Below are 112,855 nucleotides of genomic sequence, written 5' to 3'. Positions count from 1 at the left end.
GTCACGGCCATGGGAGATACTCCCGATCGCATTGGCGCCCTGCGTTACGGTGCCGATGATTACGTTGTGAAGCCATATCATCCGGGCGAAGTGGTGGCGCGGGTGCAGGCGGTGCTGCGGCGCAGCAGTAAAAAAGAGACAGAGGAAAAGATCCTTCGCTGGCAAACGCTGGCGGTGGATGTCGCCGCCATTGTGGCGTGCGTGGACAACGGCGACGACACGCCTGTGATGCTCGATCTTACGCCAACGGAATTCTCGCTTCTGGCAACGCTGCTGCGCTCGCCTGCGCACCCGTTCTCCCGCCAGTATTTACTGGAACACTGTTTGCCGGAAAGCGAGGCGCTGGAGCGCGTGGTGGACACCCATATTTATAACCTGCGTAAAAAACTCGAAGCGGTGGGTATTTCCGGCGTGTTGATCAACGTGCGCGGCGTGGGTTACAGGTTCAGACAGCCATGATAAAAAACCGACATGCCTCTCTGTGGCGCTGGATTTGCGCACGCATTTTAGCGCTGGCCATCGGCAGCGTGATCGTCATTGCCACCTGCATGTGGCTGCGCTATGCGGTCCAGAACTACTGGATCATGGGCAGGATGCCGCCAGCGGTCCGGCAGGAGTTTCTGACGCTCAGCCAGAACCCGCAGGCCAACCCGGCCCGCTTCCACTCGATTGTGGACACCTGGTGGGGCCTGAGCTATTCCACGCCGTCCATCGCCTCAGCGGACTGGGTCACGGTGGCCCTGCTGGTGCTGGTGATGATCCCGTTTATTGTGGTGATGGGGCTCAAACACGCCCGCCCGCTGGCACTGCAGTTCAGCCGACTTCGCGATGCGGCAAAGGATGTCGCCGAAGGTCAGTTTGGCCGTCAGGCAGAGCTGATCAAAGATGCACCGGCAGAAATGGTCAGCTTTGCGACCGACTTTAACTCTATGACGGGACAACTTGCCCGCTATGAGAAAGAGCTCCGCGCCTCGCACGTCGCGATGGCGCACGAGCTGCGCTCGCCCCTGACGGCCGCCATCGGGCGTCTGCAGGGCATGCTAGACGGCGTGTTTGATGCCAGCCCGGCGCAGCTGGGCATGGTGATGAAACAGCTCCAGCACCTCAACCGCCTCACCGATGAACTCCACCTTCTCTCTTTGGCAGACGCGGGTAACCTTGTGCTGGAGGACCAGCCGTTCTGTCTGGATGAGCTGATTCAGGAGCGGGCTGCCTGGATCATGCCCCAGGCGGATGCGCATCATTTCAGGATAACGCTGCGTAACCCGCACACCAGCCCCTTCCGGGGCGATGCGTTCCGTATGGGACAGGTCGTTACCATCCTCATGGAAAATGCGCTACGTTACGGACGCGAAGGCGGCCACCTTGAGGTGGCTCTGCATTACGCCAGCGGGCATTACATCCTCGAATTCACCGATGACGGGCCGGGCGTGTCGCCTCAGTTCCTACCGGAAATGTTTAAACGCTTTAGCCGCGAGGAGCAGTCCCGCGCGCGGCATTCCGGCGGCAGCGGCCTTGGTTTGTCCATCGCCCGGGCGATTTGCCAGGCGCATGGGGGAGAGATTAGCGCGTCATTACCGGAAACCGGCGGCCTCGCGGTGTGCATTTTGTTGCCCTGGCATCCGTCCGATAATGAAAATCTTCACTCTTGATAAAGCCTTGACAGAACATCGAATCTTTCTCGACGTAGCGCGCATTTAATAACGCCATTCCCTTTATGGAGCGGCGTTATGTCAGACGAATTTATTCTCTCCCTCCGCCACTGCCTGCATCATTTGTACGGCGTGGCGCGTACCCTTTCCTGGCTGCATTTTCTTCCCCTGGCCCTGCTTGCGCTGGCGATTTTTCCGCTGACCGGCTGCGGTGATAAACACGAAAACAAACCTGACCCAGTGCGTAAGGTACGCTACGTCGTCGTTGGCACCGCTCACTCCCTTCCCGCGCTGGAAAGAACCGGTGAGATCCATGCCCACGATGAAACGACCCTGAGCTTTCGCACCGGAGGCCGGATACTGACGCGTAGCGTTGATATTGGCGACCGGGTCACTGCCGGACAGCTGCTGGCCACGCTTGATAATACGACCGGGCAAAACCAGCTGGACAGCGCCGCGGCCGACTATGAAGGCGCCAAAGCCTCTGCCCAGGTCGCCGCGCTTAACGTCAGTCGCATGCAAAAGCTTATGCCAACAGGCGCGATAGCCCGCACGCAGCTCGACAGCGCCCGGGCTGACTGGCTTGTCGCCCGCGCGCGCTTAAAAAGCAGCGAGGCCGCATGGCGAAATGCCCGCGAAAGTCTCGGCTGGACGCACCTGATCGCGCCGCAAGCGGGCGTCATCACGGCCGTGAGCGCCTCTGCGGGACAGGTTGTCAGCGACGGCCAGTCCGTGCTGACGCTGGCGACCGGGGAAGCCCGCGACGTGGCGTTTGACATTGCCGCGCCCGATGCGATCCCGTCTCTGGATAAAGCGGTTTTGCAGGTTTCCCTCCTCAGCGACCCGTCGGTGCAGGCGTCTGCCGTACTGCGGGATATCACCCCGCAGGCCGATCCTCAGACCCGCACGTGGCGCGTCAGAGCTACCCTGCAAAACCCGCCGGCGGCCATGGCGCTGGGCGCCAGCGTCACCGTGACGTTGCCTTCCGCCGCCCCGCACGGGTACGCGCTTCCCGCGTCGGCGCTGACCCGCGTCGGCGACAAACCGGCCGTTTTCGTCATTACCCCGCGTTCGCAGGCGCAGCTGCGCGTGGTGGTGCCCGTCGGCTATACGGCCTCATCCGTCATGATTGCCTCCGGCCTTGAGCCCGGCGACAGGGTGATTACGGCGGGCGTGAGCACATTACGATCCGGCGAGCCGGTGATGGCCGGAGAGGTTCAGCCATGAACACAGGATCGGAAACTAAATTTAACCTCTCTGCCTGGGCGCTGAAGAACCAGCAGATGGTCAGCTTTTTCATGCTGCTGGTAATTGCGATGGGCGTGTTCTGCTATGAAAAGCTGCCGCGTAATGAAGATCCGGCATTCACCATTAAAACGGCCGTCGTCTCCGCGCAGTGGCCAGGAGCCTCCGTGACGGATACCACCCGCCTGCTGACCGATACGCTTGAAAAAAAGCTGCAGGAAACGCCCTGGCTGGACTATCTCGAAAGTGAAACCCGTGCCGGACGCACCGTTATTCACGTCAACCTCCGTGATGATACGCCCCCGCAAAACGTGCCCGATATCTGGTATCAGGTTCGCAAAAAAATGCAGGACATCGCGCCGTCCCTGCCCGAAGGGGTGCAGGGTCCTGCCGTGGATGACGAGTTTGACGACACGTTCGGCACAATTTACGCCTTTATTCCCGAAGGCTTCACGTTGCGGGAGGTGCGAGATCGCGCAGAGACAATACGGCGCGAGCTCATGTCTCTGCCGGATATGGGTAAAACCACCCTGCTGGGGGAACAGCAGGAGCAGTGGGTTCTCGCCTTTTCTCCGGCGCGCCTGGCCGGTATGGGGCTGGATATTCAGGAGGTTACCGACGCCCTCCGGGCGCAAAACGCCGTTGTCCCGGCAGGAACGATGCGTACCGGGCAGGAGAACATGGCGATAAAGGTCAGCGGGGCGCTCACCACCGAAGAGAGTTTACGCGCCGTCACGCTGCACGTTAACAATCGCTATATTCCGCTGACCGACATTGCCACCGTCACCCGGGAAATCGCTGAGCCACCGGCCCCGGCCTACCGGGTGAACGGCAAACCGGCTATCGGGCTGGCGGTGTCGATGGCGCCGACAGGCAACATGCTGCGTTTCGGTGCTGCGCTGAACGCAAAAATGGCGACCCTCAGCGCCGGGCTGCCGCACGGTATCGAGATGGTGAAAGTCGCCGATCAGTCAGCGGTGGTCAGTGACGCGGTAAGCGGGTTTATCCGGGTACTTATCGAAGCCGTTGTTATCGTGCTGGCGGTTTCATTTGTCTCGCTGGGTTTGCGGGCCGGACTGGTGGTGGCGACGGCCATTCCGCTGGTGCTTGCCATGACGTTTGTCGGCATGATGCTCGCCGGTATTGGCCTTCAGCGTATCTCGCTCGGGGCGCTGATCATTGCCCTGGGCCTGCTGGTGGATGACGCCATGATCGCCGTCGAAACGATGGTCTCCCGGCTGGAAGCCGGGGATTCCCGTCGACACGCGGCCACCTATGCATTCAAAACGACGGCCTTCCCGATGCTCACCGGTACTCTGGTCATGATTGCCGGCTTTATTCCCGTTGGTTTTGCGGCCTCCAGCGCCGGTGAATACTGCTTCTCCCTGTTTGCGGTGGTGCTCATCGCCCTGCTCTGCTCCTGGGCCGTCGCGATCCTGTTTTCGCCGCTAACGGGCACGTGGCTGCTGCCGGAAAAAGTCAGACATCACGCGGCAGGACCGGGAAGGATCGCGCGCGGGTATGGACGGCTTTTACGCCTGGCGCTCCGCCACCGGCTCGCTACCGTACTGATTGCGCTTGCCGCGCTGGGGCTGTCAGCGTACGGCACGACGTTTATGCAGGGCGAGTTTTTCCCCGCCTCGGACCGGCCCGAGCTGCTGGTCAGCCTGACGCTTCCGGCCAACGCGTCGCAGCCGGAAACGCTCAGAGAGGTGGAAAAGCTGGAAAAAGCGCTGGCCGACAATAGCAATATCGATCGCTTTTCGACGTACGTTGGCTCAGGCGCCATCCGTTTTTACCTGCCGATGGACGTGCTGCTGGAAAATGAAAATATCGCCCAGATGGTTGTGGTCGCGAAGGATCTTGCGGCGCGGGATCGTCTGCACGCACAGCTCAACACGATCCTGGCGACGCAATTTAGCGACATCATCACGCGCGTGTCGCCCCTTGAGTTGGGGCCTCCCGTCGGCTGGCCCATCAAATACCGGGTGAGCGGGCCGGATTATCTGCAGGTCCGGGCGTTTGCGAACCGTCTCACGGACGCGATTGGCCGCTCCCCGTTCTCACGCGACGTTAACCAGACGGCCGGAGAGCCGGAGAGAGTCATTACCCTTGAGGTAAATCAGACGGCGGCCAGAGCGGCGGGAATATCGTCAGAAAGCCTCGCCCGCACGCTGAATACCGTCTGGTCCGGCAGCGTTGTCACGTCCATCAGAGATAATGACCGCCTTGTCGACGTGGTGCTCAGGGCCAAGGACAGCGCGCGCCAGAGCACCGCCACCCTCTCCTCACTCACGATTCAGGGGAATGACGGTAAAAAAATTCCGCTCAGCGCCGTCGCAACGCCGGTTTGGGGCGTGGACGATCCGGTCATCTGGCGTCGGCAGCGTGTGCCCTTTATCACGGTGCAAACCGACCTCGCCCCGGGGCTGAGGGCTGAAGCGGTATCCGCCGCGCTGCGTCCGACGGTGGATAAACTGCGCGCGAACCTGCCCGCAGGTTACAGCATTGAAGAAGGCGGCGCGGTTGCCGAATCGGATAAGGGGAACAGCTCCGTCTTTACCGTTCTTCCGGTAACGCTGGTCATCATGCTGTTGCTGCTGATGCTTCAGCTGCGGCGATATTCCCGGATGCTGCTGGCGCTCCTGATGGCCCCGTTTGGTTTACCGGGGATCGTGCTGGCTATGCTGCCTGGCGGAACGCCGATGGGGTTTGTCGCGCTGCTGGGCGTCATCGCCCTGGCGGGGATGATCGTGCGTAACGCGGTAATATTGATTAGCGAGGTTGACAGCAATCTTGCTCAGGGGATGGCAAATGATGCCGCGATTATGGCGGCCGCGGAGCACAGGGCCAGACCCATCTGTCTGACTGCCTGTGCCGCCATTCTGGGGATGATCCCCATCTCTCACCAGGTCTTCTGGGGCCCAATGGCCTATGCCATCATCGGCGGGCTGCTGGCTGCGACGCTGGTGACGCTGACCGTGTTACCCGCGTCGTTTAGCCTGCTGTTACAGTGGGGGGCTCAGCGCAAAGCCACAGCCGACGGGCCGGGCTGAGTCTCCATTTTTCTCCGATTACGCGGCGGTGAGCGCAAAACGGTCTGTCAGGACATGGCGGATTTCATCCTCCGCCAGCTGCCGCGTTTCAGTGCCGTTCGCCGTGATGGTTTTCAGCATATCGCCCAGTAAAATCTGGCGTCCTTCCGGGCTGTGCTGCACCACCACCCGCTTCTGCACAAAGATCGCATCCGGGTGCGTGGAGTTCAGGTAGTTGGCCGGGACGAAATCAATCCACTCCTGAGGCGTGAGATCGAAGCCGTATTGTCGGGCCCATTCGCCTTCCACCTTCGCCTCGAGCAGATACTCACCCTCTGCGCTGCGGCTCAGGCGAAACGTGTCAAAATCCTGGGGGACATCCACGTCAAGCGTGTCCAGCGCCATCGGGGCGCGGATGCCGTAGCTGCCGAACCCGAGATCGCAAAGCCACTGCCTGCTCTCCACTTCAGCGATTAACGCCATATGGGTTTTTGGCCGCCGCGCCGGGTAGAACATCGGACGCGCCGCCACGAAACGGTAAGGAATACCGAGTGCCTCCAGCGCCATGGCGAAAAGCCCGTTCACCTCATAGCAGTAGCCGCCGCGCCCTTTCTTTAACACCTTATCGGCAATGTCGTCTGGCGCCAGCGAGACAATTTTACCCGCCTGCACGTCCAGATTTTCAAAGGGAACGGAAAAGAGCTGATGACGCATCAGCGCATGCAGGGTGGACGTGTCGGCCGCCGCCGGTCCGGTGTAGTTTATGCGTTTGAAATACGAGGAAATGTCGAAATTATCGCTGTGCATAATGCCTCCTTGTCCTGAACATGCCGGACACTATAGATGGCGCGCATCATTGGCTGTATAGTCAGTTTTATCGAAAATTAGCCTGAACAGATACGCATGTCTGCCCCGTCCACCTCCTCACCACACTATCGCCGGATTGCTGAGAGTCTACGCCTCACGCTCTCTTCAGGAGCATTGCGAGCCGGTGACCGGATGATCTCTGCGCGAAAACTGGCCGAGCGCGAGCACGTTAGCCTTCCGACGGCGCTGGAGGCCCTTCGCTGCCTTGAGGCGGAGGGGCTGATCGTTGCGCGTCCGCGTTCGGGTTATTACATTCGCCAGATCAGCCAGCCTCAGCGTGCGGAGCCCGCGCGTTCCCCGGCAGGCCCGGTCCCCGTCACCCTGTCCGCCGTGGCCCGGTCACTGTTCAGCAGTGCAGAAACCCGTCTGGTCCCGCTGGGCGCCGCCCTGCCCGATCCCGCGTGGCTGCCCGGGGAGGCGCTGCAGCGGGCGTTGCACTCCGCGGGTCGTCGTCTGGACGCGCATGGGCAGAGCTACAGCCTGCCTCCGGGAAGAGCAGACTTGCGAAGTAAGATTGCCGCGCGCGCTGCGCAGTGGGGAGCCCGTTTCGGCGCGGACGATCTTATTATCACCGCGGGCGCGACGCAGGCGCTGCGCCTGGCCCTGCGGGCCGTGTGTCAGCCAGGTGATGTGGTGGCGATTGAGCAGCCCGCCTACTTCGGCACGCTCCTGCTGCTGGAGGATTTAGGCCTGAAGGCCTTAGAAATCCCCACCGATCCTGCTGAAGGCCTGTTACTGGAACCGCTGGCTGACGCCATCCGCTGCCACCGTCCTGCGGCCGTTCTGGCCTCGCCCACCGTGCAAAACCCATTGGGTGCCAGCATGCCCGTCGCGCGCAAGCAGGAACTGGTTGCTCTGCTTGAAGAGGCCGGTATTCCTCTGATTGAGGACGACGTTTACGGTGACCTGGTCGGTGACGGGCAACGTCCTCCGGCCTGCAAAGCCTTCGACCAGAGCGGGAATGTGATTTACTGCAGCTCCCTGTCAAAAACGCTTGCGCCGGGGTGGCGAATCGGCTGGATTGCCGCCGGACGCTATTACACGCAGGTCTTGCAGGCCCGCATGGCCGGAGAGTGGGCAGGTGCGCCGCTGCTGGAAGCCGCGACGAGCGAGATGCTGGCAAGCGGCGACTACGACCGTCACCTGCGGCGGCTAAAGCGGCGGATCGCAGAGGGAATAGACGCCGTCGTGGCGCAGGTCAGGGCCAGTTTTCCCCCCGGTACCCGCGTAAACGTCCCCGCAGCTGGCTTTCTGTTGTGGGTCGAACTTCCTCCGCAGGTCAACGCGCTGGAGGTGCATCGTCGCGCGCTGGCGCGGGGTATTGGCGTCAGCCCCGGTCCCCTGTTTTCTCCTGGCGCAGAACTCTCGCACTTTCTGCGGCTAAACTGTGCAAACGAACCGACGCCCCGCCTGCTCAATGCCGTGGAGCAGATTGGTGCGCTATGCCATGAGCTGGCCGCTTTCACACCAGACTCTCCAGCCACTCGGTAAATACCCGCACCTTGCGGGAGAGATGACGGTGTGGGTAGAGCAGTGACAGTTTGCGGTCCGGCGAGCGACAGGCTGGCAAGACCTCAACCAGCAGGCCGCGGTCAATGTAAGGCTGGAGAAAGAGATTCATCCCCTGCATTACCCCAAGCCCGGCCAGGCCTGCCGCGATGTAGGCCTCGGAGTTATCCACCACCAGCTTACCGGGTAGCGCGATCTCCGCGACGCCCTCTGGCGTGGTAAACGTCCACGGCTGAATGTGCCTGCTGCTGTTGTTAATCCAGTTGATGGCCTGATGCTTGCGTAAATCCTCCAGCGTTTCTGGCGTACCGTGTTTTGCCAGCCAGGCCGGGCTGGCACAGGTCGTGATTTTAATGTTCCCGACTTTACGCGCGATATAGTCGCCGTCGTCCAGCTCGCCCACCCGCAGCACGCAGTCCAGGCCGTCCCGCAGCATATCCCGACGGCGGTCAGAGCTGCTCAGAATGATCTCGATCTCGGGATGCTGACGATAAAAATCAGGCAGATTGGGTATCACCCGCAGCGTTGCAAAAGAGACAGGCATATCGACTCGCAGCTGGCCGTGTATTGCACGGTCCGTACCAAACGACTCCAGTAATTCATCCGCCTGCGCCAGCAGGGGTTTACTGCGGCGATAAAACGCTTCCCCATCCGGCGTCAGGCTAATCCGACGCGTTGTACGCTGAAGGAGCCGCGTGCCGCTGTGTTGTTCCAGAAGCTGCAGCGCTTTGGTCACTGCCGGTCGATGGACCTGCAGATTCTCTGCCGCCTGGGTAAGGCTCCCCGAGTCGACAATTTCAATAAAAATCCGAATAGATTCAAAGAGGTTTATTTGCATAAGGGATGTCTTGCCGCGAGCGGGAGAAAATGATTGTTATTGATTTTATAACAGTGATGAATCTTTCTGGCTATTTTTCCTAACAATCTTACTCTTTACACTCTCCTTCATTCAAACGTAAGGGAGAGTCTGCTATGAAAAATAACCGTATCTGTCAGATCCTGGGTATCGAAAAGCCCGTTATTCAGGGACCGTTATCCTGGCTTACTGATGCCCGTTTAGTGGCCGCGGTCAGCAATGCCGGAGGGCTCGGCGTGCTGGGTCCCAACGCAGGGTTAACCGCCGATACCGCGGTCTCCACGCCGGAAGCAACCGCCGAAAAAATGCGGGAAGAAATTCGTAAAACCAAACGGCTGACCGAAAAACCCTTCGGCGTTAACCTGATCCCCACCGCCGTTAATGACGTCTGGACCGGGCCAATTCTTAAGGTGGTAAAAGAGGAAGGCGTCAGGGCCGTGGTGTATACGGGCTACGGGGAAGGCAGCATTATTCCCGCGCTGTTTAGTGAGTTAAAAGAGGCGGGCATTGCCATTATCTACCGCGACATCAATCCCACGCCGGAAAACACCCTTCTGGCTGAAGAGATGGGGGCAGACATCATCGTCGCCACCGGTTTTGACGAGGGTGGGACGCTACCCGCGACGGCGCTGGGGACCTTTTCCATCGTGCCGCTGATTGCCGACGCCGTGAAGCACGTCCCGGTGATGGCCGCGGGCGGTATTACCGATAATCGCACCGCCAGAGCGGCGCATGCATTGGGTGCGGAAGGCGTGTTTGCCGGTTCGGTGTTTATCAGTACCGAAGAAAGCCGCGTGCCGCAGGGGGTCAAAGAGAAAATTGTTGCCGCCAACGGCCTGGACCTGCTGCTTTTCCGTACCATCCCCCACTACTATCGTTCTCTTCCCGGCAAGCTGGCGGAAAAACTGGCGGCGATGGATAAAGCGGGCGCAAGCAACGAAGCGCTGGGCAAGGCGATGGGCGGATTACGGGGCCTGCGCCTGGGCATGCTGGAAAATAATACCGATGAAGGGTATATCGCGCTCGGCACGGGGATCGGGAATATCCACAGCGTGAAAAGCGTGGCCGAGGTTGTCGATGCGTTAACGGTTGAGTAAGCCCTTAACCCTGATGCTATGGGCGCTGCACAGGAGCAGCGTCCGCAAACCGTCTGCGGTTCTTTTTCACACATTGAGGATTGCGCGTTCTTTAACCACAGCGTCAGGATTGGCACGTTTTACCGCTACCAGAAAAGCCGTGAAGTTATGATTCCAGAGGGTAAGATTGTTATAAAACTGCACCTGCTTTTCATTTGCACCATCACGGTAAATAACAATCCAGACCCGTCTGCTGTTTATCTCGGTATTCCCCGGCCCGATTTTAATGATATTAGCCAGCGCAATTTTACGGGTGGCGTTGTTTTTAACTTCATATAAAAACTGGTCATCATAAAACCAGGTTTTACCTCCATTCCCGCCAAATATTGAGGGACTGGCAGAGATCTTTTTCATCCCGTTACGGTCTGTAATGATGCGTTTTGCCTGGCGAATGCGTCTGACCAAAAAGCTTAACAGAATGAGAAGCGCAATGAGGGGCAGAGCAACTGATATCATTTTTAGACTTTCGTGCATATCCCTGCCCCACAATACATTCATTTTAACGCGTGAGTATAACGCGCCGATCGTTGATGACAACAACCCTTACGGTCAGGGAATAATCCGCGCGGCTCTCAACTGCGCGAACAGGTGGAAAAACATCTCATCCGTCGCCTGCATTTGCGTAAAGCCCGCCCTGCGCAGCTTGCTCCCGTCACCAAACATGTCGTAGTTCCAGCTAAAGACAAAATCGGCAAACCGCCCGTCGCTCAGCTGCAGAATATCCGCTTCCACCAGCCGCTCTCCGGCAAGCTCGCGCCATACGCCGCGATAGTCCGTAAACAACTGATGAAATGACAGCCTCACCGGCGGTGCAGAGTCCAGGTCAAACCAGCGTGCGATGCGCGGCCAGAGCTCGCTCCAGCGCCAGATATCGCCATTATTCACGTTGAACGACTGATTCTGTGCCGCAGGTGACGCGGCGGCCCACAGAGTGGCGTCGGCCAGCAGCCCGGCGTCGGTATGGTCAACGATACTGTGCCAGGTCTGTTCCGAACCGGGAAAACGCAACGGTAAACCCAGCGCCTTGCACAGGGAGGCGTACAGGGCAATGCTCAGCGCAAGGTTCATGGCATTGCCCGGTACCGCACTCCCTACCACGCCCGGCCTGATGGCATTCCAGTGCCAGCGCTTTCCCCGCTGAAACTGGCTGAGCCACGCAAGCTGCGCGGCGTTAAATTCGGCACCCGGTACGCCGGGATCGCTTTCGCGCGCCGGGGTTTTAAACGGTCCCAGATGCGCGCCGTAGACCTTGTACCCCTGCATCAGGCTTACCGTCTGCAAAGGTGCCGTTTTTTCGAGGATGCTGACCAGATTACGCAGCATGGTGACGTTCGGCTCAACCATGTCTTCCCAGTTCGCCGCGTTCGCCCAGGCGCTGTAAAAGAGATGGGTGGTACCGTCCAGGGAGCGCAGCGCCCGGGCGCTGTCCTTTTCATCCAGTAAATCGATCTTGACCATCGGAATGCCGTCAGGATGCGACCCGGCATGGCGGCTAAGGCCGATCACCTGCCACTGATGGTGCAGGAGCGTGTTGACCATCTGTCTGCCGACAATGCCGCTGGCGCCCGCGACCAGGGCGACGTTGTGTTGCTGCCTATTATTCATGGTATTTCTCCGGAAAGGGTGACAGCCACAGTGTGATATATTATTTTTTCCGCAGATATTCCCTGAAACCGATGGCACTTATAAGCAAAATCATTAAATGAATAATAAGCTCACCGCCATTTCTACCTTTTTACGCGTCGCTGAAGCGGGCTCGTTTTCAGCGGCTGCCCGTCAGACCGGTATTAAGCAGTCCGCCGTCAGTCAACAGATCGCGGCGCTTGAGGAATCGCTGGGTGTGGTACTGCTGCACCGTACGACGCGTACGATGAAGCTGACCGAACAAGGGGAACGCTACCGGCGTGATATGCAGCTCGTGCTGGACGCCATGGGGGAAGCGGAGAGGCGTTTACATCCTGTCGATCATAGCGTTCAGGGACGCGTCCATGTCCAGTTGCCGAGCGGCCTGGGGCAGATCATTTTGCCGCATCTGCTGGCGTTACAGCGCCTGCATCCCGAGCTGCAGCTGATGCTTTCCCTGGATGACCGCCTTGCCGATCTGGTGGCGGAGGGCGTGGATGTCGCGATACGGCTGAGCAGCGAGCCTCCGCAGGCGCACGCGGCTCGCGTGCTGGGACGGATTGAAGCTGCACTGTTTGCCGCTCCCGGTTTTCAGGCGGTACACGCAGTCAGCGAACTGGCGACGCTGCCACACGTACGGTTCAGCGGCATTCCGCCGGATGCTCCCCTGCGCCTGATGTCTGACGAGGAAATGGTCGAGGTCAACGTGAATACCGTTTTCCGTGCCAACACCAGTGAGGCGCTGCTGCAGGCGCTGGAATCCGGCATCGGTATCGGCGGCATGCAGCGACCGCTCGTGGCCAGGGCTCTGCAGTCGGGCACGCTGGTACCGGTGCTGCCCGACTGGCGGTTACCCGATCGCTTCCTCTATGCCGTTTATCCTGATGCCCGCTTTATTCCGCAGCGCGTCAGAAAGGTCGTCAGCGTGATTGAGCAATTACTGCCTGAGATCGCGACCCACAACGCCACAAAATAACCGCCTTTTACCTCGCCACCGGTAAATCCGCGTATCGCGTCGTATAGGCCGGTGACAACATTTCCCGCTTCATCGCCCACGGTTTCTCAATCCCTTGCCCGGCGAACCATATCTTCCCTTTGCCGGAGTGATTGACGCTGTCGATCATCTCCATCAGCGCCGCGCTGTTGGCGCGCAGGCGATTGTCGTCAAACAGATTAAGCTGAGCGACACCGCTGCTGAAAAAGTCCGCCAGCATGACCCCGGCCTTCATATAGCGATACCCGTCGAGCCATATCCGCCCCAGCGCTTCAGTGGCGGCACGGATGATATCCCGCGAGTCATTGGTGGGCGTCATCAGGGTGACCGAAGCCTGATTACCGTAATAAATTTCGTTGTCCGCATGCGGGCTGGTGCGCACAAACACGCTGATAAAACGACAGTATTGATGCTCGCCGCGCAGTTTCTCTGCGGCGCGTTCCGCGTAGGCGCAAATCGCCTGGTGCATCTCTTCATATTGCGTAATGCGATGACCAAACGAACGGCTACAGATGATTTGCTGCTTCGTGGGGGTGTACTCTTCCAGGTCAAGACAGGGCTCGCCGCGAAGCTCGCGCGCCGTACGCTCCAGCACCACGTTAAAATGTTTGCGAATGACCCACGAGGAGGCCTCCGCCAGCTCCAGCGCCGTGGTAATCCCCATCGCGTTCAGTTTTTTCGTTATGCGCCGCCCTACGCCCCATACCTCCTCTACCGGAACCTTTGCCAGCAGTTTACGCTGCCGCTCGCGGCCCGACAGATCGACCACGCCGCCGGTACTGGCCCACCGTTTCGCCGCATAGTTGGCCAGCTTCGCCAGCGTTTTTGTCGGGGCAATGCCGACGCCAACGGTTAAGCCCGTATTTTTAAAGACCTGCGTGCGCATCTGGTGTCCGAACGCTTCCAGTGCAAGGCAGTTACCGATCCCTGAAACGTTCACGAACGCCTCGTCGATCGAGTAAATTTCTATGGCCGGAGCGAGATCGGTCAGCGTCTGCATCACCCGACTGCTGAGGTCGGCATACAGCGCATAGTTTGAACTGAAGACGTAAACCCGTTCCGGAAACCGTTTTTCTTTGAATTTAAAATAGGGCTCACCCATTTTTATGCCGAACTGCTTTGCCTCCCGCGAGAGTGAAATAATACAGCCGTCGTTGTTGGACACCACCACGATGGGCTTCCCCTCCAGATCGGGGCGGAATACCTTCTCGCAGGAGGCATAGAAGCTGTTCACATCAACCAGCGCGAACATGTTTATGCGTTTTAAGCGTGTGGGTGACGACGCCGAAGATCTGCAGTTCCTCTTCGGAATGAAAGGTAATCGGCTGATAGCGGGCATTATGCGGCAGAAGTCTCAGAGCCGGGCGAGTCTGTAGCTCCTTCACCGTAAACTCACCGGCGACCGACGCCACAACGATATCCCCATGTTCGGCATTTAACGAACGATCGACCACCAGCAGATCGCCGTCGCCGATCCCCGCCCCAATCATGGAGTCTCCACTCACCTTGATAAAATAGGTCGCACTGGGATGTCTTACTGCCAGCCGGTTAAGATCGAGACGATCCTCCACATAATCTTGAGCCGGACTGGGGAAACCACAGGCTACACGCTCTGCAAACAACGGTAATTCAATAGATTGGTTTGGATGATAAGAAAAGAGAGTGTCCATAATGCCTTTCTCGCCAGATACTGTATATAAATACAGTATTACGGATTATGGCCAGGGATCAAGGTCATTTCAGGAAGCGAACCTAAACGCGTTGAAGTGTCAGAAGATTTAAAACGCGCAAAGCCCGGAAGTGCATGTCGGGCTTTGCGCCTGTGACAATCAGTCCATCAGCGTATTCAATGTTTCCAGTGCGTCAGGCGGCAGCTGCAGTTCCCCCGCCGCGAGGTTTTGCCGCAGATGCGCCACGGAAGAGGTGCCCGGGATCAGCAGGATATTCGGAGAACGCTGCAGCAGCCATGCCAGCGCAACCTGCATTGCCGTGACGCCCAGTGAATCCGCGACAGCCTTCAGCCCGGACGATTGCAGCGGCGTAAAGCCGCCCAGTGGGAAGAACGGCACATACGCGATCCCCTGCTGCGCAAGCAGATCCACCAGCGCATCATCACCCCGGTTCACAATGTTGTACATGTTCTGCACGCACACCACCGGCACCATCTTCTGCGCTTCCGCGACCTGGGTGGCCGTGACGTTGCTCAGGCCAATATGCCGCACCAGCCCCTGCTGCTGTAATTCTGCCAGGGTGGAGAGCGGTTCAGCAATCGACCCTTCCGCTGGCCCGTGCGCGCTAAACATGATCCGCAGGTTCACCACGTCCAGCACGTCCAGCTGCAGATTACGCAGGTTGTCATGCACCGCCTGCGTCAGCTCCTGCGCGGAAAAGGCCGGCAGCCAGGCGCCTTTGTCGTTGCGACGGGCACCAATCTTGGTGACGATCGTCAGATCGTCCCGATAAGGATGAAGTGCCTCTCGGATCAGCTGGTTGGTGACATGAGGGCCATAAAAATCACTGGTATCAATGTGGTTCACCCCCGCCGCCACGGCCTCGCGTAACACGTCCAGCGCGGCCTGCTTATCCTTCGGCGGCCCAAAGACGCCCGGCCCGGCCAGCTGCATCGCGCCGTAGCCCAACCGTTTCACCGTCCGCGTCCCAAGCGCGTATGTCCCGCTTTTATCAATGCTGCTCATGTTGACCTTCCTCATAAAAATGATCCGGATTTACAACAGGTTCCCTCTGGGAGCCTTTAGTTAAGCGCGAGTTAATTAAAGTTTACATTCTCTACGACGATAGTAATGAAGTAACCCTGCATCTTCTCTAACGGACGACCGCTATGCTGAAAAATCTGCACGTGATTACCGGTATTATCTTTGCCCTCACCATATTCTGTCTGCTGCAAGTTGTCACGGGAGGGTTGTTCTACTCTGCCGTCAGCAACGATCGCCATAACTTCCAGAACTCCGGCGTGCTCAACGCCCAGCAGGAAAGCCTGAGCGACAGCGTGAACACGCTGGTGAAAACGCGCGTCACCGTCACCCGCGTGGCGATCCGCTACCTGAAAAACCAGCGTGACCCGGCTTCCCTTGAGGCGATCAATAAACTGCTGGGCACCGCAAGCGACTCGCTGGCAAAAGCCGAAGCCTATAACAAAGAGTGGCAGAAACTGCCGCAGGTTAAGGGCCAGGAGGCGGCATTGACCGACGAGATGCAGAAATCATGGAACCAGATGCACGAAGTCATGCGTTTATCGATTGAGTATCTGCGCGCCGATAACTATCAGGCCTATGGCGATCTGGACGCGCAGCAGGCGCAGGACGATATGGAAGCGGTCTATAACCGCTGGCGCGCCGAAAACAACACCCTGCTTAAGGCCGCAACCGAAGAGAACCAGAGCAGCTTTACGCAGATGCAGTGGACGCTGGCGGCAATTCTGCTGGCCGTTATCGCGGTACTGGTGGTCATCTGGCAGGGTTTACAGCACCTGCTGTTAAAACCACTCCACTCCATTATGAACCATATTCGCGCCATTGCAGGGGGCGACCTGACGCAGGATATCGCTATCTCGGGCCGCAATGAGATGGGTCAACTGGCCGCGGGCCTGCATGAGATGCAGCAGTCGCTGGTAACCACCGTCAGCGCCGTGCGCGGAAGCACCGATTCCATCTACACCGGCGCAGGCGAAATTGCCGCAGGAAGTAACGATCTTTCCGCCCGCACCGAGCAGCAGGCCGCCTCGCTCGAAGAGACCGCCGCCAGCATGGAAGAGCTGACCGCGACGGTTAAACAGAACTCCGATAACGCCCGTCAGGCCACGCTGCTGGCGAAAAACGCCTCTGAAACGGCCGCGCGCGGCGGTCACGTCGTGGATAACGTGGTTCGCACCATGAACGAAATCGCCGACAGTTCGCAGCAAATTGCGCATATTACCAGCGTGATCGACAGCATCGCGTTCCAGACGAACATTCTGGCGCTTAACGCTGCGGTGGAAGCGGCACGCGCCGGGGAACAGGGGCGTGGCTTTGCGGTTGTCGCAGGCGAGGTCCGTACGCTGGCGAGCCGCAGCGCGCAGGCGGCGAAAGAGATCAAAGGGCTTATCGAAAACTCCGTCAGCCGGGTGAATACCGGTTCTGAGCAGGTTAGCGAGGCCGGCACCACCATGAAGGAAATCGTCGCCGCCGTTACCCGCGTGACCGATATCATGGGCGAGATTTCCTCTGCCTCTGACGAGCAGAGCCGCGGCATTGAGCAGGTGAGCCTGGCCGTTTCGCAGATGGACAGCGTGACGCAGCAAAACGCCGCGCTGGTGCAGGAGTCCGCCACGGCGGCAGCGGCGCTGGAAGATCAGTCCGAACAACTGCGCCAGGCGGTAGCCGCGTTCCGTCTGAACGGAAAAGAAAAAGCGGTCACCCCGCGCCCGGCCAGCGTGAAGACGCCCCAGCTGTTGCGCCCGGCAACCGCAAACGCCGCCACCGAAAGCAACTGGGAAACCTTCTGAGTATCAGGCGGGCGAGAATATCGCCCGCTAGCGGCTGCGCTTGGCGTGCCGCTCCCAGTTCTCCTGTTTTGCTTCATCGGATTTACGCAGTGAAACGTAGCATGCCCCGCTGCCGCCGTGATGCGGCAGCGCCACGCAGAAGGCCTGTACATCCTCGAACTCGGTTAACCAGCGCGCCAGATAGCTGCGCACCACATTAGGATGTGAGTTCTGCTCCCGCCCTTTCCCGTGAATGATAATCAGGTTACGTAACCCGTCACGTCTGGCCTGGCAGATAAAAGAATAGAGCATCTGACGGCAGCGTTCGGCAGGTTGACGCAGGAGGTTTAAGCTGGCCTGGCGGGCATATTTACCCGAGCGCAGCTTATCGATAACGCCCTGCTGCACCCCTTCGCGCTGGAACGCCAGCGGTTCTTCCAGGGGAAGAAGGTCAAGAAAATCCAGCGTCAGGAAGTTATCCAGCTGTTCACTATCCACCTCCTGGCGCGTCCGCGTATTGCGGCTGGGCTGCCAGTGAATATCCGGGCCACGCTTCAGCGGCTGGACATCTTCCATGGCGTCAAGAAAAAAGGATTTGTCGTCAGGGTTCATGGATATCCTCCGGCTACAACTGAGGACGGTACTATACCTGCGCCCGAGACAGGCCTCAATCACCGTTACAGGCCGTCGTGCGCAACAAATATTAACCTGATGAATATATATAGTATTTATAAAATAAAGTTAAATATGACTTAAGTAAAATTTCAGCAAAGATGAAATAAGTGATTTGTGTTAAATTTTCGTAAAATCAAACACTCAATATCCTTTCATTTTGCGGGAAAGGTGTTATACCTAAATATACCTGCTTCATGGATATAATACTCAGGATTGGCGAAAGGACGCACTGCTGTGTGTACTGGAGGATCTGTCTGATGTCGGGCAGATCCTGTTTTTTTATTATATCACTTTCACGCCACGATTATTTTTCTCGCCTCCCGCCTGAACTGCGTAATTAATGATTCAGCCAGGGGCGTCTGACGTGAATCGCGGCGCTGAATTAAATAATATGCTGCTTTTGGAAGCGATTCGACAACCGGCAGCATGACCAGGCGGTGCGCCAGCAGCGGGTCACACCCTAGCTCCTGCGGCAATATGCTTAGAAAATCACTTTGCGCGACCAGGCTAATACAGGAGGAAAAGGTTTCGCAGACCACACCAATTCGCGGTATTTGCGAGCGATGGCTAAATACCTCTTCTAACTGCTTATAATAACTTCCCCGCGGCGTCGGCATTGTCCAGTTATAATGCAGAAGTTCATTAATCGACGTTGCTCCTGTTGCCGGATGCCCTTCTCGACAAAATACCGCAAACGGCTTCTCGAAGAGTTTTTCAAACGTAAATTCCTGGTCGTAAGGTCCCTGATAATAGGTGTTGATGGTGAAGTCCAGTTCGCCCTGCCGTAATTCGTTAATCATCGACACCAGCTGTCCTTCCATTATCCGCACTTTGACCTGCGGATGTTGGGCATGAAAGCGGGTGATAACGGCGGGCATCAGGCTGCGCGAAACGCTGGCCCCCATCCCGATGTTGATCTGCCCGGCCTGTTCCCCCTGCCGCTGACGAATGTCATCCTGCGCCGCGCGCAGCTCTTCCAGAATTAGCCGGGCACGCTGGTAAAAACCCTCGCCGCATTCGGTCAACGCGACGCCCTTACTCCTGCGCACGAAAAGCTGCGCCGCCATGCCCTCCTCCAGCTCTTTGATGGATTTGGTCAATGCCGGCTGGGAAAGATTCAGCGTCCTGCTGGCACCGCGAATGCTGCCCTGACGAGCAACTTCAACAAACGCCCGGAGATGATGGAATTTAACCTGAAATGACATAGCCCGACCGATAACCGTTGTTTATCAGAGTAAAGAAACTGTCATCTACTTTACTGGAAAGGGATGTGCGAGGGTAATTCCTGAACGGTTAAAACTGTGAAATATCGGTTAGTGATAAGTAAAAACTATCACAGCGTGAAGCAGTTCACATATTTTAATGATGACAGGAACAGATATGGACACACTGGCGCAGTACATCCAGACGTTAACCCCGCAGCTGAGCGCGTGGCGTCGCGATTTTCACCATTATGCGGAATCCGGCTGGGTAGAGTTTCGTACCGCCGCGAAAGTCGCGGAGACCCTGGACTCGATGGGTTACGCGCTGGCGATGGGGCGCGACGTCGTCGATGCCGAAAGCCGGATGGGGCTGCCCGATGACGCGACCCTGGCGCGAGAATTTGCCCGCGCGCGCGCGCAAGGCGCGCCTGAGAAATGGCTGGCGCCGTTTGAAGGCGGCTTTACCGGCATTGTTGCCACCCTGAATACCGGCCGCCCTGGCCCAACCCTGGCGTTTCGCGTGGACATGGACGCCCTTGATTTAAGCGAAGCGCTCGACGACAGCCATCGCCCGTTCCGCGACGGGTTTGCCTCCTGCAATCCGGGAATGATGCACGCCTGCGCACACGACGGCCACACCACCATTGGTCTGGGGCTGGCACAGGTGCTTAAGCAGAATGAAGCCCGGCTGAACGGCACCATCAAGCTGATCTTCCAGCCTGCCGAAGAAGGAACGCGCGGCGCGCGCGCCATGGTTGCCGCCGGGGCGCTGGATGACGTGGACTATTTCACGGCCATTCATATTGGTACTGGCGTGCCTGCCGGGACGGTAATCTGCGGCAGCGATAACTTTATGGCCACCACCAAGTTCGACGTGAGCTTTACCGGCGTGGCCGCACACGCGGGCGGTAAACCGGAGGACGGCCGTAACGCCCTGCTCGCCGCCGCGCAGGCCGCCCTCGCCCTGCACAGCATCGCCCCGCACAGCGACGGCGCATCCCGGGTGAACGTCGGCGTGATGCAGGCGGGCAGCGGACGCAACGTGGTGCCCGCGAATGCGCTGATGAAGGTTGAAACCCGCGGTGAAAGCGAAGCGATTAATCAGTATGTCTTTGAACGCGCGCAGGCGGTGATTACCGGCGCAGCGGCGCTCTACGGCGTGAGCGCGGAGATGCGCCTGATGGGGGCAGCCACCTCCAGCGCGCCGACGCCGGCCTGGGTGGATTATCTGCGCGAACAGGCGAGCCAGGTTTCCGGGGTTGTTCACGCCATCGATAAGGTAAAAGCCCCGGCCGGATCCGAAGACGCCACGCTGATGATGGCCCGCGTGCAGCAGAACGGCGGCATGGCGTCCTATATGGTGTTTGGCACGGATTTGAGCGCCGGACATCACAACGAAAAATTCGACTTCGATGAGCAGGTGATGCCTGTCGCTATCGAAACGCTGGCGCGAACTGCGCTGAATTTCCCGTGGACGCGAGGTGTGTAATGCAGGAGAACTACGCTTTTATTGCCGATGCGATCGATACGCGATGTCGGACGTTAACCGATATTGCCGACGCGATCTGGGATCGCCCCGAAACCCGCTTTGAAGAGGTCTGGTCCGCCGAACGGCTGGCCAGCGAGCTGGAAGCCGAAGGCTTCACGCTGACCCGCGAGGCAGGCGGTATTCCAAATGCCTTTATCGCCAGCTTCGGCAGCGGAAAACCGGTTATCGCCCTGCTGGGCGAGTACGACGCGCTGGCCGGGTTAAGCCAGCAGGCACACTGCGCGACCGCGCAAACCGCCACGCCGGGGGCTAACGGCCACGGCTGCGGACATAACCTCTTAGGCACCGCGGCGCTTGCGGGCGCGGTGGCGGTGAAAAGCTGGCTGGAGCAGCACGGCGGCAGCGGAACGGTGCGTTTTTACGGCTGTCCCGGTGAAGAAGGCGGCTCCGGGAAAACCTTTATGGTGCGCGAAGGGCTGTTTGATGACGTCGATGCTGCCGTCACCTGGCACCCGGAAGCCTTTGCCGGGATGTTTAACGTCAGCACGCTGGCGAATATTCAGGCCGCCTGGCGTTTTCACGGCGTGGCGGCGCACGCGGCCAACTCCCCTCACCTGGGACGCAGCGCGCTGGACGCCGTGACGCTGATGACCACCGGCACCAACTTCCTTAACGAACACATCATCGAGAAAGCGCGCGTCCATTACGCCATTACCGATACCGGCGGGATTTCGCCCAACGTGGTGCAGGCGCAGGCCGAGGTGCTGTACCTGATCCGCGCCCCGGAGATGGCGGATGCGCAGCAAATCTACGAGCGCATCGAGAAAATTGCCCAGGGCGCGGCGATGATGACCGAAACCACCGTCGAATGCCGCTTTGATAAAGCCTGCTCCAGCTACCTGCCGAACCGCACGCTTGAGGCGGCGATGTATCGCGCCCTGCAGCACTACGGCACGCCGGAATGGACAGACGAGGAGCGAGAGTTTGCCCGCGAGATCCGCGCCACGCTGACGCCCAACGATTTGCAAAACAGCCTGAAAAATATTGCCGCCACGGGTGGTGAAGCGGGTAAAGCCTTTGCCCGTCGTCATCAGGCGACGCTGCTGGTGGATGAAGTCGCGCCTTATGCCGTCACCGACAACGTGCTGGCAGGTTCAACCGACGTGGGTGACGTCAGCTGGAAAATGCCGGTCGCTCAGTGCTTCAGCCCCTGCTTTACCGTCGGCACGCCGCTGCACACCTGGCAACTGGTATCTCAGGGGCGAACCTCTATTGCCCACAAAGGCATGCTGCTGGCCGGGAAAGTGATGGGCGCGACCGCGCTCAATCTGCTGCAGGACGTCGCGCTGCTGAAAAAATGCCGTGAAGAGTTCGAACAACAAATAGAAGAAAAACCGTACGAGTGTCCGATCCCACGAGGCGTGACACCGTCACCTTTAAAATAAAAAAACACAACACAACAACACAACAGTCCCGAGGAACGCCCATGAGTATGTCATCCATACCTTCGCATTCCCCATCCGGTAAGCTCTATGGCTGGGTTGAAAGGATCGGCAATAAAGTGCCGCACCCTTTCCTGCTTTTTATCTATTTGATTGTGATTTTGATGGTCGCCACCGCCGTGCTCTCCGCCTTTGACGTCAGCGTGCGCAGCCCGGCCGACGGCAGCCTGGTGGCGGTGAAAAACCTGCTGAGCATTGAAGGGCTGCACTGGTTTTTACCCAACGTGATTAAAAACTTCAGCGGATTCGCCCCGCTCGGCGCCATTCTGGCGCTGGTGCTGGGCGCCGGTCTGGCTGAACGCGTCGGCCTGTTGCCCGCATTGATGGTGAAGATGGCTTCTCACGTCAGCGCGCGCTACGCGAGCTACATGGTGCTGTTTATCGCCTTCTTCAGCCATATCTCCTCCGACGCCGCGCTGGTAATCATGCCGCCGATGGGGGCGCTGATCTTCCTCGCCGTCGGGCGCCATCCCGTGGCGGGTCTGCTGTCCGCGATTGCGGGCGTGGGCTGCGGCTTTACTGCTAACCTGCTGATCGTGACCACCGACGTGTTGCTCTCGGGCATCAGTACGGAGGCGGCGAAAACCATTGATGCGGCCATGCACGTCAGCGTGATCGACAACTGGTACTTTATGGCAAGCTCGGTGATTGTCCTGACGATTGTCGGCGGGCTGATTACCGATAAGATCGTCGAGCCGCGGCTGGGTAAATGGGAAGGGCGCAGTGATGAAAAGCTGGAAACCCTGAGCAAAGAGCAGCGCTTCGGCCTGCGCGTGGCGGGGATTGTCTCGCTGGCGTTTATTGCCGCGGTGGCGCTGATGGTGGTGCCGGAAAACGGCATATTGCGCGATCCGGTTAAACATACCGTCCTGCCTTCGCCGTTTATCCAGGGCATCGTGCCGCTGATTATTCTGTTTTTCTTCGTCGTCTCGCTCGCCTACGGTATCGCCACCGGTAAAATCCGCCGCCAGGGCGATCTGCCGCAGCTGATGATCGAGCCGATGAAAGAGATGGCGGGCTTTATCGTGATGGTGTTCCCGCTGGCCCAGTTTGTGGCGATGTTTAACTGGAGCAACATGGGCAAGTTTATGGCCGTGGGCCTCACCGACGCGCTGGAGGCTGCCGGGCTAAGCGGCGTACCGGCGTTTGTCGGTCTGGCGCTGCTGTCATCCCTGCTGTGCATGTTTATCGCGAGCGGCTCCGCCATCTGGTCGATTCTGGCCCCGATCTTCGTGCCGATGTTTATGATGCTGGGGTTCCACCCGGCTTTCGCGCAAATCCTGTTCCGCATCGCGGACTCCTCAGTTATCCCGCTGGCGCCGGTTTCGCCGTTTGTTCCGCTGTTTTTAGGCTTCCTGCAGCGCTATAAACCCGAGGCCAAACTGGGTACCTACTATTCGCTGGTTTTACCCTACCCGCTTATCTTTTTAGGGGTATGGCTGGTGATGCTGGTGGCATGGTATCTTGTCGGCCTGCCGATTGGACCGGGGATTTACCCGAGGCTGAACTAAAGGAATGAGGATGCTGAGATTACTCGAAGACAAGATTGCGACGCCGCTTGGCCCGCTGTGGGTGATCGCGGACGAGCATTTTTGTCTGCGCGCCGTTGAGTGGGAAGAGCACAGCGACCGCATGGAAGAACTGCTTGCGATTCACTACCGCTCACAGGGGTATGAACGTATCCGCGCCACCAATCCGGGTGGACTGAGCGACAAGCTTGCGGCGTACTTCGAAGGCGATCTCAGCATCATCGACACGCTGCCCACCGCCACGGCAGGCACCCCTTTTCAGCGCGAAGTGTGGCAGGCGCTGCGGGCCATTCCCTGCGGACAGGTGATGCATTACGGCCAGCTCGCGGAGCAGTTAGGTCGCGCAGGGGCCGCACGCGCCGTAGGCGCCGCGAACGGCTCTAATCCGGTCAGCATCGTGGTGCCCTGCCATCGCGTTATTGGCCGCAACGGTACCCTGACCGGCTATGCCGGTGGCGTGCAGCGAAAAGAGTGGTTACTGCGTCACGAAGGGTATCTTTTGCTCTAGTTCCCAGGCTTTTTGTGCTTAATTTTCTACCGGTTAGGCTAAAAATCCATAATCAAGCTGTGGAATTTCAAGAAGATGGCGACGCATTGTCGTCTCTTGTCCTTATTGAGGGTTTGTCAGGCTTACGTACTTACCAAAAAGATGTTAAAATTGACCAATATCAATTAAGGCTTGAGCAAACCTATGATCCCGGAAAAGCGAATTATACGACGCATTCAGTCTGGCGGTTGTGCTATCCATTGCCAGGATTGCAGCATCAGCCAGCTCTGTATCCCGTTTACCCTGAATGAGCATGAACTCGATCAGCTTGATAATATCATCGAGCGTAAAAAGCCTATTCAGAAAGGGCAGACGCTGTTTAAAGCGGGAGACGAACTGAAATCGCTCTATGCTATCCGTTCTGGCACCATCAAGAGCTACACCATCACTGAACAGGGCGATGAGCAGATCACCGGCTTCCATCTGGCAGGTGACCTGGTAGGCTTTGATGCCATCGGTACGGGCCATCACCCGAGCTTTGCTCAGGCACTCGAAACCTCGATGGTTTGCGAAATTCCGTTTGAAACCCTGGACGATCTGTCCGGCAAGATGCCTAACCTGCGTCAGCAGATGATGCGTCTGATGAGCGGTGAGATCAAAGGCGATCAGGACATGATTCTGCTTCTTTCTAAAAAGAATGCAGAAGAGCGCCTGGCCGCGTTTATCTACAACCTCTCCCGCCGCTTCGCCGAGCGTGGCTTCTCGCCGCGTGAATTCCGTCTGACCATGACGCGTGGCGATATCGGTAACTACCTGGGTCTGACCGTGGAAACCATCAGCCGTCTGCTGGGTCGTTTCCAGAAAAGCGGGATGCTGGCCGTTAAGGGTAAATACATCACTATCGAAAACGGTGAAGCGCTGGCCGTTCTTGCCGGGCACGCCCGCAACGTGGCGTAAACGCCATACGTATACAGCCAGACCGATAAATTTTCCTGATTTAGCGGTCTGGCCTGTCACCCCGTCCTTTATCTGACCTTTTCACCGTAGCACGTCCCCACACAGCACCCAAAAGGTTCTCGTTGAGGTTATGAATTGAGAGAAAGTTTGTTTTTCGTTTCAGTCGTGATTGCCTCCGTGACCTTTATCTTCATCTGGATCATGCTTGTCGGCCCAATGAAGGGGGAGGAAAAAACCTACGTTCAGGATTCCACGACCTTTGCGATAGCGGTGATGGTGCTGCTGTTTATTGCGTTTGTTGCGGTAACGACCACGGTGCTTTTCCTCTGATAAATTTTCATGAATTATTGATCTGGCAAAACCTCCCCTCTGTTTCATTCAGGATATATAGGTTACTCTTTTAATTACAGACTGTGGTGACAGTAGTAAGGAGACCTGTATGGCCAAGTATCAAAACATGCTGGTAGCAATCGATCCGAATCAGGACGATCAGCCGGCATTACGACGTGCTGTGTATTTACATCAACGGATTGGTGGCAAAATCAAAGCGTTTTTGCCGATCTATGACTTCTCGTATGAGATGACCACCCTTCTGTCGCCTGACGAGCGCACCGCTATGCGTCAGGGCGTCATCAGCCAGCGTACCGCGTGGATCCGCGAACAGGCGAAGTATTACCTGGAAGCGGGCGTGCCCATTGATATCAAAGTGGTCTGGCACAACCGACCTTTCGAAGCCATCATTCAGGAAGTCGTTGCCGGTGGGCACGATCTGCTGCTGAAGATGGCGCACCAGCACGACAAGCTGGAATCCGTAATCTTCACCCCGACAGACTGGCATTTGCTGCGTAAATGCCCTTGCCCGGTCTGGATGGTGAAAGACCAGCCGTGGCCTGAAGGCGGGAAAGCCGTTGTGGCGGTAAACCTCGCCAGCGAAGAGGATTACCACAATTCGCTGAACGAGAAGCTGGTGAAGGAGACTATCCAGCTTGCCGATCAGGTCAATCATACCGAAGTGCATCTGGTTGGCGCCTATCCGGTCACCCCGATTAACATTGCCATTGAACTGCCGGAATTTGACCCGAGCGTGTACAACGACGCGATCCGCGGGCAGCATCTGCTGGCCATGAAAGCGCTGCGCCAGAAATTCAGCATCGATGAGAAAATGACCCACGTGGAAAAAGGGCTGCCTGAAGAGGTGATCCCGGACCTGGCTGAACACCTGCAGGCGGGGATTGTGGTGCTCGGTACTATTGGCCGTACCGGTATTTCTGCCGCCTTCCTCGGCAATACCGCCGAGCAGGTGATCGACCATCTGCGCTGCGACCTGCTGGTTATCAAGCCGGATGAGTACCAGACGCCGGTTGAGCTTGACGATCCGGAAGACGATTGACCCCTAACGCCCGGCGGCGCAAGCTTGCCGGGCCTACAAAACCGTAGGCCGGGTAAGCGTGAGCGCCACCCGGCAATAAAAAAACCGCCGGATTCGGCGGTTTTTTCGTTTCAACGCAACTTACAGTGCTTTGAGAATCGCATCCACGCTGGCTTTGGCATCGCCAAACAGCATATGGGTGTTCTCTTTGAAGAACAGCGGGTTCTGCACACCGGCATAGCCGGTATTCATTGAACGTTTAAACACGATCACGTTCTGCGCCTTCCACACTTCCAGAACCGGCATCCCGGCGATTGGGCTACGCGGATCGTCCTGCGCCGCCGGGTTAACGGTGTCGTTAGCGCCAATGACCAGCACGGTGTCGGTGTCGGCGAAATCATCGTTGATCTCGTCCATCTCCAGCACGATGTCGTAAGGCACTTTCGCCTCCGCCAGCAGCACGTTCATGTGGCCTGGCAGACGCCCCGCCACCGGGTGAATACCAAAGCGCACCTTGATACCGCGCGCGCGCAGCTTCTCGGTGATTTCCGCCACCGGATACTGCGCCTGTGCCACCGCCATGCCGTAGCCCGGGGTGATAATGACCGAGTGCGAGTTTTTGAGCATCTCAGCGGTATCTTCCGCGCTGATCTCACGGTGCTCACCCACTTCCTCATCGGAACCGGTAGACGAGCCGTCAGAACCAAAGCCACCGGCAATGACGCTGATGAACGAGCGGTTCATCGCCTTACACATGATGTAAGACAGGATCGCACCCGAAGAACCCACCAGCGCACCGGTAACAATCAGCAGGTCGTTGCTCAGCATAAAGCCCGCCGCCGCCGCCGCCCAACCGGAGTAGGAGTTCAGCATGGAGACCACCACTGGCATATCCGCACCACCGATCGACGCCACCAGATGCCAGCCGAAGGCCAGCGCGATAATGGTCATCACCAGCAACGCCAGCACCTGCAGACCGACGCTTTCGGTACGCACGAAGACCACCAGCAGCACAAACGACACCACCAGCGCCGCCAGGTTCAGCTTATGGCGATTTGGCAGCATCAGCGGCTTAGAGGAAATCTTCCCGCGCAGCTTACCGAACGCGACAATGGAGCCGGTGAAGGTGACCGCACCGATGAAGATACCGAGGAACACTTCCGTCAGGTGAATATTCACCAGAATCGGTTCCAGACCCGGCGTGTGGTACAGGTAGCTGTTGAAGCCCACCAGCACCGCGGCCAGACCCACAAAGCTGTGCAGAATCGCCACCAGCTCCGGCATCTCGGTCATTTCAACGCGTTTCGCCAGGCGAATACCAATCGCACCGCCGATGATCATCGCCACCAGGATCCACGCTACGTTGCCAGTATCCGGCCCGAAGATGGTGGCAATCAGCGCAATCGCCATCCCGGCGATACCAAAGTTATTCCCCTGCTGAGACGTTTCGTGTTTGGAAAGCCCCGCCAGACTGAAAATAAACAGGATTGCAGCAACAATGTATGCGGCTGTCACTAATCCTCCAGACATATGCTACCCCTTAGCCTTTACGAAACATTTTCAGCATGCGCTGAGTCACGGTGAAACCACCGAAAATATTGATACTGGCGATCAGCACCGCGATAAAGCTCAGGAAGCTGATCCAGCCGCCGTGGCCAATCTGCAGTAACGCCCCCACCACGATGATCCCGGAGATGGCGTTGGTTACCGACATCAGCGGTGTATGCAGCGCATGGGAGACGTTCCACACCACGTAGTAGCCCACAACGCAGGAGAGCGCGAAGACGGTAAAGTGGCCGAGGAACTCTTTCGGCGCGACGTCAGCCAGCCAGCCGAAGAGAATAATCACCAGCGCCATGATCGCGTATTTGCGCCACGGGGAAGCCGGTTTGGCAGGTTCTTTTGGCTCAGGCGCCGCTTTAGGTGCTGCCTGAGGCTGGGCCGAAACCTGAATCGGCGGCGCAGGCCAGGTAATTTCACCTTCACGCACCACGGTCACACCGCGCACCACCACATCGTCAAAATCGACGGTGATGTTGCCATCTTTCTCTTTGCAAAGCAGCTTCAGCAGGTTGACGAGGTTAGTGCCGTACAGCTGAGAAGACTGGGTCGGCAGGCGACCCGGCAGATCGGTATAGCCGATCACCTTCACGCCGTTCGCGGTCGTGGTCACCTGATTCGCTACGGTATATTCACAGTTGCCGCCGTTTTGCGCAGCCAGGTCGACAATCACGCTGCCCGGCTTCATGGAGTCAACCATCTCACGGGTAATCAGCTTCGGCGCCGGTTTACCCGGGATAAGCGCGGTGGTGACAATGATGTCGACATCTTTCGCCTGCGCGGCGAAAAGTTCCATTTCGGCTTTGATAAAGGCTTCGGACATCACCTTCGCGTAACCATCACCGCTGCCCGCTTCCTCCTTGAAGTCCAGCTCAAGGAATTCGGCACCCATACTCTGGACCTGTTCCTTCACTTCAGGACGGGTATCGAACGCGCGCACGATAGCGCCCAGGCTGTTTGCCGCACCGATGGCGGCAAGTCCCGCCACGCCCGCGCCAATCACCATCACCTTCGCCGGAGGGACTTTACCCGCCGCGGTGATCTGACCGGTAAAGAAGCGACCAAATTCGTGGGCCGCTTCAACGATGGCGCGGTAGCCCGCAATGTTTGCCATCGAACTTAAGGCGTCCAGCGACTGGGCGCGCGAAATACGCGGCACGGAGTCCATCGCCATGACGGTGACGCCGCGCGCGGCCAGCTTTTCCATCAGCTCAGGATTTTGCGCAGGCCAGATAAAGCTCACCAGCGTGGTGCCCGGATTCAGCAGCGCTATCTCACTCTCTTCCGGTGCATTGACCTTCAGAATCACTGGCGACTGCCATACGTCGGCACCGTCCACCACTTCCGCGCCAGCCTGGATAAAGGCCTCGTCATCGAAACTCGCCAGTTTGCCTGCGCCGCTTTCAACCGCGACGGTAAAACCCAGCTTAAGCAGTTGCTCCACCGTTTTCGGTGTTGCCGCTACGCGGGTTTCATTGGCTAACCGTTCTTTTGGTACCCCAATACGCATAGTTTTCCCTTCCATCGGTTTTTGATGATGGTTTATCGATAAATGCCCGCGGTTTGTATCATTTTTCGCCATCACACAAGCAATGAGACACAATTCACCCCGGAAAATAAAACAGTAACAAACTGTCTATAACCTACTGAAAATACCGGCCGTGATCTACCGCCAGAAAACACTATTTCTTACTTTATCTGTGAAAAATAAGCGATCGGCGTCACTGACAGTGATATTTACCTTAAATTCATCGCCAGAACCGATAATTCGCGCAAGCGAAGCGGTAAAAACATGATATAGCGCCATAAGAGAACAACTTATTAACATTAAATTAACTTGTAAAAGTCATAAGCTTTATCAGTTTTACTTGTCAAACGCGTGTTTTTTCAACATATCACTAAATGTTATCGAATAAGGTGATTCAGTGAGCACTGGCTGTGAAAAATGGCGCAGACAGCGACGGGTTTTAAATGCCATAATCGGGACCGTCTCAAATTAACAACAATACCAGTACATGGTTTGCGCAAGGCGAAGGATCATTTTTATGAAGCTTAAGAACACACTCCTGGCGTCCGCACTTCTCTCCGCGACCGCCCTGTCTGCGAATGCCGCAACAGAGTTAACGCCGGAGCAAGCGGCAGCGTTAAAACCTTTTGACCATAAGGTCATTGTGGGTCGTTATAATTCTATTGGCGACGCCGTCGCCGCTGCATCAAAGGCCGCTGATAAAAACGGGGCAGCATCGTTTTATGTTGTTGACCAGTCTGATAACGGCAACAGCGGTAACCAGCGCGTGACTATTGCGCTGTATAAAGACAACGCGCCAAAAGCTGACGCACCGAAAAACCGCGTGATCAACGGTGTTGTTGAACTGCCGAAAGATCAGGCAATTGCGCTGGAACCGTACGACACCGTCACCGTTCAGGGCTTCTACCGCAGCCAGCCTGAAGTGAACGATGCCATCACCAAAGCCGCGAAAGAGAAAGGGGCCTACTCGTTCTACATCGTGCGTCAGGTCGATGCTAACCAGGGCGGCAACCAGCGTATTACCGCGTTCATCTATAAAGAAGATGCGAAGAAACGTGTTCTGCAGAGCCCGGATGCGATTCCGGCGAACTCAGAAGCCGGTCGCGCGGCGATAGCGAAAGGCGGCGAAGAAGCGAAGAAAGTGGAAATCCCAGGCGTCGCAACGACGGCTGCGCCAAGCGCTGAAGTGGGCCGTTTCTTTGAAACGCAGTCCACGAAAGGTGGCCGTTATTCGGTTACGCTGCCAGACGGTACCAAAGTTGAAGAGCTGAACAACGCCACTGCCGCGCAGATGGTGCCGTTCGACAGCATCAAATTTACCGGCAACTACGGCAACATGACGGAAGTCTCTTACCAGGTCGCGAAGCGTGCGGCGAAGAAAGGGGCGAAGTTCTACCACATCACCCGCCAGTGGCAGGAACGTGGTAACAACGTGACCATCAGCGCCGATCTGTACAAGTAACAAAATCGTTTAAGAAAGGCGGCGCAATGCCGCCTTTTTTGTTACTTTTTTTGAATTTCTGCCACACGTCATTGCATGCTTTCGTTACACTCCGTAAAATCCCGCGCCTTAGTGTGATCCACCATTTTTATGCGCCTGAGCGAAATAATTATTCTGGATTTTGACCTTTCATAACAGGAAGCCAATGGAAAAGAAACTTGGCCTGAGTGCTCTGACTGCACTCGTTTTAAGCTCAATGCTGGGTGCGGGCGTATTCAGTTTGCCGCAAAATATGGCGGCCGTCGCCAGCCCGTCTGCGCTCATCATTGGCTGGGGCATTACGGGAGTCGGAATATTGTTGCTGGCCTTCGCCATGCTGCTGCTGACCCGCATTCGCCCGGACCTGGACGGCGGCATTTTCACCTATGCCCGTGAAGGCTTCGGCGAGCTGATTGGCTTCTGTTCCGCATGGGGATACTGGCTGTGTGCGGTTATCGCCAACGTCTCCTATCTGGTGATTGTCTTCTCGGCGCTCAGTTTCTTTACCGATACGCCTGAATTGCGCCTCTTTGGCGACGGGAATACCTGGCAGTCGATCGTGGGTGCCTCGGTGCTGCTGTGGTTCGTCCACTGGCTGGTGCTGCGTGGCGTACAAACGGCCGCCAGCATTAACCTGGTGGCGACGCTCGCGAAGCTGGTTCCGCTCGGCCTGTTTATCGTTCTGGCCTTCATTGCGTTCCGTCTCGACGTGTTTAAGCTCGATTTCAGCGGCGTTGCGCTGGGCGTCCCCGTCTGGGAGCAGGTGAAAAACACGATGCTGATTACCCTGTGGGTATTCATCGGCGTTGAGGGTGCGGTTGTGGTTTCTGCCCGGGCCCGAAATAAACGTGATGTAGGCCGCGCCACGCTGCTGGCCGTGCTGGCTGCGCTCGGGGTCTATCTGCTGGTCACGCTGCTGTCGCTGGGCGTGGTGGCGCGTCCTGAACTGGCTGAAATGCGTAACCCGTCAATGGCAGGCCTGATGGTGAAAATGCTCGGCCCCTGGGGCGACGTGGTGATTGCGGCGGGTCTTATTATCTCCGTCTGCGGAGCCTACCTGAGCTGGACCATCATGGCGGCTGAAGTGCCCTTCCTGGCCTCTACGCACAAGGCCTTCCCACGGCTGTTTGCGCGTCAAAACAAAAACAGCGCGCCGTCTGCCTCACTCTGGCTGACCAACATCAGCGTTCAGATCTGCCTGGTGCTGATCTGGCTCACAGGTTCAGACTATAACACGCTGCTGACCATCGCCTCGGAGATGATTCTGGTACCCTATTTCTTAGTGGGTGCGTATTTGTTAAAAATTGCCACTCGCCCCGCGCATTATGTCGTGGGTGTCGGAGCCTGTATTTACGGCCTGTGGTTGTTGTATGCTTCCGGACCTATGCATCTGCTGCTGTCGGTGGTGCTGTATGCACCGGGTCTGCTGGTGTTTATCTACGCCCGCCGCACGCATCAGCTGGAGAACGCGCTGAAACGCCGCGAAATGGCATTAATTGGACTCTTACTGGTTGCTGCCGTGCCGGCAACCTGGATGTTAGTGGGATAGCATCGCCTTTCCCATTGTTGAACTGTAAAGGAGAATACGATGGGAAATGCACCGCTTCGCCCCATACTGATCACCGGTGGAGGCCGCCGTATCGGCCTCGCTCTCGCCCATCACTTTCTCAACCTTCGCCATCCGGTCATTGTGAGCTACCGTACGGAATACCCGTCGATTGAAGGGTTACGCAAAGCCGGGGCGGTCTGCATTCAGGCTGATTTTTCAACCGATGAAGGCATTCTGGCCTTTGCGGAAAAGGTGAAATCCACCACTGCGGGGCTGCGCGCCGTGATCCATAACGCCAGCGCATGGCAGGCCGAGAAATCCGGTACCTCGCTCAGCGAAACGCTTGCCGTCATGTTGCAGATCCATGTTAATACCCCTTATCTGCTGAACCATGCTCTGCAGGATCTGCTCCGCGGCCACGGGCATGCTGCGGGCGACATCATTCACTTCACTGATTATGTAGTGGAGCGCGGCAGCGACAAGCACATCGCCTACGCGGCCAGTAAAGCCGCGCTGGATAACATGACCCGCTCGTTTGCCCGCAAGCTCGCCCCCGAGGTGAAGGTGAACGCCATTGCCCCGGCGATGATTTTATTCAACGAAAACGATGATGCGGAGTATCGCCAGCAGGCGCTGAATAAGTCGCTCATGAAAATTGCCCCGGGCGAGAAAGAGGTCATCGACCTCGTGGATTACCTGCTCACCAGTTGCTACGTCACCGGCAGAACCTTTGCCGTGGACGGCGGCCGACCGCTGCGTTAGTGAAAGCGGCTCCAGAAGAAAATTAACAGCCAGGCGCTGAGCCCCCAGCAGACCACCGCTCCGCTCAGCGCCAGTGGGAGACGCAGAAAACCGGTGAAATACCACAGCGAAAGCAGGTAGAGAAAATACGGAATGATTGACCACATGCCAAACACGATGGTCGTGCGTAACGCTTCCGTACCGCGTTCAGATGCCACGATATAGTGGGCAATGAGCGCAAAGGTCGGGAAGAGAGGGATCAGCCCGGCAATATAGTAGTTTTTCGTTTTCGCCAGCATGCCAATCAGCAACACCACCAGCGCGCCCAGCCCGGCTTTGATCACCAGCCCCATCGTTTTCCCTATAATAATCAACTCACAATATCAGCCAGAATAACGGAACCGGCGTTAATTTTGAAAGATTAATGGAAGGTTAAGGTTTCGCGGTGTATGTTGGCTTTTTTCACGAAAACAGACGCTGTATGAATAAGATTGTTTATGTTGAAGACGAACCCGAAGTCGGGCAGCTGATCGCCGCCTATCTGGGTAAACATGATATGGACGTCATTGTTGAACCTCGCGGCGATCGTGCCGAAGAGGTGGTCGTCCGTGAAAACCCGGATCTCGTATTGCTGGATATTATGTTGCCAGGCAAAGACGGCATGACGCTCTGCCGGGACCTGCGCGCCCGTTGGGAGGGCCCTATCGTCCTGCTCACCTCACTGGACAGCGATATGAACCATATTTTGTCGCTGGAGATGGGTGCCAATGATTACATTCTGAAAACCACGCCGCCTGCCGTCCTGCTCGCTCGCCTGCGCCTCCATTTACGCCAGCACGCCAGCATCGAACGCGAAGCACCGGCGCCGTCTCTGACGCCGCACAAAGCGATGCGCTTCGGTACGCTGTCTATTGATCCGATTAACCGTCAGGTGCTGCTCTCTGGCGAGCTTATCGCCCTTTCCACCGCAGATTTTGACCTGCTGTGGGAGCTGGCAACGCATGCCGGGCAGATCATGGACCGTGACGCACTGTTGAAAAACCTGCGTGGCGTAAGCTACGACGGAATGGACCGCAGTGTTGACGTGGCGATTTCGCGTCTGCGCAAAAAACTGCAGGATAACGCCACCGAGCCCTACCGCATTAAAACCGTGCGTAACAAGGGCTATCTGTTTGCCCCACATGCGTGGGAAACCTGATCGCCGGATAAAATAACCTGCGCAAAATGAAGCCATTGCGCGACGATGCCTTCTTTTCGGGCGTTTATTTTTACGTTTGCGCAACAATTAACTTGCTAAGCACGCGAACTATTCCATAATTACCTTCTCGACTCTCCTTTCTTCAGCTCGCCCCGCTCTTGCGATTGTTTTACTCATTTTCGCCGTGAAGCTTTCACGACATCTCTCCAATAAATCTTGAAATGAGGATTTAAGCTCATGAATTATGTATAGCTACGGTCAGGTAGAAGCGATAAAAACCAATCTTGAGTGGATTGTTAATCAGGCAACCCTGAACCACGCCTCCCCCTCACGAACCGATCAAAAAGCGCTCTTTGACCTGCTGGAACTCATTCAGTCTTACGAAATACTGCTGGACCTCATCAGCGAATACGGAACGGATGTGATTGATACGCACATTGCGGAAGGCCTGGCCGTGACGGAAAAATTCATCGCCAAGGTAAAAAACAGCGCGAAAGCCATGTAACACGCTCGACAGACGTGAAAAACTCGAAGGGTTTTCATGTATATTCTGCATATAGCGTTTTTTCGGTGAGATCCAATGAAAAAGCTGTTTGTGCAGTTTTATCTTTTACTGTTTGTCTGCTTCCTGGTAATGACCATGCTGGTCGGGCTGGTCTATAAATTTACCGCCGAACGTGCGGGCAGGCAGTCTCTGGACGACCTGATGAAAAGCTCGCTGTATTTGATGCGCAGCGAGCTGAGAGAGATCCCGCCACACGACTGGGCGAAAACCCTGAAAGAGCTGGATCTCAACCTGTCATTCGATTTACGCATCGAGCCGTTGAAAGATTTCGATCTGGACCCGCCCGCCATGCAGCGTCTGCGCGACGGGGATATCGTCGCGCTGGATGAGAAATACACCTTTATTCAGCGTATTCCGCGCAGCCATTACGTGCTGGCCGTCGGGCCGGTGCCCTATCTCTATTATCTGCATCAGATGCGCCTGTTGGACATGGCGCTGATGGCCTTTATCGCCATTTCGCTGGCGTTTCCGGTTTTTATCTGGATGCGCCCGCACTGGCAGGACATGCTGAAGCTGGAATCCGCCGCGCAGCGTTTTGGTGAGGGACACTTTACCGAGCGCATCCACTTCGACAGCGGTTCCAGCTTTGAACGTCTGGGCGTGGCCTTTAACCAGATGGCCGATAACATCAATGCCCTTATCGCCAGTAAGAAACAGCTCATCGACGGGATTGCGCACGAGCTGCGCACGCCGCTGGTGCGCCTGCGCTATCGTCTGGAGATGAGTGAGAATCTGACGGAAGCAGAGTCTCAGGCGCTTAACCGCGACATTGGCCAGCTTGAGGCGCTGATTGAGGAGCTGCTGACCTACGCGCGCCTCGATCGTCCGCAAAACGAACTGAATCTCAGCACGCCGGATCTGCCCGCGTGGCTGCAAACCCACATTGACGACGTTCAGAGCGTGAACCCGCAGCGTACGCTGTTGACGCGCGTTACGCCGGGTGACTACGGAGCACTCGATATGCGCCTGATGGAACGCGTGCTGGACAATCTGATGAACAACGCCATGCGCTACAGCGAAAGTACGCTACAGATTGGGCTGGATTTGCAGGGTAATCAGGCCAGCCTGACGGTAGAGGATGACGGGCCGGGGATTGCGCCGGAGGCGCGCGAAACCGTGTTTGAACCGTTTGTCCGCCTCGATCCCAGCCGCGATCGCGCCACCGGAGGCTGTGGTCTGGGGCTGGCCATTGTCTACTCTATCGCGCAGGCCATGGGCGGCACGGTACATTGCGAGGAGAGCGAGCTCGGCGGCGCGCGCTTCTGCTTTAGCTGGCCGGTGTACCATAACATCGCCCTTCCCGTTCCTGCCTGACCTCAACCGCACGCTGGCCTGACCCGGCGTGCTGTGCTATATGATAAGTATGTTGTAACTAATGAGAGGGGCTTATGGCGACCTACGATCTTATCGAACGGCTTAACAGCACGTTTCGGGAAATAGAACACGAGCTGCTGACCCTGACAGAACGTTTGCAGACCTGCCGCCTGCTGGCCGCGCGCGTCTTTACCCTGCCCGAGGTGGTCAAAGGGGCCGAGCACGATCCGCTGGACACCATCGACGTGAAGCAGCACATCGGCAAGGCCGCGCTGGAACTGGCGATGAAACACTATCGACATCTTTTTATCCAGCAGCAGTCTGAACAGCGCAGCAGCAAGGCAGCCGTGCGGCTGCCGGGCGTGATCTGTCTGCAAACCGATGCAGTATCGCGCGAGGCGCTGGAAAGCCAGATTGCCCATATCAACAGCCTGAAAGCGGCATTTGAGAAGATCGTTACCGAGGAGTCGGGCCTGGCCCCTGCCGCCCGGTTTGAATGGGTCCACCGTCAGCTTCCGGGGTTAATTACGCTGAATGCCTATCGTACGCTGACGGTACTGCGCCACCCCGCCACGCTGCGCTTCGGCTGGGCGAATAAGCACATCATTAAAAACTTCACCCGGGATGAGATCCTGGCGCAGCTGGAAAAAAGCCTCAAGGCGCCACGCACCGTCGCGCCGTGGTCGCGTGAGCAGTGGATTGAGCGCCTGGAGCAGGAGTACCACAGCATCGCCTCGCTACCGGCGGATACGCGCCTCAAAATTAAGCGCCCGGTGAAGGTTCAGCCTATCGCCCGCGTCTGGTATTCCGGCCAGCAAAAACAGGTGCAGTATGCCTGTCCAACGCCGCTGATTGCGCTCTATGATGCCGATCAGGGGGCTATCGTGCCGGATATTGGTGAGTTGCTGAATTACGATGCTGAAAATGTCCAGCACCGTTACCGACCCCAGGCGCAGCCGCTACAGCTGATTATTCCGCGGCTGCACCTGTACGTGGCGAGTTGATTATTTCAGACTGCCGACCATCGCCTCGGGGCGTACCCAGGCATCAAACTCCGCCTCCGTCAGATAGCCCAGCGCCAGGGCGGAGGCTTTCAGCGTCAGCCCCTCCTTATGCGCCTTTTTGGCGATCTCGGCGGCTTTGTCGTAGCCAATGTGGGTATTGAGCGCGGTCACCAGCATCAGCGACTCATTTAACAGCTGGCTGATGCGCTCGCGGTTTGGCTCGATCCCCACCGCGCAGTGTTCGTTAAAGCTCTCCATGCCGTCCGCCAGCAGACGAATCGATTGCAGAACGTTGTGGATCACCATCGGGCGATAGACGTTCAGCTCAAAGTTGCCGGATGCACCGCCCAGGTTAACGGCCACGTCGTTGCCCAGTACCTGACAGCAGAGCATGGTCATGGCTTCGCACTGCGTCGGGTTGACTTTACCCGGCATGATGGAGCTGCCCGGCTCGTTTTCCGGAATGCTGATTTCACCGATACCGCAGCGCGGGCCCGAGGCCAGCCAGCGCACGTCGTTGGCGATTTTCATCAGCGACGCCGCCAGCCCTTTCAGCGCGCCGTGGGTGTGGACCAGCGCGTCGCAGGTCGCCAGCGCTTCGAACTTGTTGGGCGCCGTGACGAACGGCTGTCCGGTAATGGCCGCAAGCTCCTCCGCCACGCGCACCGCATACTCCGGATGGGTGTTTAACCCGGTCCCAACCGCCGTCCCGCCGAGCGCCAGCTCCGCCAGGTGCGGCAGGCTGTTCTCAATGTGCTTCAGGTTGTGTTCCAGCATCGCCACCCAGCCGGAAATCTCCTGGCCGAGCGTCAGCGGCGTGGCGTCCTGCAGGTGCGTACGGCCGATTTTGACGATGTCGCGGAAGGCCTGCGCCTTCTCGTTGAGCGTAGATTTCAGGACGTTAAGCTGTGGGATAAGCTGTTCGCGAATCGCAATCACCGCCGCCACGTGCATGGCCGTGGGGAAGACGTCGTTAGAACTCTGGCTCTTGTTGACGTCATCGTTCGGATGAACCTTACGCTCCATGCCGCGCACGCCGCCCAGCAGTTCGCTTGCCCGGTTCGCCAGCACTTCGTTCATGTTCATGTTGCTTTGGGTGCCGGAACCGGTCTGCCAGATGGCGAGAGGGAATTCGTCGGGATGCTTGCCCGCCAGCACTTCGTCGGCGGCATTTATGATGGCGGTGGTCTTGTCTGCCGCCAGCAGGCCTAAATCCTGGTTCACTTTTGCGGCCGCGCGTTTGGTGAGGGCCAGCGCCTGAATCAGCGAGACGGGCATTTTTTCAGTCGAGATACGGAAATGCTCCAGCGAACGCTGGGTTTGCGCGCCCCATAGCTTGTCGGCCGGGACGTCGATGGCGCCCATCGAGTCTTTCTCATGGCGTACCGTTGTCATTACTTTCTCCTTGATAACACTGTCGGGATTGCTCACATGCTTAAGGGATAAGTATTGATGACTTCTGAGAAACGTTATGGCGCTTTGTGCGCTCTTTTTGGTGTCGGGTGTCGGGTGGCGGCTGCGCCTTACCCGACCTACGAGAATCCAGGCCGGGTAAGCGTCAGCGCCACCCGGCAATTTACAGAATTACTTCACACACGCCGAACACTGGGACGACTGGATCTGCTTGAAGAAGTCGTTGCCTTTGTCATCCACGAGGATAAACGCCGGGAAATCTTCCACTTCAATTTTCCAGATCGCTTCCATACCCAGTTCCGGGTATTCCACGCACTCCAGGCTCTTGATGCTGCCCTGCGCCAGAACCGCAGCCGGGCCGCCGATGCTGCCGAGGTAGAAGCCGCCGTGCTTGTGGCAGGCGTCCGTCACCTGCTGGCTACGGTTGCCTTTCGCGAGCATGATCATGCTGCCGCCATTAGCCTGCAGCTGGTCGACGTACGAGTCCATACGGCCTGCCGTAGTCGGGCCTAACGAGCCAGAGGCGTAGCCTTCAGGCGTTTTCGCCGGGCCCGCGTAGTAGATCGGGTGATCTTTAATGTACTGCGGCAGCCCTTCGCCGTTGTCCAGGCGCTCTTTCAGCTTCGCGTGCGCGATATCGCGGCCCACGATAATCGTGCCGTTGAGGGAGAGACGGGTCGAAACCGGATACTGAGACAGCTGCGCCAGAATCTCTTTCATCGGACGGTTCAGGTCAACGCGAACCGCTTCCCCCTCGCCCGCTTTACGCAGCTCTTCCGGAATGTATTTACCCGGGTTGTTTTCCAGTTTTTCGATCCACACGCCTTCGCGGTTGATCTTCGCTTTGATGTTGCGATCCGCAGAGCAGGAGACGCCCATCCCGACCGGACAGGAAGCGCCGTGACGCGGAAGACGGATCACGCGCACGTCGTGAGCGAAGTATTTGCCGCCAAACTGCGCGCCGAGGCCCAGGTTACGCGCTTCTTCCAGCAGCTCCTGCTCAAGCTGCACGTCGCGGAACGCCTGACCATGTTCGTTACCTTCGGTAGGCAGGCCGTCGTAGTATTTGGTTGAGGCCAGCTTCACGGTTTTCAGCGTGCTTTCCGCCGAGGTACCGCCAATGACAAACGCGATATGGTACGGCGGGCACGCCGCGGTGCCGAGGGTGCGCATCTTCTCAACCAGGTAGTTCTTCAGCTTGCCCGGGGTAAGCAGCGCTTTGGTTTCCTGATAGAGATAGGTTTTGTTGGCCGAACCGCCGCCTTTGGCGATACAGAGGAATTTGTACTCATCACCGTCGACGCTGTAGAGGTCAATCTGTGCTGGCAGGTTGGTGCCGGTGTTGACCTCTTTGTACATGTCCAGCGCGGCGTTTTGCGAATAGCGCAGGTTGTCTTCGGTGTAGGTGTTATAAACGCCGTGCGCCAGCGCGGCTTCATCACCGCCGCCGGTCCAGACGCGCTGGCCTTTTTTACCGACGATGATCGCCGTACCGGTATCCTGACAGGTTGGCAGAATGCCTTTCGCCGCGATATCGGAGTTACGCAGGAACTGCAGGGCAACGTACTTATCGTTTTCGCTGGCTTCCGGGTCACTCAGAATATCGGCCACCTGCTGCTGATGGGCAGGACGGAGCATAAACGAGGCGTCGTGGAAGGCGTGCTGCGCCAGCAGCGTCAGCGCCTGTGGATCCACCTTGAGGATCTCTTGTCCTTCAAACTCAGAGACGGAGACGTGATCGCGGGTTAACAGGTAATACTCGGTCTGATCCTTACTGAGGGGAAAAGGATCCTGATAATGGAAGGGTTTATTCGACATTGTTCTCTCACTTACTGCTTCGGTCTGTTTATTCAGGGCAGATGTTCCGCTGCCCGGCTTAAAAGCGAGTCAGCTTATCCTACACAATTTTTTAACAAAAACTGAGACTAGTACGACTTTTTACATCCACAGGTTACTTCCATGTGGTTTATTGCTTTAATACCCGAAGTTAATTCCATCATTGAATCAGGGCTTGATAATGCAAAAACTCATTAACTCAGTGCAGAACTACGCCTGGGGAAGTAAAACTGCGTTAACGGATCTCTACGGTATCGCGAACCCGAACAACCTGCCGATGGCAGAACTGTGGATGGGGGCGCACCCGAAGAGCAGCTCAAAAATTGAAGACGCCAGCGGTCAGGTACGCAGCCTGCGTGACGTAATCGAGATCGATAAAGCCGCGCTGCTGGGCGACAAGGTGGCTCAGCGCTTTGGCGAACTGCCGTTCCTGTTTAAAGTGCTGTGCGCAGACCAGCCGCTCTCCATCCAGGTTCACCCGAACAAGCAAGCGTCTGAAATCGGCTTTGCGAAAGAGAACGCGGCAGGTATTCCGTTAGACGCCGCCGAGCGTAACTACAAAGATCCTAACCACAAGCCGGAACTGGTGTTCGCGCTGACGCCGTTCCTGGCGATGAACGCGTTCCGCGAGTTTTCCGAAATTATCTCCCTGCTGCAGCCGGTCGCGGGTGCCCATAACGCTATCGCGCATTTCCTTGAAAACCCGAACGCCGACGCGCTGAGCCAGCTGTTTGCCAGCCTGCTGAATATGCAGGGTGAAGAGAAGTCCCACGCGCTGGCGGTACTGAAAGCCGCCCTGGACAGCCAGCAAGGTGAACCGTGGGAGACCATCCGTCTGATTTCCGAATTCTATCCGGACGACAGCGGCCTGTTCTCCCCTCTGCTGCTGAACGTGGTGAAGCTGAATCCGGGTGAAGCAATGTTCCTGTTCGCTGAAACCCCGCACGCCTACCTTCAGGGCGTGGCGCTGGAGGTGATGGCCAACTCCGATAACGTGCTGCGCGCGGGCCTGACGCCAAAATACATCGACATCCCCGAGCTGGTTGCCAACGTGAAGTTTGTGGCGAAACCAGCCGCAGAGCTGCTGACTCAGCCGGTGAAAAACGGCGCAGAGCTGGATTTCCCGATTCCGGTGGACGATTTTGCCTTCTCCCTGCACGACCTGAGCAGCGCCGAAACGTCGGTCGCTCAGGAGAGCGCGGCGATCCTGTTCTGCGTCGAGGGCGAAGCGACGCTGCGCAAAGGCGAACAGCGTCTGGTGCTTAAGCCCGGTGAGTCAGCATTCGTTGCAGCCAATGAGTCTCCGGTTAGCGTAAGCGGCACTGGTCGCCTGGCGCGCGTTTTCAATAAGCTATACCCTAAATAATTCGAGTTGCATGAAGGCGGCGACGCAGCGAATCCCCAGGAGCGTACATAAGTACGTGACTGGGGTGAGCGAGGAAAGCCAACGCACAGGCAACTTGAAGTATGACGGGTATTAGGGACTTACTGATTTTTTTAACAACTCTTGCTAAGCTAGTTGCAGGCTTAATATCTCCAGGCGGTTTTTACCGCCTGGTTTCATTTTAGGGATAGTCGCAATGAAAAAATCGGTCGTAGCGGTAGGAGTGATTGTAGCGTTAGGCGTGGTCTGGACGGGTGCCTCCTGGTTTACCGGGAAACAGCTGGAAGGCCGTCTGGCTGAGATGGTGGCGCAGGCTAACGGAGAGATTAAGCGTAGCGCGCCGGAAGCGGGCCTTGAGCTGAGCTACCAGAACTATGAGCGCGGTGTGTTTACCAGCCGTATGCAGGTTGTGGTGAAGCCGGTTGCCGGTACGGAGAACGGCTGGCTGAAACCGGGCCAGAGCGTGGTGCTGGATGAAGTGGTAAGCCACGGTCCATTCCCGCTGGCGCAGCTGAAGTCCTTTAATCTGATCCCGTCGATGGCGTCCGTTCACACGGTCCTGGTGAATAACGACGTCACCAAACCGCTGTTCGACCTGGCCAAAAATACCTCACCTTTCGAGATCGACACCCGCATCAGCTATGCCGGTGACACGAGTTCTGATATTGCCTTGAAAGCGCTGAACTACGAGAAAGAGAATGAGAAAGTCGCTTTTAGCGGCGGTCACTTCAAACTTGACGCGGACCGCGACGGGAACGTGTTCTCCCTGACGGGTGAAGCGGAAAGCGGCCTGGTCAATGCCGTGAACGAATACAATCAAAAAGTTCAGCTCACCTTCAACAACCTGAAAGCCGACGGCAACAGCCGCATGACCGATTTCAAAGAGCGTATCGGCGATCAGAAACTGTCTCTCGATAAAGTTGCCATTGCGGTTGAAGGGAAAGAGATGGCCGTGCTGGAAGGCATGGACGTGAACGGAAAATCCGACGTGTCCAAAGACGGTAAGAGCATCAATACCCAGCTGGATTACACGCTGAAGAGCCTGAAAGTACAGAATCAGGATCTGGGCACCGGCAAACTGTCGCTGAAGATCGGCAATATCGACGGCCAGGCGTGGCACGAATTTAGCCAGAAATACAGCAAAGAGAACCAGGCGCTGCTGACCGATACCGCGCTGCAGCAGAATCCGGAAGTGTACCAGCAGCAGGCGATGGCGGTACTGTTCAACAACCTGCCGATCCTGCTGAAAGGCGAGCCGGTGATCACCGTTGCGCCGCTGAGCTGGAAAAACAGCAAAGGCGAAACCAGCTTCAACCTGTCTCTGTTCCTGAAAGATCCGGCCACCGCAACGGGTGAACCGCAGACGCTGGCGCAGGAAGTGGATCGCAGCGTGAAGTCGCTCGACAGCAAGCTGACCATCCCGATGGATATGGCGACCGAGTTTATGACCCAGATTGCGAAACTGGAAGGCTACGGCGATGAAGATGCCGGCAAGCTGGCGAACCAGCAGGTGAAAGGTCTGGCGGCAATGGGCCAGATGTTCCGCATCACGAAGGTGGACAACAACACGATTTCCACCAGCCTGCAGTACGCCAACGGCCAGGTCACGCTCAACGGCGACAAAATGCCGCTGGAAGACTTCGTCGGCATGTTTGGTATGCCTGCTCTGGGGATGCCGGAACCGGCTGAACCGGCAGCGCCAGCCGAACCGGCGGCGCCTCAGCAGTAAACGTCAAAACCCCTCGCATGAGGGGTTTTTTATTGCCGGGTGGCGCTGACGCTTACCCGGCCTACGATTCAGAGCCAGCGCAGCGCCGCCGGGCGATATTATTTCACCGTCACTAACCGCGCCGCCACAATCTGGTGCCCGGCCTGTACATCCGTATTGTCGATACGCTGCATGATTCTGTCCGCCAGGGTGTAACCCATCTCCCGCGCGGGGGTAGTGGCCCAGACGATCGGCAGGTCGTCGAGGGCGTTTTCACCAACGTCGGCGAACGCCCCCAGCGCCACCTGGTGGCCGAAGAAGGTTTCCACCCCGCCCTCGCCGCTCTGGCGCCCGGCGCGGATCAGGCCAAACCAGGCGCCCATGGCGATCACATCGTTATAACAAATGACAGCGCTGATGGTCGGGCTGCTTCGCAGCAGCGCGCCTATCGCTTCCGCCGCCATCTTCTGGCTGGATTCACACTCCACGACCCACTCGCTGTGGAACGGCAGTCCGTATTTAATCAGCGTCGCACAATAGCCGCCGACCCGCTCGGCGCGGGTAAGGGACGAGCTTTTACCGCCCAGCCAGGCAATGCGCTGATGCCCACGACGAATAAGATGCTCGGTCAGCATTTGCGCGGCCTGCATGTTATCCGGGCGCAACGTATCGGCTTCGTCGAGGTAGCTGGCGCGCGATGCAAACACCAGCGGCACGCCTTTTTCGGCGGCGCGCTCGCACAGTTCACTGCCCACGCCCGATGCTCCGGCGACGATCACCCCGTCCACCCCCTGGTTCAGCAGCATATCGAGCCGGGAAAGCAGCTGATCGGCCTCGCGCCCGCCGTGCAGCAGAAAGACCATCCGCCCCTGCGCTTCAAGCGCTTCGGTTAACCCGGCAGTTAACTCCGCATAGAACGGTGACGTCAGGTCACGAACAATCAGGCCAATCACCCCGCTTTGCCCACCGCGCAGCGCCGACGCCTGGCGGTTACGCACAAAGCCCAACTGTTCAACCGCCTCGTTCACCCGCTGACCGGTCGCGGGAGAGATGCGCCCTTTTCCGCTCAGTACCAGAGAAACGGTGCTGACGGAAACCCCCGCCGCCAGCGCGACATCGTTGATGGTGACTTTCTTCGCTACAGCCATGTCCTGGAGTGACTCCCTGAAAAATGAGATCGGTAAAACGTTTTATCAATACGTTATCTTTATACTACCAGTCAAAGCCTGAGAATGTGATTTAGCGCGCACTAAACTTTGATAAAACGTTTTATCTTCTCGCAGCATTGAAGCAGACAAATTGATTTTAACAATAAAGGAGTCGTTTTATGACGGCGAAAGCAGCACAAAAAATATCGCTGTGGGAATTTTTCCAGCAACTGGGTAAAACCTTTATGCTGCCCGTGGCACTCCTCTCGTTCTGCGGGATCATGCTGGGTATCGGCAGCTCCCTCAGCAGTAAAGACGTCATCACGCTGATCCCGTTCCTCGGCACCCCCGTGCTGCAGGCGATCTTTATCTGGATGAGTAAAGTCGGCTCCTTCGCGTTTAGTTTCCTGCCCGTGATGTTCTGTATTGCTATCCCGCTGGGCCTGGCCCGCGAGAACAAAGGCGTCGCGGCGTTTGCCGGTTTTGTGGGTTACGCGGTGATGAACCTCGCGGTTAACTTCTGGCTGACCGCGAAAGGCATTCTGCCGACCACCGACGCTGCCGTGCTGAAAGCTAACAACATTCAGAGTGTGATTGGTATCCAGTCTATTGATACCGGGATCCTCGGGGCGGTGATCGCCGGGGTGATTATCTGGATGCTGCACGAGCGCTTCCACAATATCCGTCTGCCGGATGCCCTGGCCTTCTTCGGCGGTACCCGCTTTGTACCGATTATCACCCTGGTGGTGATGGGCCTCTTTGGTCTGATCATTCCGCTGATCTGGCCGGTCTTCGCGATGGGCATCAACGGCATTGGCCGCATCATCAACGGCGCGGGAGATTTCGGTCCGATGATCTTCGGTACCGGCGAGCGTCTGCTGCTGCCGTTTGGCCTGCAGCATATCCTGGTGGCCCTGATTCGCTTCACCGAAGCGGGCGGGACGATGGAGGTGTGCGGTCACGATGTGAGCGGTGCGCTGACCATCTTCCAGGCGCAGCTGAGCTGCCCGACCACCCACGGCTTCTCCGAAAGCGCCACCCGCTTCCTGTCTCAGGGTAAAATGCCGGCCTTCCTCGGCGGCCTGCCGGGTGCCGCGCTGGCGATGTACCACTGCGCACGTCCGGAAAACCGTCATAAAATTAAAGGCCTGCTGATTTCCGGCGTGATCGCCTGCGTCGTGGGTGGGACCACCGAGCCTATCGAGTTCCTGTTCCTGTTCGTTGCGCCGGTGCTGTATCTGATTCACGCTGTGCTGACCGGTCTGGGCTTTACCGTGATGGCGGTGCTGGGCGTCACCATCGGCAACACCGACGGCAACGTGATTGACTTCGTGGTCTTCGGGATCCTGCACGGCCTCTCCACCAAGTGGTATCTGGTCCCGGTCGTGGCGGCAATCTGGTTCGTGGTGTACTACGGGATCTTCCGCTTCGCCATCACCCGCTTTAACCTGAAAACGCCAGGCCGCGATACCGATACGGCCACCAGCGTGGAACAGGCGGTTGCCGGTACCGTGGGTAAATCCGGCTACAACACCCCTGCCATTCTGGCGGCGCTGGGCGGTGCGGAGAACATTACCTCACTGGATAACTGCATTACCCGCCTGCGTTTGTCGGTGGCGGATATGTCAAAAGTGGATACCAACGCCCTGAAAGCCAACCGGGCCATCGGCGTGGTACAGTTAAATCAGCACAATTTGCAGGTGGTTATCGGCCCGCAGGTACAGTCAGTGAAAGATGAGCTGGCAACCCTGATGCGAACAGTAGAAGCCTGATGCCTCCACCCCCTCACCATGAGGGGGTTTTACGTTAAGGATTTAAGCATGTTTGATTTCTCCACCGTCGTGGATCGACACGGCACCTGGTGTACGCAGTGGGACTACGTCGCCGACCGTTTTGGCGCGGACGATCTGCTGCCCTTCACCATCTCGGATATGGATTTCGCCACCGCCCCCTGCATAATCGACGCGCTGCAGCAGCGCATTCATCACGGCGTGTTTGGCTATAGTCGCTGGAAAAACGACGAGTTTCTCGCCGCCGTCGCGCACTGGTTCCAGCAGCGTTTTAACAGCCGGATTGATACTGAAAGCGTGGTTTATGGTCCGTCAGTCATCTACATGGTCTCTGAACTGATACGCCTCTGGTCAACCCCCGGCGACGGCGTGGTGGTGCACACCCCGGCTTACGATGCGTTTTATAAAGCCATAGAGGGTAACGCGCGTCGTGTTGTGGCGGTTGAGATGGAAAAGCAGGCTGCAGGCTGGCAGGGCAATATGGCGGCCCTCGAAGCGGCGCTGGCGAAACCGGAAAACAAAATTTTGTTGCTGTGCAGCCCGCAGAACCCGACCGGCAAGGTCTGGACGCGGGATGAGCTGACGCACATGGCGGAACTGTGCGCACGCTATGACGTGGCGGTTATCAGCGATGAAATCCATATGGACATGGTGTGGGGAGAACATCGTCACACGCCGTGGAACGCCGTGGCTCGGGGCAAATGGGCGCTTCTGACCTCCGGCTCGAAAAGCTTTAACATTCCGGCGCTGACGGGGGCTTACGGCCTGATCGGCGATGTAGAGAGCCGTAACGGCTATCTCAGCGCGCTAAAAGGACGGGACGGGCTCTCTTCCCCTTCCGTGCTGGCGCTGACGGCGCATATCGCCGCCTACCAGCAGGGGGAGCCGTGGCTGGATGCACTGCGGGGTTATCTCGAAGGGAATTTGTCGTATATTGCGCAGGAAGTAAACCGCGCTTTTCCGAAACTGAACTGGCAGGCACCGGACGCGACCTATCTGGCCTGGATCGATCTGCGCCCACTGAACATTGACGATCGGGCGCTGCAAAACGTGCTGATCGAGCAGCAAAAAGTCGCCATCATGCCGGGATATACCTACGGGAAAGAGGGAAATGGCTTCGTGCGCTTAAATGCGGGCTGCCCGCGCAGCAAGCTGGAGCAAGGGGTTCAGCGCTTCATCGCCGGGATTAACACGCTCCTGTAATTAACTTGCGCAACGGAATATTCCCTTGCGCAAATAGCTTTTTACCCCGTTTTGTTTTTATAATATGGCGCACTTTAACCAGAAAAGAGTGCGACCATGATTGATACACGCCTGCCTTTAACTGATATTCATCGTCACCTTGACGGTAACATTCGTGCCCAAACCATCCTCGATCTTGGCCGCCAGTTCAATTTAACGCTTCCTGCTCAGACCCTTGAGTCCTTGATCCCTCACGTACAGGTGACCTCTAATGAACCAGACCTGGTCAGCTTCCTGAGCAAACTTGACTGGGGCGTGAAGATGCTGGCGTCGCTGGATGCCTGCCGCCGCGTGGCGTTTGAGAACATCGAAGATGCCGCCCGCAACGGCCTGCACTACGTCGAGTTGCGCTTCTCGCCGGGCTATATGGCGATGACCCACAACCTGCCCGTTGCAGGCGTGGTGGAAGCCGTCATTGAAGGCGTCCGCGAAGGGTGTAAAACCTTCGACGTTCAGGCCCGCCTGATCGGCATTATGAGCCGTACGTTCGGTGAAGCCGCCTGCCTGCAGGAGCTGGAGGCGCTGCTGGCCCATCGTGATGCCATCACCGCCGTCGACCTCGCCGGTGACGAGCTGGGCTTCCCGGGTAGCCTGTTCCTCTCCCACTTCAACCGCGCGCGCGATGCCGGCTGGCACATTACCGTACATGCGGGTGAAGCGGCTGGCCCGGAAAGCATCTGGCAGGCCATCCGCGAGCTGGGCGCAGAGCGTATTGGTCACGGCGTGAAGGCGGTCGAAGATCGCGCGCTGATGGATTTCCTTGCGGAGCAGCGTATCGGTATTGAGTCGTGCCTGACGTCTAACATTCAGACCAGCACCGTAGCATCGCTGTCGCAGCACCCGCTGAAAACGTTCCTTGAACACGGCGTGCTGGCCTCTCTGAATACGGACGATCCGGCGGTTCAGGGCGTGGATATCATCCACGAGTACAACATCGCAGCTCCGCAGGCGGGGTTGAGCCGCGAGCAGATCCGTCAGGCGCAGATTAACGGGCTGGAAATTGCCTTCCTGACGCCTGCTGAGAAGCAGGCGCTGCGGGATAAAGTGGCAACCGCGTAAACCCTTTGCCGGGTGGCGGCTACGCCTTACCCGGCCTACAACAACGTCAAAAACTTATGCCAGACAGAGCGTGGCGCGATGTTTGGCAGATTCGATGCCCAGCTCAATCAGCTCCATAATCTGTATCGCCTGGCTGGCCGGAACCGGGTTCTCCCCCGTGCCGTTTAGCGCATCGCGGATAGCGGCATAATACTCCGGATAGTTACCCGGTATCGTCAGCAAGGTCTCTTCGACCAGCTCCTCGCCTTCCACCCGCGTGACGACGCCGTCGCGCATATCATAGCCCCAGTCTTCCTGCGGCAGACGCTCACCGTTTTTCAGCCTGTCTTCCTGCGGGTCGAGACCAAACTTCACGTAGCTGCCGCGCGTGCCGTGAATAATATAGCGGCCAGATTCTGCAGCCGCGACCATCGTACCGTGCAGCACAATCCGCCGCTGCGGGTAACTGAGCACCGCGTGGAAGTAATCGGTTGTCTGCGCCCCGGGTCTGAGCTGGGCCAGATCGACCGTCATGCTCACCGGCAGGCCAAAAAGATTGACGGCCTGATCCAGCAGATGCGGGGCTAAATCATACCAGATGCCGCTGCCAGGGCCGGCCTGCTCGCGCCAGCGGTTTCGTACCTGCGGACGAAAACGGTCAAAGTGGGATTCAAAAAAGAGGATCTCCCCTAACGTGCCTTCACTGAGAAGCCGTTTTACCGTCAGAAAATCGCTGTCCCAGCGGCGGTTATGAAACACCGACAGCAGCCTGCCCAGACTCTTTGCCAGCGCATCCAGCTCGCGTGCCTGTGACAGCGTCACGGTGAAGGGTTTATCGACAACCACATGTTTCCCGGCTTCCAGCGCGGCCTTTGCCAGCGGAAAGTGGGTATCGTTCGGCGTGGGGATGACGATTAAATCAATATTGGGATCGTTGAAAAGATGTTTCGGCTCTGAGACAACCGGCACGGAAGGCCAGTCGGCATGGACTTTTGCAGCGTCGCTGCTGGATACCGCCGCCAGCGCCATGCCCGGCGTACCGGCTATCAGAGGCGCATGAAACGTTTTGCTCGCGTACCCGTAACCGATAAGCCCAACGCGGATATTATCACTCATAGTGCCATCCTCTGTTATGACGTTCTTATTTCACACTGGCTAGCCTGGCATTACCACGGATTAATAATGTGCCCTATGACGTAAAATAGCAGGTTATACGGATTGTTTTTGTTACATAGTATTAACCTACTGATTTTGTTTAAGGGAACCGTTCCCAAAGCCCTTGCCGTCAGGGAAACGTCGCTGTAACATTTGCGCCCTGTCTTTATGGATAAAGTACAATTACGTATCATGACGTCAATTATTAATCGAATCATTGAATTAGCGGGATGGATTGTCCTTGGGGTTTCGGTCATTTTGCTGGGCGTTGCCAGCCATATCGATAACTACCAGCCGCCGGAGCCTGTCACCGTCGCTCAACCTAAGTAACCGGTTACTGCAATAAAGAGTGACATAATATGTCAGTTACTTATTGCCAGCCCTGGTGAACACGGTTAACCTTCTCTTCCAGGCATCGTCTGATGCCTGAATTTCAGCAAAGAAAACTCCTAATTTCGTCGCGTTACCTGAGTGGGCTGTTTACGTCTTTATTAATCCGTTTATTATTCGAACGAATTACCTTAACTGGTATTACTCACTTTTATATGGAAACTTATTAATATGACAGTTCAGGACTATTTATTAAAATTTCGCAAGATCAATTCGCTTGAGAGCCTGGAAAAACTGTTTGACCATCTGAACTACACCCTGTCGGATAATCAGGACATCATTAATATGTATCGCGCCGCTGACCATCGCCGTGCGGAGCTGGTCTCCGGTGGTCGTTTGTTCAACGTCGGCGAAGTGCCTAAGTCCGTATGGCGTTACGTTTTATAAGAAAGTAGCCATCCGCGCGAAATGTTATATACTCTCCGCCCTGCCAACTGGCTGTACAACATTTCGCGCAGATTATGGGAGAGTTCATGACCGCAACGCCTGGAGAACGCATTGGAGGCTGGTTAATCGCCCCACTGGCATGGCTGCTGGTTGCCTTATTAAGCGCATCACTTGCGCTGCTGCTTTATACCACCGCACTGATTACCCCCCACGCCATCCAGACCCTGATGTCGCAAAGCGTGCTTAATATTGCGTTGTGGTTTGTGTCGTTCGTTTTCGCGATCGGGATGTGGTACTACACGCTGTGGCTGACCATTGCCTTCTTTAAGCGCCGTAAGAATGTGCCTAAGCACTACATTATCTGGCTGCTGGTTTCGGTCCTGCTGGCGGTGAAGGCTTTTGCTTTTTCGCCCGTTTCAGACGCGCTGGCCGTTCGTCAGCTGCTTTTCCCGTTGCTGGCCGCGGCGCTGCTGGTGCCCTACTTTAAGCGTTCGACACGGGTGAAAAACACCTTCGTGAACCCGTAATAACCCTACAGATAACCTGTTGTCGCCTGCGTGTGTTTGTCCGATAATAGGCGGCTTTTTTATTTCAGGCTAAATAATGACCGATTACTTACTGCTCTTTGTCGGCACCGTGCTGGTTAACAACTTCGTTCTGGTGAAGTTCCTTGGCCTGTGTCCGTTTATGGGTGTTTCCAAAAAGCTGGAAACGGCAATGGGCATGGGGCTGGCGACGACCTTCGTCATGACGCTGGCGTCCATCTGCGCGTGGTGGATTGATACCTGGATCCTCATTCCGCTGGGGTTAACCTATCTCCGTACGCTGGCCTTTATCCTGGTTATCGCGGTGGTGGTGCAATTTACCGAAATGGTGGTGCGCAAAACCAGCCCGGCGCTCTATCGCCTGCTGGGTATCTTCCTGCCGCTGATCACCACCAACTGCGCCGTTCTCGGCGTGGCGCTGCTAAACATCAACCTTGGCCATAACTTTATGCAGTCGGCGCTGTATGGTTTTTCTGCGGCCGTCGGTTTCTCGCTGGTCATGGTGCTGTTTGCCTCTATTCGCGAGCGCCTGGCAGCAGCGGATATTCCTGCGCCCTTCCGCGGTAACGCGATTGCGCTGGTGACCGCCGGTTTAATGTCTCTGGCCTTTATGGGCTTTAGTGGTCTGGTGAAGTTGTAATGAGTGCTATCTGGATTGCCATCGCCTCTATCAGCGTCCTGGGGTTGGTGTTTGGCCTTATCCTGGGTTACGCCTCCCGCCGTTTCGCGGTAGAGGACGATCCCGTTGTAGAGAAAATTGATGAGCTTCTGCCGCAAAGCCAGTGCGGGCAGTGTGGCTACCCGGGCTGCCGCCCCTATGCCGAAGCGGTAGGGGTTCAGGGTGAAAAAATTAACCGCTGTGCGCCTGGTGGCGAAGCGGTGATGTTGAAAATTGCGGCCCTGCTTAACGTTGATCCGCAGCCTGTTGACGGCGATGCGGATGTGCAGGAGCCGGTCCGCGCGCTGGCCGTGATCGACGAAGCGAACTGCATCGGCTGCACCAAATGTATTCAGGCCTGCCCGGTCGACGCCATTGTTGGCGCAACGCGCGCCATGCACACCGTGGTGGCGGACCTGTGCACCGGCTGTAACCTCTGCGTAGCACCCTGCCCGACGCAATGTATCGAGCTGCGCCCGGTTGAAACGACTACCGAAAGCTGGAAGTGGGATCTTCAAACCATTCCGGTTCGCAATATTCCTGTGGAACAACATGCTTAAGTTATTTTCTGCTTTCAGAAAAGAGAAGATTTGGGACTTTGACGGGGGTATTCACCCACCGGAGATGAAAACCCAGTCTAACGGCACGCCGCTGCGTCAAATTCCGCTGGCGACCCGTTTCGTTATACCGCTCAAGCAGCACATCGGCGCGGAGGGTGAGCTGTGCGTGAAAGAAGGCGATACCGTACTTCGCGGTCAGCCGCTGACCTTTGGTCGCGGACGTATGCTGCCGGTGCACGCCCCCACTTCCGGTAAGGTGGTCGCCATCGCACCCCATACGGTGGCCCATCCGTCAGCGCTCTCAGAGCTGAGCGTGATGATTGAAGCCGACGGCGAAGACCGCTGGATCGACCGTGACGGCTGGAGCGACTACCGCTCCCATAGCCGCGAAGCGCTCATCGAGCGCATTCATCAGTTCGGCGTTGCCGGCCTCGGCGGCGCAGGCTTCCCGACCGGCGTCAAACTGCGCGGCGGTGGCGATAATATTCAGACGCTGATTATCAACGCCGCCGAATGCGAACCGTACATCACCGCCGACGATCGTCTGATGCAGGACTGCGCCGCCCAGGTGGTGGAAGGCATCCGCATCCTCGCGCACATTCTGCAGCCGCGGGAAGTGCTGATCGGTATCGAAGACAATAAACCGCAGGCTATCTCTATGCTGCGCGCCGTGCTGGCGGGCAGTCACGATATTAGCCTGCGCGTTATCCCGACCAAGTACCCCTCTGGTGGTGCTAAACAGCTGACGCAAATTCTCACCGGTAAGCAGGTTCCGCACGGCGGACGCTCTTCGGATATTGGCGTGCTGATGCAGAACGTCGGGACCGCATACGCCGTGAAGCGCGCGGTAATCGACGGCGAGCCGCTGACCGAGCGCGTGGTAACGCTGACCGGGGAAGCAGTCTCTCGTCCGGGCAACGTCTGGGCGCGTCTGGGTACGCCGGTGCGTCACCTGCTGGAGCAGGCTGAGTTTTGCCCGTCAAGCGACCAGATGGTGATCATGGGCGGCCCCTTGATGGGCTTTACCCTGCCGTGGCTCGATGTGCCGGTGGTCAAAATCACCAACTGCCTGCTCGCCCCTTCCCCGACCGAGATGGGTGAAGAGCAGGAAGAAAAAGGCTGTATTCGCTGCAGCGCCTGTGCCGACGCCTGCCCGGCGGATTTGCTTCCGCAGCAGCTGTACTGGTACAGCAAAGGCCAACTGCACGACAAGGCGAAAGCCCATAACCTGGCCGACTGTATCGAATGCGGCGCCTGCGCCTGGGTCTGCCCTAGCAACATTCCTCTGGTGCAGTATTTCCGCCAGGAGAAGGCGGAAATTTATGCCATTTCCATGGAAGAAAAACGCGCAGCAGAAGCCAAAGCGCGCTTTGAAGCACGTCAGGCGCGACTGGAACGCGAAAAAATTGCCCGTCAGGAGCGCCATAAGCAGGCCGCCGTTCAGCCTGGCGAGAAAGATCAGGATGCGATTAACGCCGCACTGGCGCGCGTTCGCGAGAAAAAAGCCACTGCGGCGCAGCCCGTGGTGATCCCGGCCGGCGAGAAGCCGGACAACAGCGAAGCGATTGCTGCGCGTGAAGCGCGTAAAGCTCAGGCCCGCGCCCGTCAGGCAGAAAAAGCGCAAACGACCCAGGCGGATGCTGAGGTTGACCCACGCAAAGCCGCCGTTGAAGCGGCAATAGCCCGCGCCAAAGCACGCAAAGCCGGTGAGCAGAATGTGGTGGTCGAGCAGGACGCTGTCGACCCTCGCAAAGCGGCCGTTGAGGCGGCGATTGCCCGTGCCAAAGCGCGCAAGGCGGCACAGCAGACGCAAACCGCAGAACCCGAAGCGCCGGTCGACCCGCGTAAAGCCGCCGTCGAAGCGGCGATTGCCCGCGCTAAAGCGCGCAAAGCGGCGCAGCAGGATGAACAACCGCAGGCCGCCAACGATGACCCGCGCAAAGCCGCCGTCGCCGCCGCCATTGCGCGCGTTCAGGCAAAGAAAGCCGCACAGCAAGCAGTTAACGAGGATTAAATGGTTTTCAGAATCGCAAGCTCCCCTTACACCCACAATCAGCGCCAGACATCGCGCATCATGATGCTGGTCTGCCTGGCGGCGCTGCCGGGCATTGCCGTTCAGTGCTGGTTTTTCGGCTGGGGAACCCTGTTCCAGATAATCCTGGGCTGCGCCAGCGCCCTGGCGGCGGAAGCGCTTGTGCTTAAGCTGCGCAAGGCAGCGGTCTCCCGCATTCTTGCCGATAACTCCGCGTTGCTGACCGGCCTGCTGCTGGCTATCAGTATCCCGCCGTTTGCCCCGTGGTGGATGGTGATCCTCGGCACCGTGTTTGCGGTGATCATTGCCAAACAGCTGTATGGTGGACTGGGCCATAACCCGTTTAACCCGGCGATGATTGGCTACGTGGTGCTGCTGATCTCCTTCCCGGTACAGATGACCAGCTGGCTGCCACCGCACGAGATTGCGGCCACGGTTCCGGGCTTCATGGATGCTCTGCACGTGATCTTTACCGGCCATACGGCACTCGGTGCCGATATGAACGCGCTGCGTATGGGCGTGGACGGTATCAGCCAGGCAACGCCGCTTGATACCTTTAAAACGTCCCTGCATGCCGGGCACAGCGTCGAGCAGATCATGAAATCGGCGATCTACAGCGGCGTGCTGGCGGGTGCCGGCTGGCAGTGGGTCAACCTGGCGTATCTGCTGGGTGGCCTGTTCCTGCTGCAGCAGAAAGCCATCCGCTGGCATATTCCGGTCAGCTTCCTCGTGACGCTGGCGGTCTGCGCCACGCTGGGCTGGGTATTCTCTCCTGAATCACTGGCCAGCCCGCAGATGCACCTGCTCTCCGGCGCGACCATGTTGGGTGCCTTCTTTATCCTGACGGATCCGGTAACGGCCTCAACGACTAACCGCGGACGCCTGATCTTCGGCGCGCTGGCAGGCCTGCTGGTCTGGCTCATTCGCAGCTTCGGCGGCTACCCGGACGGCGTGGCTTTTGCCGTCCTGCTCGCCAATATAACCGTTCCGCTCATCGACTATTACACGCGTCCACGCGTGTACGGTCATCGCTAAGGGTTTCGCCATGTTAAAAACGATGCAAAAACACGGCGTCACGCTGGCTGTCTTCGCCGCGGTCCTGACAGGGCTAACGGCGCTGGTTAACGCGCTGACCAAAACGACCATCGAAGAGCAGGCCTCGAAGCAGCAAAAGGCGCTGTTCGATCAGGTGATCCCGTCCGACTTCTACGATAACGACCTGCAAAAAAGCTGCTTTGTGGTAGACGCGCCGCAGCTTGGGAAAGGCCCGCACCGCCTCTTCATTGCCCGCAAAGGAGATAAACCGGTCGGCGCAGTGATGGAAGCGACGGCGCCTGACGGCTATTCCGGTGCCATTCAGCTGCTTGTGGGCAGCGATTTCTCCGGCACCATACTGGGCACCCGCGTGACGGAACACCATGAAACGCCGGGTCTTGGCGATAAAATTGAAACCCGTCTGAGCGACTGGATTTTGCACTTTGCCGGTAAAGTGATCCATGGTGAAGATGACACCGCGTTTGCGGTGAAGAAAGATGGCGGCGAGTTTGACCAATTCACCGGTGCGACCATCACCCCACGTGCGGTGGTGAATGCCGTAAAACGAGCCGGGCTGTATGCTGAAACGCTGCCCGCGCAAATCAACAATCTTCCGGCCTGTGAGGAGTAATCATGAGCCAGGTTAAAGAGGTCATTGTCCAGGGGTTGTGGAAAAACAACTCCGCGCTGGTTCAGCTTCTGGGCATGTGCCCACTGCTGGCGGTGACATCCACCGCCACCAACGCGCTCGGTCTGGGTCTGGCAACCACGCTGGTATTGACCCTGACCAACCTCTCCATCTCTGCCCTGCGCCGCTGGACGCCGTCGGAAATTCGTATTCCGATTTACGTCATGATCATTGCGTCGGTAGTCAGTATTGTTCAGATGCTGATTAACGCCTACGCGTTCGGTCTGTACCAGTCGCTCGGGATCTTCATTCCCCTTATCGTCACCAACTGTATCGTGGTCGGGCGTGCGGAAGCCTTCGCGGTGAAAAACAGTCCGGCCATGTCGGCGCTGGATGGATTTTCCATTGGCATGGGCGCCACGTGCGCCATGTTCGTGCTGGGATCCCTGCGTGAAATCCTCGGCAACGGTACGCTGTTTGACGGCGCAGATGCGCTGCTGGGCGGCTGGGCCAAAGCGCTGCGCATTGAAGTGTTCCACACCGATACGCCATTCCTGCTGGCGATGCTGCCGCCCGGTGCGTTTATTGGCCTTGGAATGATGCTGGCGATAAAATACCTGATTGATGAGAAACGTAAGCGCCGCGCGGCTGAGCGCAGCGTTCTGGAAGGGACACCCGAGAAGGCCTCATGAATAAAGAAAAGCGCATTGCGATCCTGACCCGTCTGCGGGACGAGAACCCGCACCCGACGACGGAGCTGAATTTTACCTCCCCGTTTGAGCTGCTGATCGCGGTGTTGCTCTCTGCACAGGCGACCGACGTGAGCGTCAATAAAGCCACCGCCCTGCTCTATCCGGTCGCCAATACGCCGAAGGCCATGCTGGAGCTGGGCGTGGAAGGCGTGAAGTCGTATATCAAAACCATCGGCCTGTTTAACAGCAAAGCCGAGAACGTCATTAAGACCTGCCGGATCCTGCTGGAACAGCACGGAGGCGAAGTGCCGGAAGACCGTGCTGCGCTGGAAGCCTTACCGGGCGTAGGTCGTAAAACCGCGAACGTGGTGCTCAATACCGCGTTTGGCTGGCCCACTATCGCCGTCGATACGCATATATTTCGCGTGTCTAACCGGACCAACTTTGCGCCGGGAAAAAATGTCGAGCAGGTCGAAGAGAAGCTGCTCAAAGTGGTTCCGGCGGAATTTAAGGTTGATTGCCATCACTGGCTGATTCTGCACGGTCGTTACACGTGTATTGCCCGTAAGCCTCGCTGCGGCTCCTGCATTATTGAAGATCTCTGCGAATACAAAGAAAAAGTGTATCCCTGAGCCACACAAGCCCACACCAAAAGAAGGGTGATGGTGCGCGCTTCTTTTGGCCGTTATTTGTTCGCCTTTCGTCTCCCCCAGGCTGTCACTTGTTCGGTGCTTTAACGCTCAAACAGGTTAATACTTTTTTCATAGCCGAAAATTTCTATACATCTGTGATCGCGATCACCCTGATAACTTCATGTTGTTTTTTTGTTGTCAAAATCGAGCTAAAGCCTTTGTCTGACAAGACACTCTTCTTTTTTTACCGACGATAAGACCAGCTATTTTTCAGAATTTGGGCTATATCACTGCCAGAGACGGCAAATAGCAGAACATATCGCCAAACACCGGTCCTGACGGGTCTCTGCCAGTCGAAAAAACTACCTTTACACATCGTATAAAATTTAACGCTGAATAACATTTGTATGAACCGACGATTATACCACCCCAGATATATGTAACAGATTATTACAAACGTATTGCCAGATGGGGCAGGATAGTGAACATTACCCGCCGTTTCTCCTCCCAATATAACTATAAGGCGTATGGACTACGGCCATCACGCTATGAACACCCCCGTTAATATGGGATGTAAAAAAAGAGGTATATGTGTCTACTGCAAACAATAAACCAACAGATGAAAGCGTGAGTCTTAACGCTTTTAAACAACCAAAAGCGTTCTATCTCATCTTCTCTATCGAGTTATGGGAGCGTTTTGGTTATTACGGCCTGCAAGGGATCATGGCAGTTTACCTGGTGAAACAGCTGGGTATGTCCGAAGCCGATTCCATCACGCTGTTCTCCTCCTTCAGTGCTCTGGTGTACGGTCTGGTCGCGATTGGCGGCTGGCTGGGCGATAAAGTCCTCGGCACTAAACGTGTCATCATGCTGGGCGCCATTGTCCTGGCAATTGGCTATGGTCTGGTTGCATGGTCAGGGCACGATGCCGCTGTCGTGTATATGGGTATGGCGACGATTGCCGTCGGTAACGGTCTGTTCAAAGCGAACCCGTCCTCCCTGCTCTCTACCTGCTACAGCAAAGACGATCCGCGTCTGGACGGTGCATTTACCATGTACTACATGTCCATCAACATCGGTTCGTTCTTCTCAATGCTGGCCACCCCATGGCTTGCAGCAAAATTCGGCTGGAGCGTGGCGTTTGCGCTGAGCTTCGTCGGTATGCTGATCACCGTGGTGAACTTCCTGTTCTGCCGCAGCTGGGTTAAAAACTACGGTTCAAAACCGGACTTCGAGCCTGTGCATATGGGCAAACTGCTGGCGACCATTGTGGGCGTTGTTGCCCTGGCGGCGATCGCCACCTGGCTGCTGCACAACCAGGGCATCGCACGTGCCGTTCTGGGCGTGGTCGCGCTGGGTATCGTGGTCATCTTTGCGAAAGAAGCATTCGCCATGCAGGGTGCTGCCCGTCGTAAGATGATCGTGGCGTTCATTCTGATGCTGGAAGCGATTATCTTCTTCGTACTGTACAGCCAGATGCCAACCTCTCTGAACTTCTTCGCCATTCGTAACGTTGAGCACTCCATCCTGGGTATTGCGTTCGAACCGGAGCAGTATCAGGCGCTGAACCCGTTCTGGATCATGATTGGTAGCCCGATTCTGGCCGCGATCTACAACAAAATGGGCGACCGTCTGCCAATGCCGCACAAGTTCGCTATCGGTATGGTGCTGTGCTCCGGCGCGTTCCTGGTGCTGCCGCTGGGTACCAAATTTGCTACCGACGCCGGTATCGTATCCGTTAACTGGCTGATCCTGAGCTACGCGCTGCAGTCTATCGGCGAACTGATGATCTCTGGTCTGGGTCTGGCGATGGTTGCACAGCTGGTGCCACAGCGTCTGATGGGCTTCATTATGGGTAGCTGGTTCCTGACGACTGCGGGTGCAGCCATTATCGCAGGCAAGATTGCGAACCTGATGGCCGTACCGGAAAACGTCACTGACCCACTGGTTTCTCTGAACGTCTACGGTACCGTGTTCATGCAGATTGGTATCGCGACTGCCGTTATTGCCGCTCTGATGCTGCTGACTGCACCGAAACTGAATCGAATGACTCAGGACGACGACAAGACCGCTAAGGCGACCAAAACCGCTACCGCGTGATATCCGTGAGAAACGACTGACCAGAAGCCGCTAATCTATTAGCGGCTTTTTTTTTATCCGTTTGCGCACTAACATAGCTGAAACCTCAGCGAAAAGGAGTTACCGATGAAACTGTTCTACAAACCGGGCGCGTGCTCTCTTGCTTCCCATATCACCCTGCGCGAGAGCGGCAAAGATTTCACGCTGGATGGCGTTGATCTGATGAAAAAACGTCTGGAAAACGGCGATGATTTTCTTGCCATTAACCCGAAAGGACAAGTTCCGGCGCTCCTGCTGGATGACGGTACTCTGCTGACCGAAGGCGTGGCGATTATGCAGTTCCTGGCCGATAGCGTGCCCGATCGCCAGCTGCTGGCCCCGGTCAGCACCATTTCTCGCTATAAAACGCTGGAGTGGCTGAACTACATTGCCACCGAGCTGCACAAAGGCTTTACCCCCCTGTTCCGCCCGGATACGCCGGAAGAGTTTAAACCTACCCTGCGCGCCCTGCTGGAGAAAAAGCTGCAGTACGTTAACGAATCGCTGAAAGACGAGCAGTGGATTGGCGGGTCGCGCTTCACGATTGCCGATGCGTACCTGTTCACCGTGCTGCGCTGGGCGCGCGCGGTTAAGCTGAATCTGGAAGGGTTAGACCACATTGCATCGTATATGAAGCGTGTGGCAGAGCGTCCTGCAGTGGCTGCGGCGCTGAAAGCGGAAGGGTTGAATTAACCGAGCAGACTGTGTTGCCGGGTGGCGCTGACGCTTACCCGGCCTACGAATTCCGTAGGCCCGTGCAAGCGCAGCGCCGCCGGGCGGTGTTTAAAGCTGGGTTGCGCTGAAATAGTGCTCCGGCTTCGCGATTCGATCCTGTGCTGCGACCACCTGCAGCTCATATTCCTGCATCTCTTTCGTCGCCGTCATAATTTCGTACACTGCCGCAGTAACATGCTCCAGCGCATCGCGCAGCGTTGCCCCTTGCAGTAATTTGACCAGCAGCAGGCCGCTGGTCACATCCCCCACGCCCACCGGCTGGCGCAGGCCAAAATCCACCAGCGGACGGCTGATGTGCCAGGCATCCTCTTTCGTCACCAGCAGCATCTCAAAGCGATCCTGACTTAGCCCTGCGCGCGCGAGGTGTTTTACCAGCACAACCTCAGGCCCCTGCGCGATCAGCTCGCGTGACGCGCTTACGGCCTCTTCTACGCTGTTAACCGGATGCTCGCAGAGAATTTCCAGTTCAACCAGGTTTGGCGCAATGATATCGCTGGCGGGCAGCGCGTGGCGGACGTGGAACTCCGCTACACCCGGCGCCACGATGCAGCCTTTCTCCGGATGGCCCATGACGGGGTCGCAGAAATATTTTGCCGACGGGTTAGCGGCCTTCACCTGCCGTACGATGCCGAGAATATGCTCCCCCTGCTCCGCGGAACCAAGATAACCGCTCAGTACGGCGTCACAGCGCTTGAGCTGGCCGATATCGGCAATGCCCTGCACCACCTCGGTGAGGTGTGAAGGCGGCATTACGCAGCCGGTCCATTTGCCGTACTGCGTGTGGTTGGAAAACTGAACGGTATTGAGGGGCCAGACGTTGGCGCCGAGGCGGCGCATCGGGAATTCCGCTGCGCTGTTGCCAGCATGTCCAAAAACAACGTGGGACTGAATGGCGAGGATGTTCTTCATTTTATGCTTACCCAACCCTGAAAAAACAAAAGGGGCGTGGTTTCCCACGCCCCTGGAGACTGTGACTTATTTCCAGCAGACAAGGCAGTAGTTTTTCTTACCGCGACGCAGCAGGGTGTAGCGGCCATACAGACGGTCGCCGTCAACGAAGGTGTATTCCGGGTCGGCCTGCTTTTCACCGTTGATGGTGATGGCATTGGACGCGATGGTTTTACGCGCCTGACCGCGGGAAGGCTGGAGTTCAGAATCCACCAGCGCCTGCATCAGGTCAGCCCCTTTCTCCATCTCAACCATTGGCACGCCGTCCTGCGCCAGTTGTTCGAAGTCCGCTTCGCTCAGGTCGCTCAGGGTGCCGTTAAACAGGCTAGCGGTAATGCGTTTTGCCGCGGCCAGACCTTCTTCACCGTGAACCAGTTTGGTCACTTCATCCGCCAGCACGTACTGCGCGCGCGGCGCTTTACCGCTGTTCTTGTCTTCTTCTTCCAGCGCGTTGATGGCTTCAATGTCCATAAAGGTGAAGAACTTCAGGAAGCGGTAAACATCGGCGTCCGCCGTGTTGATCCAGAACTGGTAGAATTTGTACGGGCTGGTTTTCTTCGGATCAAGCCATACCGCGCCGCCTTCGGTTTTACCAAATTTGGTACCGTCTGCTTTGGTAATCAGCGGAACGGTCAGACCAAACACCTGATTCTGGTGCAGGCGACGGGTCAGGTCGATACCGGAAGTGATGTTACCCCACTGGTCAGAACCGCCAATCTGCAGGGAAACACCGTGCAGTTTGTTCAGGCAGGCAAAGTCATACCCCTGCAGCAGGTTGTAGGAGAACTCGGTAAAGGAGATACCCTGGTCGTCACGGTTCAGACGCTGCTTCACGGCCTCTTTGTTAATCATCTGGTTAACAGAGAAGTGCTTGCCGATGTCACGCAGGAAGGTCAGCACGTTCATGCTGCCAAACCAGTCGTAGTTGTTCGCGGCAATCGCGGCGTTATCGCCACAGTTGAAGTCGAGGAACGGTGCAACCTGTTTGCGGATCTTATCGACCCACTCCTGCACGGTATCTTCGGTGTTCAGTTTACGCTCAGCGGCTTTGAAGCTTGGGTCACCAATCAGACCGGTCGCGCCGCCCACCAGGGCAACAGGCTTATGGCCCGCCATCTGGAAGCGTTTCAGGCATAACAATGGAACAAGATGCCCCAAATGCAAGCTGTCAGCGGTGGGATCGAAGCCGCAATAGAGCGCGATCGGGCCTTGCGCCAGTCGCTCTGCTAACGCTTCCTCGTCCGTCACCTGGGCCACGAGGCCCCGCTCTTGCAATTGTTTAATCAAGTTACTGCTTGCCATCAAATTCTCCATGTATAAACGACTGCACCTTTGCCGGTACACGACTTTTCGCCTGATGCGAAAGGACCATAGAATAAAGCGCAAGCGCGGTGTGCGCTAGCGCTTAAATCAACAAATTTCGGGGATTACGGCGCCAGTCTGTCGATTTTCCAGCCGCCATTCTCGCGCTGGTATAAAAAGCGGTCGTGCAGGCGATGTTCGCCCCCCTGCCAGAACTCGATTTGCTCAATCGGGATGCGGAAACCACCCCAGAAGCTCGGCAGCGGGATTTCACCCTGCTGGAACTTCTGCTTCAGCTCGAGGAATTTACTTTCCAGCACGCCGCGGGCGGAAATGCGGCTGGACTGTTTTGATACCCAGGCACCAATCTGGCTGTCACGCGGGCGGCTGTGGAAATACTTCACCACTTCCAGCGTCGAGAGACGTTCCGCTTTGCCGGTGACCATGACCTGACGTTCCAGCATGTGCCAGGGGAACAGCAGGCTGATACGCGGATTGTTTTCCAGATGGTGTGCTTTGCGGCTGCCGAGGTTGGTGTAGAACACCAGTCCTTTCTCGTCATAATGCTTGAGCAATACGATGCGCTGATACGGTTGACCGTTTTCATCCACCGTCGCGACGACCATGGCCGTGGGGTCGGCCAGTTTCGCTTCGCAGGCCTGTTTCAGCCAGCGTTCAAAAAGCACGAGGGGTTCAGCGGGAAGATCCTGGCGACGCAGGCCGCCTTTGGTGTATTCACGGCGCAGATGCGCAATTTGCTGCAGTTCGTCGTTATCTGACATGGCGTTAGCTGACATTGAGAGTGGGTGGCGCTATTGTGCGCCGCCCCTGTAAAAATCTCAACGCTTCGGATTTTCGAGCTGGCACTTGTTCAGCACAATACGGTCACGTTTGTAGACCGTGGCGCTGTCGCCTTTCGACCAGAAGACATAGATACCGTCGGTGTAACGCGCGCCTGAGGCTGAAATGCCCTGCTTCAGCGTCAGCAGTTTATTGTCATAAACAAAACTGGCTTCCTGGCGTGGATTGTTCAGCTTCACGGTCAGCGGTTTTTCGTCGCAGCGATACTCAAGCGTATCGGTCTGCATGCGCTCAAGGAGCTGGTTGTAGACGCTGCATCCTGACAGCAAAAAAGGGGCGGCAATAAGAAGAAGTTTTTTCATGGGCGTATTCCGAAGACTTTCCTGGTCCTGGAGGGCATGGCTGCCCCCCTGTTTCGTTCCATTTTAACGACGACGCGCCGCGCTGAATTTCAGTTAACTCTGATTATGACGCGGATTTGCCGGGAAAATCGCCCCAAGGACGCTCGCCTCGCGCGCGCCGGTTACCGACGGTAAGTTGCCCGGCAGCCCGGCAATGGTGCGCCAGGCAAGCCAGGCGAAGGCCAGCGCCTCCATATCATCACCGCTGATGCCGGCCTCGTCGGTCGTCGACACTTCGGTGCCCGGCAGCAGCCCGGCAAGACGCGCCATCACCAGCGGGTTACGGCTTCCCCCGCCGCACACCAGCAGGCGTTCACATCCGCCACTGAGGAGCACCTGTTCGGAAATCGACACGGCCGTGAGCTCGGCAAGCGTCGCCTGAACATCCTGCGGCGCGAGCGCCGGGAATGACGCCAGCTGGCGCTCAAGCCAGCCAAAGTTGAAGTATTCACGCCCCGTGCTTTTCGGTGCCGGTAAGGCAAAATAAGGATCGCTCAGCATGGACTGCAACAGCGGGATAATCACCTTACCCTCGCTCGCCCACTCCGCGTTTTTATCGTACGGTTGACCGCACTGTCGCCAGATCCAGGCATCCATTAACATATTGCCCGGGCCGGTATCGTAGCCGCGGACCGGCTGCCCGGGGATAAGCATCGACAGATTGGCGATCCCACCAATGTTGAGCACCATACGCCGTTCTGAAGGGTGCGCCAGCAGCGCCTGATGAAACGCGGGCACCAGCGGTGCGCCCTGTCCGCCAAGGGCAATATCGCGACGACGGAAATCGCCGACCACCGTGACGCCCGTCTTCGCCACAATCTGGTTGTTATCGCCGATTTGCAGAGTATGCGGGGCCTCTCCGATGGGCTCATGCCAGACCGTTTGTCCGTGACACCCGATGGCGACCACATCCTGCGGGCGAAGATGTTCTTTTTGCATCAAAGCCTGCACCGCATCCGCAAACAGCGCCCCGAGGCGGACATCCAGCTGTCCAAGCTGGGAGAGGGTCAGCTGCTGCCCCTGACAGATACTGAGAATATCCTCTTTCAGTGAAATGGGGATTGGCCAGGTCAGGCTCGCCTGCTGTGCCACCATGTTTTCATCAATGGCGGCCAGAACGACATCTACCCCATCCAGACTGGTGCCTGACATCACACCAATGTAGCGACCCGATTTCATGCGCTTTCCTTACGTTGCGTGGGCTAAGGATATCCACTCAACCATAAACGGCGTCGCTTTGCCATCCGGCAATAATATTTTTTAACAATGTCAGACGGGTAGCGCGGGCGGATCCTGTTTATGTCTCGTTAAGTCAAATTCAAGTACAATTTTCCTATTGTTAGTGCAAAGATATGAACTATGGCTCCTTATGCCATATAATTTAGCCATAACGGATGCCCCCAATCGGGCGTTTTTGGTGAACAGGAGATTCAAATGATTTTACGTGTACTGGGCGTTTCGCTGATTGGTTTAACTCTGGCTGGCTGTGTGAATGACAGTTCACTTTCTGGCGACGTTTACAGCGCTTCTGAAGCGAAACAGGTTCAGAACGTGACTTACGGTACCGTTGTTAACGCACGCCCTGTACAGATTCAGGGGGGTGATGAAAACAACGTGATGGGCGCAATCGGCGGTGCCGTTCTGGGTGGTTTCCTGGGTAATACCGTCGGCGGTGGTACGGGACGCTCTCTGGCGACAGCCGCAGGTGCCGTTGCGGGTGGCGTAGCCGGCCAGGGCGTTCAGGGTGCGATGAACAAAACTCAGGGTGTAGAGCTGGAAATTCGTAAAGACGACGGCAGCACAATCATGGTTGTTCAGAAACAGGGCAGCACCCGCTTCTCTGCAGGCCAGCGCGTTGTACTGGCGAGCAACGGAAGCCAGGTGACCGTTTCTCCACGTTAATTAAAAGTGGATGTGGTCTTCGGGCCACATCCATTTACAATATATATCACTCTCACAAATATAATTACAAAATTCATTCACCCCATCCATTATTAATCACTCCTTATATTGTTTCTGCGCAAAGTATTTACTGCATTAATTGATTAGACTCTTCGCAATCACCTTCTCTTTATTCATTATAATTTGTAAAAATCCTATGCTTGCGAATCGTCGTGCTCTACCGAGCCGTTATATCGCGTTCTGTCTCGGTTGCCTTGTTGTTATCGGGATATTACACGCGCTGTTTTTAAAACTCGTTGAATGGGTTCCGTCCTTTTCACCGCTTTTATTCCCTACGCTCACCATTTTTCTTCTGGTGTTTCACCTGTTTATTGCCTGTTTTATGGCGATGAAATACGGGTGTGACAAAAGACGACTGTATCTGGTCGCCATCGCCTTTGCCTTTGCCGGATCCGCATTGCTGATGGTCGGAACGCTGACCAGCTTCCCCGCCTGGCTGGATCTCTATCAGTTCAACGTCGTGAACTACAACGATGCGATGATTTACTATATGTTCCGCCACTTTTTAATGGCGGTGCTGTTCATCGTGGCGGCAATACTCTATCCCATGCGCAATTACCCTCTTTCACGGCTGGCGCATATCTCAATTGTGAGCGGGGCATCTCTTTTTACCGCCTGTGCAGTGGGACTGGCCTGGATATATTCCAGCCACTCGCCCTTGTTATCGATTGACCTGGTTGATAATGAAACCCGGCAGTTTATGGTCCTCTGGAGCCATTGCATTAATATCTCTTTAATTGTTTTCTGGGTGATAACATTAGTAGCGCTGATGTTTGTCACGCGCGTGCGCAATTTATTCTGGGTAGGCGGAAATTTTCTGTGCGTTTGCTATATCGTTACGCTTTCAATGCTGTTAGCGGGTGGACATGCCGAAGATATCTCCTGGTACCGCGCCCGGTTATTTGAAACTGTCGCCACGCTGCTGATTATTTTTGTTCTGCTTTACGATGTCTTCAGACTGTATCGCGACTCGCACGTAAAATATCAGCAGTCCTATCAGAACTCGATTCGCGATCCGCTCACGCGCCTTTATAACCGCAGCTATTTTTATGAATCGTTAAACCAGGCGCTGGATATCGCCAGACCCAACCGCCCCGTTTCCGTCATTGTCAGCGATCTCGATCGCTTCAAGCGCATTAACGACACCTACGGGCATCTTCAGGGCGATAAAGTCCTGCAGTTTGTCGCCAACCTGCTGATGGATTCCGTGCGCCCGCAGGACATCGCGGCCCGTATCGGCGGCGAGGAGTTTGTGCTGATGCTGGCCAACACGTCGTCAGACTCCGCGTACCAGGTGGCCGAGCGCATACGTCTGAAGCTAAGCAGCTTTGATAAAACCAGCAGCGGCGGTCAGTTGCCGGAGCCCATCACCATCAGTATGGGGGTGTTTACGGCAACGTCATCAACGATAACTGCAGAAGCGTGCGTGGAAAGTGCCGACAAGGCGATGTATGAAGCGAAAGAGACGGGTCGTAATCGTGTGGTCGTCTTTAAGTAAAAAAAGGCCTTGCTGGTGCAAGGCCTTCGTGTTTATCAGTCGCGAGACTGCAGCTCATGGATATTTTGCTCAAGGCGAGCAATGAGGCTGATGAGCATTTCCAGCTCCGCCGGTGAAACGCCTGAGAGGATTTCACCGCGCGTTTTGGTGATGACGGCTTCCATTTCGGTGATGATAGGCGCCGCTTTCTCAGTGAGTTTAATCCGCTTAGCACGACGATCGCTGGCGCAGGTTTGTCGGGAGATCAACCCCTTCTCTTCCAGCTGATCAAGCGTGCGCACCAGCGACGGTTGCTCAATGCCTATCGCTTTTGCCAGCTGAATTTGTGACTGATCGGGCGGCAGTTGATGAATGTTGTGCAGCGTGACCCAATGCGTCTGTGTTAATTCCAGAGGTTTCAGGCGATGGTCAATCAGAGCACGCCAGACGCGTACCAACCTTGCCAGATCAGAACCTAATGGCGATTCCAATTTCATCTCCTTATAATTAGCTTGCTAAGTTATTATACTGATTTTAGAATAGTGTGCAGCATTTGTATTGCCAAAACAAATGCAATACTGCATTCATCGAACTTAAAAGTATGACTTACACTGAATTGTGATGCTTCATCATACTAAGACAAGCCAACGCGGCATTCTGTTCACTGCAAAGGATTTCTGCCCGTGACGTTTTTTCATCGCTCAGAGGGGTTACCCCTTCAGGATCTGATCTTCGGTGCGTCAGTCTACTTTCCTCCCCTGTTTAAAGCCGTGCTGGTGGGCTTTATTCTCTGGCTCATCGCGCATCGTCTGCTTCGCGACTGGATGTACTCCGGCGAAATCTGGCATCCCATGCTGATGGATCTTTCCCTGTTTGCCCTCTCCGTATGTCTGGGCCTTGCTGTCTTGATGGTGTGGTGACTATGCCTCTGAAAACGCTGAAGTACTTTTCCACCCTCTTTGTTCTCGCCCTCGCGCTGGTTGCAGGCTGGTGGATGTGGAATTTTTATATGCAGTCCCCCTGGACCCGTGACGGCAAAATTCGCGCTGAACAGGTCAGCATCACCCCGCAGGTGTCGGGAAGCATCACGACGCTGCTCGTTAAGGATAACCAGTACGTTAAAAAGGGTGAGGTACTCTTCCGGATCGACGATACCCCGTACCACATCGCGATTCTGAACGCCGAGGCGCAGCTGGCGAAAGCCCAGTCAGACTTAGCGAAAGCGAATAACGAGGCCAACCGCCGCCGGCATCTATCGCAAAATTACATCTCAGCGGAAGATTTAGACACTGCCAACATCAACGTGAAGGCCATGCAGGCGAACGTCAACGTGGCCGAAGCCACGCTGAAGCAGGCCCAGTGGGAGCTGACCCAAACGGTGATTACCGCGCCGGTTGACGGGTGGGTCACCAACCTTTCCGCTCGCGTGGGGAATTATGCCACCACGGGACAACCCGTTTTTGCCCTCGTCGACAGCCACTCCTTCTACGTGGTGGGCTATTTTGAAGAGACCAAGCTTCGCCATATTCGCGAGGGATCGCCCGCCGCCATTACGCTTTACAGTGGCTCGCAGAAGTTACAGGGTCACGTATCCAGCATTGGCCGCGCTATTTATGATCAAAGCGTCGAAACGGATTCCGGCCTGGTGCCGGACATCAAGCCGAACGTGCCCTGGGTGCGTCTCGCTCAGCGCGTGCCGGTTCGCGTGGAGTTTGACCATTTACCGCAGGACATCACGCTGGTCTCCGGCACCACCTGTACTGTCTCCATCGGAAACCGGTGATGAAGCTGCCGGCACTCTCCTGGCAAAACACGCCGTGGATCAAAGCGACGCGCCCTCAGTGGCGCTACGCGCTGCGTAACGGCATTGCCATGTGTCTGGCGCTGACCGTCGCCTATTACCTGAACCTGGATGAACCCTACTGGGCGATGACCTCTGCCGCGGTGGTGAGTTTTCCTACGGTCGGCGGGGTGATCAGTAAGAGCCTTGGGCGCATCGCCGGCAGCCTGTTGGGGGCCACGGCGGCGTTAATTATTGCCGGCCATACGCTGAACGATCCGTGGATGTTCCTGCTGAGCATGGCGGCGTGGCTGGGGTGCTGTACCTGGGCCTGCGCCCATTTTACCAATAACGTCGCCTACGCTTTCCAGCTGGCGGGCTATACCGCCGCCATTATCGCCTTCCCGGTGGTGAACGTGCTCGACACCACCGAACTGTGGGATATCGCGCAGGCGCGCGTCTGTGAAGTCATTGTCGGGATCCTCAGCGGTGGCTTCATGATGATGATCCTCCCCAGCACCTCCGACGGCACCGCGCTTATCACCGCCCTCAAGACCATGCATACCCGGCTGCTTGAGCACGCGAGCCTGCTGTGGCAACCGGATACCAGCGATGAGATCCGCCTCGCGCATGAAAAGGTGATCGGACAGATCCTGACGATGAATCTGTTGCGTATTCAGGCGTTCTGGAGCCACTATCGCTTTCGGCGTCAGAACACCCTGCTTAATTATTTATTGCACCAGCAGCTGCGTATGACCAGCGCCATCTCCAGCCTGCGCAGAATGCTGCTCAACTGGCCGACGCCGCCGGAAAACACCCGTGCCGTCATCGAAACGCTGCTCGCGGCTCTTGCGCGCCCGGATGCGGACATCTACACCGTTGCGAAGATCATCGCCCCGCTCGCCCCGGTTGATGAGTACGACTATCGCCATCGCGCCTTCTGGCAGCGTCTGAATTACTTTTGCCGACTCTACCTGCGCAGCAGCCGCTGGATTAACGCGGTTGAGAATGCCACGCCGGTCACGGAGTTCAACGTGCCCGGGAGTCCGGCTCTCGCCCGCCATACCGACTACCTGGAAGCGCTGTGGAGCGGTTTTCGCACCTTCTGCGCGCTGATGCTGGTGGGGGCGTGGAGCATCACCACGCAGTGGGAGTCCGGTACGGCGGCCCTGACGCTTGCTGCCATCAGCTGCGTGCTTTACTCCGTCGCGGCCTCGCCGTTCAACTCGCTGACGCTCCTGCTACGCACCCTGGTGCTGCTGTCTTTGTTCAGTTTTGTGGTGAAGTTTGGCCTGATGGTGCAGATAAGCGATCTGTGGCAGTTCCTGCTGTTTCTGTTTCCGCTGTTGACCACCATGCAGCTACTCAAGCTGCAAATGCCAAAACAGGCGGGCCTGTGGGGGCAACTGATTGTCTTTATGGGCTCGTTTATCTCCGTGACCAATCCGCCGGTTTATGATTACGCCGATTTTCTTAATGACAATCTGGCGAAAATCCTTGGCGTGGGGCTGGCGTGGCTGGCTTTCGCGGTGTTGCGCCCCGGCTCCGATGCCCGCAAAAGCCGCAGGCATATCCGGGAGTTACGCCGGGGATTTGTGGACCAGCTCAGCCGTAAACCGCATCTTCGTGAAAACGAGTATGAATCGCTGGTTTATCATCACGTGAGCCAGCTCAATAACAGCCAGGACGCGCTTTCCCGGCGCTGGCTGCTGCGCTGGGGCGTGGTGCTGTTGAACTGTTCGCATGTGGTCTGGCAGCTTCGCGGGTGGGAAACACGTTCCGACCCGCTGTCGCAGGTTCGCGATGTGTGCATCTCTCTGCTTCGCGATGTGATGAGCGAACGCGGTGTCCAGCAGCGACCGCTGGCAACCACGCTGAATGAACTGCAGCGGATCTGCGATACGCTTGCACGACATCATCTCCCCGCCGCCCGTGATTTGGCCTCGATAATCTGGCGGCTGCACTGCTCGCTGTCACAGCTGGAGCAAGCACCACCGCCTGGTACCATTGGGGATCAGATCACGCCGCAGGCATAACGCGCCCCGCCGCCGCCAAGCGGTTTAGGCTGATCGGACATATTGTCGCCGCCGACATGAATCATTAGCGCTTTACCTTTTACCTCATCCAGCTTTTTCAGACGCGGCGCGACAACGGGATCGGTGGCTTTACCGTCGTTATTGACCACCAGCACGGGCAGACCGCCCAGGTGTCCCATTCCATCCGGGCCCTCATGCTTGCCGGTATGCTGGGGATCCAGATGCCCCCCTGCCGCTTCCGCCGCTGACGCTTTACCCTCTTTTAATGCGGGCTGACAGCTTCCTTTGGCGTGAACATGGAAACCATGCTCACCGGGAGGGAGTGCTTTGAGGTTGGGAGCGAACTCCAGCCCTTTGTCGGTTTCCGTGATTTTCACCGTACCGATGGACTGACCCACACCCTGAGAGGTGACGAGATTCATTTCCACTTCGTCGCTGGCTGCCTGCGCCCCTGCGCAAACAACCAGCGCGACCATTGCCAGAGCAAAACGCTTCATATGACCTCCGCTGGTTATTTTTTGCCCCTTAAGTGTATACCAGGGGCAAAGATTTCACCGGAAAGTCACCTTCTGGCGGTTTATGGCACGTCGTAACCCAGCGCGGCTTTGCGGATGCGGAACCACTGCTGGCGGGTCATCTGCAGCTCTTCAGCGGCCAGTGCAGAACGCACGCGTTCTATTTTGCCAAAACCAATAATGGGCAGCGGTTTTGACGGCAGACGCAGGATCCAGGCATAAACCACCTGTTCGATGCTCTCCGCGTTCAGCTCGCGGGCGATAGTGTCCAGCTCGTTGCGCTGCGGCTGGAATTCATCATCATTAAACAGGCGTCCGCCTCCCAGGCAGGACCAAGCCATCGGGCGAATACGCAGCTGTTGCAGCTGGTCGAGGGTACCGTCCAGCAGCAGCGGCTGGTGTACCGGGGAGATCTCCACCTGATTGGTGGCCAGGGTAAACGGCAGACGAGACTGAAGCAGTGCAAACTGCGCCGGGGTAAAGTTGGAAACGCCAAAGTGACGCACTTTGCCGCTCTGATGCAGGTTCAGGAAGGCTTCTGCCACCTCATCGGCATCCATGAGCGGATCCGGACGGTGGATTAACAGCAGGTCGATACGGTCGGTCGCCAGATTGACCAGCGACTGCTCAGCGCTCTTGATGATATGCGCGCTGTCGGTAATGTAATGCCCTAGGGCGTGTTCCGGTTTTGCCGTGGTGGCAATCCCGCACTTCGTGACGATCTCCATGCGGTCGCGGAGTGCCGGAACCAGCTTGAGCGCCTCGCCGAATGCGGCTTCACACTGATAACCACCGTAAATGTCCGCATGGTCGACCGTGGTAACGCCCAGATCGATATGCTCTTCAATAAAGCTCGCCAGCTGGAGGGGGGACATATTCCAGTCCATCAGACGCCAGTAGCCCATCACAAAACGGGAGAATTCTGGCCCCTGGGGGGCAAGGGTAATTCGCTGAACCATAACATTTTCCTCAAGGACGTGATGTCATGAGTATACGCAATTACCGTGTTAAAAAAGTGAAGGTTGCTGGGGTTCTTCGGTCTCACCGGCTTTGTTTGCGCGTATTTTGCGCAGAAGACGCTGTCGGCAGAGGCGTAGCACCTCCTGCTTTTGCGTGTCGCTAAAGTTTTGCCAGTTGAAACGCTCGTCGCGGGTACGCATGCACCCGCGGCAATATCCACGTTCATCCACCTGACAAATCCCCCGGCACGGGCTCTGGATGGGGAAAAACTCCAGCTGCTCTGCCACACTCACCTCCGGATAACCACTCTCACCTACAGTGAAGACGCTAAACGCGCCACGTGCAAGGCCCATACCACAGATTTGTGGCATTAAGGTTTCACTAATCTTCCCTCTTTATACTCGGCCCATCATGACAATGACAGGTTTACCGATCGATGTGGTTAATCAAAAAGTTACAATGTAACGACATTAAATTTACTCTGGGCTGTGCACTCTTCTTTACGCTAATCAACGGGCTGTTTATCCAGCGCAGCTGGGCCATTATTGCCCCTGCGCACCTGCACGACATCCTCTTTGCCGCGTCCGTACCGCTGGTGCTGTTTTGCGGCTGGGTGATTGTGTTTAGCCTGCTGAATATCCCCTATATCCGCAAGCCGCTGCTGATCGTCTTAACGGTCGGATGCGCCGCGGCAACCTACTTTATGTACACCTACGGCGCGGTGATCGATCAGAACATGATTGTGAACGTGTTCGAAACCAACTCTCAGGAAGCGACAGCCCTGGTGACGCCGCAGATGATTCTGTGGATTGTTATTGCTGGCCTCGTGCCTTCCGTGGTGCTGGCGCTGACCCGCATTCGTACCGGGAAATGGTGGTATGCCCTGCTGACGCGCGTTGCCGCGATGCTTGGCGCCCTGCTGGTAATTATCCTGATTGCCGCCGTGTTTTATAAAGATTACGCCTCGCTGTTTCGCAACAACAAAAGCATCGTCAAAATGGTGACCCCGGCCAACTATGTCAGCGCCGTGGTGAAGTACAGCAAAATGCGCTGGTTTGCCGGCGATCAAACGCTGGTACGGATTGGCGAAGATGCCCATAAAGGACCGTTGATTTCAGGTCAACAAAAGAAAACCGTTCTGGTACTGGTCGTTGGGGAAGCCTCTCGCGCGGCGAACTACTCCCTGAATGGTTACGATCGTGAAACGAACCCGGAGCTGAAAAAGCAGGATGTGATTAACTTCCCGCAGGCCTCCTCATGCGGCACTGAAACCGCCGTTTCCGTTCCGTGCATGTTCTCCGGCATGACGCGTAGCAAATACGATGCCGACCTGGCGCACCATCAGGAAGGTCTGCTCGATGTGCTGAAGCATGCGGGTATCAACTTGCTGTGGCGCGACAACGACGGCGGCTGTAAAGGCGCCTGCGATCGCGTGCCGCATACCGATATGACGCAGTGGAATCTGGATCAGTTCTGCAAAGACAAATCCTGTATTGATGATGTGAATTTCTACCGTCTGGACAATGTGCTGGATGGTCTGAAGCAGGACACGGTGCTGGTTATCCACCTGATGGGGAGCCACGGTCCGGCGTACTATCGCCGTTACCCGGACACTTTCCGGAAATTCACCCCAACCTGCGACACCAACGAGATTCAGGATTGCGATCATCAGGCGCTGATGAATACCTATGACAACACCATTCTGTATACCGACAGCATGGTCAGCAAAACCATTGATGCGCTGAAAGCTCGCCAGGCAAGCATGAATACCGCGCTGATTTATCTCTCGGATCACGGTGAGTCACTGGGTGAAAGCGGCATTTATCTGCACGGGACGCCGTACATGCTGGCGCCGGAGCAGCAAACGCACATTCCGTTTATGTTCTGGCTGTCACCGGACTACGCGAAAAACTTTGGCATCAATGAACAGTGTTTACGCGACCATGCAGCAAAAAATGCGGTCTCCCAGGACAATTTATTCTCAACCGTATTGGGTATGATGGACGTTAAATCAACGGTTTATCAACAGCAGCTGGATATTCTGAACGCATGTCGTCAATAAACTCGCTTGCATTAGACCGAACGGTCTATTAGAGTGCGGCCATGAGCAGAAATACTGAACACGATACCCGCGAACATCTACTGGCAACCGGCGAGCGTCTTTGCATGCATCGCGGGTTTACCGGTATGGGGTTGAGCGAGTTATTAAAAACCGCTGAGGTACCGAAGGGGTCGTTTTATCACTACTTCCGGTCCAAAGAGGCCTTTGGCGTGGCAATGCTGGAGCGTCATTACGCGGGCTACCACCAGCGTCTGGCGACACACTTTGCGTCGGGTGAAGGAAACTATCGGGATCGTGTTCTTAACTACTATCAGGAAACGCTGAACCAGTTCTGTCAGCAGGGCATTATCAGCGGATGCCTGACGGTCAAGCTGTCTGCCGAGGTGTGCGATCTTTCCGAAGACATGCGATCGGCGATGGATAAGGGTGCCCGCGGCGTGATCGCCCTGCTGGCCCAGGCGCTGGAAAAAGGCCGCGACGAAAAAACGCTGGCCTTTACCGGCGACCCCTTAATGCAGTCTCAGGTGCTCTATTCCCTGTGGTTAGGGGCCAATCTGCAGGCAAAAATTTCGCGCAGTGCCGTGCCGCTGGAAAGCGCGCTGGCACATGTGAAAAACAGCATTACTGCGCCTGGCGTATAACGGGCGCTTTTTATTTACCTTATTACTAGTCGACTGGTCTACTCAGGAGTCTTTATGTCAGCTGAAAAACTGTTTACCCCATTGAAAGTGGGTGCCGTCACGGCGCCAAACCGCGTGTTCATGGCTCCGCTGACCCGTCTGCGCAGCATTGAGCCGGGTGACATCCCAACCCCGCTGATGGGCGAATACTATCGTCAACGCGCAAGCTCTGGCCTGATTATCACCGAAGCCACGCAGATCTCTGCGCAGGCGAAGGGCTACGCCGGTGCGCCGGGCCTTCACAGCCCGGAACAGATCGCGGCATGGCAGAAAATCACCGCGGGCGTTCACGCTGAAGAGGGTCGTATTGCGGTCCAGCTGTGGCATACCGGTCGTATCTCACACAGCAGCATCCAGCCTGGCGGTCAGGCACCGGTCTCCGCGTCAGCCCTGAGCGCCAATACCCGTACTTCCCTGCGCGATGAAAACGGCAACGCGATCCGCGTGGATACCTCTATGCCTCGCGCGCTGGAGCTGGACGAAATCCCGGGGATTGTTAACGACTTCCGTCAGGCCGTGGCCAACGCGCGTGAAGCCGGTTTTGACCTGATTGAGCTGCACTCCGCGCATGGCTATCTTCTGCACCAGTTCCTGTCACCGTCGTCTAACCATCGCACCGACCAGTACGGCGGCAACGTCGAAAACCGCGCCCGTCTGGTGCTGGAAGTGGTGGATGCGGTATGCAAGGAGTGGAGTCCGGACCGTATCGGGATCCGCGTCTCCCCAATCGGGTCTTTCCAGAACGTCGACAACGGCCCGAACGAGGAAGCGGATGCGCTTTATCTGATTGAAGAGCTGGCCAAACGCGGTATTGCCTATCTGCACATGTCCGAGCCTGACTGGGCTGGCGGTAAGCCTTACACTGAAGCCTTCCGCCAGAAAGTGCGCGAGCGCTTCCACGGGGTGATCATCGGTGCAGGTGCCTATACGCCTGAGAAAGCCGAAGATCTGATTAATAAAGGGCTGATCGATGCCGTCGCGTTTGGCCGCGACTACATCGCCAACCCGGATCTGGTTGCTCGCCTGCAGAAAAAAGCGGCGCTCAACCCGCAGCGTCCGGAAAGCTTCTACGGCGGCGGCGCGGAAGGCTACACCGACTACCCTTCACTGTAATCTCGCCATTGTTCATTGATAGCGGCGACAGTTCGCCGCTATACTAAAACATCGTTTCTGATCCAAAAGCTTTTTTATTCCATTGGTTAATGAGGAAATTATGCGCCTACTTCACACCATGCTGCGCGTTGGCGACCTGCAACGTTCTATCGATTTCTACACTAACGTCCTGGGCATGAAGCTGCTGCGCACCAGCGAAAACCCGGAATACAAATACTCGCTGGCGTTCGTGGGTTACGGCCCGGAAACGGATGAAGCGGTGATAGAGCTGACCTACAACTGGGGCGTTGACAGCTATGAGCTGGGCACGGCCTACGGCCATATCGCGCTGGAAGTGGATAACGCGGCCGACGCGTGCGAACGCATTCGCAAAAATGGCGGTAACGTCACGCGCGAAGCGGGCCCGGTAAAAGGCGGCACCACCGTGATTGCGTTTGTGGAAGATCCGGACGGTTACAAAATCGAGCTGATTGAAGCCAAAGACGCCGGTCGCGGTCTGGGCAACTGATCCCTCAGGGCGCAACGTGCGCCCGTAGTTTTACTGCATCACCCCGCAAAATTTGCCATAATGCGCTCTGCTTTTTCCCATGTAAGAGACCCTGATGTCCGATAACGCTCAATTTAGCGGTCTGTGCGACCGTTTTCGTGGTTTTTATCCCGTTGTGATTGATGTAGAAACAGCCGGATTTAACGCTAAAACCGATGCGCTGCTCGAAATTGCCGCCATCACGCTGAAGATGGATGAACAGGGCTGGCTTACACCGGACACCACGCTGCATTTCCACGTTGAACCTTTCGAAGGGGCAAACTTACAGCCGGAAGCGCTGGCGTTTAACGGTATCGATCCGCATAACCCGCTGCGCGGTGCCGTCAGTGAATATGACGCGCTGCACGCCATTTTTAAAATGGTGCGTAAAGGCATGAAAGAGAGCAACTGCAGCCGCGCCATTATGGTGGCCCATAACGCCACCTTCGATCACAGCTTTACCATGGCCGCAGCCGAGCGCGCCGCGCTCAAACGCAACCCCTTCCACCCTTTTGTCACCTTCGACACCGCCGCGCTGAGCGGCCTGGCGCTGGGACAAACGGTGTTATCAAAGGCCTGTATTACGGCTGGCATTCCGTTCGACGGCACGCAGGCGCACTCCGCGCTGTATGACACGGAGCGTACCGCAGAGCTGTTCTGTGAGATCGTCAACCGCTGGAAGCGTCTGGGCGGCTGGCCGCTGCCGATGGGCGATGAGGCCGAGCGCCAATCGTAGGTCGGGTAAGCGCAGCGCCATCCGACAAAAAAAAAGCGACCACATAGCAGGTCGCTTTTTTATTTCCGCAGAAAATTACTCTGCGTCCGGCTCTTCCGTTTTGTACTTCGCCGCGGTTTCTTTGATCAGCTGCTGCAGTTCACCGCGCTGATACATTTCAATCAGAATATCGCAACCGCCAACCAGTTCACCGTCTACCCACAGCTGTGGGAACGTCGGCCAGTTCGCGTACTTCGGCAGCTCAGCGCGGATGTCCGGGTTCTGCAGGATATCAACGTAAGCAAAACGCTCACCACAGGCAGACAGCGCCTGAACCGCTTGCGCGGAGAAGCCGCAGCTTGGCAGCTTTGGAGAACCTTTCATATACAGCAGAATCGGGTTTTCAGCGATCTGGCGCTGGATTTTTTCAATAGTGGTGCTCATGTCTTGCTTCCTTTAACTTCTGTTACGGCATTCGTCTGACATTGTAGCGGTTCAGACTGGCATCGGAAAATAACATTTTTGTCACGTATTGACATTCTACTCCGAGTCACGAAAAGTTGCATTGCAAATGGTGTTTACCCCTGCGACGGCCAGGGTTTTGCTTAGGGAATGGGCAAATGTACGACAGAACGATGAATTTTTTTGCACTTGCTAACGAAACAGGATTGGAGATTGAAAAATGGTATTAACTTTCTGGCTTTTTATGGATTAGAATCGACGGGCTTTGTAAATCACACGCGGGTATTATTGATGACCTGCATTTATCAGGGGACTGCCCAGTGGCGCGGATAAATAAAATCTCGATCACGCTCTGTGCTTTACTGTTTACTTCACTCACTTTCACGCCAGTGGCAAACGCCTCTCAGCAGGCGCGGCATTCTGCTGTACAAAAAAACCATCTGGTGAAAGCCACAGAACGTAAGAAAAAAACCACCGCTAAGAACGACAAGAAAAAGACAAACACACAGACTAAAAAAACCGCTTCCAGCAAGACGAAAACCACTTCTTCCCGCACTGCCCACACCGCCAAAAGTAAAGCTTCGCAAACCGCCGCTAACCTCGTGACTGAAAAATGCATCGCGCGTAAAGGCCATAAGGCGAAATGCACGAAGGTCACCAAAATAGCGGAAGTGCATAAAGTGCGCGTCCAGAAAGCGCAAAAAACCGCAATGAACAAGCTGATGGGGCAGATTGGCAAACCTTATCATTGGGGCGGGACTTCGCCGCGTACCGGTTTTGACTGCAGCGGCCTCGTCTATTACGCCTATAAAGATCTGGTCAAGTTCCGCATTCCGCGCACCGCCAACGAAATGTACCACCTGCGCGACGCGTCCCCGGTCAACCGTGGAGAGCTGGAGAACGGCGATCTGGTCTTCTTCCGCACGCAGGGCCGCGGGACAGCTGACCACGTTGGCGTCTATGTCGGCAACGGAAAATTCATCCAGTCACCGCGTAGCGGCCAGGATATTCAGATCACCTCTCTCAGTGAAGACTACTGGGTACGCCATTACGTCGGCGCACGCCGCGTGATGACGCCGAAAACCATTCGCTAACCCCTGCCCTGCCACACCCGTGGCAGGGTAAGTTCCTCTTTTGCATACCCTTTCAATTTGCTATCCTGTCCTTGTTGTCTGTGTGGTTATTGACAACACAAAATACAATAAGGAGAGAAGCAATGTCGTTCGAATTACCTGCACTACCGTATGCAAAAGACGCCCTGGCCCCGCACATTTCTGCGGAAACCCTGGAATATCACTACGGCAAGCATCACCAGACGTACGTCACCAACCTGAACAACCTGATCAAGGGCACCGATTTTGAAGGCAAAACGCTGGAAGAGATCGTGCGCAGTTCTGAGGGTGGCGTATTCAACAACGCCGCTCAGGTGTGGAACCACACCTTCTACTGGCACTGCCTGGCGCCAAACGCCGGTGGCGAACCTGCCGGTGAACTGGCTACCGCCATCAATGCCGCCTTTGGCAGCTTCGCGGATTTCAAAGCGAAGTTCACCGATGCCGCCATCAAGAACTTCGGTTCGGGCTGGACGTGGCTGGTCAAAGAGGCGGATGGCAAACTGGCTATCGTGTCCACCTCTAACGCGGGCACCCCGCTGACCACCAGCGCGAAGCCGCTGATGACCGTGGACGTATGGGAACACGCTTACTACATCGATTACCGTAACGCGCGCCCTAACTACCTGGAGCACTTCTGGGCACTGGTTAACTGGGACTTTGTGGCGAAGAACTTCGCTGCGTAAGAGACACGCAGAAGGGTTCGCCCTTCTGCGTTTTTGGTTTATTCCGCAGCGCAGGCTGCTTCTGGCTGTTTACGACCCGACATCATCACCAGCAGCAGGCCGAGCGCGGCAATAATCGCCCCCATCACCGGCACAAAACTGTACCCCAGCCCCCCTGAAATCACGGCCCCACCGGCCGCCGCACCGAGCGCATTGCCCAGGTTGAAGGCACCAATATTGACCGAGGATGAGAGGCCCGGCGCTTCATGCGCGACGCGCATCACGCGCATCTGCAGCGGTGGCACCACAGCGAACGTTGCAGCCCCCCAGACGACCATCGCCACCGCGGCGCCAAACTCGTTACGCGCCAGCCACGGAATGGCGATCATGATAACAATCAGCAGCGTTAAGAAGCCCTTCAGCGTTCCGCTCACCGAACGGTCGGCAAATTTCCCGCCGAGATAGTTGCCAATCGAGAAGCCCACGCCAATTAGCACCAGCATCGCAGTCACAAAGAGAGGCGTTGCGTGGGTGATGTCATGCAGCACAGGTGAAATATAGGTGTAGAGGGTAAACATCGCCCCTGCCCCCAGCACGGTGGTCAGCAGCGCAGAGAGCACCTGCGGGCGCACCAGCACCGATAGCTCTCTGCGTACGTCAGGGCGTTCACCCGCGCTGCCTTTTGGCAGGGAGAAGAACAACGCCACCATCGCGACCACGCCCAGTCCGGCCGTCGCCAGGAAGGACATCCTCCAGCCAATGACCTCGCCCAGCCAGGTTGCCGCAGGAACGCCGCCGATGTTAGCAATGGTCAGGCCCATAAACATGGTGGCCACGGCGCTGGCCTGCTTATGTTTTGGCACCACGCTTGCCGCCACAACCGACCCGAGTCCAAAGAACGCGCCGTGGTTGAGGCTGGTCAGAATACGCGACAGCATCAGCGTGGTGTAGTCCGGCGAAATGGCCGAAAGCACGTTACCGAGGGTGAAAATCGCCATCAGGAAAATCAGCGCATTGCGGCGCGCGCGGTGCGAAAGGAGAAGCGTCATCAGCGGCGCCCCCACCATCACGCCGATAGCGTAGGCGCTGATTAACATGCCTGCCGCAGGGATCGAGACGTCCACGCCGCGGGCGATGACGGGCAGTAACCCCATCGGGGAGAATTCAGTGGTGCCAATCCCAAAAGCGCCAATCGCCAGGGCCAGCAGGGGAAAATTGATTTTCATGCGTCAACTCCGGATGCCGTGTCATGTGGTGACACAGAACAAAGAAGCGGAAAGCATGACATCAATCACAAAAAATGAGAAGTTAACAAAATGGCAAAAGATTTTTGCCATGGGAGTAACAATCGTGGTGAGCGGGAGGGAGAAGGCTCTCCCTCCGCGTAAATCAGTGCAGTGCGGCCGTCAGACCCGCCGCGACAATCAGAGCCAGCACAACAACGGTGGTGAACAGCGAAAACTTCAGATCGGAACTCATCAATTTTTCTCCTTTTAATCCCCCCACGAAAAGTGAGCCTGCTCATTTTTGCATAATTTACGTCAAAAATCTTCCTGGATTTAGGCTGATAAACACTTTACCTCTTCCCCTTTTCATCAAGATAGGACAAAATTCCACGCTAAATTTATTAGCGTACCGGCCATTGACCCCCTCCTGACGTCCCGTGTCGTTTTCCCGGCGTGCCGCAATTCAAGATTGCGTGATAAGGGTGAGAGAAGGCAAACGTTTACCTTCAAGTTTTTCAGGAGTTTAGGATATGGTCTGGAGTGACATTTAATGGCAACAATTAAAGACGTAGCAAAACGCGCAAACGTTTCCACTACAACCGTATCACATGTAATTAACAAAACCCGCTTCGTGGCGGAAGAGACGCGCAACGCCGTCTGGGCAGCGATCAAAGAGCTGCACTATTCGCCAAGTGCGGTTGCGCGCAGCCTCAAGGTTAATCACACCAAATCCATTGGATTGCTGGCCACCAGCAGTGAAGCGGCCTATTTTGCCGAAATCATTGAAGCGGTAGAGAAGAACTGTTTCCAGAAAGGCTATACCCTGATTCTGGGCAACGCATGGAACAGCATAGAAAAACAGCGTGCCTACCTGTCGATGATGGCGCAAAAGCGCGTGGATGGCCTGCTGGTGATGTGTTCCGAGTACCCGGAATCCGTGCTGTCGATGCTCGAAGAGTATCGCCATATCCCCATGGTGGTCATGGACTGGGGTGAAGCGCGCGCGGACTTCACCGACTCCGTTATCGACAACGCCTTTGAAGGCGGTTACATGGCGGGTCGTTACCTGATCGAACGCGGTCACCGCGAGATTGGCGTGATCCCGGGTCCGCTGGAGCGTAACACCGGCGCGGGCCGTCTGGCCGGTTTTATGAAAGCGATGGAAGAAGCGCTGATCACCGTGCCGGAAAACTGGATCGTGCAGGGCGACTTTGAGCCGGAATCAGGCTACCGCGCAATGCAGCAGATCGTTTCCCAGCCGCACCGCCCGACCGCCGTTTTCTGCGGGGGTGACATCATGGCCATGGGTGCGCTCTGCGCCGCCGATGAGCTGGGTCTGCGCGTACCGCAGGATATTTCCGTGATCGGGTATGACAACGTGCGTAACGCGCGCTTCTTCACCCCGGCGCTGACAACCATTCACCAGCCAAAAGATTCACTGGGCGAAACGGCCTTCAATATGCTGTTGGACAGAATCGTCAACAAACGCGAAGAGTCGCAGTCCATTGAAGTTCACCCACGCCTGATTGAACGCCGTTCCGTTGCGGATGGTCCGTTCCGCGACTACCGTCGTTAATCCCTTGACGGGGCCAGCTACGCTGGCTCCCGTAACCATTCCCGGTTTAGCGTTTCGCTGTCTCCCAGATAATCCAGCAGCCAGGCCATGGCGGGCGAGACATCATTTTGTTGCCAGGTCAGGCAGCAGGCCGCGTCCGGGAACGGATTCTCCAGCGTCAGTTCAACCCATTCTCCGGTATCGATGCGCGGACGCGCAAAATGAACGGGCACCATCGCGACGCACAGCCCGGCGCTGAGGCACGTCGCCGACGATTCCCAGTCAGGAGCCACCACCCGCCGCTGGTTGTCCAGAAGCCAGGTGATACGCTTGGGCAATGAGCGGGACGTATCCTCCAGCACCAGCGACGGCCAGTTACGCAGCGTATCGTCGCTCAGCGGCCCGTCCATCGCCGCCAGGGGATGATCGCGTGCCACCACGCATTTCCAGCTCAGCATCCCCATGTCGCGAAAGGCGTAACGTCCCCCAACCGGGATCGCCTGCGTAGCGCCAATCGCCATCTCCGCCCTGCCGTCCGCCAGCGCATCCCACACCCCGTTGAACACCTCCTGCGAGACCCGCAGCTCAACGTCAGAGAAATGACGATAGAAATCCACGATCATCTGCCGGGTGCGTTCCGGCTTCACGATGTTATCCACCGCGATGGAGAGATGTCCCCGCCAGCCGTTGGCGATCTGCTGGCACTGTTCGCGGGTGATCTGCATTTTTTTGATAACAGAACGCCCTTCCTTCAAAAACCACGCGCCTGCGGGCGTTAATTCCACGTCGCGATGCCGCCGTTCAAACAGCGGAACCGCCAGCCACTCCTCAAGCTGACGCACCGTGTAGCTGATGGCCGAGGGGACGCGGTGCAACTCCTGCGCTGCACCGCTAAAGCTGCCGTTACGCGCAACAGCATCGACCACTTCAAGAGAATAATCTGACCACATTTTCTGCCTGCAAAAAATTTGAATGCACCCGCCAAATATTAGCGTTTCACAAGCCGCTTTGCACTCCCTACACTCTGCGCCAACGTACACCTGCCTCCTCAGGAGAATAAAAGAATGCAACCCAGGAAAGGATTTTTAGTCTGGCTCGGCGGCTTAAGCGTGCTGGGCTTTTTGGCCACCGACATGTACCTGCCCGCGTTTGCCGCGATGCAGGAAGACCTGCAAACCCCTGCGGCGGCCATCAGCGCCAGCCTGAGCCTGTTCCTTGCCGGTTTTGCTTTCGCCCAGCTGCTCTGGGGACCGCTCTCGGATCGCTTCGGCCGTAAACCGGTACTGCTGCTGGGTCTGGCCATTTTTGCCGTGGGCTGCCTGGGGATGCTGTGGGTGCGCGATGCCACCTGGCTGCTGGTGCTGCGCTTCGTTCAGGCCGTGGGCGTCTGTGCTGCGGCGGTGACCTGGCAGGCGCTGGTCACCGACTACTACCCGGCTAACCGCACAAACCGTATTTTCGCCACTATTATGCCGCTGGTGGGTCTTTCCCCTGCCCTGGCTCCGCTGCTGGGTAGCTGGATCCTCGCGCACTTTGACTGGCAGGCCATTTTTGCCACGCTGTTTGCCATCACGCTGGTGCTGATGCTGCCGGCGTTTGCCCTTAAACCCGCGCATAAAAAAGAGGCGCATGCCGACGCGAAGCCGATTACCTTTACCTCCCTGCTGAGCGCCAAAGCGTATCGCGGGAATGTCCTGATTTATGCCGCCTGTTCGGCCAGCTTCTTCGCGTGGCTCACCGGCTCGCCGTTTATTCTGCACGATATGGGCTACAGCCCGGCGGCCATCGGTCTGAGCTATGTTCCGCAGACCATCGCGTTCCTGGTGGGCGGGTACGGCTGCCGCGCGGCGCTGCAAAAATGGGAAGGCCAGCAAATGCTGCCATGGCTGCTGGTGCTCTATGCGCTGAGCGTCATCGGTACCTGGGCCGTCGGGTTTATTCCGGGCGCGGGCCTGGCTGAAATTTTGATTCCCTTCTGCGTGATGGCCGTGGCGAACGGGGCGATTTACCCGATCGTGGTGGCACAGGCGTTACGTCCGTTCCCGCAGGCGACAGGCCGAGCCGCCGCGCTGCAAAATACCCTGCAGCTGGGTCTGTGCTTCCTGGCAAGCCTGGTGGTCTCGGCGCTGATTGCGACGCCGCTTTTGACCACCACCAGCGTGATGCTGGTCACCGTTGCGCTGGCGGTATTGGGTTACCGCATGCAGGCGTCCGCGAAGCGTGAGCAGGATAGCGGTGCGCAGGTGGAAACCTCGCATGCCTGATTGCGCCAGAAATCATGTTACATTTCAGTGATTAGGTTGCTAACAATTTTCTATTGAATCACCAAATTTTGAGGCCTATACTAAATTTGGTTCGATTAAATACGATAAATATTAAGTGTTAACGGGAGCCGGAGTGCTCCCGTTTTACCATGGAAGGCATTTCGGCAAGGGTTATCTCCCTTCCTCTGTTCTACGTCGGATACTAGCCTCGCGGTATTTACCGTGAGATTTCTCACAAACCAAAAAAAGCGTCTACGCTGTTTGAAGGTTCTGATCACATCAGGGTGATGGAGAAGCTATGAGTTCATCGTGTATAGAAGAAGTCAGCGTTCCGGACGACAACTGGTCCCGGATCGTCAGTGAACTGTTAGGTCGAGCAGGCATCACTATCAACGGATCTTCGCCATCCGATCCCCAGGTTAAACATCCCGACTTTTTTAAACGCGTGTTGCGGGAAGGGTCGCTAGGCCTGGGAGAAAGTTATATGGATGGCTGGTGGGAATGTGAACGGCTGGATATCTTTTTTGCCAGCGTGTTGCGTGCCGGTCTGGAAAATCAACTCCCCCGCAATCTGAAAGACACTCTGCGTGTCGCCTCTGCCCGACTGTTTAACTTGCAAAGTAAAAAACGCGCCTGGATCGTCGGCAAAGAGCATTACGATCTCGGCAATGACCTGTTCAGCCGCATGCTGGACCCTTTCATGCAATACTCCTGCGCCTACTGGAAAGACGCGTCGACGCTTGAGGAAGCACAGCAGGCCAAACTGCGTCTGATCAGTGAAAAGCTGCAGCTACAGCCCGGCATGCGCTTGCTGGATATCGGCTGCGGCTGGGGCGGGCTGGCGTATTTTATGGCGAAGCACTATGGCGTCAGCGTGGTCGGCGTGACGATCTCAGCGGAACAGCAAAAAATGGCGCGAGAGCGCTGCCAGGGTCTCGATGTGGATATCCGGCTGCAGGACTACCGCGACCTGAACGAGCAGTTCGACCGGATCGTTTCCGTCGGCATGTTCGAGCACGTGGGGCCAAAAAACTACGATACCTACTTTGAGGTGGTGGATCGTAATCTGAAACCGGACGGGCTCTTCCTGCTGCACACCATCGGCTCTAAGCGGACCGACAATAACGTTGACCCGTGGATCAATAAATACATCTTTCCGAATGGCTGTTTACCGTCCGTTCGCCAGATCGCCAACGCCAGTGAATCCCATTTCGTGATGGAAGACTGGCATAACTTTGGCGCGGACTACGACACCACCTTAATGGCGTGGCATGAACGTTTCCAGAAAGCCTGGCCCGAGATTGCGGACAACTATTCAGAACGATTCAAACGGATGTTTAGCTATTATCTGAATGCCTGCGCGGGGGCGTTTCGCGCACGGGATATTCAGCTCTGGCAGGTGGTATTCAGCCGGGGGATTGAACACGGACTGCGTGTCGCACGCTAAAAAAATAACCCCGGATAGCCGGGGTTATTTTTTATTCTTCTTCTGCGGTCTTTATTATTGCGGCTTCTTTAGCTGCCAGCACGCGTTCAACCGTATCCACCACCGCCTGGGTTTGCGGATCGATTTCGATATTCACGCGATGCCCCAGTTTTTTGGCGCCCAGCGTAGTGCGCTGCAGCGTTTCAGGAATTAAATGCACGCAAAAACGCGTTGGCGTCACTTCTCCCACGGTCAGGCTAATCCCGTCAATGCCAATAAATCCTTTATAGAGGATGTATTTCATTAATGACGGGTCCTGCATTTTAAACCAGATTTGACGGTTATTTTCCGAGGTCACGATTTTCGCCACTTCGGCAGTGGTCATGATGTGCCCGGACATCAGGTGACCGCCAATCTCATCGCTGAACTTCGCCGCGCGCTCAACGTTGACGGTATCGCCTACCACCAGCTCGCCCAGGTTAGTGATCCGCAGCGTCTCTTTCATTAAATCAAAGCTAATCTGGTTGCCGTTAATTTCGGTCACGGTCAGGCAGCAGCCGTTATGGGCAATCGAGGCGCCGGTTTCGATACCCTCAAGCATATATTCCGGCAGCTCAACAACATGAGTACGGAAATTAGGTTTTTCATCAATGGACACCACTTTGGCAGTGCCCTGCACAATACCAGTAAACATGCTTACAACTCCTGTTTTTTCCGAACGGTGATGACACCGTTTAATCCCTCCACAATAACAGTTGGAAAAACAGGTTGCCAGCGGAGCGCATTTTCTGGCGATTTTTTCACTAGATAAATAGCTAAAGCCCGCTACAATAGCTGGCACCCCCCTGCATTTTCTTCTTGCTGCCCGTTTCGGCGGCTTTTTTAGTCTCTCAAATAACTACAAAATAAAGGTGTTCACGTGCAGAAGTACATGAATGAAGCGCGCCAGTTATTGGCACTGGCTATACCAGTGATCGTCGCGCAAGTGGCCCAGACCGCAATGGGATTTGTGGATACGGTAATGGCAGGTGGCTACAGCGCCACCGACATGGCAGCCGTGGCTATCGGCACGTCAATCTGGCTTCCGGCCATCCTGTTCGGTCACGGTCTACTGCTCGCGCTCACGCCTGTTATCGCTCAGCTCAATGGCTCAGGCCGTCGCGAGCGCATCGCCCATCAGGTTCGCCAGGGTTTCTGGCTGGCAGGGTTTGTCTCCGTGCTGATCATGGTGGTGCTCTGGAACGCGGGCCATATCATTCGCGCTATGCATAATATTGACCCGGCGCTGGCGGACAAAGCCGTGGGCTATCTGCGCGCGCTGCTCTGGGGCGCGCCGGGCTACCTCTTTTTCCAGGTGGCGCGTAACCAGTGTGAAGGCCTGGCGAAAACCAAGCCCGGCATGGTGATGGGTTTTATCGGGCTGCTGGTCAACATCCCGGTTAACTATGTCTTTATTTACGGTCATTTCGGGATGCAGGAGTTGGGCGGCGTCGGCTGCGGCGTGGCAACGGCAGCCGTTTACTGGGTCATGTTCTTCTCGATGCTTACCTTCGTGAAGCGCGCCCGCTCCATGCGCGATATTCGTAACGAGAACAGATTCAGCACGCCGGACTGGAGCATCATGACGCGTCTGGTGCAGCTAGGGTTGCCGATTGCCCTTGCGTTGTTCTTTGAGGTGACCCTGTTTGCCGTGGTCGCCCTGCTGGTCTCCCCGCTGGGCATTGTGAACGTCGCCGGGCACCAGATTGCGCTGAACTTCAGCTCCCTGATGTTTGTCCTGCCGATGTCGCTGGCCGCGGCAGTGACGATCCGCGTGGGCTTCCGCCTGGGGCAAGGCTCGACGCTCGACGCGCAAACCGCCGCGCGCACCGGACTGGGCGTCGGCGTCTGCATGGCCATTTGCACGGCGCTTTTTACCGTTGCGCTGCGCGAGCAGATTGCCCTGCTCTATAACGACAATCCGGAAGTCGTCGCGCTGGCATCGCACCTGATGCTGCTGGCCGCGATTTACCAGATTTCGGACTCCATTCAGGTGATTGGCAGCGGCGTGCTGCGCGGCTATAAAGACACGCGCTCCATTTTCTTTATCACCTTCATCGCCTACTGGGTGCTGGGTCTGCCGTGTGGGTATATTCTGGCCCTGACCGACCTGGTGGTGGACCGCATGGGACCGGCGGGGTTCTGGATGGGCTTTATCATCGGCCTGACGTCGGCGGCGATTATGATGATGATGCGCATGCGCTTCCTGCAGCGCCAGCCATCCACGATCATTTTGCAACGCGCTGCACGTTAAATACGCAGTAGCCGCCACCCGGCGGCTACTTTCTCTTCACTTTGCGCGGTAATACAGCAATCGCGTGAAATCAGAGAGAAAATTGCATTTTCCCTCTTGCCACCTCGGTGCTGTGCCGCTAATATTCGTCCCCGTTGTCACCGACAACACGTTGCGTTCATAGCTCAGTTGGTTAGAGCACCACCTTGACATGGTGGGGGTCGTTGGTTCGAGTCCAATTGAACGCACCATTCTGCGTCCGTAGCTCAGTTGGTTAGAGCACCACCTTGACATGGTGGGGGTCGGTGGTTCGAGTCCACTCGGACGCACCATTTCAGTCCTGAAATGGTGCAAATTCTCCTCTGATAGTCTGAATTTTCTTAATCCTTTATTTTCATCATTATTCTCCTGCTACGCTTTTCCTATGGAAAAAAACACAGGAAACGTGTCGATGAAGAAGATCGCGATTATCGGCTCCGGCCCCACAGGGATTTACACCTTTTATCACCTGCTTCAAAACAGCACGCCGCTCTCTGTTTCCGTTTTCGAACAGGCTGATGAAGCCGGCGTGGGCATGCCCTATAACGACGACGATAATTCCCGACTGATGCTGGCGAACATTGCGAGCATTGAAATCCCGCCCATTTTTATGACCTACCTCGACTGGCTTAAGGAACAGAGCGACGCCCATCTGGCACGCTTTAAGGTGGATAAAGCCAGCCTGCATGACCGACAGTTCCTGCCCAGGCTTCTGTTGGGAGAGTACTTTCGCGACAGTTTTCGTTCAATCGTAAAAGAGGCGAAAAAGCTGGGGTTCGAGGTTAAGGTCCATGAATCCGCGAAGGTCACCGACATCATCCCTTCGACAACCGGCGTGACGATTTCGGTCAACGACCGCACCTTACCGGATCAATTCGACCTGGCGGTTATTGCCACCGGCCACGTCTGGCCAGAGGAGGATGAAGCCACGCGCACGTTCTTCCCAAGCCCGTGGTCCGGTCTGATGGACGCCCGCATTCCCCCTTGCCGCGTGGGCATTATGGGCACCTCGTTGAGCGGCCTGGACGCGGCTATGGCGGTGGTGATGCAGCACGGTGCGTTTCGTGACGGTAAATTCATCCTCGACAAAAGCAGCGAAGGGTTACACATTACGCTGATGTCCCGGACGGGCATTCTGCCGGAAGCCGATTTTTACTGCCCTATTCCTTACGAGCCGCTGTCGGTATTGACCGAATTCGTGGTGGAAAGCGAGATAGCCAAAGGACCGGATGGCCTGCTTGACCGCATTTTTGCCCTGATGGTCAAAGAGCTTCAGCTTGCCGATCCGGCGTGGTGCGAGAAGATGTCTCTGCATACGCTGAATGCGGACACTGTTCGTGAGGCCTGGTTTGAGGATCGTCAACGCCACGGCCCCTTTACCTGGGCGGAAGAGAATCTCAACGAGGTTGAACGCAACAAACGGGAACGCCGTACCGTGGCCTGGCGCTATACCGTGCTGCGGCTGCATGAGGTCGTTCAGGAGATCGTTCCCCATCTCAGCGAGCAGGACAGAAAACGCTTTAAGCAGGGCCTGGCTCGGGTATTTATCGACAACTATGCCGCCATTCCTCCGCAGTCTATCCGCAGGCTGCTCGCGCTTCGCGAAGCCGGCATCATCAGCGTGGCCGCGCTCGGTGACGACTACACGCTCAACGTTGGCAGCGATCGAACGGTAATAACCACACAAGAGACCGTCTATCGTTTCGACGTATTTATTGACGCTCGCGGACAAAAGCCGCTCAAAACGAAAGATCTGTCCTTCCCGACGCTGCGAAAACAGCTGGAAGCGACCGGCGATGAGATACCCGATATCGGCGAGGATTACACCTTAAAAGCGCCTGACACCGTTCGCGGGCGCATCGCCTTCGGTGCGATACCGTGGCTGATGCACGATCGTCCCTTCGTTCAGGGGCTGGTGGAGTGTGCAGAGATTGCAGAGGCGATGGCGAAAGCGGCGGAAAAACCCGCGTCACGCGTGCGGCGGAGATTACCCTATTTTGAATACTGACAGGGCATCCGTGCCCTGCTGTTGCGGGTTACTCGAAGAAGACTTCCGGGTTTTCCGACAGCGAGACGAAGCTTTTCGTCGCTTTATCCAGCGCGAGGATTTCGCCGCTTTCAATGTCGTACACCCAGCCGTGCAGTCGGATGGAGTTATTACGCAGGCCCACCGCAACGGACGGGTGGGTCTTAATGTTGCTCAGCTGCGCAAACACATTCTCCTGCACCATCGCGTTAACTTTATCGATCGGCTTATCCCAGGTTTTCTTCTCAACCACCGCTTTTGCCGCGTCGGAATAGCGCAGCCAGTGTGACACGGCAGGCATCGGCTCCAGGTTCGCGTTATCGGCAATCGCCTTCATCGCGCCGCAGTTGGAGTGACCGCAAATCACGATATCCGTGACGCCCAGCGCCACGACGGCGTATTCGATGGTAGCGGACACACCGCCTGGCTCCGGTCCGAACGGCGGCACAATGTTGCCAGCATTACGAATGACAAAGAGTTGTCCTGGCTCTTGCTGGGTGACCAGTTCCGGGACCAGACGGCTGTCGGAGCATGAGATGAACAGCGCTTTGGGATTCTGGCTGGACGCTAAACTGCGGAAGAGTTCTTTACGTTGCGGGAAAATCTCTTTTTGAAAGCTGAGAAAACCTTCAATGATATGTTGCATAGCAATGTCTCTTTTATCTGTTTTAGTTTAGGTATGATCGAGATCACACTCGTAAAGTTTACCCATCGTGGTTTACTTCAGACAAGCAATATATTTCTGGCCCGACCGCTGCACAATTTCGTCCGCGTTAGCGAGGATGTTCTGCCCTTCGAACGCGCCGTACAGACGTTCAAACGTTCTGCCTTCCAGATGACTCACGACGGACGCCACGGTGCGGGCAGGCAGCGGAAGATAGTTCGGATAGCTCCACATAAACGAGACGGCGTCTTTACCCGGCGTGACCTGCAGAATATCGCCCACCAGCAGCACCCCGTTCCCCTCCTGCCAGTGCAGCACCGTTCCCCCGGCAAAATGCCCGCCCAGACGCAGCAGGGTAACAGACGGGAAAATCTCCAGCGCATCGCCTTCCCAGAAATGAATGGCTGGGCTGTCGCGCATCACCCACTCTCTGTCGCTGGCGTGCAGGTACACCGGTGCATCAAACGCCGCAGCCCACTCCTGCATCGTGGTGTAATAGTGCGGGTGTGAAATCGCAATTGCGCTGATGCCGCCGAGCGAGGCGATGAGGGTTTGGGTTGCGGCATCGAGGTTGGCGATACAGTCCCAGAGAATGTTGCCGTGCGGCGTTTGCAGAAGCAGCGCCCGCTGGTTGATAGCAAACGCCGGAACGGTTTTGATACCGAACAATCCCGGCTCCAGCTGCTGCCATTTGTTGCTGTGCGTCGCGTTGACGGTATCGTGATCGGTCCACGCCTGCCCCGTGATGGGCACATACTGGCGTTCATCCTCACAAATTGGGCATCTGTCCGGCTGCGTATCGTAGGCGGTTCCACAGGTTTTACAGAGTGTAATCATGTGCTCTCCTCAGCGATAAAGCACTGAGTATGGCAGGGATTATCCTTATGTGCTGCGAGGTACATTGCTGGCTTTTTTTGCCCTATACTGTGCCAGTATCGAAAACTGAACAGAGCAGGTGCAACATGGAAATTGATCTCGATAACTTAGTGTTTAACGGTCTGGATGAAGCAGAAGAGCGTAATGCGGAACGTCTGGACGATGCGGATAAAAAAGCGCAGGCGATTGTCGCCGACGACGACTGCGGCGACGCCTGCAAGATCTAATAAAAAAGCACCGGGAAACCGGTGCTTTTTTATTTCACTCGTTAAACGTCACGCACACTTCGTTCCAGTACGTTTCGCGCGTGCGGCGCAGTTCAGCGTGGCGTTTTATCATGGAACCACTCCGGGTCAATGTTGGCAACGTCTACGCCATACAGGCTGGCGACAGGCAGTATCGACTCAAGAACACGTTGCGCGCTGTTCTCCGCATTCGCTGGCCGGGCCGCAAAAAACCGCCGTAACGTGCTGATCCATTTTTTCATCGTCTTACCCTCTCTCGCCGTATCTGCCTTCAGTTAAGCACCCCAATCCCGTGCAGGGGAAATACCAAAATCCACTGTCGATGTGCAGGATCTGCAAATAGCACCCTCGTCCTTTTCACTCTTCATTAACACCTTGTTCACTAATGCTTTTTTGCTCATAGCAAAGAACGATTTCTTATTTGGCGATAGCTTTCCCTTATGGGAGCGTAACGGGGTAAAACAAAAACAACGGGATGGCGAATGACTATGGCAGCAAAAATGAAAGGGTTTAAAAAACGGACGCTGGCTCTGGGCGTAGTGGCAGCCTGGGGCCTGTTTTCAGCGCAGGCGCAGGCCGATCAGCTGGCGGATATCAAGGCAGCAGGGGTGGTGAAAGTGGCCACGTTTGATGCCAACCCGCCGTTTGGCTCGATTGATGCCAAAACGCATGAGATCGTGGGTTACGACGTGGACTTCGCCAAAGCGCTGGCAAAATCGCTCGGCGTGAAGCTTGAACTGGTTGCCACCAATCCGGCCAACCGCATTCCGCTGCTGCAGTCCGGCAAAGCCGACCTGATCGTGGCGGATATTACTATCACCCCGGAACGCGCACAGGTCATTGATTTCTCGACGCCTTACTTCGTCACTGGCCAGCAGTTCCTGGTTCCGGCGAAATCACCGGACAAGCTCGATGACTATAGCCGGGCGCGCATTGGCGCAGTCAAAGGCACAACAGGCGAGCAGGCGCTGCATCAGCGTTTCCCGCAGTCCCGCGTCCTCTCTTATGACGACATTCCCCTGGCGCTGACCACACTGCGCAACGGCAACGTACAGGCCATCACTCAGGACAGCACCATTCTGGCCGGTCTGCTGGCGCAGGCGCCGGACAAAGCCAACTTCAAAATCCTGCCCGATCTGCTCAGTAAAGAAGAGATTGGCGTGGGGGTGAAGAAAGGTGAAACGGCACTGCTGAAAGCCGTCAACGACGAGCTGGTGAATCTCGAGAAGACCGGTCAGGCGGCAAAAATCTATGATGTCTGGTTTGGTCCTGGCACCCCTGCTCCACAGCCTCGCGGCTTTAAAATAGAAGCCAGGTAATTATGCTCTCAGGTTTATTTTCACACTCCGCGGCCGGTGCCGCGGATTTTTCACATCTGGAACAGGCCAGCGTCGAGTTTCGTCATGTGGACAAACGCTACGGTGACCATCAGGTTTTGAACGACATCAACCTCACCATCACGCCCGGTGAAGTGGTTGCTATCCTCGGCCCGTCGGGTTCCGGTAAATCCACCCTGATTCGTCTTATCAACCAGCTTGAACCCCTGAGCGGCGGAGAGATCCTGGTCGACAACAAGCCTACCGGAAAGCTCTCCGGTAGCGGGTTGCGCCAGCTGCGAAGCCGCGTGGGGTTTGTATTCCAGCAGTTCAATCTTTATGCCCATCTCACCGCCAGCCAGAACATTACCCTGGCACTGGAGCACGTTCACGGCTGGAAGCCACAGCCAGCCCAGGCGCGCGCGCTGGCCCTGCTGGAGAAAGTCGGGATGCTGGAAAAGGCCCACCATTTCCCGGCAGAGCTATCCGGCGGACAGCAGCAGCGCGTGGCGATAGCCCGCGCCCTCGCCTCTTCACCGCAAATCATTCTTTTCGATGAACCCACCTCCGCGCTGGATCCGGAGATGATTGGTGAAGTGCTGTTCGTGATGAAAGCCCTCGCCCACAGCGGGATCACGATGATCGTGGTGACCCATGAGATGCAGTTTGCCCGGGAAATCGCCGACCGGATTGTCTTTATCGACGGCGGGCAAATTCTGGAAACCGCGCCGCCAGCGCAGTTTTTCAGCCAGCCAGCGCATCCGCGCGCGCAGCGTTTCCTGCAAAAGGTGCTGGATCCGCTGCATCAGGAGCATCTGTAATGCCCGCGCTCGACTGGCAGGGGGTACTGACCGGACAGCCTCTGCAGTGGATACTTTCCGGATTTCTCACCACCTTGTGGGTGACGCTGGCGGGGATCGCGCTGGCCAGCCTGCTCGCACTGCTCTTTATGCTCCTGCGCCTGTCCGGTGGACGCGTCGGGAAAGCGATCGTCAGCGGCTGGGTATCGCTGTTTCGCAATACGCCGCTGCTGGTGCAGCTGCTGTTCTGGTATTTTGCCGCCTGGAACGGGCTGCCGCAGGCGTTTCGCGACGTGGTCAACGCCGATCACAGCTGGTCCATTCTGCCCGGCGACGTCTGGTGGTTTACGCCCGAATTTTTATGTTCTGCCTGGGGGCTGGGCGTTTTTACTTCGGCGTTTTTAATCGAAGAAGTGGAAGCCGGGTTGCGTTCTGTGCCAGTCGGGCAACGGGAGGCGGCGCTGGCCCAGGGATTCTCAGCATGGCGCGTGTTTCGCTACATCCTGCTGCCGCAGGGGCTGGCTAACGCCTGGCAGCCCGTTGTGGGCCAGTATCTCAACCTGATGAAGCTCTCCTCGCTCGCCAGCGGGATTGGCTTCGCCGAGCTCACCTACCAGGTCAGGCAGATCGAAAGCTTTAACGCACACGCGCTGGAGGCATTTACCCTCGGTACTGCACTCTATCTGCTGACCGGTCTGGTCATGGGAATGGTGCTGGTCCGCCTTGGGCCGCAGGCGAAACGTAAACGCCCGATCGTCGCCACCACAGGGAGTGAAAAACATGATTGCCGGACTTAATGTCATCACCGATAACCTCGATTATCTGCTGTGGGGACGCGCGGCAGCCGGTGAACCGGGAGGCGTACTGCTTTCGTTAATGATGGCAGCAGGCGCTGCGGTTATCGCTCTGCCCGGAGGGATACTGCTCGCGTGCCTGGCCTGGCGCTTTACCGGGCTTGTGCGAAAAGTCCTCTTTTTATGGGCAGAGCTGATTCGCGGGATCCCGCTCATCTTCGTGATTTTCTGGATGTGGTATCTCCTGCCGCTCATGACCGGGGGCGATCTGCCCGGGGCGCTGACCGTCACGCTGGCGCTGGCCTGGTTTACAGCGGCCACCGTGATGCACTCAGTGCTGGCCGGACTGAGCGCGCTGCCGACCGGGCAGTTCGAAGCCGCGCTGTCACAGGGATTCAGCACGCAGCAAACCCTGTGGCGCGTGCTGCTGCCGCAGGCGCTGAGGAATATTCTGCCGTCGCTGGTGGGGATTTTTATCAGCCTGCTGAAGGATACGTCGCTGGCGTTTATCGTGAACGTCCCGGAGCTGACCACGGTTGCGGGACAGGTCAACAACCGGGTGCAAATCTATCCGGCGGCCATTTTTATCTTTACGGGCGTGGTCTACTACCTGCTCTGCTGCTCGCTCGAGCAGCTTGCGAAACGCTGGCGCCTTACCCGGCCAGCGCTTTAACCACCGTTTCCATTGCCTCGGTTGTCAATGCACTGCGTTTCACGCGCTGGTTCGCCAGCGCGGTACGCAGTACCCCGGCAATGACAATATGCTTTGGCTCCTGCCCTAAATCACGCATCTCAAGCACGACCTTCCCGACCACCCGGCACATCTCCTGATACAGCGCTTCATCTTTGGTCACGTTACCCATCGTCATCACTCCATTGCCTGTTAAACGTTGAGCTTAAATGATTCTCCTGCCGGATACAAAAAAGAAGCCCGGCGAAGAACTCGCCGGGCTTCATCTGTAAAATCAGCTAATTAGTTGTTTACTGGAATGACCGCGCCTTTGTACTTGGTGCGGATCCAGTCCTGAATCTCTTTCGAGTGCAGCACGTTCACCAGCGCGACGATGTCTTTCTTCTTCTCGTCACCGCGATGCACGGTGATGATGTTGGCATACGGGTTGTTTTCACCGCTCTCAACCGCAATCGGGTCGTGAACCGGATCCAGACCGGCGTCAATCGCGTAGTTGGCGTTAATCACCACCGCATCGCCTTCGTTGTTGTTGTACATCTGCGGCAGCAGAGACGCTTCAACGTTAGGCGTGAACTTCAGCTTTTTCGGGTTCTCGACGATGTCGCTGATGCGCGCGGTCACTTTATCGATGCTCGGCTTGAGCTTGATCACGCCCTCTTTCTCGAAGATAGAAAGAATACGGCCCTCTTCAGAAACCGCGTCACGCATGATGATCTTGCCACCTTCCGGCAGGTCTTTCAGCGACTTGTATTTTTTGGAGTAGATGCCGATTGGCTCAATGTGGATCGCGCCCGCACTGACAAAATCGTAGTCCTTATCGCCCGCATGATCTTTCAGCACGCTGTTCAGGTAAGGAATGTGCTGGAAATAGTTCGCATCGATGTCATGGCCCGCCAGCGCGGTGTTCGGCAGAATGTAGTCCTGGAACGGTTTAATCTCGAGGTCGATACCCTGCTTCGCCAGAATCGGCTTTGCCTGCTCCAGAATTTCCGCATGCGGCGTGTTGGATGCCCCCACGGTCAGGGTGTCGGCCCAGGAGGCGAAGCTCAGGGCGCTCAGGGTTGCAGCGGCGATCAGTGTCAGTGTCTTTTTCATGATGTGGTTCCTGTGTGTATTTATTAGCGTTTATCTAACAGTGAAGTAATGACATCGCCGCAGAACTGGATAATGAAAACGATGATCAGAATGGTCACCGTTGCCACCAGCGTGACGTCACCATGGTTGCGCTGGAATCCTTCCAGATAAGCCAGATTTCCCAAACCACCGGCGCCAATCACCCCCGCCATTGCGCTGTAGCTCACCAGCGCAATCAGCGTTACCGTAATACCCGATACCAGTGCAGGTGATGATTCCGGCAGTAAAACCCGAAATACGAGCGTGCTCAGTCGTGCGCCCATCGAACGCGTCGCTTCAATCACGCCTTTATCCACTTCACGCAGGGCGATTTCCACCAGGCGTGCGTAGAACGGTGCGGCACCCACAATCAGGGCCGGCAGCGCCGCGTTGGCGCCAAGAATGGTGCCGACAACGGTCTTGGTGAACGGGATCAGCAGCACAATCAAAATGATGAACGGAATCGAGCGGAACACGTTCACCACAATCGAAATGACGCTATACACCGTGCGGTTGTGGAACAATCCGCCGCGCGCGGTTAAAAACAGCGCCAGACCCAGCACGATGCCTAATACAAAGGTCGCCACGCCGGAAAGCGCGGTCATGTACAGCGTCTCCAGCGTCGCCGCCCAGAGCTGATCCCACTTGAGATGCGGAAAGAGATTCTCAGCCATGTTTAATCACCTCGCCTTCAATATCGCTGTGCTGCAGGTCGGCGAGGATATTGTTCAGTTGTTCATCAGATGCCACGACGTGCACCCAGAGTTGACCAAACACGCCGTGAGCGGTTTGGGTCATTTTTCCGTGCAGGATGTTAAACGGCAGGCCGTAGCGCAGCGTCAGTTCGCCCACAATCGGTTTGTGCGTGCTGTGCCCGGTAAAAGTCAGCCTGATGACCGTACCTTCCAGATCGTTTGCCAGTTCGGTATTGAACGTTTCTTCTTCAGCGTACTGGCTCACCTGACGGACAAACTGCTGCGTAATCGGCTGCTGCGGATGGGTAAAGACGCTCAACACGTCGCCCTCTTCCACCACTTTACCGTTCTCCATCACCGCCACGCGGTCGCAGATTTTGCGCACCACGTGCATCTCGTGCGTGATCAGCACGATGGTCAGCTTGAACCGACGGTTAATATCCAGCAGCAGATCGAGGATCTGATCGGTGGTCTGCGGGTCAAGCGCGGAGGTGGCTTCATCGCAGAGCAGCACATCCGGGCGATTAGCCAGCGCACGCGCAATGCCCACGCGCTGCTTTTGCCCACCGCTAAGCTGTGACGGATAAGCATGCTCGCGACCTTTCAGGCCAACGAGTTCAATAAGCTCGGCCACGCGGGCCTTTATTTCGGCTTTCGGTACGCCAGCAATTTGCATCGAGAACGCAATATTCTCGCTGACCGTGCGCGACCACAGCAGGTTGAAGTGCTGAAACACCATGCTGATCTTCAGACGCGCCTGGCGCAGCGCTTCACCTTTTGCGGCAGAAATGTTCTGCCCGTTGATGGTTACGCTGCCGCTGCTCGGTTTTTCCAGACCATTCAGCAGGCGGATAAGCGTACTTTTACCTGCGCCGCTGTAACCAATGATCCCGTATATTTGTCCCTGTGCTATCGTCAAATTGACATTATCAACGGCTGTGAGTGCCACCTTTCCGTTGTCAAAAACCTTCGAAATATTGCTCAGTACAATCATTCTTATTCGTTATCCGTGCCGCCCGTGGCGGTTTAGCAGTATGGATGTCCAAACGATAGTAAACAGGCGTTATCAGCTTTTAAATGAACAAAAAAGAATGTGTTATAACTTTCGGCAATAAACAGCGGATTTACCGGGTGGGAAGCATTTAGACCAATTTCAGCAATGATTATCTGCCGGATGCATATCTGCTGGCGGACGGGCGCAAAAAACGCTCATTTTTGCAGCATTTTATCCCGATATAGCCTTCCTCACATCCAGACAACTTTACGTCTTGCTGTCCTTCCATCCAGAAATGGCATTTATATTCCTTTCTGTTCTAAACGGCAGTGAATGGTTCTTTATTGAGAAAATTTCACCGCCCTATCATCCCGTCATGACATCCAGAAAGGAAAACATCATGACGATTTATCACTCCGTCACCGAACTGATTGGTCGTACCCCGCTGATCCAGCTGCATAAGCTTGATACCGGTCCCTGCTCGCTGTTCCTGAAGCTGGAAAACCAAAATCCGGGCGGGTCGATTAAGGATCGCGTTGCGCTGTCGATGATTAACGAAGCGGAACGTACCGGCCAGCTGCAGCCAGGCGGCACGATTATTGAGGCCACGGCGGGCAATACCGGTCTCGGCCTGGCCCTGATCGCCGCCCAGAAAGGCTACTCGCTGATCCTGGTGGTGCCGGACAAAATGAGCCGCGAGAAGATTTTCCACCTGCGCGCGCTGGGTGCCCAGGTGGTGCTGACCCGCTCCGACGTCAACAAAGGCCATCCTGCCTATTACCAGGATTACGCCCAGCGTCTGGCGAACGAACTGCCTGGCGCGTTTTACATCGACCAGTTCAACAACGAAGCCAACCCGCTGGCGCACCGCACCACCACGGCGCCGGAACTGTATGAGCAGCTTGACGGCAAAATCGACGCCATCGTGGTGGGCGTCGGCTCAGGCGGCACGCTGGGCGGCCTGCAGGCGTGGTTCGCCGAGCACTCTCCGCACACGGAGTTTGTCCTGGCTGACCCGGCTGGATCCGTTCTCGCCGACCAGGTGGAAACCGGACGCTACCACGACGCGGGCTCCTGGCTGGTTGAGGGAATTGGCGAAGACTTTATTCCTCCGCTGGCCCACATTGAAGGGGTGAATCGCGCCTGGCGCATCACCGACCGCGAGGCCTTCACCACCGCGCGCGAGCTGCTGAAAACGGAGGGCATTCTGGCGGGCTCCTCCAGCGGCACGCTGCTGGCGGCCGCGCTGAAGTATTGCCAGGCGCAAACCACGCCGAAGCGGGTGGTGACCTTCGCCTGCGACAGCGGCAATAAATATCTCTCGAAGATGTTCAACGACGACTGGATGCGACAGCAGGGGCTCATCACGCGTCCTCAGGCCGGCGATCTCTCTGACTACATCGCCCTGCGCCACGATGAAGGCGCTACCGTCACCGCTGCCCCGGACGACACGCTCTCCACTGTCCTGGCGCGCATGCGTCTGTATGACATCTCCCAGCTGCCGGTGCTGGAGAACGGCAAGGTGGTGGGCATTATCGACGAGTGGGATCTCCTGCGGCATATCGGCGGCGACGGCGATCGCTTCTCGCTGCCGGTGACGGCAGCCATGACGCGTCAGGTCGAGTTCCTTGATAAACACGCGCCGGAAAGCGCCCTGAACGCCATCTTCGACCGCGGCCTGGTGGCCGTCATTAATGACAACGACCGTTTTCTCGGTCTGATTACGCGCAGCGACGTTCTGACCGCCTGGCGCAACCGTCTACAGCAATAAAGGAATCAATGATGAAAAATCTGGCCACCCTCAGCGTACACAGCGGCGAATTCAACGACCAGCACGGCGCCGTCATGCCGCCGATTTACGCCACCTCGACGTTTGCGCAACCCGCGCCCGGGGAGCATACCGGTTATGAGTACTCCCGCAGCGGCAACCCTACCCGCCATGCGCTGGAAACGGCGATTGCCGAACTGGAAGGCGGCACGCGCGGCTACGCTTTTGCCTCCGGTCTGGCGGCTATCTCCACGGTGCTCGAACTGCTGGATAAAGACAGCCATATTGTCGCCATTGATGACGTTTACGGTGGGACGTACCGCCTGATCGAAAATGTGCGCAAGCGCAGCACCGGGCTGCAGGTCAGTTGGGTTAAACCGGACGACCTGGCCGGGCTCGAGGCCGCCATTCGCCCACAGACGCGTATGGTGTGGGTCGAGACGCCGACCAACCCGCTGCTGAAGCTGGCCGATCTGGCGGCTATCGCGGCCATTGCCCGTCGTCATAACGTCATCAGCGTGGCGGATAACACCTTCGCGTCGCCGGTAATCCACCGTCCGCTGGAGTCCGGTTTCGATATCGTGGTGCACTCTGCCACCAAATACCTTAACGGCCACTCTGACGTGGTGGCCGGGCTGGCGATTGTCGGGGACAACAAGGAACTGGCGGACAAGCTGGGCTATCTGCAAAACGCGGTGGGCGGCGTCCTGGATCCGTTCAGCAGCTTCCTGACGCTGCGCGGTATTCGCACGCTTGCGCTGAGGGTCGAAAAGCACAGCACCAACGCGCTGGCGATTGCGCAATGGCTCGATCAGCATCCTCTGGTCGAAAAGGTATTCTATCCTGGTCTGGAATCACATCCACAGTACCAGCTCGCCCGCACGCAGATGGCGCTGCCCGGTGGCATGATTTCCGTCGTGGTAAAAGGCGATGCGCAACGCGCCACCGAGGTGATTCGCAACCTGAAGTTGTTCACCCTTGCGGAAAGCCTGGGCGGCGTGGAGAGCCTGGTAAGCCAGCCTTACAGCATGACGCACGCCTCGATTCCGCTGGAACAACGGCTGGCGAACGGCATTGTGCCGCAACTGATCCGCCTGTCGGTGGGAATTGAAGATCCAAAAGACCTGATTGCTGACCTCAGCCAGGCGCTGCAAAAATAAGCAAACGGCGGCAGGTTACTCACCTGCCGCCACAAGTTGTCATCATGGCTTAACGCCTTGATAACAATATTATGTGAAACAGCATTGATTATTTCTGAAACACCGTTTCCATTTTCCTTTTATCTTAAAATCAGCGTATAATGCGCGCCAAATCCCTGGTGAATGGTTTCAGCGCTTGGAATACAAAAAACAACGTACAACTTCTTCTCTCCTTCGTTGGGCTGTCACTCAGGCACACTTTCTTCTGCACGCTCATTTGATGTCTCCTATCCTTAGTGCGTGTCATATACTCTTTTGCAACACAGGTTTGACTCCGCGGCGGTGCGCCCCCGGAGCGAGATTTCCATATCCTTCCCAACTTAAAGACTAAGACTGTCATGAAAAAGACGAAAATTGTTTGTACTATCGGCCCGAAAACCGAATCTGAAGAGATGCTGAGCAAAATGCTGGACGCCGGCATGAACGTGATGCGTCTGAACTTCTCCCACGGTGACTACGCAGAGCACGGCCAGCGCATCCAGAACTTGCGCAACGTGATGAGCAAGACCGGTAAAAAAGCGGCCATCCTGCTGGATACCAAAGGTCCAGAAATCCGTACCATCAAACTGGAAGGCGGTAACGACGTCTCTCTGAAAGCGGGCCAGACCTTCACCTTCACCACCGACAAATCCGTCGTCGGCAACAGCGAAATCGTTGCAGTGACCTACGAAGGCTTCACCAGCGATCTGTCCGTCGGTAACACCGTGCTGGTCGACGATGGTCTGATCGGTATGGAAGTCACCGCTATCGAAGGCAACAAAGTTATCTGTAAAGTGCTGAACAACGGCGACCTGGGCGAAAACAAAGGCGTTAACCTGCCGGGCGTCTCCATCGCGCTGCCAGCCCTGGCTGAAAAAGACAAACAGGACCTGATCTTCGGCTGCGAGCAAGGCGTTGACTTCGTCGCGGCCTCCTTCATCCGTAAGCGTTCCGACGTGGTTGAAATCCGTGAGCACCTGAAAGCGCACGGCGGCGAGAAGATCCAGATCATCTCCAAAATCGAAAACCAGGAAGGCCTGAACAACTTCGACGAAATCCTCGAAGCGTCTGACGGCATCATGGTTGCACGTGGCGACCTGGGCGTTGAAATCCCGGTTGAAGAAGTGATCTTCGCGCAGAAGATGATGATCGAGAAGTGTGTGCGCGCGCGTAAAGTGGTTATCACCGCAACGCAGATGCTGGACTCCATGATCAAAAACCCACGCCCAACCCGCGCTGAAGCAGGCGACGTGGCAAACGCCATCCTCGACGGTACTGATGCGGTTATGCTGTCCGGCGAATCCGCGAAAGGTAAATACCCGCTGGAAGCGGTCGGCATCATGGCGACCATCTGTGAACGTACTGACCGCGTGATGACCAGCCGTCTGGACTTCAATAACGACAGCCGCAAGCTGCGTATCACCGAAGCAGTATGCCGCGGTGCAGTAGAAACCGCTGAGAAACTGGAAGCCCCACTGATCGTGGTTGCCACTCAGGGCGGTAAATCTGCGCGCGCCGTGCGTAAATACTTCCCGGATGCGACCATCCTGGCCCTGACCACCAACGAAACCACCGCTCGTCAGTTGGTGCTGAGCAAAGGCGTCGTTGCGCATCTGGTTAAAGAGATCGCCTCTACTGACGATTTCTACATTCAGGGTAAAGCACTGGCTCTGGAAAGCGGTCTGGCACAGAAAGGTGACGTTGTGGTCATGGTTTCTGGCGCGCTGGTACCAAGCGGCACCACCAATACCGCATCTGTTCACGTGCTGTAATAATTCCCGAACGAATTAATTTGGATAAAAAGCGCCCGTCGGGCGCTTTTTTTATTCCTGGCATTAGCCAAAGTCATTCAAAATGCAAATCGGGTTTTTCTATTTAATTGCGAATTATCTAAGATGAATCCGATGATAAATGCCTTTTTTTCCTTAGATTTTTACCCGAAACCGGCTGATTCGATGCTTCTTTGAGCGAACGATCAAAAATAGGTGTATTCCCATCAAAAAAATATTCTCAACCCAAAAAACTTTGTGTAATACTTGTAACGCTACATGGAGATTAACTCAATCTAGAGGGTATTAATAATGAATCGTACTAAACTGGTACTGGGCGCGGTAATCCTGGGTTCTACTCTGCTGGCTGGTTGCTCCAGCAACGCTAAAATCGATCAGCTGTCTTCTGACGTTCAGACTCTGAACGCTAAAGTTGACCAGCTGAGCAACGACGTGAACGCAATCCGTTCCGACGTTCAGGCTGCTAAAGACGACGCAGCTCGCGCTAACCAGCGTCTGGACAACCAGGCTACTAAATACCGTAAGTAATAGTACCTGTTAATAAAATGGCGCACATTGTGCGCCATTTTTTTTGCCTGCGTCAAATGGCTACTGCGTCACCTTCTCCCCTTCATCTTCCGCTACCGCAGCAGATACCCGGCTGTTCTGCACCGACAACACGCTATTGCTGGCTGACGGGCCGCTACCGGCCGACACGATAACCGGGATCCCGGCGCGACGTGACAGGGCTTTATCAATTAGCGCCTTATCGCTTCCCGCCTGGGAAACAAAGGTCGCAAACTCGGCGGAATGGGTAATGGGCGAGACCTGTGGATTTTCCCCTTCTACCTGCGCCAGCGGACGGTGGACCTCAATATAGCGTTTACCATCCGGCTCAACGGAAAACTTCACGGGTTCATTAATAATCTGCACCCGCGTGCCCACCCGCACCTGTTCGAACAGGGCCTTAATGTCCGGGGCGTTCATCCGCATACAGCCAGAGCTGACCCGCAGGCCGACGCTGTCCGGCGCGCTGGTACCGTGGATAAGATATTCCCCATTCCCCACGCCTAAACGCAGCGCGAAGCGTCCCAGGGGGTTATTTGGCCCGGCAGGAACCACCGGAGGCAGTTTAATGCCCTGCTCCAGAGAGCGTGCTCTGATGCCCGGCGTGGGTGTCCAGGTCGGATTAGGGATTTTCTGGCTTACCCGCGTGGTCGTCACCGGTGTTTCCAGCCCCAACTGACCAATGCCCAGGGGGAAAACCTGAACAATGTTTTGCCCCGGCGGGAAGTAGTAGAGCCGAAGCTCAGCGAGATTTACCACTATTCCCTCGCGGGGCGTATCCGGCAACAGCATTTGCGACGGAATGGTTATCACGGTTCCCGGCGCAGGGTTTACCGGCGCAATGGTATTGTTGGTTTCCAGGATCACCTGCGCCGCCGTATTAAACCGACGGGCAATGGTCTGCAGCTTATTATCCCCTTCCTGTATCGTGTAGGTTTGATTTTGCCCAATCAGACGACTGCCTGCGGGCGGCAACGGATAGTCCATCGCACGGGCCGAATTAAGGGCACCGAGCGAACTGAGGAGTAATAGAGTAATGAGAGACGCGCGCTTCATGCTGAGATTCCTTATTCACTGACAGAACGCCAGAAAGCTGAAAAACCAGCGAGGCGGGAACCACCTCGCGAAACAGAATGAATGCAGTTCTGTAAGTCTAGCTAAGGATTGCAGCTTTGGCGCGGATGGCGCGAATCATCGCTTCCAGTCCCTGAGAACGGGACGGGGTGAGGTGTTGGGTTAAGGCCATTTTTTCAAACCACGGACGGACATCAAACGCCACAATATCCTGCGCCGACATCTGCTGGTAAAGGCTAAAGACGACGGCAATAAGCCCTTTTACAATGGCGGCATCGCTGTCGCCGCGCAATTCGATCGTGCCGTCATCAGACTGCGCCATCACAATCCACACCTGGCTCTGACAGCCCTGAATAGTGTTCTCTGCGCGGTGCGCCTCTTCACCGAGCGGCGGTAAGCGTTGTCCCAGCTCAATGATATAGAGATACTTCTCTTCCCAGTTTGCGCAACGCGAGAAGTTGCGCAGTAATTTATCTTTGTCCGGCAGCTCTGCCATCTTTCGCCTCTCCGTTAGCCCAGCAGCTGGTGAATGCGCTTAAGCCCTGCCACCAGCCTGTCGACCTCTTCCGTCGTGTTGTACATCACCAGCGACGCGCGGCACATTGCCGGTACCTGGTAAAACGCCATCAGCGGCATGGCGCAGTGGTGCCCGGTACGGACCGCAACGCCGTAGTTATCGAGAAAACTGCCCACGTCATAGGCGTGGTGTTTACCGAGATTAAACGCAATCACCCCTTGCCGATCGGCAGGCCCGTAGAGGGTCAAATCCGGCACGCTGGCAAGTTCCGCCAGCGCGTAGTGCATCAGCAGCTGTTCGTACTCCTGAATGGCGTCAAGGCCGATGGCAGAGACGTAAGAGACCGCAGCCCCCAGCCCGATAATACCCCCGGTGTTGGGCGTGCCCGCCTCAAAACGCCACGGCGCGCGCGCGTAGGTCGTGCCTTCCGTCAGGCTGACGGTGGCGATCATCGACCCGCCCCCTTCCCACGGCGGCATCGCCTGCAGGATGTCTTCTTTCACATACAGCACGCCGATCCCGGTCGGCCCATAGAGCTTGTGGCCTGAAAAGACGTAGAAATCACAGTCCAGCGCCTGGACGTCAACCGCGTGGTGCATCACCGCCTGGGCCCCGTCAATCAGGACCTTTGCCCCCGCCTGATGGGCCTTTTCGACGATCTCTGCCACCGGGTTTTCTGTCCCCAGCACGTTGGAGACCTGGGTAACCGCCACCAGCCGCGTACGATCATCCAGCAAGACGTCAAGCTGCTCAAGCTGAAGCGTCCCGTCCGCATTTAACGGGATCACCCGCAGCTGGGCGCCCACGCGCTCGCAAAGCATCTGCCACGGCACGATATTGGCGTGGTGCTCCATCTGGGTGATGATGATGTTATCGCCCGCGTGAACCTGAGCATTGCCCCAGCTGTTAGCGACGAGGTTAATCCCTTCGGTGGTCCCGCGAACAAAGACCAGTTCTTCCGGCGAGCGGGCATTAAGGAAGGCGGCAAGCTGCGTGCGCACGTTTTCCATCCGCTGGGTCGCCTCGGCGCTCAGGGTATGAATACCGCGATGCACGGCAGCATAGCCGTGGCGATAGAACTCGGCTTCGGCATCCACCACCTGATTCGGCTTCTGCGCGCTGGCCGCGCTGTCCAGGTAGGCCAGCGGCAGACCGTTTACTTCACGGGTCAGAACCGGGAAATCTGCCCGTACTTTCTCGACGGGAAAACTCATGCTTCGCCTCCAGGCAGGCGCTGACCGATCCGATCCAGCACCTGCAGTTTTAACTGACCATCGTGCAGCGCTTCCGTCAGTTCGGCGGCAAACGCGTAGATAATCATTTTCTGCGCCGCCTGCTTGCCGATGCCGCGGGAGCGCAGGTAGAACATCTGCTCGTCATCGATTCGCCCGACCGTCGCACCATGGCTGCATTTGACATCGTCCGCGTAGATTTCCAGCTGAGGTTTGGTGTCCACCTCCGCCAGTCGCCCTAACAGCAGATTGTTGTTGGTCATCTGCCCGTCGGTTTTAATGGCGTGCTGCGCCACGTTAATCAGGCCGTTAAACACCGCGCGCCCTTTATCACTGACGATGGTTTTGTGCAGCTGGCGGCTGTTGCAGTAGCCTTTGTTATGCTCCAGCCACGTGCGCGTGTCACACACTTCCGATTTAACCGGCATCGCCAGGCTGTTGATGCGCAGCGTGGTGTTTTCCCCGTTAAGCTGCGTGCTGGTGTTGTGGCGCAGCACCGCCCCGCCGAGCAGGAAGCTGTGGCTGTACGCGGCGGCATCCTGGCCCAGGACAATGTCGTTATGGGCAAAGTGGTGGCTCTGGGCATTCTCAAACGCCAGTTTGATGTGGTGTAGCTGGGCATTGGCCGCCACGTTCATCGTCAGACGCGACCCGGTAAAGTGACGCGTCTCATTAAGGCTGACGTAATGTTCGATGACCGTGGCCTCCGCGCCCTCCGCCAGCTCAAGATGGTGACGATAGTGCGCGGTATTGATTTCATCGCCGTTCAGACCCTGAGTGATATGCATCAGCAACAGCGGCTTTGTCGGGCGCTGGTTACGCTTCACGTCGATATGCGTCACGCTGCGGGCCAGGCTCTCGGTCAGGTGCAGGAAAACCTCGGGCTGAACCGGGGCGCTCAGGCGCTGGCGATCGTCGTTTATCTCAATCTCAAAGCCGCTCTCCTGGACCGTGTCGCTCAGTTCCGGACGGAACTGGCCATCGACAAACACCAGGCGCACGGCATCGACACGCAAGGCCAGCGCGTCGCGCTGCGCTGGGGTGAGATCCGCCAGACGGGTAACAAACTCGGCGTTCAGCAGGCCATCGAGCGGGGTATATTTCCAGTTCTCATGCTTACGCGTCGGCAGGCCAAGACGCAGCATCTGCTGCAGATGCTGCTGCGCCTGCGCCGAGCGCGTGCCGCCCTGGGCTTCAAACAGCCGGTGCCACTGCTGGAGCGCATTACTGCTGTTCGGTAAGCCAGCCATAACCCTGCTCCTCCAGTTGTTTAACCAGCGTAAAATCACCGGATTTCACAATACGCCCCTGGTAAAGCACGTGGACGTAATCCGGCTTGATGTAGTCCAGAATGCGCTGGTAGTGGGTGACGATAATAAACGAGCGATTGCCGTCGCGCAGGGCATTGACGCCGTCAGCGACAATCTTCAGGGCGTCGATATCCAGACCGGAATCGGTCTCATCCAGAATGCACAGCTCGGGCTCCAGCACCGCCATCTGCAGAATGTCGTTACGCTTTTTCTCGCCGCCGGAAAAACCGACGTTCACCGAGCGGGTGAGCAGATCTTCCGGCATTTTCAGCAGCCTGATCTTCTCCTCCATCAGATCCTGGAAGTCGAAGCGGTCCAGCGCCTCCAGCCCACGGTATTTGCGCACCGCATTCAGCGCCGTCTGCAGGAAGAACTGATTGCTGACGCCAGGAATTTCGACCGGGTACTGGAAGGCCATAAAAATGCCCTCTCCCGCACGATCTTCCGGCGACATCTCCAGCAGATCTTTGCCGTTAAACTCGACCGAGCCGTGGGTTACTTCATAATCTTCGCGCCCGGCCAGCGTCGCAGAAAGCGTACTTTTCCCGGAACCGTTCGGCCCCATGATGGCGTGGACTTCGCCCGGCTTAACGTCAAAATTGAGGCCACGCAGGATGGCTTTATCTTCTACGCTGACCTGTAAATCTTTAATGCTTAACATGTGCTTTCCTTAACCGACGCTGTGTTCAAGACTGATGGCGAGGAGTTTCTGGGCTTCAACGGCAAATTCCAGCGGCAGTTCAGAGAACACGTCCTTACAGAAGCCGTTGACAATCATCGAGATGGCATCTTCTTCGCTGATCCCGCGCTGCAGGCAGTAGAAGAGCTGATCTTCCCCAATCCGTGACGTGGTCGCCTCGTGCTCCAGCTGGGCCGTGTTATTACGGCATTCGACGTACGGGAAGGTATGTGCGCCGCAGTCTGCGCCAATCAGCATCGAGTCACACTGGGTAAAGTTTCGCGCATTGGTGGCCGTCGGCATGATTTTCACCAGCCCGCGATAGCTGTTCTGGCTGTGTCCGGCGGAGATACCTTTCGAGATAATGGTCGATTTGGTGTTTTTACCAATGTGGATCATCTTGGTGCCGGTATCGGCCTGCTGATGACCGCTGGTGAGCGCCACCGAGTAAAACTCGCCGATGGAGTTATCCCCGCGCAGGATGCAGCTCGGGTATTTCCAGGTGATGGCCGAACCGGTTTCGGACTGGGTCCACGACATCTTGCTATTTTCCCCTTCGCACAGCGCACGCTTGGTCACGAAGTTCAGGATACCGCCAGTATTGCCGTCGCCCGGGAACCAGTTTTGCACCGTTGAGTATTTCACCTCGGCGTCTTTATGGATGATGACCTCCACCACCGCCGCGTGCAGCTGATAGCTGTCGCGGACCGGGGCGGAGCACCCTTCGATGTAGCTGACGTAGCTCCCCTCATCGGCCACCAGAATGGTACGTTCGAACTGGCCGGTTTTTTCGGCATTAATACGGAAATAGGTGGAAAGCTCCATCGGACAGCGCACGCCTTTCGGCACGTAAATAAAGGTACCGTCCGAGGCCACAGCCGCGTTAAGCGCCGCAAAGAAGTTATCGTTTGAAGGCACAACGGTCCCGATGTACTTTTTCACCAGTTCCGGATGATCGTGAATCGCTTCGCCGAAGGAGCAGAAAATGATCCCCTGCTCTGCCAGCTTCTCGCGGTAGGTGGTGGCCACCGAGACCGAGTCAAAGATAGCGTCCACCGCCACCTCTTTCCCTTCGCGCACCGGTACGCCCAGCTGGTTAAAGGCTTCTTCTACCTCTTTGCTGAGGAAACTGTTCTCCGCGCCGGTTTGCTGCACCGCGCCGGGCTGCGAGGCGCAGGTGTCATCACAGCTGCCGCAGGACGGCGCGGAGTAGTAGCTGTAATCCTGGTAGTTCAGCTTGTCATAATGCGCTTTCAGCCAGTGCGGCTCTTCCATCTCCAGCCAGGCGCGGTAGGCACTCAGGCGAAACTCCAGCATCCACTCGGGCTCGTTACGTTTCGCCGAAATCGCCCGCACGACATCCTCGTTGATGCCTTTTGCCAGCTCATCGGTCTGCAGCTGGGTGAAGAACCCCTCTTTATAGTTGAGGTGCCCGCCGCTCCAGGTATTTACTTCACTCGTTGCTTCAGTATTACGAGACATAGTTCCGCCTATACCCCAAAGCTTTCGCCGCAGCCGCATTCGTTCTGGGCTTTCGGGTTATGAAATTTGAATAACTGATTTAAGCCTTCACGGACGTAGTCCACTTCGGTGCCATCGATAAAGGGCATGGCCTGCAGCGCGACGTACAATTTTGCGCCGTCGGTCTCGAACACCAGGTCATCTTTCTCGGGTTCGGTGACGGTATCAAGCACGTAACCGAAACCTGCGCAGCCGGTCTGTTTGACACCTAAACGCACACCAAGGATCTCGGGCTTTTTCGCCACCAGCTCGTGAATATGTGCCGCCGCCGCTGGCGTGAGCGTTAACCCGCGCCAGGCGAAATCGGCAGGATTAAAGGTTTCTGAATGCAGTTCCATAGGTCCACCTCATCTGATAAGCCATCAGGGCATAACACCATGTTAGTGATAACGATTATCACTTCAACCCTCTGTCAGCAGGGGCATTCGGCTAAACCGCCCTTTTTGCCTACTTTTATTAAGCATAGACCCTATGGCAGGATGCAGGCAGGATGGATTTAATTGTTCAATGCATTGATTAATAATGCATTTCGTCGTGGGATTTATGGCGGAGAGGTGAAAAGTAAAATATGCATCGGAAATGCCTATTTTTGAGATAGTCTTTGCATGGAAAGTGACAAAAACAAAAAAAGGCCCTCAAGGCCTCTTACACTCAATGATGGAATGAGACAGCAAAACCCTGCTCACGCCAGTGGTCGAGCTGTTCCTGCTGTCGAGGCGTTGGCGATTTCCCCGTCCAGACGAAGATTTTTTGCCCCGGGAAAAGCTCGGGACGCGGCGAATCAATCGGTTCTGCCAGGACATCAATGTGCCAGCCCTTCTGCGATAAGCGCGCGGCTTCAAGCCACAGATGGGTGCGGTCATCACACTCCCACCCAATCAGGAGCGCATCTTTACCGGCTTTTTTGCGAGACTCCGCCAGGCTTGCGATCGCGAATTCGATCAGGACCCCGTCAAACAGGCTCGCCATGTGACGCACGGTATTTTGGTCCTGGTTCATCCGCTGACGGACGGGAGAAATAATATTGTCAATCAAGGCGTCTATCGGGTGATCGCGGCGGAATTCACCGACTTTGGCGCGCAGCTTTGCCGGGCTGGCATAGCGCAGAACGGTCATCATCTCTTCCTGGAACGAGACCCAGTTACCCTGAGTCACAACTTCCTTGTTTTCCAGCAAGGCTTTTACTTTCCCGACCGAAACGCCGCTCTTCATCAGGCGTTTGATCTCTTCGATACGCAGGATATCTTCATCGTCAAACTGACGATGACCCCCTTCGCTGCGCTGCGGCTTCAACAATCCATAACGACGCTGCCAGGCACGCAGCGTAACGGGGTTGATACCGCATCGTTCGGCCACTTCGCCGATACTGTAATAGGCCATTAACTCCCTCACGCTCAGAACTTCCATACCTAACTGCACCAACCTTATCAGATTGTACACACTATTTGTATAACTAAGACCGCATTTTGAACGGGTGAATGGCTTACGACGCCATTCACCTGTTAATACATTGTTGTATAAAATTTACCGTTCGTACAGTTACGTCTGTCCGATTGTGTACAGCTTTATCACAATTCGAACTTTTTCTCCGGCCACGCAATGGCTGGAATCCCGCCGTGCCGGGGGCTGGCAAAAAGATGCCCCTGGAACTGGGAAATCCCCGCAGATTCCAGCCACATCCACTCTTCCGCCTTCTCTACTCCAACCGCGCAGAACTGGATTTCAAGCGAGGAACAGCATTTGATGATGGCCTGAATAATGGCCTGTCGGGGGCCACTTTTGTGCACGTTCGCGACCAAATCACGATTAATCTTAATTCTGTCAGGCTGGAAGTGGGCCAGTAGCTGCAGCCCGGCAAAACCGGCACCAAAGTGATCGATCGTCACGCTGATACCCGCGCTTTTTAACTGCCTGACCGAATCCGTGAACTCATCAAAGCGGGAAATGGCTTCGCTCTCGGTGAACTCCACCACGATTTGTTCAGGTACAAAACCGTTTGCTTCGATCGCGGTGAGCAGAAAATCCACGGCATTGGGAATGTTAACCAGCGTCATA

Annotated in this window: 111 protein-coding genes and 2 tRNA genes (2 of these 113 only partly in view); 67 read left to right on the top strand and 46 right to left on the bottom strand. The window is 56.5% G+C overall.

Annotated features, from left to right (window positions below; genetic code table 11):
• From KGP25_RS10395 to KGP25_RS10380, 4 genes are all read left to right on the top strand, one after another.
• Positions 1-459, top strand: partial view of a response regulator gene (locus KGP25_RS10395; protein WP_045910368.1) — the 3' portion only. The gene continues 237 nt to the left of window position 1, outside the view; the window shows 459 of its 696 coding nt (coding positions 238-696); the start codon falls outside the window, past its left edge; the stop codon is at positions 457-459.
• A complete protein-coding gene (locus KGP25_RS10390) occupies positions 456-1,652 on the top strand; it encodes an ATP-binding protein (protein ID WP_045910367.1) in 1,197 nt (398 codons plus the stop codon). Before KGP25_RS10395 ends, KGP25_RS10390 begins: the two co-directional genes overlap by 4 nt.
• Before the next feature lie 78 nt (positions 1,653-1,730).
• A complete protein-coding gene (locus KGP25_RS10385; protein ID WP_223540376.1) occupies positions 1,731-2,879 on the top strand; it encodes an efflux RND transporter periplasmic adaptor subunit in 1,149 nt (382 codons plus the stop codon).
• Positions 2,876-5,953, top strand: coding sequence for an efflux RND transporter permease subunit (locus tag KGP25_RS10380; RefSeq protein ID WP_223540375.1), 3,078 nt, complete (start codon positions 2,876-2,878; stop codon positions 5,951-5,953). Before KGP25_RS10385 ends, KGP25_RS10380 begins: the two co-directional genes overlap by 4 nt.
• Positions 5,954-5,971: 18 nt before the next feature.
• On the opposite strand, the gene KGP25_RS10375 is transcribed toward KGP25_RS10380, so the two are convergent.
• The gene (locus KGP25_RS10375; RefSeq protein ID WP_223540374.1) at positions 5,972-6,739 is read right to left on the bottom strand and encodes an arylamine N-acetyltransferase; all 768 of its coding nucleotides are present in this window, start codon (positions 6,737-6,739) and stop codon (positions 5,972-5,974) included.
• A gap of 96 nt (positions 6,740-6,835) precedes the next feature.
• On the opposite strand from KGP25_RS10375, the gene KGP25_RS10370 reads away from it, so the two are divergent.
• Positions 6,836-8,290, top strand: a complete 1,455-nt coding sequence (locus KGP25_RS10370; RefSeq protein ID WP_223540373.1) for a PLP-dependent aminotransferase family protein — start codon at positions 6,836-6,838, stop codon at positions 8,288-8,290.
• Here the strand turns inward: KGP25_RS10370 and KGP25_RS10365 are convergent.
• Positions 8,262-9,146, bottom strand: coding sequence for a LysR family transcriptional regulator (locus tag KGP25_RS10365; protein WP_048222852.1), 885 nt, complete (start codon positions 9,144-9,146; stop codon positions 8,262-8,264). The genes KGP25_RS10370 and KGP25_RS10365 overlap by 29 nt on opposite strands.
• Before the next feature lie 134 nt (positions 9,147-9,280).
• Between KGP25_RS10365 and KGP25_RS10360 the strand changes: the two genes are divergently transcribed.
• A complete protein-coding gene (locus KGP25_RS10360; RefSeq protein ID WP_223540372.1) occupies positions 9,281-10,261 on the top strand; it encodes a nitronate monooxygenase in 981 nt (326 codons plus the stop codon).
• Between the two features lie 66 nt (positions 10,262-10,327).
• Here KGP25_RS10360 and KGP25_RS10355 read toward each other — a convergent pair whose 3' ends face one another.
• Positions 10,328-10,774, bottom strand: a complete 447-nt coding sequence (locus tag KGP25_RS10355) for a hypothetical protein (RefSeq protein ID WP_063621482.1) — start codon at positions 10,772-10,774, stop codon at positions 10,328-10,330.
• A 75-nt stretch (positions 10,775-10,849) separates the two neighbouring features.
• Complete coding sequence (locus tag KGP25_RS10350; protein ID WP_223540371.1) at positions 10,850-11,905, bottom strand: SDR family oxidoreductase; 1,056 nt, start codon at positions 11,903-11,905, stop codon at positions 10,850-10,852.
• Positions 11,906-12,002: 97 nt separating this feature from the next.
• Between KGP25_RS10350 and KGP25_RS10345 the strand changes: the two genes are divergently transcribed.
• Positions 12,003-12,899 carry a LysR family transcriptional regulator gene (locus KGP25_RS10345; RefSeq protein WP_223540370.1) on the top strand — a complete coding sequence of 299 codons (897 nt, stop codon included), beginning with the start codon at positions 12,003-12,005 and terminating at the stop codon, positions 12,897-12,899.
• Positions 12,900-12,906: 7 nt separating this feature from the next.
• On the opposite strand, the gene umuC is transcribed toward KGP25_RS10345, so the two are convergent.
• The 3 genes from umuC to KGP25_RS10330 form a co-directional block, all read right to left on the bottom strand.
• Positions 12,907-14,169 (bottom strand): translesion error-prone DNA polymerase V subunit UmuC, encoded by a 1,263-nt coding sequence (gene umuC / locus KGP25_RS10340; protein ID WP_045910358.1) that lies wholly within the window; start codon positions 14,167-14,169, stop codon positions 12,907-12,909.
• Positions 14,153-14,587: a translesion error-prone DNA polymerase V autoproteolytic subunit gene (gene umuD, locus KGP25_RS10335; RefSeq protein WP_196346211.1), complete on the bottom strand. Its 435-nt coding sequence runs from the start codon at positions 14,585-14,587 to the stop codon at positions 14,153-14,155. Before umuD ends, umuC begins: the two co-directional genes overlap by 17 nt.
• 159 nt (positions 14,588-14,746) lie before the next feature.
• Positions 14,747-15,613, bottom strand: a complete 867-nt coding sequence (locus KGP25_RS10330; RefSeq protein WP_039025407.1) for an aldo/keto reductase family oxidoreductase — start codon at positions 15,611-15,613, stop codon at positions 14,747-14,749.
• Positions 15,614-15,756: 143 nt separating this feature from the next.
• Here KGP25_RS10330 and KGP25_RS10325 point away from each other — a divergent pair, with 143 nt between their 5' ends.
• Positions 15,757-17,418 (top strand): methyl-accepting chemotaxis protein, encoded by a 1,662-nt coding sequence (locus tag KGP25_RS10325; RefSeq protein WP_223540369.1) that lies wholly within the window; start codon positions 15,757-15,759, stop codon positions 17,416-17,418.
• Between the two features lie 27 nt (positions 17,419-17,445).
• On the opposite strand, the gene smrA is transcribed toward KGP25_RS10325, so the two are convergent.
• Both smrA and KGP25_RS10315 read right to left on the bottom strand, forming a co-directional pair.
• Positions 17,446-18,009: a DNA endonuclease SmrA gene (gene smrA / locus KGP25_RS10320; protein WP_045910355.1), complete on the bottom strand. Its 564-nt coding sequence runs from the start codon at positions 18,007-18,009 to the stop codon at positions 17,446-17,448.
• Between the two features lie 356 nt (positions 18,010-18,365).
• On the bottom strand, positions 18,366-19,277 hold the full coding sequence (locus KGP25_RS10315) for a LysR family transcriptional regulator (RefSeq protein ID WP_023292606.1): 912 nt from the start codon (positions 19,275-19,277) through the stop codon (positions 18,366-18,368).
• Between the two features lie 175 nt (positions 19,278-19,452).
• Between KGP25_RS10315 and KGP25_RS10310 the strand changes: the two genes are divergently transcribed.
• The 7 genes from KGP25_RS10310 (at position 19,453) to uspE (ending at position 26,628) form a co-directional block, all read left to right on the top strand.
• Entirely contained in the window at positions 19,453-20,763 is a 1,311-nt protein-coding gene (locus tag KGP25_RS10310) for a M20 family metallo-hydrolase (RefSeq protein WP_223540368.1), read from the top strand.
• Entirely contained in the window at positions 20,763-22,208 is a 1,446-nt protein-coding gene (locus tag KGP25_RS10305; RefSeq protein WP_223540367.1) for a M20 family metallopeptidase, read from the top strand. The genes KGP25_RS10310 and KGP25_RS10305 overlap by 1 nt, the downstream gene beginning before the upstream one ends.
• A gap of 41 nt (positions 22,209-22,249) precedes the next feature.
• Positions 22,250-23,776, top strand: a complete 1,527-nt coding sequence (gene abgT / locus KGP25_RS10300; protein ID WP_045910351.1) for a p-aminobenzoyl-glutamate transporter — start codon at positions 22,250-22,252, stop codon at positions 23,774-23,776.
• 10 nt (positions 23,777-23,786) lie between these two features.
• Entirely contained in the window at positions 23,787-24,302 is a 516-nt protein-coding gene (gene ogt, locus KGP25_RS10295; RefSeq protein ID WP_048030715.1) for a methylated-DNA--[protein]-cysteine S-methyltransferase, read from the top strand.
• A gap of 183 nt (positions 24,303-24,485) precedes the next feature.
• Positions 24,486-25,238 carry a fumarate/nitrate reduction transcriptional regulator Fnr gene (gene fnr / locus KGP25_RS10290; RefSeq protein ID WP_006174991.1) on the top strand — a complete coding sequence of 251 codons (753 nt, stop codon included), beginning with the start codon at positions 24,486-24,488 and terminating at the stop codon, positions 25,236-25,238.
• A gap of 147 nt (positions 25,239-25,385) precedes the next feature.
• A complete protein-coding gene (locus KGP25_RS10285; RefSeq protein WP_223540366.1) occupies positions 25,386-25,568 on the top strand; it encodes a hypothetical protein in 183 nt (60 codons plus the stop codon).
• 109 nt (positions 25,569-25,677) lie between these two features.
• Positions 25,678-26,628, top strand: coding sequence for a universal stress protein UspE (gene uspE, locus KGP25_RS10280; protein WP_032640084.1), 951 nt, complete (start codon positions 25,678-25,680; stop codon positions 26,626-26,628).
• 120 nt (positions 26,629-26,748) lie between these two features.
• Here the strand turns inward: uspE and pntB are convergent, their stop codons facing one another.
• Positions 26,749-28,137, bottom strand: coding sequence for a Re/Si-specific NAD(P)(+) transhydrogenase subunit beta (pntB, locus tag KGP25_RS10275; protein WP_021241158.1), 1,389 nt, complete (start codon positions 28,135-28,137; stop codon positions 26,749-26,751).
• A gap of 10 nt (positions 28,138-28,147) precedes the next feature.
• Positions 28,148-29,677, bottom strand: coding sequence for a Re/Si-specific NAD(P)(+) transhydrogenase subunit alpha (gene pntA / locus KGP25_RS10270; RefSeq protein ID WP_008500544.1), 1,530 nt, complete (start codon positions 29,675-29,677; stop codon positions 28,148-28,150).
• 535 nt (positions 29,678-30,212) lie between these two features.
• On the opposite strand from pntA, the gene ydgH reads away from it, so the two are divergent.
• The 3 genes from ydgH to folM all read left to right on the top strand — a co-directional run bounded on the left by ydgH (position 30,213) and on the right by folM (position 33,486).
• On the top strand, positions 30,213-31,157 hold the full coding sequence (gene ydgH / locus KGP25_RS10265; RefSeq protein ID WP_048030717.1) for a DUF1471 family protein YdgH: 945 nt from the start codon (positions 30,213-30,215) through the stop codon (positions 31,155-31,157).
• A 184-nt stretch (positions 31,158-31,341) separates the two neighbouring features.
• On the top strand, positions 31,342-32,724 hold the full coding sequence (locus tag KGP25_RS10260; protein ID WP_045910348.1) for an amino acid permease: 1,383 nt from the start codon (positions 31,342-31,344) through the stop codon (positions 32,722-32,724).
• Between the two features lie 39 nt (positions 32,725-32,763).
• Positions 32,764-33,486 carry a dihydromonapterin reductase gene (gene folM / locus KGP25_RS10255; protein WP_223540365.1) on the top strand — a complete coding sequence of 241 codons (723 nt, stop codon included), beginning with the start codon at positions 32,764-32,766 and terminating at the stop codon, positions 33,484-33,486.
• Here the strand turns inward: folM and KGP25_RS10250 are convergent.
• Positions 33,483-33,818, bottom strand: a complete 336-nt coding sequence (locus KGP25_RS10250; protein ID WP_045910346.1) for a GlpM family protein — start codon at positions 33,816-33,818, stop codon at positions 33,483-33,485. The two genes, folM and KGP25_RS10250, sit on opposite strands and share 4 nt — an antisense overlap.
• 128 nt (positions 33,819-33,946) lie before the next feature.
• On the opposite strand from KGP25_RS10250, the gene rstA reads away from it, so the two are divergent.
• The 4 genes from rstA to tus all read left to right on the top strand — a co-directional run bounded on the left by rstA (position 33,947) and on the right by tus (position 37,546).
• On the top strand, positions 33,947-34,663 hold the full coding sequence (gene rstA, locus KGP25_RS10245) for a two-component system response regulator RstA (RefSeq protein ID WP_021241154.1): 717 nt from the start codon (positions 33,947-33,949) through the stop codon (positions 34,661-34,663).
• Between the two features lie 244 nt (positions 34,664-34,907).
• The gene (locus tag KGP25_RS10240) at positions 34,908-35,168 is read left to right on the top strand and encodes a hypothetical protein (RefSeq protein WP_045910345.1); all 261 of its coding nucleotides are present in this window, start codon (positions 34,908-34,910) and stop codon (positions 35,166-35,168) included.
• Positions 35,169-35,243: 75 nt separating this feature from the next.
• Positions 35,244-36,542, top strand: coding sequence for a two-component system sensor histidine kinase RstB (gene rstB, locus KGP25_RS10235; RefSeq protein ID WP_045910344.1), 1,299 nt, complete (start codon positions 35,244-35,246; stop codon positions 36,540-36,542).
• Positions 36,543-36,616: 74 nt separating this feature from the next.
• Positions 36,617-37,546: a DNA replication terminus site-binding protein gene (tus, locus tag KGP25_RS10230; protein WP_045910343.1), complete on the top strand. Its 930-nt coding sequence runs from the start codon at positions 36,617-36,619 to the stop codon at positions 37,544-37,546.
• Here tus and fumC read toward each other — a convergent pair whose 3' ends face one another.
• Positions 37,547-38,941 (bottom strand): class II fumarate hydratase, encoded by a 1,395-nt coding sequence (gene fumC, locus KGP25_RS10225; RefSeq protein WP_223540364.1) that lies wholly within the window; start codon positions 38,939-38,941, stop codon positions 37,547-37,549.
• 189 nt (positions 38,942-39,130) lie between these two features.
• Positions 39,131-40,777 (bottom strand): class I fumarate hydratase FumA, encoded by a 1,647-nt coding sequence (fumA, locus tag KGP25_RS10220; RefSeq protein ID WP_024909338.1) that lies wholly within the window; start codon positions 40,775-40,777, stop codon positions 39,131-39,133.
• A gap of 199 nt (positions 40,778-40,976) precedes the next feature.
• Between fumA and manA the strand changes: the two genes are divergently transcribed.
• Positions 40,977-42,161, top strand: a complete 1,185-nt coding sequence (gene manA, locus KGP25_RS10215) for a mannose-6-phosphate isomerase (RefSeq protein ID WP_223540363.1) — start codon at positions 40,977-40,979, stop codon at positions 42,159-42,161.
• 214 nt (positions 42,162-42,375) lie between these two features.
• Positions 42,376-43,908 (top strand): YdgA family protein, encoded by a 1,533-nt coding sequence (locus KGP25_RS10210; RefSeq protein WP_223540362.1) that lies wholly within the window; start codon positions 42,376-42,378, stop codon positions 43,906-43,908.
• A 98-nt stretch (positions 43,909-44,006) separates the two neighbouring features.
• On the opposite strand, the gene KGP25_RS10205 is transcribed toward KGP25_RS10210, so the two are convergent.
• Entirely contained in the window at positions 44,007-45,035 is a 1,029-nt protein-coding gene (locus tag KGP25_RS10205; RefSeq protein ID WP_021241148.1) for a Mal regulon transcriptional regulator MalI, read from the bottom strand.
• A gap of 179 nt (positions 45,036-45,214) precedes the next feature.
• On the opposite strand from KGP25_RS10205, the gene malX reads away from it, so the two are divergent.
• From malX to add, 3 genes are all read left to right on the top strand, one after another.
• Entirely contained in the window at positions 45,215-46,807 is a 1,593-nt protein-coding gene (gene malX, locus KGP25_RS10200; RefSeq protein ID WP_024909342.1) for a maltose/glucose-specific PTS transporter subunit IIBC, read from the top strand.
• 48 nt (positions 46,808-46,855) lie between these two features.
• Positions 46,856-48,028 carry a MalY/PatB family protein gene (locus tag KGP25_RS10195; protein WP_223540361.1) on the top strand — a complete coding sequence of 391 codons (1,173 nt, stop codon included), beginning with the start codon at positions 46,856-46,858 and terminating at the stop codon, positions 48,026-48,028.
• A gap of 96 nt (positions 48,029-48,124) precedes the next feature.
• Positions 48,125-49,126 (top strand): adenosine deaminase, encoded by a 1,002-nt coding sequence (add, locus tag KGP25_RS10190; protein WP_023343982.1) that lies wholly within the window; start codon positions 48,125-48,127, stop codon positions 49,124-49,126.
• A 54-nt stretch (positions 49,127-49,180) separates the two neighbouring features.
• On the opposite strand, the gene KGP25_RS10185 is transcribed toward add, so the two are convergent.
• Positions 49,181-50,221, bottom strand: a complete 1,041-nt coding sequence (locus KGP25_RS10185; protein WP_223540360.1) for an oxidoreductase — start codon at positions 50,219-50,221, stop codon at positions 49,181-49,183.
• 243 nt (positions 50,222-50,464) lie between these two features.
• Between KGP25_RS10185 and blr the strand changes: the two genes are divergently transcribed.
• The 12 genes from blr to gstA all read left to right on the top strand — a co-directional run bounded on the left by blr (position 50,465) and on the right by gstA (position 60,630).
• Positions 50,465-50,590: a division septum protein Blr gene (gene blr / locus KGP25_RS10180; protein ID WP_168112406.1), complete on the top strand. Its 126-nt coding sequence runs from the start codon at positions 50,465-50,467 to the stop codon at positions 50,588-50,590.
• A gap of 231 nt (positions 50,591-50,821) precedes the next feature.
• Complete coding sequence (gene ydgT, locus KGP25_RS10175; RefSeq protein WP_013096896.1) at positions 50,822-51,037, top strand: transcription modulator YdgT; 216 nt, start codon at positions 50,822-50,824, stop codon at positions 51,035-51,037.
• 86 nt (positions 51,038-51,123) lie between these two features.
• Positions 51,124-51,564: a DUF2569 domain-containing protein gene (locus KGP25_RS10170; protein WP_045910336.1), complete on the top strand. Its 441-nt coding sequence runs from the start codon at positions 51,124-51,126 to the stop codon at positions 51,562-51,564.
• Between the two features lie 76 nt (positions 51,565-51,640).
• Positions 51,641-52,222: an electron transport complex subunit RsxA gene (gene rsxA, locus KGP25_RS10165; protein ID WP_008500564.1), complete on the top strand. Its 582-nt coding sequence runs from the start codon at positions 51,641-51,643 to the stop codon at positions 52,220-52,222.
• Positions 52,222-52,800 (top strand): electron transport complex subunit RsxB, encoded by a 579-nt coding sequence (gene rsxB / locus KGP25_RS10160; protein ID WP_048222798.1) that lies wholly within the window; start codon positions 52,222-52,224, stop codon positions 52,798-52,800. Before rsxA ends, rsxB begins: the two co-directional genes overlap by 1 nt.
• Complete coding sequence (gene rsxC / locus KGP25_RS10155; RefSeq protein WP_196346195.1) at positions 52,793-54,814, top strand: electron transport complex subunit RsxC; 2,022 nt, start codon at positions 52,793-52,795, stop codon at positions 54,812-54,814. The genes rsxB and rsxC overlap by 8 nt, the downstream gene beginning before the upstream one ends.
• Complete coding sequence (gene rsxD / locus KGP25_RS10150; protein ID WP_024909350.1) at positions 54,815-55,867, top strand: electron transport complex subunit RsxD; 1,053 nt, start codon at positions 54,815-54,817, stop codon at positions 55,865-55,867.
• A 10-nt stretch (positions 55,868-55,877) separates the two neighbouring features.
• Positions 55,878-56,498 (top strand): electron transport complex subunit RsxG, encoded by a 621-nt coding sequence (gene rsxG / locus KGP25_RS10145; protein ID WP_045261492.1) that lies wholly within the window; start codon positions 55,878-55,880, stop codon positions 56,496-56,498.
• Positions 56,499-56,500: 2 nt separating this feature from the next.
• Positions 56,501-57,187, top strand: coding sequence for an electron transport complex subunit RsxE (locus KGP25_RS10140; protein ID WP_008500569.1), 687 nt, complete (start codon positions 56,501-56,503; stop codon positions 57,185-57,187).
• The gene (nth, locus tag KGP25_RS10135; RefSeq protein WP_008500570.1) at positions 57,184-57,819 is read left to right on the top strand and encodes an endonuclease III; all 636 of its coding nucleotides are present in this window, start codon (positions 57,184-57,186) and stop codon (positions 57,817-57,819) included. Before KGP25_RS10140 ends, nth begins: the two co-directional genes overlap by 4 nt.
• A 591-nt stretch (positions 57,820-58,410) precedes the next feature.
• Positions 58,411-59,919, top strand: a complete 1,509-nt coding sequence (dtpA, locus tag KGP25_RS10130; RefSeq protein ID WP_045910333.1) for a dipeptide/tripeptide permease DtpA — start codon at positions 58,411-58,413, stop codon at positions 59,917-59,919.
• 105 nt (positions 59,920-60,024) lie between these two features.
• Entirely contained in the window at positions 60,025-60,630 is a 606-nt protein-coding gene (gene gstA, locus KGP25_RS10125; protein ID WP_008500572.1) for a glutathione transferase GstA, read from the top strand.
• A 90-nt stretch (positions 60,631-60,720) separates the two neighbouring features.
• Here the strand turns inward: gstA and pdxY are convergent, their stop codons facing one another.
• From pdxY to anmK, 5 genes are all read right to left on the bottom strand, one after another.
• Complete coding sequence (pdxY, locus tag KGP25_RS10120; protein ID WP_063621462.1) at positions 60,721-61,581, bottom strand: pyridoxal kinase PdxY; 861 nt, start codon at positions 61,579-61,581, stop codon at positions 60,721-60,723.
• 66 nt (positions 61,582-61,647) lie between these two features.
• Positions 61,648-62,922 (bottom strand): tyrosine--tRNA ligase, encoded by a 1,275-nt coding sequence (gene tyrS, locus KGP25_RS10115; RefSeq protein ID WP_048030733.1) that lies wholly within the window; start codon positions 62,920-62,922, stop codon positions 61,648-61,650.
• Positions 62,923-63,047: 125 nt separating this feature from the next.
• Complete coding sequence (gene pdxH / locus KGP25_RS10110) at positions 63,048-63,704, bottom strand: pyridoxamine 5'-phosphate oxidase (RefSeq protein ID WP_008500575.1); 657 nt, start codon at positions 63,702-63,704, stop codon at positions 63,048-63,050.
• 57 nt (positions 63,705-63,761) lie between these two features.
• Complete coding sequence (mliC, locus tag KGP25_RS10105) at positions 63,762-64,085, bottom strand: C-type lysozyme inhibitor (protein WP_223540359.1); 324 nt, start codon at positions 64,083-64,085, stop codon at positions 63,762-63,764.
• A 93-nt stretch (positions 64,086-64,178) separates the two neighbouring features.
• Positions 64,179-65,303 carry an anhydro-N-acetylmuramic acid kinase gene (gene anmK / locus KGP25_RS10100; RefSeq protein ID WP_045910332.1) on the bottom strand — a complete coding sequence of 375 codons (1,125 nt, stop codon included), beginning with the start codon at positions 65,301-65,303 and terminating at the stop codon, positions 64,179-64,181.
• Between the two features lie 255 nt (positions 65,304-65,558).
• Here anmK and slyB point away from each other — a divergent pair, with 255 nt between their 5' ends.
• Both slyB and KGP25_RS10090 read left to right on the top strand, forming a co-directional pair.
• Complete coding sequence (gene slyB, locus KGP25_RS10095; RefSeq protein ID WP_008500578.1) at positions 65,559-66,026, top strand: outer membrane lipoprotein SlyB; 468 nt, start codon at positions 65,559-65,561, stop codon at positions 66,024-66,026.
• 196 nt (positions 66,027-66,222) lie between these two features.
• Positions 66,223-67,584 (top strand): GGDEF domain-containing protein, encoded by a 1,362-nt coding sequence (locus tag KGP25_RS10090; RefSeq protein ID WP_223540358.1) that lies wholly within the window; start codon positions 66,223-66,225, stop codon positions 67,582-67,584.
• Positions 67,585-67,619: 35 nt separating this feature from the next.
• Here the strand turns inward: KGP25_RS10090 and slyA are convergent, their stop codons facing one another.
• Positions 67,620-68,060 (bottom strand): transcriptional regulator SlyA, encoded by a 441-nt coding sequence (gene slyA, locus KGP25_RS10085; protein ID WP_021241135.1) that lies wholly within the window; start codon positions 68,058-68,060, stop codon positions 67,620-67,622.
• Positions 68,061-68,246: 186 nt separating this feature from the next.
• Here slyA and KGP25_RS10080 point away from each other — a divergent pair, with 186 nt between their 5' ends.
• Genes KGP25_RS10080 through KGP25_RS10070 form a run of 3 tightly spaced genes read left to right on the top strand, consistent with a single transcriptional unit; the run spans position 68,247 to position 71,379 of the window.
• Positions 68,247-68,483 carry a DUF1656 domain-containing protein gene (locus tag KGP25_RS10080; protein ID WP_024909360.1) on the top strand — a complete coding sequence of 79 codons (237 nt, stop codon included), beginning with the start codon at positions 68,247-68,249 and terminating at the stop codon, positions 68,481-68,483.
• Between the two features lie 2 nt (positions 68,484-68,485).
• On the top strand, positions 68,486-69,346 hold the full coding sequence (locus tag KGP25_RS10075; protein WP_048030737.1) for an HlyD family secretion protein: 861 nt from the start codon (positions 68,486-68,488) through the stop codon (positions 69,344-69,346).
• Complete coding sequence (locus KGP25_RS10070) at positions 69,346-71,379, top strand: FUSC family protein (RefSeq protein WP_048222777.1); 2,034 nt, start codon at positions 69,346-69,348, stop codon at positions 71,377-71,379. Before KGP25_RS10075 ends, KGP25_RS10070 begins: the two co-directional genes overlap by 1 nt.
• Here the strand turns inward: KGP25_RS10070 and sodC are convergent.
• The 3 genes from sodC to KGP25_RS10055 all read right to left on the bottom strand — a co-directional run bounded on the left by sodC (position 71,358) and on the right by KGP25_RS10055 (position 73,141).
• Positions 71,358-71,876, bottom strand: a complete 519-nt coding sequence (gene sodC, locus KGP25_RS10065) for a superoxide dismutase [Cu-Zn] SodC (protein WP_223540357.1) — start codon at positions 71,874-71,876, stop codon at positions 71,358-71,360. The two genes, KGP25_RS10070 and sodC, sit on opposite strands and share 22 nt — an antisense overlap.
• An 80-nt stretch (positions 71,877-71,956) precedes the next feature.
• Positions 71,957-72,853 (bottom strand): aldo/keto reductase family oxidoreductase, encoded by an 897-nt coding sequence (locus tag KGP25_RS10060; RefSeq protein WP_223540356.1) that lies wholly within the window; start codon positions 72,851-72,853, stop codon positions 71,957-71,959.
• Positions 72,854-72,901: 48 nt separating this feature from the next.
• Positions 72,902-73,141, bottom strand: a complete 240-nt coding sequence (locus KGP25_RS10055) for a DUF1289 domain-containing protein (protein WP_008500587.1) — start codon at positions 73,139-73,141, stop codon at positions 72,902-72,904.
• 149 nt (positions 73,142-73,290) lie between these two features.
• Here KGP25_RS10055 and eptA point away from each other — a divergent pair, with 149 nt between their 5' ends.
• From eptA to rnt, 5 genes are all read left to right on the top strand, one after another.
• On the top strand, positions 73,291-74,916 hold the full coding sequence (eptA, locus tag KGP25_RS10050) for a phosphoethanolamine transferase EptA (RefSeq protein WP_167212915.1): 1,626 nt from the start codon (positions 73,291-73,293) through the stop codon (positions 74,914-74,916).
• A gap of 41 nt (positions 74,917-74,957) precedes the next feature.
• A complete protein-coding gene (locus tag KGP25_RS10045) occupies positions 74,958-75,557 on the top strand; it encodes a TetR/AcrR family transcriptional regulator (RefSeq protein ID WP_008500589.1) in 600 nt (199 codons plus the stop codon).
• A gap of 54 nt (positions 75,558-75,611) precedes the next feature.
• The gene (locus KGP25_RS10040) at positions 75,612-76,709 is read left to right on the top strand and encodes an alkene reductase (protein WP_048222766.1); all 1,098 of its coding nucleotides are present in this window, start codon (positions 75,612-75,614) and stop codon (positions 76,707-76,709) included.
• 100 nt (positions 76,710-76,809) lie between these two features.
• Positions 76,810-77,217, top strand: a complete 408-nt coding sequence (gene gloA, locus KGP25_RS10035) for a lactoylglutathione lyase (protein WP_008500591.1) — start codon at positions 76,810-76,812, stop codon at positions 77,215-77,217.
• A gap of 94 nt (positions 77,218-77,311) precedes the next feature.
• Positions 77,312-77,971 (top strand): ribonuclease T, encoded by a 660-nt coding sequence (gene rnt, locus KGP25_RS10030; protein WP_048222763.1) that lies wholly within the window; start codon positions 77,312-77,314, stop codon positions 77,969-77,971.
• 75 nt (positions 77,972-78,046) lie between these two features.
• Here rnt and grxD read toward each other — a convergent pair whose 3' ends face one another.
• Positions 78,047-78,394 (bottom strand): monothiol glutaredoxin 4, encoded by a 348-nt coding sequence (gene grxD, locus KGP25_RS10025; RefSeq protein WP_003832760.1) that lies wholly within the window; start codon positions 78,392-78,394, stop codon positions 78,047-78,049.
• Positions 78,395-78,732: 338 nt separating this feature from the next.
• Between grxD and KGP25_RS10020 the strand changes: the two genes are divergently transcribed.
• Together KGP25_RS10020 and sodB are read left to right on the top strand one after the other, a co-directional pair.
• Positions 78,733-79,506 carry a C40 family peptidase gene (locus KGP25_RS10020; RefSeq protein WP_023327204.1) on the top strand — a complete coding sequence of 258 codons (774 nt, stop codon included), beginning with the start codon at positions 78,733-78,735 and terminating at the stop codon, positions 79,504-79,506.
• 122 nt (positions 79,507-79,628) lie between these two features.
• On the top strand, positions 79,629-80,210 hold the full coding sequence (gene sodB, locus KGP25_RS10015) for a superoxide dismutase [Fe] (protein ID WP_023311353.1): 582 nt from the start codon (positions 79,629-79,631) through the stop codon (positions 80,208-80,210).
• A gap of 38 nt (positions 80,211-80,248) precedes the next feature.
• On the opposite strand, the gene KGP25_RS10010 is transcribed toward sodB, so the two are convergent.
• On the bottom strand, positions 80,249-81,415 hold the full coding sequence (locus KGP25_RS10010) for an MFS transporter (protein ID WP_048030744.1): 1,167 nt from the start codon (positions 81,413-81,415) through the stop codon (positions 80,249-80,251).
• A gap of 163 nt (positions 81,416-81,578) precedes the next feature.
• Positions 81,579-81,668, bottom strand: a complete 90-nt coding sequence (locus tag KGP25_RS10005) for a YnhF family membrane protein (RefSeq protein WP_008500596.1) — start codon at positions 81,666-81,668, stop codon at positions 81,579-81,581.
• Positions 81,669-81,965: 297 nt separating this feature from the next.
• Here KGP25_RS10005 and purR point away from each other — a divergent pair, with 297 nt between their 5' ends.
• Positions 81,966-82,991 carry an HTH-type transcriptional repressor PurR gene (gene purR / locus KGP25_RS10000; protein ID WP_008500597.1) on the top strand — a complete coding sequence of 342 codons (1,026 nt, stop codon included), beginning with the start codon at positions 81,966-81,968 and terminating at the stop codon, positions 82,989-82,991.
• Between the two features lie 17 nt (positions 82,992-83,008).
• Here purR and punR read toward each other — a convergent pair whose 3' ends face one another.
• On the bottom strand, positions 83,009-83,920 hold the full coding sequence (gene punR, locus KGP25_RS09995) for a DNA-binding transcriptional activator PunR (protein WP_045910323.1): 912 nt from the start codon (positions 83,918-83,920) through the stop codon (positions 83,009-83,011).
• Positions 83,921-84,034: 114 nt separating this feature from the next.
• Here punR and punC point away from each other — a divergent pair, with 114 nt between their 5' ends.
• Both punC and cfa read left to right on the top strand, forming a co-directional pair.
• Positions 84,035-85,234 (top strand): purine nucleoside transporter PunC, encoded by a 1,200-nt coding sequence (punC, locus tag KGP25_RS09990; RefSeq protein WP_223540355.1) that lies wholly within the window; start codon positions 84,035-84,037, stop codon positions 85,232-85,234.
• A 298-nt stretch (positions 85,235-85,532) separates the two neighbouring features.
• Positions 85,533-86,681, top strand: a complete 1,149-nt coding sequence (gene cfa, locus KGP25_RS09985) for a cyclopropane fatty acyl phospholipid synthase (RefSeq protein ID WP_223540354.1) — start codon at positions 85,533-85,535, stop codon at positions 86,679-86,681.
• Positions 86,682-86,712: 31 nt separating this feature from the next.
• Here the strand turns inward: cfa and KGP25_RS09980 are convergent, their stop codons facing one another.
• On the bottom strand, positions 86,713-87,354 hold the full coding sequence (locus KGP25_RS09980) for a riboflavin synthase (RefSeq protein WP_008500602.1): 642 nt from the start codon (positions 87,352-87,354) through the stop codon (positions 86,713-86,715).
• A gap of 225 nt (positions 87,355-87,579) precedes the next feature.
• On the opposite strand from KGP25_RS09980, the gene mdtK reads away from it, so the two are divergent.
• The 4 genes from mdtK (at position 87,580) to KGP25_RS09960 (ending at position 90,979) form a co-directional block, all read left to right on the top strand.
• Positions 87,580-88,953 (top strand): MdtK family multidrug efflux MATE transporter, encoded by a 1,374-nt coding sequence (gene mdtK / locus KGP25_RS09975; protein WP_223540353.1) that lies wholly within the window; start codon positions 87,580-87,582, stop codon positions 88,951-88,953.
• A gap of 153 nt (positions 88,954-89,106) precedes the next feature.
• Positions 89,107-89,183, top strand: a tRNA-Val gene (locus KGP25_RS09970).
• A gap of 4 nt (positions 89,184-89,187) precedes the next feature.
• Positions 89,188-89,264 (top strand) — tRNA-Val (locus tag KGP25_RS09965).
• Positions 89,265-89,383: 119 nt separating this feature from the next.
• The gene (locus KGP25_RS09960) at positions 89,384-90,979 is read left to right on the top strand and encodes an FAD-NAD(P)-binding protein (protein ID WP_223540352.1); all 1,596 of its coding nucleotides are present in this window, start codon (positions 89,384-89,386) and stop codon (positions 90,977-90,979) included.
• Positions 90,980-91,007: 28 nt separating this feature from the next.
• On the opposite strand, the gene KGP25_RS09955 is transcribed toward KGP25_RS09960, so the two are convergent.
• Complete coding sequence (locus KGP25_RS09955) at positions 91,008-91,643, bottom strand: carbonic anhydrase (protein WP_109844381.1); 636 nt, start codon at positions 91,641-91,643, stop codon at positions 91,008-91,010.
• 72 nt (positions 91,644-91,715) lie between these two features.
• The gene (locus KGP25_RS09950) at positions 91,716-92,498 is read right to left on the bottom strand and encodes an MBL fold metallo-hydrolase (protein WP_223540351.1); all 783 of its coding nucleotides are present in this window, start codon (positions 92,496-92,498) and stop codon (positions 91,716-91,718) included.
• A 125-nt stretch (positions 92,499-92,623) separates the two neighbouring features.
• On the opposite strand from KGP25_RS09950, the gene KGP25_RS09945 reads away from it, so the two are divergent.
• Entirely contained in the window at positions 92,624-92,764 is a 141-nt protein-coding gene (locus KGP25_RS09945) for a hypothetical protein (RefSeq protein WP_003857665.1), read from the top strand.
• Positions 92,765-92,856: 92 nt separating this feature from the next.
• On the opposite strand, the gene KGP25_RS09940 is transcribed toward KGP25_RS09945, so the two are convergent.
• Complete coding sequence (locus KGP25_RS09940) at positions 92,857-93,024, bottom strand: hypothetical protein (RefSeq protein ID WP_032666818.1); 168 nt, start codon at positions 93,022-93,024, stop codon at positions 92,857-92,859.
• Positions 93,025-93,270: 246 nt separating this feature from the next.
• Here KGP25_RS09940 and KGP25_RS09935 point away from each other — a divergent pair, with 246 nt between their 5' ends.
• From KGP25_RS09935 to KGP25_RS09920, 4 genes are read left to right on the top strand one after another with little or no spacing between them, the layout of a single operon-like run.
• Complete coding sequence (locus KGP25_RS09935) at positions 93,271-94,101, top strand: ABC transporter substrate-binding protein (protein WP_223540551.1); 831 nt, start codon at positions 93,271-93,273, stop codon at positions 94,099-94,101.
• Between the two features lie 2 nt (positions 94,102-94,103).
• Positions 94,104-94,919 (top strand): amino acid ABC transporter ATP-binding protein, encoded by an 816-nt coding sequence (locus KGP25_RS09930; protein ID WP_048222746.1) that lies wholly within the window; start codon positions 94,104-94,106, stop codon positions 94,917-94,919.
• Positions 94,919-95,695, top strand: a complete 777-nt coding sequence (locus KGP25_RS09925) for an amino acid ABC transporter permease (RefSeq protein ID WP_048030749.1) — start codon at positions 94,919-94,921, stop codon at positions 95,693-95,695. The genes KGP25_RS09930 and KGP25_RS09925 overlap by 1 nt, the downstream gene beginning before the upstream one ends.
• The gene (locus KGP25_RS09920) at positions 95,679-96,365 is read left to right on the top strand and encodes an amino acid ABC transporter permease (protein ID WP_048030750.1); all 687 of its coding nucleotides are present in this window, start codon (positions 95,679-95,681) and stop codon (positions 96,363-96,365) included. The genes KGP25_RS09925 and KGP25_RS09920 overlap by 17 nt, the downstream gene beginning before the upstream one ends.
• Here the strand turns inward: KGP25_RS09920 and fumD are convergent.
• From fumD to KGP25_RS09900, 4 genes are all read right to left on the bottom strand, one after another.
• Positions 96,346-96,555 carry a fumarate hydratase FumD gene (gene fumD, locus KGP25_RS09915; RefSeq protein ID WP_023343959.1) on the bottom strand — a complete coding sequence of 70 codons (210 nt, stop codon included), beginning with the start codon at positions 96,553-96,555 and terminating at the stop codon, positions 96,346-96,348. The genes KGP25_RS09920 and fumD overlap by 20 nt on opposite strands.
• A gap of 110 nt (positions 96,556-96,665) precedes the next feature.
• Complete coding sequence (locus KGP25_RS09910) at positions 96,666-97,478, bottom strand: MetQ/NlpA family ABC transporter substrate-binding protein (RefSeq protein WP_223540350.1); 813 nt, start codon at positions 97,476-97,478, stop codon at positions 96,666-96,668.
• A gap of 23 nt (positions 97,479-97,501) precedes the next feature.
• On the bottom strand, positions 97,502-98,170 hold the full coding sequence (locus KGP25_RS09905; protein WP_008500617.1) for a methionine ABC transporter permease: 669 nt from the start codon (positions 98,168-98,170) through the stop codon (positions 97,502-97,504).
• Positions 98,163-99,185, bottom strand: a complete 1,023-nt coding sequence (locus tag KGP25_RS09900) for an ATP-binding cassette domain-containing protein (RefSeq protein WP_045910313.1) — start codon at positions 99,183-99,185, stop codon at positions 98,163-98,165. Before KGP25_RS09900 ends, KGP25_RS09905 begins: the two co-directional genes overlap by 8 nt.
• Before the next feature lie 400 nt (positions 99,186-99,585).
• On the opposite strand from KGP25_RS09900, the gene KGP25_RS09895 reads away from it, so the two are divergent.
• From KGP25_RS09895 to lpp, 4 genes are all read left to right on the top strand, one after another.
• On the top strand, positions 99,586-100,956 hold the full coding sequence (locus KGP25_RS09895; RefSeq protein WP_223540349.1) for a cystathionine beta-synthase: 1,371 nt from the start codon (positions 99,586-99,588) through the stop codon (positions 100,954-100,956).
• 11 nt (positions 100,957-100,967) lie between these two features.
• Positions 100,968-102,113 (top strand): PLP-dependent aspartate aminotransferase family protein, encoded by a 1,146-nt coding sequence (locus tag KGP25_RS09890; RefSeq protein WP_045910312.1) that lies wholly within the window; start codon positions 100,968-100,970, stop codon positions 102,111-102,113.
• Positions 102,114-102,490: 377 nt separating this feature from the next.
• The gene (gene pykF, locus KGP25_RS09885; protein ID WP_045284943.1) at positions 102,491-103,903 is read left to right on the top strand and encodes a pyruvate kinase PykF; all 1,413 of its coding nucleotides are present in this window, start codon (positions 102,491-102,493) and stop codon (positions 103,901-103,903) included.
• Positions 103,904-104,212: 309 nt separating this feature from the next.
• Positions 104,213-104,449, top strand: a complete 237-nt coding sequence (gene lpp, locus KGP25_RS09880; RefSeq protein ID WP_010430241.1) for a murein lipoprotein Lpp — start codon at positions 104,213-104,215, stop codon at positions 104,447-104,449.
• Between the two features lie 60 nt (positions 104,450-104,509).
• Here lpp and KGP25_RS09875 read toward each other — a convergent pair whose 3' ends face one another.
• From KGP25_RS09875 to KGP25_RS09835, 9 genes are all read right to left on the bottom strand, one after another.
• A complete protein-coding gene (locus KGP25_RS09875) occupies positions 104,510-105,523 on the bottom strand; it encodes a L,D-transpeptidase family protein (RefSeq protein ID WP_048027587.1) in 1,014 nt (337 codons plus the stop codon).
• Between the two features lie 97 nt (positions 105,524-105,620).
• Positions 105,621-106,037, bottom strand: a complete 417-nt coding sequence (gene sufE, locus KGP25_RS09870) for a cysteine desulfuration protein SufE (protein ID WP_223540348.1) — start codon at positions 106,035-106,037, stop codon at positions 105,621-105,623.
• A 14-nt stretch (positions 106,038-106,051) separates the two neighbouring features.
• Positions 106,052-107,272, bottom strand: a complete 1,221-nt coding sequence (gene sufS, locus KGP25_RS09865; protein ID WP_111966839.1) for a cysteine desulfurase SufS — start codon at positions 107,270-107,272, stop codon at positions 106,052-106,054.
• On the bottom strand, positions 107,269-108,540 hold the full coding sequence (gene sufD, locus KGP25_RS09860) for a Fe-S cluster assembly protein SufD (protein WP_126534379.1): 1,272 nt from the start codon (positions 108,538-108,540) through the stop codon (positions 107,269-107,271). Before sufD ends, sufS begins: the two co-directional genes overlap by 4 nt.
• Positions 108,515-109,261: a Fe-S cluster assembly ATPase SufC gene (gene sufC, locus KGP25_RS09855; protein WP_048027583.1), complete on the bottom strand. Its 747-nt coding sequence runs from the start codon at positions 109,259-109,261 to the stop codon at positions 108,515-108,517. Before sufC ends, sufD begins: the two co-directional genes overlap by 26 nt.
• A gap of 9 nt (positions 109,262-109,270) precedes the next feature.
• The gene (gene sufB / locus KGP25_RS09850; protein WP_021241107.1) at positions 109,271-110,761 is read right to left on the bottom strand and encodes a Fe-S cluster assembly protein SufB; all 1,491 of its coding nucleotides are present in this window, start codon (positions 110,759-110,761) and stop codon (positions 109,271-109,273) included.
• An 8-nt stretch (positions 110,762-110,769) separates the two neighbouring features.
• Positions 110,770-111,138 (bottom strand): Fe-S cluster assembly scaffold SufA, encoded by a 369-nt coding sequence (gene sufA, locus KGP25_RS09845; RefSeq protein WP_008500631.1) that lies wholly within the window; start codon positions 111,136-111,138, stop codon positions 110,770-110,772.
• A 313-nt stretch (positions 111,139-111,451) separates the two neighbouring features.
• Positions 111,452-112,180: a MerR family transcriptional regulator gene (locus KGP25_RS09840; protein ID WP_223540347.1), complete on the bottom strand. Its 729-nt coding sequence runs from the start codon at positions 112,178-112,180 to the stop codon at positions 111,452-111,454.
• Positions 112,181-112,368: 188 nt separating this feature from the next.
• Positions 112,369-112,855 carry the 3' end of a diguanylate phosphodiesterase gene (locus KGP25_RS09835; protein ID WP_045910304.1) on the bottom strand. 734 nt of this gene lie beyond the right edge of the window, so the window shows 487 of its 1,221 coding nt (coding positions 735-1,221); the start codon falls outside the window, past its right edge — the gene reads right to left on this strand; its stop codon occupies positions 112,369-112,371.

The sequence above is a fragment of the Enterobacter sp. JBIWA003 genome (assembly GCF_019968825.1).
Classification (GTDB): domain Bacteria; phylum Pseudomonadota; class Gammaproteobacteria; order Enterobacterales; family Enterobacteriaceae; genus Enterobacter; species Enterobacter quasiroggenkampii.
This window is presented reverse-complemented; position numbering and strand designations above follow the sequence as displayed.

What these genes read in the sequence shown, in the direction of transcription:
- KGP25_RS10390 (WP_045910367.1), top strand. Translation starts at nt 456, where the DNA reads ATGATAAAAAACCGACATGCCTCTCTGTGGCGCTGGATTTGCGCACGC.
- KGP25_RS10385 (WP_223540376.1), top strand. Translation starts at nt 1,731, where the DNA reads ATGTCAGACGAATTTATTCTCTCCCTCCGCCACTGCCTGCATCATTTG.
- KGP25_RS10380 (WP_223540375.1), top strand. Translation starts at nt 2,876, where the DNA reads ATGAACACAGGATCGGAAACTAAATTTAACCTCTCTGCCTGGGCGCTG.
- KGP25_RS10375 (WP_223540374.1), bottom strand. Translation starts at nt 6,739, where the DNA reads ATGCACAGCGATAATTTCGACATTTCCTCGTATTTCAAACGCATAAAC.
- KGP25_RS10370 (WP_223540373.1), top strand. Translation starts at nt 6,836, where the DNA reads ATGTCTGCCCCGTCCACCTCCTCACCACACTATCGCCGGATTGCTGAG.
- KGP25_RS10365 (WP_048222852.1), bottom strand. Translation starts at nt 9,146, where the DNA reads ATGCAAATAAACCTCTTTGAATCTATTCGGATTTTTATTGAAATTGTC.
- KGP25_RS10360 (WP_223540372.1), top strand. Translation starts at nt 9,281, where the DNA reads ATGAAAAATAACCGTATCTGTCAGATCCTGGGTATCGAAAAGCCCGTT.
- KGP25_RS10355 (WP_063621482.1), bottom strand. Translation starts at nt 10,774, where the DNA reads ATGCACGAAAGTCTAAAAATGATATCAGTTGCTCTGCCCCTCATTGCG.
- KGP25_RS10350 (WP_223540371.1), bottom strand. Translation starts at nt 11,905, where the DNA reads ATGAATAATAGGCAGCAACACAACGTCGCCCTGGTCGCGGGCGCCAGC.
- KGP25_RS10345 (WP_223540370.1), top strand. Translation starts at nt 12,003, where the DNA reads ATGAATAATAAGCTCACCGCCATTTCTACCTTTTTACGCGTCGCTGAA.
- umuC (WP_045910358.1), bottom strand. Translation starts at nt 14,169, where the DNA reads ATGTTCGCGCTGGTTGATGTGAACAGCTTCTATGCCTCCTGCGAGAAG.
- umuD (WP_196346211.1), bottom strand. Translation starts at nt 14,587, where the DNA reads ATGGACACTCTCTTTTCTTATCATCCAAACCAATCTATTGAATTACCG.
- KGP25_RS10330 (WP_039025407.1), bottom strand. Translation starts at nt 15,613, where the DNA reads ATGAGCAGCATTGATAAAAGCGGGACATACGCGCTTGGGACGCGGACG.
- KGP25_RS10325 (WP_223540369.1), top strand. Translation starts at nt 15,757, where the DNA reads ATGCTGAAAAATCTGCACGTGATTACCGGTATTATCTTTGCCCTCACC.
- smrA (WP_045910355.1), bottom strand. Translation starts at nt 18,009, where the DNA reads ATGAACCCTGACGACAAATCCTTTTTTCTTGACGCCATGGAAGATGTC.
- KGP25_RS10315 (WP_023292606.1), bottom strand. Translation starts at nt 19,277, where the DNA reads ATGTCATTTCAGGTTAAATTCCATCATCTCCGGGCGTTTGTTGAAGTT.
- KGP25_RS10310 (WP_223540368.1), top strand. Translation starts at nt 19,453, where the DNA reads ATGGACACACTGGCGCAGTACATCCAGACGTTAACCCCGCAGCTGAGC.
- KGP25_RS10305 (WP_223540367.1), top strand. Translation starts at nt 20,763, where the DNA reads ATGCAGGAGAACTACGCTTTTATTGCCGATGCGATCGATACGCGATGT.
- abgT (WP_045910351.1), top strand. Translation starts at nt 22,250, where the DNA reads ATGAGTATGTCATCCATACCTTCGCATTCCCCATCCGGTAAGCTCTAT.
- ogt (WP_048030715.1), top strand. Translation starts at nt 23,787, where the DNA reads ATGCTGAGATTACTCGAAGACAAGATTGCGACGCCGCTTGGCCCGCTG.
- fnr (WP_006174991.1), top strand. Translation starts at nt 24,486, where the DNA reads ATGATCCCGGAAAAGCGAATTATACGACGCATTCAGTCTGGCGGTTGT.
- uspE (WP_032640084.1), top strand. Translation starts at nt 25,678, where the DNA reads ATGGCCAAGTATCAAAACATGCTGGTAGCAATCGATCCGAATCAGGAC.
- pntB (WP_021241158.1), bottom strand. Translation starts at nt 28,137, where the DNA reads ATGTCTGGAGGATTAGTGACAGCCGCATACATTGTTGCTGCAATCCTG.
- pntA (WP_008500544.1), bottom strand. Translation starts at nt 29,677, where the DNA reads ATGCGTATTGGGGTACCAAAAGAACGGTTAGCCAATGAAACCCGCGTA.
- ydgH (WP_048030717.1), top strand. Translation starts at nt 30,213, where the DNA reads ATGAAGCTTAAGAACACACTCCTGGCGTCCGCACTTCTCTCCGCGACC.
- KGP25_RS10260 (WP_045910348.1), top strand. Translation starts at nt 31,342, where the DNA reads ATGGAAAAGAAACTTGGCCTGAGTGCTCTGACTGCACTCGTTTTAAGC.
- folM (WP_223540365.1), top strand. Translation starts at nt 32,764, where the DNA reads ATGGGAAATGCACCGCTTCGCCCCATACTGATCACCGGTGGAGGCCGC.
- KGP25_RS10250 (WP_045910346.1), bottom strand. Translation starts at nt 33,818, where the DNA reads ATGGGGCTGGTGATCAAAGCCGGGCTGGGCGCGCTGGTGGTGTTGCTG.
- rstA (WP_021241154.1), top strand. Translation starts at nt 33,947, where the DNA reads ATGAATAAGATTGTTTATGTTGAAGACGAACCCGAAGTCGGGCAGCTG.
- KGP25_RS10240 (WP_045910345.1), top strand. Translation starts at nt 34,908, where the DNA reads ATGTATAGCTACGGTCAGGTAGAAGCGATAAAAACCAATCTTGAGTGG.
- rstB (WP_045910344.1), top strand. Translation starts at nt 35,244, where the DNA reads ATGAAAAAGCTGTTTGTGCAGTTTTATCTTTTACTGTTTGTCTGCTTC.
- tus (WP_045910343.1), top strand. Translation starts at nt 36,617, where the DNA reads ATGGCGACCTACGATCTTATCGAACGGCTTAACAGCACGTTTCGGGAA.
- fumC (WP_223540364.1), bottom strand. Translation starts at nt 38,941, where the DNA reads ATGACAACGGTACGCCATGAGAAAGACTCGATGGGCGCCATCGACGTC.
- fumA (WP_024909338.1), bottom strand. Translation starts at nt 40,777, where the DNA reads ATGTCGAATAAACCCTTCCATTATCAGGATCCTTTTCCCCTCAGTAAG.
- manA (WP_223540363.1), top strand. Translation starts at nt 40,977, where the DNA reads ATGCAAAAACTCATTAACTCAGTGCAGAACTACGCCTGGGGAAGTAAA.
- KGP25_RS10210 (WP_223540362.1), top strand. Translation starts at nt 42,376, where the DNA reads ATGAAAAAATCGGTCGTAGCGGTAGGAGTGATTGTAGCGTTAGGCGTG.
- KGP25_RS10205 (WP_021241148.1), bottom strand. Translation starts at nt 45,035, where the DNA reads ATGGCTGTAGCGAAGAAAGTCACCATCAACGATGTCGCGCTGGCGGCG.
- malX (WP_024909342.1), top strand. Translation starts at nt 45,215, where the DNA reads ATGACGGCGAAAGCAGCACAAAAAATATCGCTGTGGGAATTTTTCCAG.
- KGP25_RS10195 (WP_223540361.1), top strand. Translation starts at nt 46,856, where the DNA reads ATGTTTGATTTCTCCACCGTCGTGGATCGACACGGCACCTGGTGTACG.
- add (WP_023343982.1), top strand. Translation starts at nt 48,125, where the DNA reads ATGATTGATACACGCCTGCCTTTAACTGATATTCATCGTCACCTTGAC.
- KGP25_RS10185 (WP_223540360.1), bottom strand. Translation starts at nt 50,221, where the DNA reads ATGAGTGATAATATCCGCGTTGGGCTTATCGGTTACGGGTACGCGAGC.
- ydgT (WP_013096896.1), top strand. Translation starts at nt 50,822, where the DNA reads ATGACAGTTCAGGACTATTTATTAAAATTTCGCAAGATCAATTCGCTT.
- KGP25_RS10170 (WP_045910336.1), top strand. Translation starts at nt 51,124, where the DNA reads ATGACCGCAACGCCTGGAGAACGCATTGGAGGCTGGTTAATCGCCCCA.
- rsxA (WP_008500564.1), top strand. Translation starts at nt 51,641, where the DNA reads ATGACCGATTACTTACTGCTCTTTGTCGGCACCGTGCTGGTTAACAAC.
- rsxB (WP_048222798.1), top strand. Translation starts at nt 52,222, where the DNA reads ATGAGTGCTATCTGGATTGCCATCGCCTCTATCAGCGTCCTGGGGTTG.
- rsxC (WP_196346195.1), top strand. Translation starts at nt 52,793, where the DNA reads ATGCTTAAGTTATTTTCTGCTTTCAGAAAAGAGAAGATTTGGGACTTT.
- rsxD (WP_024909350.1), top strand. Translation starts at nt 54,815, where the DNA reads ATGGTTTTCAGAATCGCAAGCTCCCCTTACACCCACAATCAGCGCCAG.
- rsxG (WP_045261492.1), top strand. Translation starts at nt 55,878, where the DNA reads ATGTTAAAAACGATGCAAAAACACGGCGTCACGCTGGCTGTCTTCGCC.
- KGP25_RS10140 (WP_008500569.1), top strand. Translation starts at nt 56,501, where the DNA reads ATGAGCCAGGTTAAAGAGGTCATTGTCCAGGGGTTGTGGAAAAACAAC.
- nth (WP_008500570.1), top strand. Translation starts at nt 57,184, where the DNA reads ATGAATAAAGAAAAGCGCATTGCGATCCTGACCCGTCTGCGGGACGAG.
- gstA (WP_008500572.1), top strand. Translation starts at nt 60,025, where the DNA reads ATGAAACTGTTCTACAAACCGGGCGCGTGCTCTCTTGCTTCCCATATC.
- pdxY (WP_063621462.1), bottom strand. Translation starts at nt 61,581, where the DNA reads ATGAAGAACATCCTCGCCATTCAGTCCCACGTTGTTTTTGGACATGCT.
- tyrS (WP_048030733.1), bottom strand. Translation starts at nt 62,922, where the DNA reads ATGGCAAGCAGTAACTTGATTAAACAATTGCAAGAGCGGGGCCTCGTG.
- pdxH (WP_008500575.1), bottom strand. Translation starts at nt 63,704, where the DNA reads ATGTCAGATAACGACGAACTGCAGCAAATTGCGCATCTGCGCCGTGAA.
- mliC (WP_223540359.1), bottom strand. Translation starts at nt 64,085, where the DNA reads ATGAAAAAACTTCTTCTTATTGCCGCCCCTTTTTTGCTGTCAGGATGC.
- anmK (WP_045910332.1), bottom strand. Translation starts at nt 65,303, where the DNA reads ATGAAATCGGGTCGCTACATTGGTGTGATGTCAGGCACCAGTCTGGAT.
- slyB (WP_008500578.1), top strand. Translation starts at nt 65,559, where the DNA reads ATGATTTTACGTGTACTGGGCGTTTCGCTGATTGGTTTAACTCTGGCT.
- KGP25_RS10090 (WP_223540358.1), top strand. Translation starts at nt 66,223, where the DNA reads ATGCTTGCGAATCGTCGTGCTCTACCGAGCCGTTATATCGCGTTCTGT.
- slyA (WP_021241135.1), bottom strand. Translation starts at nt 68,060, where the DNA reads ATGAAATTGGAATCGCCATTAGGTTCTGATCTGGCAAGGTTGGTACGC.
- KGP25_RS10075 (WP_048030737.1), top strand. Translation starts at nt 68,486, where the DNA reads ATGCCTCTGAAAACGCTGAAGTACTTTTCCACCCTCTTTGTTCTCGCC.
- KGP25_RS10070 (WP_048222777.1), top strand. Translation starts at nt 69,346, where the DNA reads ATGAAGCTGCCGGCACTCTCCTGGCAAAACACGCCGTGGATCAAAGCG.
- sodC (WP_223540357.1), bottom strand. Translation starts at nt 71,876, where the DNA reads ATGAAGCGTTTTGCTCTGGCAATGGTCGCGCTGGTTGTTTGCGCAGGG.
- KGP25_RS10060 (WP_223540356.1), bottom strand. Translation starts at nt 72,853, where the DNA reads ATGGTTCAGCGAATTACCCTTGCCCCCCAGGGGCCAGAATTCTCCCGT.
- eptA (WP_167212915.1), top strand. Translation starts at nt 73,291, where the DNA reads ATGTGGTTAATCAAAAAGTTACAATGTAACGACATTAAATTTACTCTG.
- KGP25_RS10045 (WP_008500589.1), top strand. Translation starts at nt 74,958, where the DNA reads ATGAGCAGAAATACTGAACACGATACCCGCGAACATCTACTGGCAACC.
- KGP25_RS10040 (WP_048222766.1), top strand. Translation starts at nt 75,612, where the DNA reads ATGTCAGCTGAAAAACTGTTTACCCCATTGAAAGTGGGTGCCGTCACG.
- gloA (WP_008500591.1), top strand. Translation starts at nt 76,810, where the DNA reads ATGCGCCTACTTCACACCATGCTGCGCGTTGGCGACCTGCAACGTTCT.
- rnt (WP_048222763.1), top strand. Translation starts at nt 77,312, where the DNA reads ATGTCCGATAACGCTCAATTTAGCGGTCTGTGCGACCGTTTTCGTGGT.
- grxD (WP_003832760.1), bottom strand. Translation starts at nt 78,394, where the DNA reads ATGAGCACCACTATTGAAAAAATCCAGCGCCAGATCGCTGAAAACCCG.
- sodB (WP_023311353.1), top strand. Translation starts at nt 79,629, where the DNA reads ATGTCGTTCGAATTACCTGCACTACCGTATGCAAAAGACGCCCTGGCC.
- KGP25_RS10010 (WP_048030744.1), bottom strand. Translation starts at nt 81,415, where the DNA reads ATGAAAATCAATTTTCCCCTGCTGGCCCTGGCGATTGGCGCTTTTGGG.
- KGP25_RS10005 (WP_008500596.1), bottom strand. Translation starts at nt 81,668, where the DNA reads ATGAGTTCCGATCTGAAGTTTTCGCTGTTCACCACCGTTGTTGTGCTG.
- purR (WP_008500597.1), top strand. Translation starts at nt 81,966, where the DNA reads ATGGCAACAATTAAAGACGTAGCAAAACGCGCAAACGTTTCCACTACA.
- punR (WP_045910323.1), bottom strand. Translation starts at nt 83,920, where the DNA reads ATGTGGTCAGATTATTCTCTTGAAGTGGTCGATGCTGTTGCGCGTAAC.
- punC (WP_223540355.1), top strand. Translation starts at nt 84,035, where the DNA reads ATGCAACCCAGGAAAGGATTTTTAGTCTGGCTCGGCGGCTTAAGCGTG.
- cfa (WP_223540354.1), top strand. Translation starts at nt 85,533, where the DNA reads ATGAGTTCATCGTGTATAGAAGAAGTCAGCGTTCCGGACGACAACTGG.
- KGP25_RS09980 (WP_008500602.1), bottom strand. Translation starts at nt 87,354, where the DNA reads ATGTTTACTGGTATTGTGCAGGGCACTGCCAAAGTGGTGTCCATTGAT.
- KGP25_RS09960 (WP_223540352.1), top strand. Translation starts at nt 89,384, where the DNA reads ATGAAGAAGATCGCGATTATCGGCTCCGGCCCCACAGGGATTTACACC.
- KGP25_RS09955 (WP_109844381.1), bottom strand. Translation starts at nt 91,643, where the DNA reads ATGCAACATATCATTGAAGGTTTTCTCAGCTTTCAAAAAGAGATTTTC.
- KGP25_RS09950 (WP_223540351.1), bottom strand. Translation starts at nt 92,498, where the DNA reads ATGATTACACTCTGTAAAACCTGTGGAACCGCCTACGATACGCAGCCG.
- KGP25_RS09945 (WP_003857665.1), top strand. Translation starts at nt 92,624, where the DNA reads ATGGAAATTGATCTCGATAACTTAGTGTTTAACGGTCTGGATGAAGCA.
- KGP25_RS09940 (WP_032666818.1), bottom strand. Translation starts at nt 93,024, where the DNA reads ATGAAAAAATGGATCAGCACGTTACGGCGGTTTTTTGCGGCCCGGCCA.
- KGP25_RS09935 (WP_223540551.1), top strand. Translation starts at nt 93,271, where the DNA reads ATGGCAGCAAAAATGAAAGGGTTTAAAAAACGGACGCTGGCTCTGGGC.
- KGP25_RS09930 (WP_048222746.1), top strand. Translation starts at nt 94,104, where the DNA reads ATGCTCTCAGGTTTATTTTCACACTCCGCGGCCGGTGCCGCGGATTTT.
- KGP25_RS09925 (WP_048030749.1), top strand. Translation starts at nt 94,919, where the DNA reads ATGCCCGCGCTCGACTGGCAGGGGGTACTGACCGGACAGCCTCTGCAG.
- KGP25_RS09920 (WP_048030750.1), top strand. Translation starts at nt 95,679, where the DNA reads ATGATTGCCGGACTTAATGTCATCACCGATAACCTCGATTATCTGCTG.
- fumD (WP_023343959.1), bottom strand. Translation starts at nt 96,555, where the DNA reads ATGGGTAACGTGACCAAAGATGAAGCGCTGTATCAGGAGATGTGCCGG.
- KGP25_RS09910 (WP_223540350.1), bottom strand. Translation starts at nt 97,478, where the DNA reads ATGAAAAAGACACTGACACTGATCGCCGCTGCAACCCTGAGCGCCCTG.
- KGP25_RS09905 (WP_008500617.1), bottom strand. Translation starts at nt 98,170, where the DNA reads ATGGCTGAGAATCTCTTTCCGCATCTCAAGTGGGATCAGCTCTGGGCG.
- KGP25_RS09900 (WP_045910313.1), bottom strand. Translation starts at nt 99,185, where the DNA reads ATGATTGTACTGAGCAATATTTCGAAGGTTTTTGACAACGGAAAGGTG.
- KGP25_RS09895 (WP_223540349.1), top strand. Translation starts at nt 99,586, where the DNA reads ATGACGATTTATCACTCCGTCACCGAACTGATTGGTCGTACCCCGCTG.
- KGP25_RS09890 (WP_045910312.1), top strand. Translation starts at nt 100,968, where the DNA reads ATGAAAAATCTGGCCACCCTCAGCGTACACAGCGGCGAATTCAACGAC.
- pykF (WP_045284943.1), top strand. Translation starts at nt 102,491, where the DNA reads ATGAAAAAGACGAAAATTGTTTGTACTATCGGCCCGAAAACCGAATCT.
- lpp (WP_010430241.1), top strand. Translation starts at nt 104,213, where the DNA reads ATGAATCGTACTAAACTGGTACTGGGCGCGGTAATCCTGGGTTCTACT.
- KGP25_RS09875 (WP_048027587.1), bottom strand. Translation starts at nt 105,523, where the DNA reads ATGAAGCGCGCGTCTCTCATTACTCTATTACTCCTCAGTTCGCTCGGT.
- sufE (WP_223540348.1), bottom strand. Translation starts at nt 106,037, where the DNA reads ATGGCAGAGCTGCCGGACAAAGATAAATTACTGCGCAACTTCTCGCGT.
- sufS (WP_111966839.1), bottom strand. Translation starts at nt 107,272, where the DNA reads ATGAGTTTTCCCGTCGAGAAAGTACGGGCAGATTTCCCGGTTCTGACC.
- sufD (WP_126534379.1), bottom strand. Translation starts at nt 108,540, where the DNA reads ATGGCTGGCTTACCGAACAGCAGTAATGCGCTCCAGCAGTGGCACCGG.
- sufC (WP_048027583.1), bottom strand. Translation starts at nt 109,261, where the DNA reads ATGTTAAGCATTAAAGATTTACAGGTCAGCGTAGAAGATAAAGCCATC.
- sufB (WP_021241107.1), bottom strand. Translation starts at nt 110,761, where the DNA reads ATGTCTCGTAATACTGAAGCAACGAGTGAAGTAAATACCTGGAGCGGC.
- sufA (WP_008500631.1), bottom strand. Translation starts at nt 111,138, where the DNA reads ATGGAACTGCATTCAGAAACCTTTAATCCTGCCGATTTCGCCTGGCGC.
- KGP25_RS09840 (WP_223540347.1), bottom strand. Translation starts at nt 112,180, where the DNA reads ATGGCCTATTACAGTATCGGCGAAGTGGCCGAACGATGCGGTATCAAC.